97 protein-coding genes, 1 tRNA gene and 1 pseudogene (1 of these 99 running past the window's edge) are annotated in these 115,343 nt (G+C 39.9%); 42 read left to right on the top strand and 57 right to left on the bottom strand.

Going from position 1 to position 115,343, the window contains the following annotated elements; all coding sequences use genetic code 11:
- The 6 genes from AAH582_RS13710 to AAH582_RS13685 form a co-directional block, all read left to right on the top strand.
- Positions 1-614 carry the end of a tetratricopeptide repeat-containing sensor histidine kinase gene (locus AAH582_RS13710; RefSeq protein ID WP_343318039.1) on the top strand. The gene continues 1,633 nt to the left of window position 1, outside the view, so 614 of the gene's 2,247 nt are visible here — the last part of the coding sequence; the start codon falls outside the window, past its left edge; its stop codon occupies positions 612-614.
- A gap of 12 nt (positions 615-626) precedes the next feature.
- Positions 627-1,259, top strand: a complete 633-nt coding sequence (locus tag AAH582_RS13705) for a response regulator (protein ID WP_046672850.1) — start codon at positions 627-629, stop codon at positions 1,257-1,259.
- Between the two features lie 311 nt (positions 1,260-1,570).
- Positions 1,571-2,851 carry a hypothetical protein gene (locus tag AAH582_RS13700; protein ID WP_343318038.1) on the top strand — a complete coding sequence of 427 codons (1,281 nt, stop codon included), beginning with the start codon at positions 1,571-1,573 and terminating at the stop codon, positions 2,849-2,851.
- A gap of 65 nt (positions 2,852-2,916) precedes the next feature.
- Positions 2,917-3,921 (top strand): YihY/virulence factor BrkB family protein, encoded by a 1,005-nt coding sequence (locus tag AAH582_RS13695; protein WP_343318036.1) that lies wholly within the window; start codon positions 2,917-2,919, stop codon positions 3,919-3,921.
- Positions 3,922-3,988: 67 nt separating this feature from the next.
- On the top strand, positions 3,989-4,528 hold the full coding sequence (locus tag AAH582_RS13690; protein ID WP_343318034.1) for a helix-turn-helix domain-containing protein: 540 nt from the start codon (positions 3,989-3,991) through the stop codon (positions 4,526-4,528).
- A gap of 107 nt (positions 4,529-4,635) precedes the next feature.
- Entirely contained in the window at positions 4,636-5,859 is a 1,224-nt protein-coding gene (locus AAH582_RS13685) for a retropepsin-like aspartic protease (protein ID WP_343318032.1), read from the top strand.
- Positions 5,860-5,924: 65 nt separating this feature from the next.
- On the opposite strand, the gene AAH582_RS13680 is transcribed toward AAH582_RS13685, so the two are convergent.
- Together AAH582_RS13680 and AAH582_RS13675 are read right to left on the bottom strand one after the other, a co-directional pair.
- On the bottom strand, positions 5,925-7,082 hold the full coding sequence (locus AAH582_RS13680) for a Gfo/Idh/MocA family protein (protein ID WP_343318031.1): 1,158 nt from the start codon (positions 7,080-7,082) through the stop codon (positions 5,925-5,927).
- A gap of 34 nt (positions 7,083-7,116) precedes the next feature.
- Complete coding sequence (locus AAH582_RS13675) at positions 7,117-8,169, bottom strand: sugar phosphate isomerase/epimerase family protein (protein ID WP_343318029.1); 1,053 nt, start codon at positions 8,167-8,169, stop codon at positions 7,117-7,119.
- A gap of 322 nt (positions 8,170-8,491) precedes the next feature.
- Between AAH582_RS13675 and AAH582_RS13670 the strand changes: the two genes are divergently transcribed.
- Both AAH582_RS13670 and AAH582_RS13665 read left to right on the top strand, forming a co-directional pair.
- Complete coding sequence (locus AAH582_RS13670; RefSeq protein ID WP_046672844.1) at positions 8,492-10,180, top strand: GMC oxidoreductase; 1,689 nt, start codon at positions 8,492-8,494, stop codon at positions 10,178-10,180.
- A 21-nt stretch (positions 10,181-10,201) separates the two neighbouring features.
- On the top strand, positions 10,202-10,771 hold the full coding sequence (locus AAH582_RS13665) for a gluconate 2-dehydrogenase subunit 3 family protein (RefSeq protein ID WP_343318027.1): 570 nt from the start codon (positions 10,202-10,204) through the stop codon (positions 10,769-10,771).
- Positions 10,772-10,809: 38 nt separating this feature from the next.
- On the opposite strand, the gene AAH582_RS13660 is transcribed toward AAH582_RS13665, so the two are convergent.
- Positions 10,810-11,346, bottom strand: a complete 537-nt coding sequence (locus AAH582_RS13660; RefSeq protein ID WP_343318026.1) for a hypothetical protein — start codon at positions 11,344-11,346, stop codon at positions 10,810-10,812.
- 267 nt (positions 11,347-11,613) lie between these two features.
- Here AAH582_RS13660 and AAH582_RS13655 point away from each other — a divergent pair, with 267 nt between their 5' ends.
- Positions 11,614-12,636, top strand: coding sequence for a bestrophin family protein (locus tag AAH582_RS13655; protein ID WP_046672841.1), 1,023 nt, complete (start codon positions 11,614-11,616; stop codon positions 12,634-12,636).
- 6 nt (positions 12,637-12,642) lie between these two features.
- Here the strand turns inward: AAH582_RS13655 and AAH582_RS13650 are convergent, their stop codons facing one another.
- Entirely contained in the window at positions 12,643-13,101 is a 459-nt protein-coding gene (locus AAH582_RS13650; protein ID WP_046672840.1) for an Lrp/AsnC family transcriptional regulator, read from the bottom strand.
- Between the two features lie 144 nt (positions 13,102-13,245).
- Between AAH582_RS13650 and AAH582_RS13645 the strand changes: the two genes are divergently transcribed.
- A complete protein-coding gene (locus tag AAH582_RS13645) occupies positions 13,246-14,451 on the top strand; it encodes an aminotransferase class I/II-fold pyridoxal phosphate-dependent enzyme (protein WP_343318025.1) in 1,206 nt (401 codons plus the stop codon).
- 73 nt (positions 14,452-14,524) lie between these two features.
- On the opposite strand, the gene AAH582_RS13640 is transcribed toward AAH582_RS13645, so the two are convergent.
- The 4 genes from AAH582_RS13640 to AAH582_RS13625 form a co-directional block, all read right to left on the bottom strand.
- Complete coding sequence (locus AAH582_RS13640) at positions 14,525-17,731, bottom strand: M1 family aminopeptidase (protein WP_343318024.1); 3,207 nt, start codon at positions 17,729-17,731, stop codon at positions 14,525-14,527.
- Between the two features lie 2 nt (positions 17,732-17,733).
- On the bottom strand, positions 17,734-18,606 hold the full coding sequence (locus tag AAH582_RS13635) for an ABC transporter ATP-binding protein (RefSeq protein WP_046672838.1): 873 nt from the start codon (positions 18,604-18,606) through the stop codon (positions 17,734-17,736).
- A gap of 69 nt (positions 18,607-18,675) precedes the next feature.
- Positions 18,676-18,882, bottom strand: coding sequence for a helix-turn-helix domain-containing protein (locus tag AAH582_RS13630; RefSeq protein WP_046672837.1), 207 nt, complete (start codon positions 18,880-18,882; stop codon positions 18,676-18,678).
- 3 nt (positions 18,883-18,885) lie between these two features.
- Complete coding sequence (locus AAH582_RS13625) at positions 18,886-19,404, bottom strand: DUF2975 domain-containing protein (protein WP_197083990.1); 519 nt, start codon at positions 19,402-19,404, stop codon at positions 18,886-18,888.
- Positions 19,405-19,718: 314 nt separating this feature from the next.
- Here AAH582_RS13625 and AAH582_RS13620 point away from each other — a divergent pair, with 314 nt between their 5' ends.
- The gene (locus tag AAH582_RS13620; RefSeq protein ID WP_343318021.1) at positions 19,719-20,903 is read left to right on the top strand and encodes a metallophosphoesterase; all 1,185 of its coding nucleotides are present in this window, start codon (positions 19,719-19,721) and stop codon (positions 20,901-20,903) included.
- A 169-nt stretch (positions 20,904-21,072) separates the two neighbouring features.
- On the opposite strand, the gene AAH582_RS13615 is transcribed toward AAH582_RS13620, so the two are convergent.
- Positions 21,073-21,747 carry an ankyrin repeat domain-containing protein gene (locus tag AAH582_RS13615; protein ID WP_343318020.1) on the bottom strand — a complete coding sequence of 225 codons (675 nt, stop codon included), beginning with the start codon at positions 21,745-21,747 and terminating at the stop codon, positions 21,073-21,075.
- A gap of 361 nt (positions 21,748-22,108) precedes the next feature.
- Here AAH582_RS13615 and AAH582_RS13610 point away from each other — a divergent pair, with 361 nt between their 5' ends.
- Positions 22,109-23,335: an amidohydrolase gene (locus tag AAH582_RS13610; protein WP_197083989.1), complete on the top strand. Its 1,227-nt coding sequence runs from the start codon at positions 22,109-22,111 to the stop codon at positions 23,333-23,335.
- Between the two features lie 268 nt (positions 23,336-23,603).
- A complete protein-coding gene (arr, locus tag AAH582_RS13605) occupies positions 23,604-24,347 on the top strand; it encodes an NAD(+)--rifampin ADP-ribosyltransferase (RefSeq protein WP_046672835.1) in 744 nt (247 codons plus the stop codon).
- 32 nt (positions 24,348-24,379) lie between these two features.
- Here the strand turns inward: arr and AAH582_RS13600 are convergent, their stop codons facing one another.
- Together AAH582_RS13600 and AAH582_RS13595 are read right to left on the bottom strand one after the other, a co-directional pair.
- On the bottom strand, positions 24,380-24,964 hold the full coding sequence (locus AAH582_RS13600; protein ID WP_046672834.1) for a hypothetical protein: 585 nt from the start codon (positions 24,962-24,964) through the stop codon (positions 24,380-24,382).
- A 425-nt stretch (positions 24,965-25,389) separates the two neighbouring features.
- The gene (locus AAH582_RS13595) at positions 25,390-25,956 is read right to left on the bottom strand and encodes a YceI family protein (RefSeq protein ID WP_286752045.1); all 567 of its coding nucleotides are present in this window, start codon (positions 25,954-25,956) and stop codon (positions 25,390-25,392) included.
- A 197-nt stretch (positions 25,957-26,153) separates the two neighbouring features.
- Here AAH582_RS13595 and AAH582_RS13590 point away from each other — a divergent pair, with 197 nt between their 5' ends.
- From AAH582_RS13590 to AAH582_RS13580, 3 genes are all read left to right on the top strand, one after another.
- A complete protein-coding gene (locus AAH582_RS13590) occupies positions 26,154-27,209 on the top strand; it encodes an NAD(P)-dependent alcohol dehydrogenase (protein WP_046672832.1) in 1,056 nt (351 codons plus the stop codon).
- 189 nt (positions 27,210-27,398) lie between these two features.
- The gene (locus AAH582_RS13585) at positions 27,399-28,343 is read left to right on the top strand and encodes an aldo/keto reductase (RefSeq protein ID WP_046672831.1); all 945 of its coding nucleotides are present in this window, start codon (positions 27,399-27,401) and stop codon (positions 28,341-28,343) included.
- Positions 28,344-28,483: 140 nt separating this feature from the next.
- Complete coding sequence (locus AAH582_RS13580; RefSeq protein ID WP_343318013.1) at positions 28,484-30,199, top strand: hypothetical protein; 1,716 nt, start codon at positions 28,484-28,486, stop codon at positions 30,197-30,199.
- Between the two features lie 44 nt (positions 30,200-30,243).
- Here AAH582_RS13580 and AAH582_RS13575 read toward each other — a convergent pair whose 3' ends face one another.
- Positions 30,244-30,975, bottom strand: coding sequence for a DUF3667 domain-containing protein (locus AAH582_RS13575; RefSeq protein ID WP_343318011.1), 732 nt, complete (start codon positions 30,973-30,975; stop codon positions 30,244-30,246).
- Positions 30,976-31,060: 85 nt separating this feature from the next.
- Positions 31,061-31,867, bottom strand: a complete 807-nt coding sequence (locus AAH582_RS13570) for a DUF5694 domain-containing protein (protein WP_343318009.1) — start codon at positions 31,865-31,867, stop codon at positions 31,061-31,063.
- Between the two features lie 150 nt (positions 31,868-32,017).
- Between AAH582_RS13570 and AAH582_RS13565 the strand changes: the two genes are divergently transcribed.
- Positions 32,018-32,773 (top strand): response regulator transcription factor, encoded by a 756-nt coding sequence (locus AAH582_RS13565; protein ID WP_343318007.1) that lies wholly within the window; start codon positions 32,018-32,020, stop codon positions 32,771-32,773.
- Positions 32,774-32,832: 59 nt separating this feature from the next.
- Here AAH582_RS13565 and msrB read toward each other — a convergent pair whose 3' ends face one another.
- Together msrB and dxs are read right to left on the bottom strand one after the other, a co-directional pair.
- Positions 32,833-33,828, bottom strand: coding sequence for a peptide-methionine (R)-S-oxide reductase MsrB (msrB, locus tag AAH582_RS24865; protein WP_430459019.1), 996 nt, complete (start codon positions 33,826-33,828; stop codon positions 32,833-32,835).
- Positions 33,829-34,237: 409 nt separating this feature from the next.
- Positions 34,238-36,184: a 1-deoxy-D-xylulose-5-phosphate synthase gene (gene dxs / locus AAH582_RS13550; RefSeq protein ID WP_343318005.1), complete on the bottom strand. Its 1,947-nt coding sequence runs from the start codon at positions 36,182-36,184 to the stop codon at positions 34,238-34,240.
- A gap of 73 nt (positions 36,185-36,257) precedes the next feature.
- On the opposite strand from dxs, the gene AAH582_RS13545 reads away from it, so the two are divergent.
- The 3 genes from AAH582_RS13545 (at position 36,258) to AAH582_RS13535 (ending at position 39,783) form a co-directional block, all read left to right on the top strand.
- A complete protein-coding gene (locus AAH582_RS13545; RefSeq protein WP_343318003.1) occupies positions 36,258-37,673 on the top strand; it encodes a PLP-dependent aminotransferase family protein in 1,416 nt (471 codons plus the stop codon).
- A gap of 85 nt (positions 37,674-37,758) precedes the next feature.
- Positions 37,759-38,274, top strand: coding sequence for an N-acetyltransferase (locus AAH582_RS13540; protein ID WP_343318001.1), 516 nt, complete (start codon positions 37,759-37,761; stop codon positions 38,272-38,274).
- 210 nt (positions 38,275-38,484) lie between these two features.
- Positions 38,485-39,783: a hypothetical protein gene (locus AAH582_RS13535; protein ID WP_343317999.1), complete on the top strand. Its 1,299-nt coding sequence runs from the start codon at positions 38,485-38,487 to the stop codon at positions 39,781-39,783.
- A gap of 152 nt (positions 39,784-39,935) precedes the next feature.
- Here AAH582_RS13535 and AAH582_RS13530 read toward each other — a convergent pair whose 3' ends face one another.
- Positions 39,936-40,337, bottom strand: coding sequence for a helix-turn-helix domain-containing protein (locus AAH582_RS13530; protein WP_046672823.1), 402 nt, complete (start codon positions 40,335-40,337; stop codon positions 39,936-39,938).
- A 924-nt stretch (positions 40,338-41,261) separates the two neighbouring features.
- Here AAH582_RS13530 and AAH582_RS13525 point away from each other — a divergent pair.
- Together AAH582_RS13525 and AAH582_RS13520 are read left to right on the top strand one after the other, a co-directional pair.
- Positions 41,262-42,602 (top strand): M60 family metallopeptidase, encoded by a 1,341-nt coding sequence (locus AAH582_RS13525; protein WP_343317995.1) that lies wholly within the window; start codon positions 41,262-41,264, stop codon positions 42,600-42,602.
- Positions 42,603-42,835: 233 nt separating this feature from the next.
- Positions 42,836-43,165, top strand: coding sequence for a YegP family protein (locus tag AAH582_RS13520; RefSeq protein ID WP_046673598.1), 330 nt, complete (start codon positions 42,836-42,838; stop codon positions 43,163-43,165).
- 101 nt (positions 43,166-43,266) lie between these two features.
- On the opposite strand, the gene AAH582_RS13515 is transcribed toward AAH582_RS13520, so the two are convergent.
- The 3 genes from AAH582_RS13515 to AAH582_RS13505 all read right to left on the bottom strand — a co-directional run bounded on the left by AAH582_RS13515 (position 43,267) and on the right by AAH582_RS13505 (position 48,069).
- The gene (locus tag AAH582_RS13515; protein WP_343317992.1) at positions 43,267-45,387 is read right to left on the bottom strand and encodes an ATP-binding protein; all 2,121 of its coding nucleotides are present in this window, start codon (positions 45,385-45,387) and stop codon (positions 43,267-43,269) included.
- A gap of 131 nt (positions 45,388-45,518) precedes the next feature.
- Positions 45,519-46,832, bottom strand: coding sequence for a sensor histidine kinase (locus AAH582_RS13510; protein ID WP_343317990.1), 1,314 nt, complete (start codon positions 46,830-46,832; stop codon positions 45,519-45,521).
- Between the two features lie 142 nt (positions 46,833-46,974).
- On the bottom strand, positions 46,975-48,069 hold the full coding sequence (locus AAH582_RS13505; RefSeq protein ID WP_046673595.1) for a PAS domain-containing sensor histidine kinase: 1,095 nt from the start codon (positions 48,067-48,069) through the stop codon (positions 46,975-46,977).
- 218 nt (positions 48,070-48,287) lie between these two features.
- Between AAH582_RS13505 and AAH582_RS13500 the strand changes: the two genes are divergently transcribed.
- Complete coding sequence (locus AAH582_RS13500) at positions 48,288-48,743, top strand: GNAT family N-acetyltransferase (protein ID WP_046673620.1); 456 nt, start codon at positions 48,288-48,290, stop codon at positions 48,741-48,743.
- 50 nt (positions 48,744-48,793) lie between these two features.
- Here the strand turns inward: AAH582_RS13500 and AAH582_RS13495 are convergent, their stop codons facing one another.
- The gene (locus AAH582_RS13495) at positions 48,794-49,315 is read right to left on the bottom strand and encodes a DinB family protein (protein WP_046673594.1); all 522 of its coding nucleotides are present in this window, start codon (positions 49,313-49,315) and stop codon (positions 48,794-48,796) included.
- Between the two features lie 194 nt (positions 49,316-49,509).
- A complete protein-coding gene (locus AAH582_RS13490; protein WP_343317985.1) occupies positions 49,510-51,090 on the bottom strand; it encodes a discoidin domain-containing protein in 1,581 nt (526 codons plus the stop codon).
- Positions 51,091-51,400: 310 nt separating this feature from the next.
- Between AAH582_RS13490 and AAH582_RS13485 the strand changes: the two genes are divergently transcribed.
- The gene (locus AAH582_RS13485; protein WP_286770855.1) at positions 51,401-51,901 is read left to right on the top strand and encodes an SRPBCC family protein; all 501 of its coding nucleotides are present in this window, start codon (positions 51,401-51,403) and stop codon (positions 51,899-51,901) included.
- Between the two features lie 9 nt (positions 51,902-51,910).
- Here the strand turns inward: AAH582_RS13485 and AAH582_RS13480 are convergent, their stop codons facing one another.
- From AAH582_RS13480 to AAH582_RS13470, 3 genes are all read right to left on the bottom strand, one after another.
- Entirely contained in the window at positions 51,911-53,023 is a 1,113-nt protein-coding gene (locus AAH582_RS13480) for an acyltransferase family protein (RefSeq protein WP_286843711.1), read from the bottom strand.
- A gap of 1,085 nt (positions 53,024-54,108) precedes the next feature.
- Positions 54,109-54,181, bottom strand: a tRNA-Lys gene (locus AAH582_RS13475).
- A 134-nt stretch (positions 54,182-54,315) separates the two neighbouring features.
- Positions 54,316-56,235 (bottom strand): ABC-F family ATP-binding cassette domain-containing protein, encoded by a 1,920-nt coding sequence (locus AAH582_RS13470; protein ID WP_343317981.1) that lies wholly within the window; start codon positions 56,233-56,235, stop codon positions 54,316-54,318.
- A gap of 60 nt (positions 56,236-56,295) precedes the next feature.
- Between AAH582_RS13470 and AAH582_RS13465 the strand changes: the two are divergent.
- Positions 56,296-57,329: pseudogene (locus tag AAH582_RS13465) on the top strand (quinone-dependent dihydroorotate dehydrogenase).
- An 8-nt stretch (positions 57,330-57,337) separates the two neighbouring features.
- Positions 57,338-58,117 (top strand): TIGR02757 family protein, encoded by a 780-nt coding sequence (locus tag AAH582_RS13460; RefSeq protein ID WP_197084011.1) that lies wholly within the window; start codon positions 57,338-57,340, stop codon positions 58,115-58,117.
- A gap of 102 nt (positions 58,118-58,219) precedes the next feature.
- Here AAH582_RS13460 and gap read toward each other — a convergent pair whose 3' ends face one another.
- From gap to AAH582_RS13435, 5 genes are all read right to left on the bottom strand, one after another.
- The gene (gene gap, locus AAH582_RS13455) at positions 58,220-59,227 is read right to left on the bottom strand and encodes a type I glyceraldehyde-3-phosphate dehydrogenase (RefSeq protein WP_046673590.1); all 1,008 of its coding nucleotides are present in this window, start codon (positions 59,225-59,227) and stop codon (positions 58,220-58,222) included.
- A 6-nt stretch (positions 59,228-59,233) separates the two neighbouring features.
- Positions 59,234-59,851, bottom strand: coding sequence for a TlpA family protein disulfide reductase (locus AAH582_RS13450; RefSeq protein ID WP_343317978.1), 618 nt, complete (start codon positions 59,849-59,851; stop codon positions 59,234-59,236).
- Between the two features lie 220 nt (positions 59,852-60,071).
- A complete protein-coding gene (locus AAH582_RS13445; RefSeq protein ID WP_286843719.1) occupies positions 60,072-61,166 on the bottom strand; it encodes an AI-2E family transporter in 1,095 nt (364 codons plus the stop codon).
- A 611-nt stretch (positions 61,167-61,777) separates the two neighbouring features.
- Complete coding sequence (locus AAH582_RS13440) at positions 61,778-64,816, bottom strand: SMC family ATPase (RefSeq protein ID WP_343317976.1); 3,039 nt, start codon at positions 64,814-64,816, stop codon at positions 61,778-61,780.
- 3 nt (positions 64,817-64,819) lie between these two features.
- Positions 64,820-66,025, bottom strand: a complete 1,206-nt coding sequence (locus tag AAH582_RS13435; protein ID WP_343317974.1) for a metallophosphoesterase family protein — start codon at positions 66,023-66,025, stop codon at positions 64,820-64,822.
- A 246-nt stretch (positions 66,026-66,271) separates the two neighbouring features.
- On the opposite strand from AAH582_RS13435, the gene AAH582_RS13430 reads away from it, so the two are divergent.
- Positions 66,272-66,970, top strand: coding sequence for a prolyl oligopeptidase family serine peptidase (locus AAH582_RS13430; protein ID WP_286843725.1), 699 nt, complete (start codon positions 66,272-66,274; stop codon positions 66,968-66,970).
- An 88-nt stretch (positions 66,971-67,058) separates the two neighbouring features.
- Here AAH582_RS13430 and AAH582_RS13425 read toward each other — a convergent pair whose 3' ends face one another.
- Positions 67,059-67,820 (bottom strand): murein L,D-transpeptidase catalytic domain family protein, encoded by a 762-nt coding sequence (locus AAH582_RS13425; protein ID WP_231585251.1) that lies wholly within the window; start codon positions 67,818-67,820, stop codon positions 67,059-67,061.
- Between the two features lie 82 nt (positions 67,821-67,902).
- A complete protein-coding gene (locus AAH582_RS13420) occupies positions 67,903-68,922 on the bottom strand; it encodes a L,D-transpeptidase (protein WP_046673583.1) in 1,020 nt (339 codons plus the stop codon).
- Between the two features lie 278 nt (positions 68,923-69,200).
- Between AAH582_RS13420 and AAH582_RS13415 the strand changes: the two genes are divergently transcribed.
- Positions 69,201-69,614, top strand: a complete 414-nt coding sequence (locus tag AAH582_RS13415; protein WP_053003618.1) for an NUDIX hydrolase — start codon at positions 69,201-69,203, stop codon at positions 69,612-69,614.
- 70 nt (positions 69,615-69,684) lie between these two features.
- A complete protein-coding gene (locus AAH582_RS13410) occupies positions 69,685-71,064 on the top strand; it encodes an OmpA family protein (RefSeq protein WP_343317968.1) in 1,380 nt (459 codons plus the stop codon).
- A 160-nt stretch (positions 71,065-71,224) separates the two neighbouring features.
- On the opposite strand, the gene AAH582_RS13405 is transcribed toward AAH582_RS13410, so the two are convergent.
- The gene (locus AAH582_RS13405; RefSeq protein ID WP_070568916.1) at positions 71,225-72,277 is read right to left on the bottom strand and encodes an outer membrane beta-barrel protein; all 1,053 of its coding nucleotides are present in this window, start codon (positions 72,275-72,277) and stop codon (positions 71,225-71,227) included.
- A 289-nt stretch (positions 72,278-72,566) separates the two neighbouring features.
- Here AAH582_RS13405 and AAH582_RS13400 point away from each other — a divergent pair, with 289 nt between their 5' ends.
- Together AAH582_RS13400 and AAH582_RS13395 are read left to right on the top strand one after the other, a co-directional pair.
- Positions 72,567-73,871 carry an ammonium transporter gene (locus AAH582_RS13400; protein ID WP_046673579.1) on the top strand — a complete coding sequence of 435 codons (1,305 nt, stop codon included), beginning with the start codon at positions 72,567-72,569 and terminating at the stop codon, positions 73,869-73,871.
- Between the two features lie 152 nt (positions 73,872-74,023).
- Positions 74,024-74,329 (top strand): hypothetical protein, encoded by a 306-nt coding sequence (locus tag AAH582_RS13395; protein ID WP_046673578.1) that lies wholly within the window; start codon positions 74,024-74,026, stop codon positions 74,327-74,329.
- 18 nt (positions 74,330-74,347) lie between these two features.
- Here the strand turns inward: AAH582_RS13395 and AAH582_RS13390 are convergent, their stop codons facing one another.
- A complete protein-coding gene (locus AAH582_RS13390; protein ID WP_070569098.1) occupies positions 74,348-74,878 on the bottom strand; it encodes a lipocalin family protein in 531 nt (176 codons plus the stop codon).
- Positions 74,879-74,981: 103 nt separating this feature from the next.
- Between AAH582_RS13390 and AAH582_RS13385 the strand changes: the two genes are divergently transcribed.
- The 3 genes from AAH582_RS13385 (at position 74,982) to AAH582_RS13375 (ending at position 78,394) form a co-directional block, all read left to right on the top strand.
- On the top strand, positions 74,982-75,443 hold the full coding sequence (locus AAH582_RS13385; RefSeq protein ID WP_343317963.1) for a DUF4268 domain-containing protein: 462 nt from the start codon (positions 74,982-74,984) through the stop codon (positions 75,441-75,443).
- Between the two features lie 122 nt (positions 75,444-75,565).
- Positions 75,566-76,360, top strand: coding sequence for a S1/P1 nuclease (locus tag AAH582_RS13380; protein WP_046673576.1), 795 nt, complete (start codon positions 75,566-75,568; stop codon positions 76,358-76,360).
- A gap of 243 nt (positions 76,361-76,603) precedes the next feature.
- Positions 76,604-78,394, top strand: coding sequence for an ABC transporter ATP-binding protein (locus AAH582_RS13375; RefSeq protein WP_343317961.1), 1,791 nt, complete (start codon positions 76,604-76,606; stop codon positions 78,392-78,394).
- A 7-nt stretch (positions 78,395-78,401) separates the two neighbouring features.
- Here the strand turns inward: AAH582_RS13375 and AAH582_RS13370 are convergent, their stop codons facing one another.
- Positions 78,402-79,340, bottom strand: coding sequence for a DMT family transporter (locus tag AAH582_RS13370; protein WP_046673574.1), 939 nt, complete (start codon positions 79,338-79,340; stop codon positions 78,402-78,404).
- Between the two features lie 161 nt (positions 79,341-79,501).
- Here AAH582_RS13370 and fabV point away from each other — a divergent pair, with 161 nt between their 5' ends.
- On the top strand, positions 79,502-80,704 hold the full coding sequence (fabV, locus tag AAH582_RS13365; RefSeq protein WP_112376488.1) for an enoyl-ACP reductase FabV: 1,203 nt from the start codon (positions 79,502-79,504) through the stop codon (positions 80,702-80,704).
- Positions 80,705-80,805: 101 nt separating this feature from the next.
- Here the strand turns inward: fabV and AAH582_RS13360 are convergent, their stop codons facing one another.
- On the bottom strand, positions 80,806-81,993 hold the full coding sequence (locus AAH582_RS13360) for an MFS transporter (RefSeq protein WP_286843741.1): 1,188 nt from the start codon (positions 81,991-81,993) through the stop codon (positions 80,806-80,808).
- A gap of 52 nt (positions 81,994-82,045) precedes the next feature.
- Positions 82,046-82,297, bottom strand: coding sequence for a hypothetical protein (locus tag AAH582_RS13355; protein WP_046673571.1), 252 nt, complete (start codon positions 82,295-82,297; stop codon positions 82,046-82,048).
- A gap of 173 nt (positions 82,298-82,470) precedes the next feature.
- Between AAH582_RS13355 and AAH582_RS13350 the strand changes: the two genes are divergently transcribed.
- The gene (locus AAH582_RS13350) at positions 82,471-82,884 is read left to right on the top strand and encodes an OsmC family protein (protein WP_286843742.1); all 414 of its coding nucleotides are present in this window, start codon (positions 82,471-82,473) and stop codon (positions 82,882-82,884) included.
- A 110-nt stretch (positions 82,885-82,994) separates the two neighbouring features.
- A complete protein-coding gene (locus AAH582_RS13345) occupies positions 82,995-83,432 on the top strand; it encodes an FKBP-type peptidyl-prolyl cis-trans isomerase (protein WP_313156288.1) in 438 nt (145 codons plus the stop codon).
- A gap of 66 nt (positions 83,433-83,498) precedes the next feature.
- Here the strand turns inward: AAH582_RS13345 and AAH582_RS13340 are convergent, their stop codons facing one another.
- The 4 genes from AAH582_RS13340 to AAH582_RS13325 form a co-directional block, all read right to left on the bottom strand.
- A complete protein-coding gene (locus AAH582_RS13340) occupies positions 83,499-84,671 on the bottom strand; it encodes a tetratricopeptide repeat protein (protein ID WP_046673569.1) in 1,173 nt (390 codons plus the stop codon).
- Positions 84,672-84,673: 2 nt separating this feature from the next.
- Positions 84,674-85,774, bottom strand: a complete 1,101-nt coding sequence (locus AAH582_RS13335) for a tetratricopeptide repeat protein (protein ID WP_046673568.1) — start codon at positions 85,772-85,774, stop codon at positions 84,674-84,676.
- Between the two features lie 8 nt (positions 85,775-85,782).
- Entirely contained in the window at positions 85,783-88,347 is a 2,565-nt protein-coding gene (gyrA, locus tag AAH582_RS13330; RefSeq protein WP_046673567.1) for a DNA gyrase subunit A, read from the bottom strand.
- 163 nt (positions 88,348-88,510) lie between these two features.
- On the bottom strand, positions 88,511-90,610 hold the full coding sequence (locus tag AAH582_RS13325) for a heavy metal translocating P-type ATPase (RefSeq protein ID WP_343317955.1): 2,100 nt from the start codon (positions 90,608-90,610) through the stop codon (positions 88,511-88,513).
- Between the two features lie 176 nt (positions 90,611-90,786).
- On the opposite strand from AAH582_RS13325, the gene AAH582_RS13320 reads away from it, so the two are divergent.
- Positions 90,787-91,629, top strand: a complete 843-nt coding sequence (locus tag AAH582_RS13320; protein ID WP_343317953.1) for a mechanosensitive ion channel family protein — start codon at positions 90,787-90,789, stop codon at positions 91,627-91,629.
- A 2-nt stretch (positions 91,630-91,631) separates the two neighbouring features.
- Here AAH582_RS13320 and coaA read toward each other — a convergent pair whose 3' ends face one another.
- The 6 genes from coaA to lysS form a co-directional block, all read right to left on the bottom strand.
- Positions 91,632-92,591: a type I pantothenate kinase gene (gene coaA / locus AAH582_RS13315; protein WP_046673564.1), complete on the bottom strand. Its 960-nt coding sequence runs from the start codon at positions 92,589-92,591 to the stop codon at positions 91,632-91,634.
- A gap of 127 nt (positions 92,592-92,718) precedes the next feature.
- Positions 92,719-93,120, bottom strand: a complete 402-nt coding sequence (locus tag AAH582_RS13310; RefSeq protein ID WP_046673563.1) for an OsmC family protein — start codon at positions 93,118-93,120, stop codon at positions 92,719-92,721.
- Between the two features lie 12 nt (positions 93,121-93,132).
- Positions 93,133-93,513 (bottom strand): methylglyoxal synthase, encoded by a 381-nt coding sequence (locus AAH582_RS13305; RefSeq protein WP_046673562.1) that lies wholly within the window; start codon positions 93,511-93,513, stop codon positions 93,133-93,135.
- A gap of 67 nt (positions 93,514-93,580) precedes the next feature.
- Positions 93,581-94,813, bottom strand: a complete 1,233-nt coding sequence (locus AAH582_RS13300; protein WP_046673561.1) for a nucleoside recognition domain-containing protein — start codon at positions 94,811-94,813, stop codon at positions 93,581-93,583.
- A 31-nt stretch (positions 94,814-94,844) separates the two neighbouring features.
- On the bottom strand, positions 94,845-95,900 hold the full coding sequence (locus tag AAH582_RS13295) for a patatin-like phospholipase family protein (RefSeq protein WP_070568862.1): 1,056 nt from the start codon (positions 95,898-95,900) through the stop codon (positions 94,845-94,847).
- Between the two features lie 461 nt (positions 95,901-96,361).
- Positions 96,362-98,080, bottom strand: coding sequence for a lysine--tRNA ligase (gene lysS / locus AAH582_RS13290; protein ID WP_070568858.1), 1,719 nt, complete (start codon positions 98,078-98,080; stop codon positions 96,362-96,364).
- A 326-nt stretch (positions 98,081-98,406) separates the two neighbouring features.
- On the opposite strand from lysS, the gene AAH582_RS13285 reads away from it, so the two are divergent.
- Complete coding sequence (locus tag AAH582_RS13285; RefSeq protein WP_046673558.1) at positions 98,407-99,012, top strand: RNA polymerase sigma factor; 606 nt, start codon at positions 98,407-98,409, stop codon at positions 99,010-99,012.
- A gap of 14 nt (positions 99,013-99,026) precedes the next feature.
- Positions 99,027-100,388: a hypothetical protein gene (locus AAH582_RS13280; protein ID WP_343317948.1), complete on the top strand. Its 1,362-nt coding sequence runs from the start codon at positions 99,027-99,029 to the stop codon at positions 100,386-100,388.
- Positions 100,389-100,466: 78 nt separating this feature from the next.
- Here AAH582_RS13280 and AAH582_RS13275 read toward each other — a convergent pair whose 3' ends face one another.
- The 9 genes from AAH582_RS13275 to AAH582_RS13235 form a co-directional block, all read right to left on the bottom strand.
- Positions 100,467-101,078, bottom strand: coding sequence for an HAD family hydrolase (locus AAH582_RS13275; protein ID WP_046673556.1), 612 nt, complete (start codon positions 101,076-101,078; stop codon positions 100,467-100,469).
- 130 nt (positions 101,079-101,208) lie between these two features.
- Entirely contained in the window at positions 101,209-104,379 is a 3,171-nt protein-coding gene (locus AAH582_RS13270) for an efflux RND transporter permease subunit (RefSeq protein WP_046673555.1), read from the bottom strand.
- Positions 104,380-104,417: 38 nt separating this feature from the next.
- Positions 104,418-105,575 carry an efflux RND transporter periplasmic adaptor subunit gene (locus tag AAH582_RS13265; RefSeq protein ID WP_046673554.1) on the bottom strand — a complete coding sequence of 386 codons (1,158 nt, stop codon included), beginning with the start codon at positions 105,573-105,575 and terminating at the stop codon, positions 104,418-104,420.
- A 26-nt stretch (positions 105,576-105,601) separates the two neighbouring features.
- A complete protein-coding gene (locus AAH582_RS13260; RefSeq protein WP_046673553.1) occupies positions 105,602-106,927 on the bottom strand; it encodes a TolC family protein in 1,326 nt (441 codons plus the stop codon).
- A gap of 8 nt (positions 106,928-106,935) precedes the next feature.
- A complete protein-coding gene (locus AAH582_RS13255) occupies positions 106,936-107,523 on the bottom strand; it encodes a TetR/AcrR family transcriptional regulator (RefSeq protein ID WP_053003616.1) in 588 nt (195 codons plus the stop codon).
- A gap of 223 nt (positions 107,524-107,746) precedes the next feature.
- Positions 107,747-108,166, bottom strand: a complete 420-nt coding sequence (locus AAH582_RS13250) for a c-type cytochrome (RefSeq protein WP_343317943.1) — start codon at positions 108,164-108,166, stop codon at positions 107,747-107,749.
- 1 nt (position 108,167) lies between these two features.
- The gene (locus tag AAH582_RS13245) at positions 108,168-108,815 is read right to left on the bottom strand and encodes an SCO family protein (protein ID WP_343317941.1); all 648 of its coding nucleotides are present in this window, start codon (positions 108,813-108,815) and stop codon (positions 108,168-108,170) included.
- 102 nt (positions 108,816-108,917) lie between these two features.
- On the bottom strand, positions 108,918-109,340 hold the full coding sequence (locus AAH582_RS13240) for a transposase (RefSeq protein WP_343317939.1): 423 nt from the start codon (positions 109,338-109,340) through the stop codon (positions 108,918-108,920).
- Between the two features lie 40 nt (positions 109,341-109,380).
- Positions 109,381-109,878, bottom strand: coding sequence for a PaaI family thioesterase (locus tag AAH582_RS13235; RefSeq protein ID WP_046673548.1), 498 nt, complete (start codon positions 109,876-109,878; stop codon positions 109,381-109,383).
- Between the two features lie 91 nt (positions 109,879-109,969).
- On the opposite strand from AAH582_RS13235, the gene AAH582_RS13230 reads away from it, so the two are divergent.
- Positions 109,970-111,202: an MFS transporter gene (locus AAH582_RS13230; protein WP_343317936.1), complete on the top strand. Its 1,233-nt coding sequence runs from the start codon at positions 109,970-109,972 to the stop codon at positions 111,200-111,202.
- A gap of 244 nt (positions 111,203-111,446) precedes the next feature.
- On the opposite strand, the gene purN is transcribed toward AAH582_RS13230, so the two are convergent.
- Positions 111,447-112,019, bottom strand: a complete 573-nt coding sequence (gene purN, locus AAH582_RS13225; protein ID WP_046673546.1) for a phosphoribosylglycinamide formyltransferase — start codon at positions 112,017-112,019, stop codon at positions 111,447-111,449.
- Positions 112,020-112,176: 157 nt separating this feature from the next.
- Here purN and AAH582_RS13220 point away from each other — a divergent pair, with 157 nt between their 5' ends.
- Entirely contained in the window at positions 112,177-112,671 is a 495-nt protein-coding gene (locus tag AAH582_RS13220) for a TlpA family protein disulfide reductase (protein ID WP_046673545.1), read from the top strand.
- 63 nt (positions 112,672-112,734) lie between these two features.
- On the opposite strand, the gene clpB is transcribed toward AAH582_RS13220, so the two are convergent.
- Entirely contained in the window at positions 112,735-115,335 is a 2,601-nt protein-coding gene (gene clpB / locus AAH582_RS13215) for an ATP-dependent chaperone ClpB (protein ID WP_046673544.1), read from the bottom strand.
- Between the last annotated feature and the right edge of the window lie 8 nt (positions 115,336-115,343).

Genomic DNA, 115,343 nt, shown 5'->3' with positions numbered 1-115,343 from the left:
TGTTGGCGGGGGAAGAGAAAGAGCGTACCCGTCTTGCTCGCGACCTGCATGATGGATTAGGAGGTTTGCTGTCAAGTACCAAAATGGGATTATCAGCCATCAATAAAAATGTATTGGAGCAGGAATCCATGAAAGAAGGTATCGATCGAAGTATTGAGTTGCTGGATGGGGCTGTAGATGAACTTCGCCGACTTGCACATAATCTTATGCCAGATTTAATTGTAAAATATGGTTTGAAAGAAACTTTAAGAGACTATGCAAACCGAATGAGTCAATCGACATGTCAAGTAGAATGTGAATTTTTACAATTTGAATCAACCTTAAGCACGGAACAGGAAATTTCTTTGTACAGAATTATTCAAGAATTGGTGAATAACGCGTTGAAACATGCTAATGCGGCCAACATTTTAATACAGCTTTCTTCACATAATAAACGTTTACATATTACTATTGAAGATGATGGCAAGGGTTTTGATATGGAAAGTGTCGATTTGCAGCATTCTGCGGGAATGCATAATGTGCGATCAAGACTTTCGTTTCTACATGGGGAAATGAAGGTTGTGTCGGAGAAAGGAGGGGGTACAACCATAGAATTGGAATTACCCATGATTTAACTTTTTGGAAAAATGATTAAAATAGCAATTACAGACGATCACCCTTTGCTACTTGAGGGATTGAAAAACATTATAAATGCACATGAAGATTTTGAAGTCGTGGGCATGTATTCCAGTGCGACTGAACTGTTCCATCGTATTCCTGCTGATATGCCATTGGTATTGCTGCTCGATATCAACCTGCCGGATGCTAACGGTATTGATCTGGTTAAAGGCTTGAAGGAAAGCAACAAGGATTTAAAGATTATTGCCTTTAGCGTTCACAATGAATTTGCTGTAATCAACAGTATTTTAAATGAAGGTGCCAATGCCTACTTACAGAAAAATGCAAACGGTGATGAAATACTTGCGGCCATTTCCGCTGTTCTTGTCGGCAAAAGGTATCTCTGTGAGAAAACGCAGGCGATCCTGAACAAGAAAGTGGAAATGGGGCTTAAGCAGGTGCCAAAATTGACACGTCGTGAGAGAGAAGTGCTTACTTTCGTGGCGCAAGGAATGACAACAAACCAAATTGCCGATTCATTGTTCATCAGTTCACATACGGTAGAGAGCCATCGCAAAAATCTAATGGAAAAATTTCAAACCAAAAGTGTTACTGCTGCAGTAAAATCCGCTATAGAATACGGATTAATCCGGGAGACCTAATTAGATTCCCCAATTCCCTGATTTCAGGGATGAAAAGATCCCTATGCATTTGATACTTTTGCTATTATTGATTTAAAATGGGAGGTATCAAGTGCATTGCTGAAATCTGGTGTTTACGCTCTTTTAAGAGAGGGTATTGTTTCAGCCTTTGATTCATTGCTCTATTTTAAATCGAATAGGTTTCAGAACAAAATTTCAAATCTAGGTTTTTCTTCGGGAACTCAATACTGCGGAATCTGATTTCTTAGTTGAGGGGTCTGTCAGATAGGTCTTTACAAGATAAACTACCAAAAATTACTGATTCAATTGTTATGATTAAAAAAATAATGCTTTGGACGATAGCTTTCCTCGTACTGTTGGCGATTGTCGCCTGGGGTGGGTACATACTGCGACAGCAAGAATCCTATAAATCATTGGTCCATAAAAAAAGTAAAGCTCTGTTGACCGTATCGTTGGATGATATCCTGTTGAATCAGTTTTTTAATAAATGGCAGTCAGCGCCGAAAGAGGGACAGGATTTTGGTAAAAAACTAAGTAAACTGAGAGATAATGGAATTGATATCAAAGCGAATGTATTTCTTTTTGCTTTGGAGCCCCACTCAAAAAACTTTTATGCTTTTTTCAAGCTAAAGGATAAACAACAATTTTTGACCTTTATGAAGGATGTGATACAGGTTGATACGGTAGAAACTAATCTAGCTCCTGATGTGAGTTATGCCTATCATCAACCGGGTAAAATCGCCTTTATTTGGAAAGGGGATGATCTGCTGATAAGTCTAGGCTTTGATCTTGACACAAAAAAGAACGAAATGCTTCAGCTAATTCAATCAAAACAAGATTGGGTTACCATAGAACAATTTATTAATCGTCCAAGCACATTGACCGGTAAATCACTGCGTTATAGTGATATTTCAACAGATAATTTTATTGAACTTGACTTGAAAGGAGACCATGTCGAGGTATCCGGCGAATTTTTCTCAACAGATTGGAACGTTCCGAATGAATATGTTGTTAGAGAGCTGGTTTCCACAAACTACATTGGTAAAGCTTGGATCAATATCCCCAATAATGGACTTAAAAATCAGGTAAAACAACTCTTTAGCGAACTCCCTATTGCCGCTGATTCTATTATAGCACATTTGGATGGAAATTACGTCGATATTGAAATTTTGAAAAACAAAATCATTCAAACAGACACCATTATTAATTATGCGGTGGACGAAAATTTCGAAACGATCGAAGAGAAAACACCCTACGAAACGAAAGTCCCTGAGGTAAGATTAGCCATGCGTGGCGATAACAACATAAGCAGATTCCTCCCTAGTAAATTATTTTATCACTGGTTTCAAAAACAAGATAAGGGATTTAGTGTACTGTCCACCTCAACGGATATTGATAAACTTAAGGTGGCTTACAATAAGACAGTTGAGCTATCGCATGTGGCAGTACATTTGGCGGATTGGCCAAATGAGGCTAAAATATCACCGATTCTATTATTGAAAACGATCGCTTCAGACATTACGCTGAGTCTGAAAGTTGTAGACCGCAATCGCTTGGTTCTCCAGGGAACTATAGCAGACTACTCGCATTAAAACGCCCTAATTACAAACTTTATTCGCTTTTAAATGGTTTGTTTTGGAGTACAAAGTACAAAAACATGGATAAACGAACTAAAAGTAGAAGTAAGGTGAAAACCTATTGGCGAATTTTAAAGAGTACGGTCGCCGGATTTTTGAATGAGGATTCGATGAAGTATAGTGCTTCATTATCCTATTATACTGTCTTCTCCATTGGTCCCATATTGGTTTTAATCATTGCCTTAGCGGGAATTTTTTATGGTGAGGATGCGATTGAAGGGAGAGTATTCCTGGAACTCCGCGGTTTGGTCGGAAGCAACGCTGCAAAACAGATTCAAGAAGTTATTCAGAATTTACAACTTTCGGGAAAGTCAAATCTGGCCTTGCTTATTAGTACTATTACATTGGTTATAGGAGCAACGACCGTTTTTGGCGATATACAGAATTCGATTAACAAAATTTGGCATGTAAGGGCAAAGCCGAAAAAAGGCTGGTTAAAATTGATTCAGGATAGATTGTTGTCTTCATCTTTGGTGATTGGATTGGGCTTTTTATTAGTCGTTACACTCATCGTAAATGGTGTGATATTGGCGTTGACAGATCAGCTACAGCATTATTTTCCGGATGTGACCGTAATGTTAATGGATGGGATTAACTTTGCACTGTCTTTTGGAATTATATTCTTGTTATTTAGTGTCATATTTAAAACACTTCCGGATGTGAATATACATTGGCGGACCGTACGGGCGGGGGCCTTATTCACGTCAATTTTATTTGTATTGGGACGTTATTTAATTGGAGTCTATCTGGAGCATTCTGCAACGCAAGATACCTATGGTGCGGCAGGTTCATTCGTGTTGATCTTACTTTGGGTCTACTACACAGCAGCTATTTTATATTTTGGTGCAATATACACAAGGGAGTATGCCACGGTAATGGGAATCCCTATTGAGCCCTCGCAATATGCCGTGCATGTTGAAACGCAGGAAATTGAGCGTAATGTAACCGAAATACCTCCGGCCCCGTTAACACAAGAGGAGCAGACGATTACCGAAGAGGATACTACGATCCCCAAGAAAGCATAAACATTAGATTTACTGAATTCTTACCACCAAATTCTGTAAATTTGATGGTAAGATCGATCTATTGTTTATGAACAAATTACAATCATTACGTGAGAAACTCAATTTAACACAAGAGGAACTAGCGCAAAAATCAAATATTTCAGTAAGAACAATTCAGCGGATTGAAGCGGGGCAGTCGCCAAAGGGCTACACCCTTCGCGCACTTGCACAGGCATTGAATGTGGAGGAATCGGAGTTTTCTGCGTATGATATACCTCTTGAGTCAGAAAACTTGACATGGATCAAGATTATCAACCTGTCTTCCTTACCCTTTTCTATATTGCCGCCATTAAATATTTTGGTACCTGTCGCAATTATGCTCTTCAAAAAACAGCATTCATATAAGGTTCGCCAGTTAATCTCAATTCAAATCGTATCGACTTTAGTTGCCGTTTTACTGATGCTTATTATTTTCATACTCAACGATTGGCTGGGTGTTAAAAGCAATGTGAAATTGCTTATTCCGTTATGTTGGATACTTATAAATATAATCGTTATTCTGCGAAATGCAATCGGGTTAAATAAAGGTGGGCACGCACGCATTTTGCCCGATATAAGTATTTTATAGGTACTTTTATACAATTGTCGGGTAGCTGTCGGGGCATTGTCGGGCTGTAAAAGGATAGTCTTCTGTTGGTATTTTTTTTCTTTGATCTTGAAAAAAAATGCAAAATTATGAAAACAGATTATCAAAAGAACAAAAGCCACATTGCTTTGGCTGCCTTTGCTATTATTCTTTCTTTTTGTACGATGACGAACGTCTTTCCGCAAGCTAAGATTCCTTTGATCAAAGCTTCATCTGAGAAAGTCGGTATTACAGATGGCGCCTATTGCCATGTTGACTGGAAATTAGATCCCAAGGCAGATCCCGACGTCTATTTCGTAAATATTCCAACAAAAGAAAGTACAGTTGTTTTTAAAACAGATCAGGAAGAATTGACTGTGATGACTAAACCCGGCGCGATGTATGATTTCATAGTACTATTGAATGGAACGGATTCTTGTCACGTTCGTATAAGCGCTCAATTACCGCCGGATCTACCCACAATGGATAATAGTAATTTATTTCCGATGCGGATACCGTTTCGTCTTATTGGCTCACGGATTTTCCTGAATGGTACAATTAACAAAAAAGACATTACGATACAGTTTGATTTAGGAGCCGGAACTGGTGTTGTCAACAAAAATAGCCCAAAGCGGTTGGATTTATCATTTTCATCGTTTACGACGGTTGCGAATACCGATGGGGTCAAGAGCGAGCGGACAAGCCTGGGCAATCAATTGCGTGTTGGGCCGATTGTTTGGAAAAACGTGTCAATTACAGAGGTCGGTAATATGAAGCCTTTTGAAGATCTTATTATTGGCAACAGTTTCTTTCGAAATCACATTATTGAAATCGATTATGACAAAATGGAATTGGTAATTCATCGCGATCTCCCCACTAAAGCAAAGAAATATACAAAGCTTCCTGTATACTATGAGCAAAACCGACCCAAGTTTAAAGCTGCTTTTAGACATAACCAACGAGACTACGATTTTTGGTTCCTTTTTGATACAGGTCGTGATGGTACGATGCTGTTAGGGGAAGATTTTACCGGTATAGGCCATAATTGGAATGATCTATCGCCGCTTACCATGATCAGTAATCGAAAAATTATTCGTTTGGATGCTTCAATAGCTGGCGTGGAGTTTAAAGATATTGTGACGAATGCCGCTGATCCACTCAAACCGAATGGCAGACCAAGCCTGTTCGGAAACCAGATTCTTAACCATTTTAATGTCATTTTGGATAATCAGGAAGGATTTCTTTACCTGAAACCAAACAGCAGGATCAAGGAACCTTATTCAAACTATGAGGGGTATTTAAAACAGATGTCTCAGTCAATGCAGAAAAATTAAAGTGAGCAGCCAATGCCGTTTGTTCAGGGAGCAAATGACATTGGCTACTTATGGCAAGTATGTATCTAACGAATAAAATCGGTCCATTTCTGTTCGGATTTTCCCGAGGCAATTACAGTTTCTAGAAACTTCATGCCACGCAGACCATCAGCTACAGTTGGAAAATCAGTATCTTCTTCTCGCGGCTTTATACCTTGCATTGATGCCAATAGTGTGGCTGCAAAATTTCTATAAATATTGGCAAATGCTTCGATATATCCTTCGGGGTGACCGGCCGGTAGACGAATGTTATGTTTGGCGATTGGTGAAAGGTACTGCTGACCTGCACGAAATAGCTGGATTGGCGCATCGAGCTGTTTAAAGATGAGTGTATTTGCATCCTGCTGGTTCCATTCCAATCCCCCAAGTTCACCATATACTCTAATTTTTAACGCATTTTCTTCTCCTGCAGCAACTTGGGATGCCGATAGTACGCCGGTGGCTCCATTCTCAAATCCAAGTAATATGTTGCCGTCATCTTCAAGCTTTCTTCCGGTCACAAATGTTTGAAGATCGGCACACATTTTAGTGATTTTTAAACCGGAGATATATTCCGCTAGGTGGGCAGCATGTGTCCCAATATCGCCCATACAACCACTTTTTCCGCTCTTTTCAGGATCTGTGCGCCAGAAGGCCAGAGAAGGACTATTTTCGATCATCTTACTTAGCCATCCCTGCGGATACTCGACCATAATTTTTCTAATCGAACCTAATTGGCCCTCTTTGACAAGATGACGGGCTTGTTTCACCATCGGATAGGCAGAGTAGGTGTATGTGACACAGAGTATTAGTCCAGTTTCCGCTACTTTTTGTTGGAGCAATTCGGCCTGTTCTGTTGTCAGAGTCATCGGCTTTTCAAGCACGACATGGAAGCCATGTTCCAGCGCCATCATTGCTGGTTCGAAATGAGCAAAATTGGGCGTGACGATACTCACAAAGTTCATGCGATCATCCGCCGGACGTTTACTTTCCTCGACAATCATTTCCCGATAACTTCCATAGCTCCTTTCCTCTGGAAGCCCTAAAAGCGCAGCGGATTCTTTTGCGACAAGTGGATCAGCACTCAGTGCTCCGCAACATAATTCAATCTGACCGTCAATTCCAGCAGCCATGCGATGTACAGCCCCTATAAATGCATTTTTTCCACCGCCGATCATGCCCATTTTTAGTTTTGTATTGCGCATAAAGTTGATTTTTTAATGAGGATATCTTTCGTAATTACAAACCCAATAGTTTGCGGTTAAGGCTATCATTGGTTTCGACGGCAGCAAAATTATCGAATGCCTTATCAGTAACACGGATAATATAGTCTTTAATATGCAGCGCGCCCTCCCGTGCACCATCTTCAGCATTTTTGAATGCACATTCCCATTCCAGTACTGCCCAGCCTTGATAATCATATTGTGTGAGTTTGGTAAATATGGATTTGAAATCCACTTGTCCATCACCGATTGATCTAAAACGACCGGCTCTTGACTGCCAGCTCTGGAAGCCACCATAGACGCCCTGACGACCAGAAGGATTGAATTCAGCATCTTTAACATGGAACATTTTAATTCGTTCATGGTAAATGTCGATGAATTGAAGATAGTCAAGACATTGAAGGACAAAATGGGAGGGATCATAGAGAATGTTTGCCCGCTTGTGATAATTTACATTTTCGAGAAATAAGTCAAAAGTAGCACCGTCATGGAGATCTTCTCCAGGGTGTAATTCATAGCATAGGTCGACATCATACAGGTCACATTCATCAAGAATGGGTAACCATAATTTTGCAAGCTCAGCAAAACCTGTTTCGATCAATTTAGCGGGTCTTTGTGGCCAAGGGTATATAAATGGCCATAGAAAAGCTCCACTAAAGGTCGCCAGCGCTTTAAGCCCGAGATTGTGGGAAGCTCGTACGGCATATTTTAATTGCTGGATCGCCCACTGTTGTCGTGCTTGAGGATTACCATGTAAATGCTGTGGTGCAAAGGCATCAAATAGATCATCGAAACTTGGATTTACAGCCACTAATTGCCCTTGGAGATGGGTTGAAAGTTCGGTAATTTCCAATCCGAAAGACTGTACTTTCGCTTTTAGATCAAGTGCATAGCTTTTATCGAGCGCTGCTTTTTCTAGATCGATAAAACGGGCATCCAAGGTGGGCAGTTGTATACCCTTATAGCCAAGTGCTGCAGCCCACTGGCAGATAGAGTCCAAGGAGTTAAATGGCGCTTCATCACCGATAAACTGCGCGAGGAAGATGGCAGGGCCTTTAATTGTTGTCATATGTATTGCGTTTAGAAAAAGACTACGTTATGTACAAAACAGATCAATATTCCAATACGTTTAAAGAAATGGCTGCGTCTGTCGTTTATACTATTATAATTTGGTTATCCAAGCTACCTGCTTGTTTAATACAATATTACAAAAATTTGCAACCGGTTGCAATAAAATCAAAAAAAAACCTTAAACTTGTCTAGACGATCCATTCTTACGCTTTCCAAATAATATAAGAATGCCTCGTCTAAACAAGATAAAGCTGTCAGGCACCTGTGTGGCGCTTGATTGTGAAGTAGACTTAATAACCCAATAAACCAATTATAAATAAATGGCAAATAATGTTTATGATGCAATTGTCATCGGGTCTGGGATCACAGGTGGCTGGGCAGCCAAGGAGCTAACAGAGCGTGGGCTTAAAACCATTATGTTAGAAAGAGGACGCAATATTGAGCATATCAAAGATTACCCATCACCCAATAAAGATCCATGGGATTTTCCGCATCGGGGCCGGGTGCCATTGGATCGCGCCCAGCACTACCTACCTTTTGGAATTAAAAATCAATGGATGAATGAAGGGAACATCGACTTTTGGACTAATGAGACAGAAAGTCCGTATAAGGAGATTAAACCCTTTAATTGGTTCCGGGGCTATCACGTTGGCGGGCGTTCGCTTATGTGGGGGCGGCAGAGTTATCGTTGGTCGGATGTTGATTTTGAAGCAAATAGCAGAGACGGACATGGCATTGACTGGCCCGTACGTTATAAAGATATTGCACCTTGGTATAGTCACGTTGAAAAATTTGCCGGTATTTCGGGTAATAAAGATGGTATAGCCGTGCTGCCTGATGGCGAATTTATGCCACCCATGGACATGAATATTGTGGAGAAAGACCTTGCTGCGCGCTTAAAATCGCATTATCAGGGAAAACGACATTTTATAATTGGCCGGGTAGCCAACATAACAGTGCCCCACCATGGCCGTGTTAACTGCCAATACCAAAATAAATGTTGGTTGGGTTGCAATTTCGGCGCTTACTTTAGCACACAATCTGCAACATTGCCCGCAGCAGTGAAGACAGGAAACCTTACCTTACGGCCATTTTCAATTGTAAAGAGTATTATTTACGATCGTGATACCCAGAAAGCTAAAGGAGTAGAAATTGTTGATGCGGAGACGAATCAAACCTACGAGTATTTTGCTAAAATCGTCTTTGTATGTGCTTCAACGTTAAATTCCACCTGGGTCTTAATGAATTCCGCTACTGATGTATGGGAGGGTGGTCTTGGAAGCAGTAGTGGCGAACTGGGACATAACCTGATGGATCACATGTTAAATAGTGGGGCTGGGGGAAGAGTAGACGGATTTGAGGATAAATATATTTTTGGTCGACGGGCCAATGGATTATATGTGCCCCGATTTGCCAATATTGCCGGCGATACCAAGAAGAGAGATTACGTACGTGGTTTTGGGTATCAAGGCGGGGCTTCGAGGGGACAATGGTCGGGTAAGGTCGATAATAAGAGCGTGGGCGGCGCTTGGAAAGATGCTATCGCCGAGCCGGGCAGCTGGGGAGTGGGTTTCAGCGCGTTTGGTGAAATACTCCCATATCACGAAAATAAAGTCCTATTGGATTCATCGGTAAAAGATAAATGGGGACTTCCCGTATTGGCAATAGACGCAGAGATTAAGGATAACGAGCGGAAAATAAGGGTTGATGCAAGCAATGAAATGAAGGAAATGTTAGAATCTATCGGTGTCAAAGATGTAACAACCTACGACAACGGGTTTAGTATGGGACAGGGAATTCATGAAATGGGAACAGCGCGCATGGGGAATGATCCGAAAACATCGGTATTAAACAAGTTTAACCAAGTATGGGATGCTAAAAATGTTTTTGTGACAGACGGGGCCTTTATGACTTCTTCTTCCTGTGTGAATCCATCGCTTACCTATATGGCATTTACTGCAAGGGCAGTAGATTTTGCTGTAAATGAATTAAAAAAAGGGAATCTTTAATTATTTTATGATGTAATAGTTATGAATAGACGAGAAGCAATACAACGTGTAGCCATGCTCATGGGCGGAACAGTTATTGGCGCTCCCTTATTTTTGGAAGGATGCCAAAGGTCTGCTTCGAAAGATATAGAAATGCTTTTTGATCCAAAATCAATCGATTTTTTTGGCGATCTCGCTGAGGCCATTCTTCCCAAGACCACTACTCCGGGAGCGAAAGAAGCTGGTGTAGGTTCTGAGATTCCCGTTCTGGTGCGAGACTGCTATAAACCTGAAGAACAGCAGGTCTTTCTGACCGGAACAGCTGGAATTGACGAACGTGCCAAGAAAGAATTTGGACGTAATTTTCAGCAACTTGAAAAGAAAGACCAAACGGCCTTTGTCGATATTTTGGACAAGGAAGCGCAGGATTATGATGAAAAGAAATCCGCTAACGATCTGCCTCATTTTTTCACCCTGTTTAAACAGCTTACTCTCCTTACATTTTTTAGCTCAAAATTGGGAGCGACGGAAGTATTCCGTTATGTGAAAATCCCTGGGAAATATGATGGCGATTTCCCTTATCAAAAGGGTGATCATGCCTGGGCAACCTAGCTAATAAATCGTATAAATTTGATATTGACCCCTTGTCCTTAATTGGCAGCGGGGTCAATTAAAGAGGTGGTCAAGCCTATGAACTTTAACAGATTTTTGCTATCGAAAAGTAGGGTGGTAAAATGTGTTCCTGTTTTCATCGTCAGTCTGGTACCGCCCGGAAACGAGCTTCCCGCATCAAGTTTTTGCTTTTTGACATCGTGTTGGCTGAATTTTGAAAGAGCCTCTTTGACTGTTGTTTTATTGATTGCCAGATCAAAAGGCAATCCTTCGACAATCAAAAACTTGTCTTCTGGTATATCAAAAAATAGTTCATTGACGGATTTATCAGCCCCATAATTGCTATAAAGTTCTAAACCGAATTTTGTGATCCATTTTGCATACTTTTCTTCGTTGGCATCTTCATAGAATTCTGTTTTCACATTCAATGTAGCGGCAATTTTATCCACTGTCTGTGGAAATACAAATTCACTGTTTTTATTTAACAATGATTTTAAGTCGGCTTTATTTTGCGCGAAAGTCGTTGCAGCAAAAAGGAAAAGACCTATATTTAATGTAAGTGCTTTTATCTTCATCGTATCCTTGTTATATGTTTGGCAATTGTTTTTATCCGTAAGATTAAAATTAATCAAATGCATAAAATTATACAATAGTGCTTTATACGTGTTTATTAATCAGTACTGCATGATGAACGTAAGATTGTTGTAGTTGTTGGACCTATCTATCGCGATGAAATTAGTTGATAAAATGTCGTTATGCCGAAAACAATTTGAAGTATTGGACAGTTACAATTTAAATTGTACTTTCATAGCGTTTTTAATAAAGGAAGATATTTACTTTTTATGATCACAACCAAGTATTTCAACTATCGACAAATATTTAATTTAGCGGGCGCACATTTAATATGGCTGACGCTTTGGTGTTCTTTGGTGGCGGTCATTTATTATTTTTTCAATTGGCAGTGGATGATAATTCCGTGGGTGCCATTGGCATTAATCGGAACGGCCGAATCTTTTTACGTTGGTTTTAAAAATAATCAAGCCTATGACAGGCTTTGGGAAGCCCGAAAAATCTGGGGTGGAATTGTCAATTCAAGTCGTTCGTTCACGGCTATGTTATATGCTTTTGATACCCAAGACGGTGATCATACCGATTTGGAGGAACGGAGGAAAAGAATCGCTTATCGTCACATTGCCTGGCTCTATACTTTTCGTGAGCAGTTGTTGGTCCCGACAGAGTGGGAGCATATCAGCATGAAAAAACATTTTGGTTCAATGAATGTGAAACGGAACAGGTTGATAAAGGCTGGCTTTCCAGATTATAGTAGAACTTCGATTTTTTTGCGTAAATATCTTTCTGCGGAGGAGTTTAAGTTGCAGAGCGAATATAAAAATTTTGCGACTTATTTGATTTCTAAACAAGCAAAAGAAGTGAATGCGTTGAAAAATGATCAGATTATTTCGGATTTTAACCAAACGCAACTGCAGAATTGCCTGAATCAATTTTACGATTATCAAGGACAGGCAGAAAGGATCAAAAAATTTCCATCACCTAGGCAGTTTGCCAGTACAGCCTTTGTCTTCAATGTTATTTTAATCATTCTACTTCCTTTGGGCCTCGTGAATGAATTTGCGAAATTAGGGGACTGGGGTATCTGGACCAGTATTCCTTTTTGCGTTGTCATAGGATGGATTTATATTGTAATGGAATTGGTCGGCGATTATACCGAAAATCCTTTTGGAGGTCTGATGTTTGATGTACCGATGCTTTCCATTTGTAGGACCATTGAAATTGATTTATTGCAGATGGTGGGAGATGAGGATCTTCCGGAAGCTATTGCATCGAAAAACGGTGTGTTGGTTTAGAACTTCTTACAGATCTATTACCAATGTATTTTTTACCTCAGCGATCATAAAGGAACTATGGGTGCTTGCAATATGCTGTAAGCTAGTTAGTTTTGTTAACATAAAGCTGCGATAGTCTGCCATGTCCTTGACACAAATCTTGAGGATATAATCGTAGTCGCCACTCACGTGAAAACACTCGGTTACCTCTTGAAGGTTCATGACCTCTTTTTCAAACTGTAAGATATACTCCTTTTTGTGCTGTGTTAATTTTACGTGGCATAATACGAGGAAATCTTTTGCTATCTTCTTTTTATCAAGTATGGCGACATAGCCTGCGATAATTCCCGTATTTTCGAGCTTGCGGACTCTCTCATAGACTGCTGTCACCGACAAGCTTAGCTTGTAGGACAGTTCTTTGGTCGTTTGTTTCGCATCTTCTTGGAGAAAACGCAATAACTTAAGGTCAATTTCGTCGAAGTGCATAGATTATTTTTTTGTATTTGTTATCAGTTTTTAAAGTATTCAGATGTTTTAACTAATTATCGTTGATATAATAGATTTATATTCTAATATAAGTAAAATCACTTGTAATATAATCTAAAATATCTCAATTTTAAAGATAAAAATATGGATAATTTTAACGCTGCAAATGAAATTCAAGATTTGCAATACTTTGGTGAGTTTGGAGGTGTGAATCCATCAATTTCAGACAGTTCTACCTATACCTTTCTTTCCGCTAAAAAAATGTTCGACACATTTGAAGGGAACGCAGAGGGTTGTTATCTCTATTCAAGACATTCGTCGCCAATGAATTTGTATTTGGCGCAAGCTTTAGCAAAAATGGAGAATACCGCTGCGGCCAATGTAACATCTTCGGGTATGGGAGCGATCACAACAGTTCTTTTACAGTTATGTAAAAGCGGCGACCATATCATTTCCAGTAGGACGATCTACGGTGGAACTTATGCCTTTCTCAAAAATTTTCTCCCACCTTTCCAGATTGAGACAACATTTTTGGATATTAATGATGCCCACGAAATCGAAAGATCGATAAGACCTAATACAAAGGTGCTGTATTGCGAAAGCGTGAGCAACCCTTTATTGCATGTGGCGGACTTAAGAAAACTTTCAGCCATCTGTAAAAAATACAAGCTAAAACTGATTGTCGACAATACGTTTTCTCCGTTGTCTATATCGCCAATACTTTTGGGAGCAGACCTTGTCATCCATAGTCTAACGAAATTTATTAATGGCAGTAGCGATACAGTAGGTGGGGTTTATTGCGGAAGTCAGGAGTTTATTAATGAAACGAAAAATGTGAACACTGGGTCCTGTATGTTATTGGGACCAACGATGGACAGCTTACGTTCGGCGAGTATATTGAAGAATTTAAGAACACTTCATATACGGATGAGACAACATAGCTATAATGCGATGTATCTTGCCGAACGGTTTGAGAAAGATGGACTAAAGGTATCTTATCCGGGCTTACATTCGCATCGAGATCATGAATTAATGAAAAGCATGATGCATAAGACCTATGGTTTTGGAGGCTTAATGACTGTTGATGTGGAAACCACTGAAAAAGCCAATGAATTAATGGAACTGATGCAGGCTGAAAATTTAGGGTATTTAGCCGTCAGCCTAGGATTCTATAAGACACTATTCTCCTGTTCAGGTAGTTCTACGTCATCAGAAATTCCTGAAGAAGAGCGCTTAAAGATGGGTATTTCCGATGGATTGATCAGGTTTTCCATTGGCCTAGATCAAGACATTGAGCGCACTTATCAAAAAATGAGAGCATGCATGCAAAAGATTGGGATTCTACAATAATGCGGATAATCGCCATTAGTTGAATAAAAAGTTCACGACAACAGAAAGGATCCGTAAACTGTTTCGACATTTTCTACAAAAATAGTTTACGGATGTTCTTGTGCAATGCTGGTTCGCTGATCCTGAGAAATTCATGAATTAGGTCCTCACTTGTGGGCGGTCGATGTGGAAAGGCATAGTGCCGTAAAAAAGTCCTCAAGGCAGTATTTATTTTTTGTTCACCTATCAATTCATGTAATTGATACATGGCTAAAAGGCCTTTATAATAGGCAACATTTGTATTTCCAGGGGATACTCTCATTAAAGCTTCGTCTGCACTGTTTGCTTTTCCAATGTCATAAAGATCTTGATACATTTTGACCATTTTCTTTACTCCTTCGGGACCATGTTTGTGTTTATAACACATTAATTCAGTATACATAGCGAGCGTTTCTGTTAGCATTGTAGCGCCTTCTCTCCGGTCATCGGGGTCAATTTGACTGTTACCCCACCATTGGTGCGATAACTCATGGCCGGCAAGTTCATTAATGACGTCTCTTGTTTTTTCGCGACGTAGATCTGAATGAAAGGTCATGTTCTCATTCATAAAAATCATACCGGGATAAGCCGTCGCGTTAAATCCACTAACAAATCCAGATATTTCGACGAAACGTATGCTTTTAAATGGATATTTTCCAAAGTTGTTTTGACAATAGGCTAAAGTTCGCTTTGCGTCGTTTATAAGTTGTTTAACATTCTCCGCGTGTTTGCTGTCATAATATACCTCGATGGATATGTTGTCGTAAGAGGATTTTTCAACCATATATACAGCTGATGATATTCCGAAACGGAAGGGAATTGGTCCTGTTGATTTATAGTGAAAAAAGTTTCGATTTCCTTTTTGCCATTTTCTGATAAATTCTCCAGTCGCGATACAGGTTTGGTCACTGTCACTCGAAATAATTGTTTCAAGGTCTACATATCCATAGTCGTAGGGAAGAGCATCAGGCTGTTCTAACTTTTTTAAAGCGCTTGCTTTTCCCAGCGCTCGCTTTTTACGCTCAAGTGGGTCTTCTATTTCATTTTGGTGCTGATAACCAAATATGGGGTAATAGCGACTGATACGCATAAAAGAACCATTAGCTAAGATGGCATTCATGGGATCGTGACGGTTGAACGGTGTCCATTTGTATTTTATCGTAAATTCCATTGTAATAGAATCTCCAGGCATGAAGGGGCTTGTTAGTTTAAACCGGTGGTGACCATAGGTGCTGTCGTTAGCTTTTTGTACAGCGCGGTCTATGTTGACATGTGCTAATTCCATAGCAGGATCCGTGTAAAGTAATAGGCTATCCAGCGGAGCGGCTGATTTATTGACTAGCTTATATCGGCCACTAATGATATATTCATTTGACGTCGGATAAAGATCTATTTCGGTTTTGACCGAGACGATCGTTGGCTGGGGAATATGCTGATAGTGTCTGTATTTCTGTTCATAATGTTGCATCCAATCGATTTCCGCTGCTGAATTGCCGACTTGAGTTCGCTGATAGATGAAATGGCCTGAAATCAACAAGACAGCAACCATTAACACAGCGAAGACCTTTAACCTTGAATGCGATTTTAAGTTTACTGAAAAAGATCTTGCCTTTTGCCGGGTGAGCGTTGTGCCAATAGCGATAAGGGCCGAAAAGGAAGTCCAGTAGATCATTTTAGAGCCAAATGCATGCAGATAGGCGCCAAACCCATTCATGTCGCCGCTATAGTTTAAGGGAGATTTTGCAAAACGGAAAAGTGGATGCTCTATGCCAAGCATGGTACCAATAAAGGAATTGGTCAATGCAAAAAACAAGACTGTCAAAAGTAATGCTGGATATTTTAGTCCCACAATAGTCTGTATACTGATAATAACTGAAGCATACAGTAGAGATGGGACGCCAAGGATATAAAAAAGACTTAGATATAGATTCCATTCAATTTTTGGATATTGGAATATAAGTTGAAGAACCATGCATTGCAGAATGCTTATTGTAATAAGTAATAATGCAATACAGCACAACGAGATCCACTTGGCCAGCATGACAACTGTTACTTGTACTGGAGTGCTGTCTTCGAGTACATATATCCGCGTACTTCGAGATCTCCAGACTGTTTCCATGCCATAAAAAGATAGGACGGAAAGTAAAAAAAGAGGAAAGCTATTGATGATGTTCCGAACCATTAATCCCGTGCTGGCATAGCGTTGTGGTAGGCGCATTCCTGCATCGATGTTACTGTATATTTCCATACCTAGAAAAAACAACCATAGCGCAATGACAACGACAAAGGGTAAACCTTTTAGTAGGGCTCGAAGGTCAATCTTTAGGAAGCTATAAAGCGTATGCCAATCATAAAGCCAACCTTTTTCGGATATGCTTATTTGTCCCCTAGGAAGGATTGGCTGGTTTCCAGCCTTTTGCAGCGGCGGTTTTATATTCTTTTTTGTCGTGCAATGAAAACGTGCTCGACGGATCGCAAGTAACGTCAATGCAGATGAAAATACAAGTAGACCAATCCGGTTTATCAAAAAATTTCCTTTGAGCTGGAGCAATGTCGAGTTTTTCAAAGCTGGGCTCCATGACTGACATTGTTCAAAGAAAGCAGCCAGACCAAAAGGGTCGACTATGGCCATCCGGCTCATGGTCTCGGAGGAAACGGGGGATGCGTTGGCAAATAATGGCGAATTCGAAAATAAAGAGACAGCGAAGTATAGGATATAAATGAAAACTCCCGAAAGAAAAACAAGCATTTTACTACGGCTGGTCCAAGCAATTGCACTAACAGTTGCGGTGCAGAAAAAAATATTTGGAAGGACGAGTAGTATATAGGGCTGTAGGTAGTTGAGCATACGGAATGACATAAATTTCTCATGTTCATCTCCTTGTGAAGCATGACCGAGCATCAGCCCAAGGATAAAGAATAGAAATGTAAGGGCCGTGATCAGAAACACCAGCACAAAACGACTCAGTTGAAAAATATTTTTATTGACCGGGGTTGTATACAGGAGCGATGAAAATCGTGCATCTATTTCACGTAAAAATATTTGTGATGAACAAATAACGATGGTAAAGATATTCAATAGCGATACTAATCCTATGGTGTAAGTTAACACAAAGGGAGAATTGGCGTAAACACCGGCAAATGAAAAAGAAGCTATGACGCTAACCCAATAACCAAATGCTAAAAAACAGAATAATAGTGCCAGGAACCATTTTTTTGGAAAGTAAAAGTTGACTTCCAGTAGAAAGTAGTCGATAAACATGGCTATACAATTTGAGATAAATGTGTGAAATAGACATCTTCAAGATCAGGTTTAATTTGCTCAAAACCATTCCCTGGGCTTTTTGTGGCATAAATATGGACGTCTAGACGCCCCCCGTGTAATTGGGCTGATAAGGTGTGAAAATTTTCGTTAAAATAACGTAATTCATTTTTGTCAATCGTTTTTGCCCAAATACGGCCTTCCAACGATTTTAAAAAGTCGTTGGGTGCGCCATTGACCATCAAACTTCCGTTGTTGATAATAGCCATTTGAGCACAGAGGCTTCGCACATCTTCCACTAGATGTGTTGAAAGGATCACTATCATCTGTTCCCCGATTTCACTAAGTAGATTGTTGAAACGATTGCGCTCTTGCGGATCGAGGCCCGCTGTGGGTTCGTCTACAATGATAATTTGTGGCGAACCCAACATCGCCTGCGCAATACCAAAACGTTGCCGCATTCCTCCCGAAAAATTGTGAACTTCTTTGTCACGAAATTCGTAAAGATTTACACGTGCGAGCAAATCTAATATATGTTCTTTTCGTCCTTCTTTTTTAATTCCTTTAAGTACGGCAAGGTGATGCATGAGTTGATAAGCCGATAGGTGCGGATATACTCCAAAATCTTGGGGTAGGTAACCGAGCTGTTTCTTTATAAAAGAGGGCTCATTTAAAATATTGACATCATTCAATACAACGGAACCGGTATCTGCCTGTTCTAAACCAGCAATGATTTTCATTAATGTCGATTTTCCAGCTCCATTCGGACCAAGCAGCCCAAACATGCCCTGACCGATATGTAATGAAAGCTCCGTAATTGCTTTCACCCCGTTAGGATACGTTTTCGAAAGATTCTGTATTTTTAACTGGTTCATAACTGACTTGTCTTTACGCCCACATCACAATCTGGGTCCTTTTAATGTTTGATATCATGGTTTTATGCGCTAATCAGGTACGAATTCCAATATATCACCTGGTTGACACTCCAATACAGTGCATATCGCTTGTAGCGTTTCGAAACGTATTCCTTTTGCCTTTCCCGTTTTTAATACCGAAAGATTACCTTGTGTAATGCCGATTTGTTCTGCAAGTTCTTTGCTTTGCATTTTTCGTTTGGCCAGCATTACATCTATATTTACAACAATAGCCATATACTAGATATATAAATCTTGTTCATCCTGTAAATGGAGGCCTTGCCGGAAGATTTCCGCGAGGAAAAAAACAAAAATGCCCAAAATGAAATGTACAGCAATGAGTATGGCAATTCCCCCTTCGACTGTAACAAATACTGCGGCAATAGCCGTGCAGACGATTGGCAGTAACAGATTTAACCTGTAATACCGTTTGAGTATAAGCAGGTGAAATTTGGTAAATAGCTTCCTTCGGGTAAACAATTTAAATATTTGCGCAGACAAGAGAAAAAAGATGGTATAGAATGACAGGGGTAGTATGAATGAAAATACTTTGTACGATACGTTATTATCCACATTCATCAAGGGCGTTATGGTAAACGGATAGTTGATATGAAGAAACATTCCATTGCCATAGGATGCTGTGTTCCAGCCTGTCAGCAGGCATATCAACGCATACAGGGTTATGATTAAATATAAGCTCCCTAAAAGTGAAGTTATATAGAATAAGACTCTGCCGATTATTTTTGTCCGGTTCATCATGTAAAATTTGGTTTGATACTGTAAATATATAAATAATTACCGTTGCACGGTAATTATTTGTTAAAATAAAGTATTTCTGGAGAAATGATAGGATGCTCAAACACTTACATTCACTTTGGCGCCTCCGAGAATGTGGAGGCTAGTGCGACATATTGACAGGAATTTAGACCGATCGTACAACCCTTATATCGATCCCTGCCAACAGCGATGCGATTGTCACATAGACATCACTATTTAAGAGGATAAGGGCTGTAAAAGTTAAAAATTATCTTTTGGCATATCATTAGTGATTTAAAATCAATACTTTAATCACTATGGCAAAGAGACTCTTACTGATAATATTCCTATTCGTTTTGGGGGATATCTATTTTTTTCAGGCGTTTAGTACGGTTATTCATGGTTCAATTTGGCACAACATGTATTGGGGGATTGATATTCTGCTGTTTTTGGGTGTTTTTACTTTAATTTTTTTACGGAGAACGGGTTATGATGTCCAGCAGACCGCCACAAGTCTGATCACAGCATTTTTAATTGTATTCATCCCAAAATTGCTTGCAGTGCCCTTTTTATTTGTTGAAGATCTTATGCGTATTTTTAGTTCCTTTCCTCCACGAAGTCTATTTTTGAGTGAAATTGTATTGTTTTTGGCGGGAGCCATGCTGTTGGTTATTTTTTTCGGTTTAACGAAAGGTCGTTATTTTTATAAAGTGCGTGAGGAAGTCTTGAGTTTTCCTGATCTACCTGCGGCGTTTGACGGTTTTAAAATTACACAGCTGTCGGATATTCATTCAGGGAGTTTATCTGATATCAAAAGAGTACGCAAAGGTATCGAATTGGTCAATGCACAAAACAGTGATCTGTTACTGTTTACGGGCGATCTAGTCAATAATAAGGCTTCCGAAATGGAACCCTGGGTTTCAGACTTCAACCGATTAGAAGCTCCTTCGGGAAAGTTTTCTGTCCTTGGGAATCACGACTATGGGGACTATGTGCAATGGGAAAGTATGGAATCAAAAGCCTTAAATTTGAATAGGCTCAAGGAAATTCATCATGAAATGGGGTTTAAATTGTTGCTAAACGAATCGATAGCTATAGAAAAGCAAGGTGAGCGTATCTCGTTAATTGGTGTTGAAAATTGGGGAAAAGGAGGGTTTCATCAATATGGCGATTTGGCTAAGGCAACTCTTGGATTAGACAAAGATACGTTTAAAATTTTAATGTCTCATGATCCTTCACATTGGGATCATGTTACTTTGGACTATGATCAACATGTCCATTTAACGCTGGCTGGTCATACACATGGTATGCAGTTTGGGATAGAACTATTTGGGTTAAAATGGAGTCCAATTCAATATTTTTATAAACAGTGGGCTGGACTTTATCAAAAACAGGGAAAATATCTTTATGTCAACCGTGGTTTTGGTTTTCACGGCCTAAAAGGGCGGATAGGTGTTTGGCCCGAAATTACAGTTATCACATTACGGAAAAGCGTTACCTGATATTTTGGTATGAGATACAACGCTAATCTATAAATCGATAAGGTTCATTTCTAGTCGATAAGGTTCATTTCCTTTAATTGGTGAAACATACACTGATCTGCAGCATGGTGAGATCCTTACTGAAATTTTATTTAAATTTGACCATTTAATGGAAGATGAACCTTGATATTTATAATGTTAGTATCTTAACAATTTCATTGAAGCCTCTTTGTTGTGCGTGTTGCAACGGGCTTTTACCATCGAAGTCCGGAATATCTAATTTTGCTCCGGCATCTTTTAGAATCTGAACGATTTCCTGATATTTTTTGCTTCCGTCACCGAGTATAACTCCTTCCATCAAAGCGGTCCATCCTAAGCGATTGACATGATCTAATGGGAAATTTTTAGTATTGGCCAATAATCTTACCGTTTCTACATGTCCACGTTCACATGCCGGTATTAAAGCTGTGCCATTATATCGATTAAATAAATCAAAGCGAGCGCCGTGATCTAAGAAAAGCTGGACGAGTTCAACTTGCCCACTTGCTCCCGCGTATAAAAATGGGCTATCCATATTATCAGCCTGAATGTTGACATCGGCGCCATATTCTACCAATAATTTGGCCATTTCAAGAGCTCCATTGTTTGTAGCGATAAGTAGAAGCGTACGTTTGTTCGCATCTTTGCTGTTTACGTTGGCCTTCTTTTCTAGTGCTTTTCTTACTCCCTGCAGGTCATTTTTAATGACCAATTGAATAATATCTTCCTGGGACGAATTTTCAGTATAGGAGTTTTCTGTTAATGCCGATTGGCACGAACTTGTTATGCTCATCATGATCAGGAGTATTAAAGTTGTTTTCATCATTCTTTTATGCTGTAATTTTCAATAAACTGTCGAATAAGTTTGACGTCTAATACAAAAATAGGAGATAGGGCTGTTTTTACAATGTGGTTTTCATTCCATCTGTTGGACAATTTATTACAAGCGTGGATCTTAAATGTCGCTATTATTGGTCAAACACAGGCTGAAAGTGTACTCGTGTAGCTCCTGCTCACATACAATGTTAAGTCAAAGTTTGCGTTGTGATAAATTGTTCAAGCTTCGAGATGTATTCTGCAAAACATCCAGAAAAATCATCGCGACCTTTGTTTTGGTCAAACTAAGTCATAAAAGCGGAAAAAATAATACCGTTTCTATTGTCTAGTAAATTTTAGAAAAAAAGAATATGATCAAAAGAAATATGAAAGCTAAAACATATATTTTAAAAAACGTACGGCTTGAGACAGGATTCGAGTTTGATGGAGAGGAAGTAATAAGCACAAATACCGCTTTATGCTGTGTAGAAGTTGAAGCGGGTAAGATCAAAGGAATCAAACCAAATACCCCAAATGCCAATGGAATCGATGCAAAAGGACATTTGATGTTGCCGGCCTTTAAGGATATGCATGCCCATTTGGATAAAATGTTGTTTGGTTTGCCATGGGAAGCAGTATCTCCCACGCGGCATACCGTAAAAGATATGATCGCGTATGAGCAAAAGATGATTCCTGAATGGTTAAGCACATCGGTCGAAAGAACGGGCAAAATGCTGAATTTTCTGCAGGCATACGGAACTGATTTTATTCGTTCGCATTTCAATGTTGATCCAACATCTGGACTAAGATCGCTAACAAATTTAGAAAAGGCGCTTGCATCAAAAAAAGACACGGTAGACGCGGAGCTGGTTGCTTTTCCACAGCATGGCCTCTATTATACGGATACCTTACCCATTTTGAAGGATGTTGCAAAACTGGATGCTGTTAGTTTCATCGGTGGAGTGGATCCGTACTCTTTGGACGGAAGTATTGAAAAAAGTATGGAGCAGATTACCCGGTTGGCGCTTGATAACGATAAGGGAGTTGACATACATCTCCATGAAATGGGAGAAAGTGGTCTAAAGACAATCGACTTTTTGATCGACCGAACATTGGAAAACCCCCAATTAAAAGGAAAAGCTTTTGTTAGCCACGCTTTTGCACTTAGTCGACTGGCAAATGTCGAAGTTGAAAAAATTGCGGCGCGTCTTGCCGAGGCGGGCGTGGGAATCGTCTCCTCCGTGCCTTTTGGCAATATGATTATGCCTATTCCGACACTTCGAAAATATGGTGTGGAAGTTTTGATTGGAAATGACAATATTCAAGATCACTGGAATACCTTTGGTTCGGGAAACATGCTCCAGAAAGCGAATCTAATTGCTGAGCTGTATGGCTATGGAACAGAATTCGGCTTATCCAGAACACTCGCTTTCGCCACACGTTACAAATTGCCTTTGGATAATAATGGAAATCAACAATGGCCGAAAGTGGGCGATGAAGCAAGCATGGTTTTTGTTGAAGCAAGTTGTTCTGCTGAAGCAGTTTCTCGGATTTCACCGGTGACTTCATTGATCCACAAAGGCAATATTGTGTTCTAAAGGACGCCACTATCGGATAATAATTGCGCTCCGAATGCTAACTGCCTTCGGGATTCCAGCAATGTGTCGTTTCCTAAATGCCCAACCAATTGTACGTTGTTGCGTGGAGAAATGTTGAAATTAAGAGAACAATTTTGTTGAAGAGCCGGTTATTCTCATAACTGGCTTTTCACGTCCAAGGCCTTGCTGTAGAACAGATGTTTTTAAGGAGTGGTCATTTGTAATTGAGGCGAGAATAATTTATGTTGGATAAAAAATAATTTATACGATGGAATTTTCACCATTTAATGAAGTTGTCAAACTTTGTCTAAAAGGAATACAACTGGAAGAAAGCGGTAGAGCGGAGGAATCACTGTCATTTTTTATGCAAGGTTATCGGGAGGCAAGTGATGACCACGAAAAGTTTTTTGCAGCTTATTTTGTATCGCGGCAACAGAAATCGCTGTCGGATAGTCTGAAATGGCTACACATAGCCTTAGAGCATGCATTGGTAATCAACGATGACCGGACGACTAGTGCATTGCCCGGATTGTATTTGAAGATTTGCGCCTGTTACACAGGGTTAGGAGAAGAAGCAATGGCAAGTGAGTATGCTCGGCTGGCCTCTTCTTATAAAAATATTCCCTTTGATAAGGGACCTTTTTATCATGGGACAAAAGCAGATGCACAAATCGGCGATTTATTGGTTCCAGGCTTCAATTCCAACTATCAAGCCGACTTAAAAATGAACCACATTTACTTTACAGCCTTGATGAATGGGGCTGGACTTGCAGCGGCACTCGCAAAAGGTGAGCGTAGCGAGCGCGTATTTATTGTTGAACCTACCGGTGATTATGAGCATGATCCCAACCTGACGGATCAGAAATTCCCCGGAAATCCGACACGTTCCTATCGATCTGAATTTCCATTAAAAATTATTGGTGAAGTTGCTGATTGGGCAAAACCCGGCACTCAGGAACTTGAAAAATTTCGTGATAAACTAGACGAGAGTGGCGGCGACATTATCAATTAAGAAATCACGAGCGCCTGCTCCGGCAATCGGAGTTATGTCTTACTGATAACAATCTTGCTGATAACTTCGAAGGCTGAAATTCGATAATCGTCATCAAAAAATAAACCATTGATATAACGTTGGATCGGATAGAACAGATCGGCTGGCGTATCGCCGAAAAAAGTTTTAAAATCGTTCGGAATAGAATACAGGTCATTGTATTGCCCTTTGCCCAAACTGATGCCGCCGATCTTTTTTAAATAACCGGTTATCTTATGTTTGTATCTATTGGAAAATGCTTCTTCCGTTTCTATGAAATAATCTTCAATATAAAAATTACGGATATCCTGAAGACTAAGGACGCTGTTTGGAGCAGGTTTGATACGTCTTGAATAGGATACATCAACCAAAATACAGCTGGCTTTACGGGCTTGGGTGAGATCGATAAAGTAGCCTTCATCGACCATAAGATGTTTACTGTCTTTATATACGCCGAGAAGCATTTCATTGATCTCGCGATCCGAATAATCTGCTATGTTAGAAGATCTTCCCAACTTTTCAAATGCGAGGCCACTGTCACTCCAATTTTTTCTAATTCTATTAAGCTCGTGCTGTTGAAAAGTTTTTATTTTCTCCATATATAATTTGTCTAACCTTACTTTTGGGAGTTTAAAGATAATTTTAAAACTTTACTTTCGTCAATCTTATCGGTTGCTAAGTGCAATTTGAATCAAATCTAATTTAACAGAGTCTTTGTTTGCTGCTGTAGAAATGTGCGGACGCGCTATGTTGAGGAGGGATAAATACCTGCACCTAAGGTTCTCTATATAGGCATGCGTACATTAAACCAGCTAGACGTATTGATAATAGACCGTGTTGGGATCACGTCATAATCAATCCGGATGACCGGCAATAGTTGGGGAAAGCAAAACGATGACCGAAGTCAACAGTCCCTACAGGGGAGTTTTCTATTCAAACCATTTCGATTAAATCATATCGATTCTTGGTACGATGAGGCAATGAAGGAAGAGCCATCTGTATTAACAAATGGCTCCAGTAGTTTTTATTTTACAGCCTTAAGTAGGATATCTAAGGTGAATTCATCATCGATAGCGCGATTGCCTAAGTCGGAGAAAAAGCTTGCTGAACGATACTGTATATCAAAGTCCAGTCGATTTACTTTGACTCCAATAGCTTCAGCGGAAAGCCCATCTGCAGTTGTAGTGACTTTTGCTGGAAAGGAGATCGATTTTGTTTTATTCTTGATTGTCAGATTGCCTGTTATGATTGGGTTGCCTTTGCTATTGTCAACCTTACTGATGACAAATTTACTGTTGGGATAGGTAGGCACATTGAAGAAATCTTCATTTTTTAGATGTCCGGTCAATTTAGGTGCATCTGTACAAGCCATGGAATTCATATCTATGGTAAAACCACCGCCGGTAATTTTCCCTTTTTCTGTCTGTACCGTGCCTTCTTGTATATTGATTGTTCCCACATGACCACCAACAACCTTTTTAGCATTCCATTTGATCGTCGAGTTTTGGGTGTTCACTTTGTAGCTTATCTTTTGGGCGAAGGCCATTGATGTTAAGCAAATAATTGCTAGTGTTAGACTGGTTCTTTTCATTGAAATGATTTATATGAACTCAAATATACATGGTCTTGTGCGGATATTTCTATGTTTAAACTTGTTTTTTGTTTGCGGAGTGTCAATATTCTATTTGTCTTGCTCTATTCGTCATCAATACCCGCTAACTTAGTACAATGTAAATAGGGGATCGGAGATATCTTCGCATCCAAATTGTGGTCTATAAAAAAAATAATATGATTAAGTCGAAAGGTTATGCGGCGAAAGATAGTAATTCTCCACTTGAGTACTGGGAGTTTGAAAGGAGAGAGCTTGGTGCAAACGATGTTTTAATCGATATCCTGTACAGCGGGATCTGTCACTCCGATATTCATCAAGTACATGACGAGTGGGGTGGTACACAATACCCAATTGTTCCCGGGCACGAAATTGTCGGTCGGATAAGTGCCGTTGGTAGTGGAGTGACTAAGTTCAAAAAAGGAGACCTGGCAGGTGTCGGTTGTATGGTGGCTTCCTGTGGCGAATGCGATAACTGCAAGTCAGACCAACAACAGTTCTGTTCAGAAAAGAAGACCGTCTGGACTTACAACAGCAAGGATGTGATGCATGATCACAGCTATACTTTTGGTGGTTACAGCAATAATATTGTTGCGGATGCGGACTTTGTGCTGCATGTGCCGGAATCGTTGGATATTAAAAAGGTGGCACCGCTACTCTGTGCTGGAATCACCACCTATTCGCCATTAAAAAGATGGAATATTAGCAAAGGGCATAAAGTTGGTGTGTTGGGCTTAGGTGGATTGGGACATATGGCTGTTAAAATTGCAGTAGCAATGGGAGCAGAAGTCACAATGATAAGCCATTCTCCACGTAAGAAGGAGGATGCTGCTCTACTTGGAGCACACAAGTTCTTAAACACGCATGAGGCAGATGAAATAAAGGAATTCTCATCGTATTTTGATTTTATTATTGATACCGTATCAGCACCGCATGATTATAACCTCTATCTTGCATTATTGAAAACAAAAGGAGTTTATATCTGCGTAGGAATCCCGGCAGCCCCCATGGAGATCAATGGACGTTCAATCATGGGTGGAAATAAGATCCTAACGGCTTCCAGCATTGGGGGAATACAAGAAACTCAAGATATGCTTGATTTTTGTGCTGAACATAATATTCTACCCGAAACAGAAATGATTGATATCGACTATGTAAATGAGGCTTATCAAAGGGTATTGGACAGTGATGTAAAATATCGTTTCGTAATCGACATGTCGTCTATTGAAAAGTAACGTTGTAAAAGGTCGGTTAAAGAACCGACCTGTTTTTTTAATCGCAATAAAATCTTTATGCGTTTTGACAATTAGATGTGAAGAATACTGATATGGCTCAAGATGAATACCGTAACTTTAGCTTGAGCTTTTCAGCTGGAAAGGCATAGCTATTTTTTTATTTAAAGGAACAATTAATAGATGATTTCAATGAAAAAGATAGAAATACAACACACAGACTTGCAGATAGCGCCAATTAATTTTGGTGGGAATGTTTTCGGTTGGACATTAGATGAACAGAGATCGTTTGAAATGCTAGATAAATTTGTAGGAGCAGGGTTTAATTTTATTGATACGGCAGATACCTATTCGTGGTGGGTAAATGGAACTGGAGGGCAGTCTGAAGAAATTATTGGAAAATGGTTAAAAAGGCGCGGTAACCGTGATAATATAGTGATCGCAACAAAAGTTGGATCCGAGACTAAGGAACATGGGTATGATATCTCAAGGAAACATATTTTGAAGTCTGCCGATGATTCACTGCGACGGTTGGGAGTAGATCATATAGATCTATACTATACCCACTTTGATGATAACATAACCCCTGTGGAAGAGACATTGTCGGCTTATGCGGACTTAATAGAGGCAGGCAAGGTACGTTATGTCGCCGCTTCTAATGTATCGCCAGCGCGTTTAACGGAAAGCTTTGATGTAGCAGAGAAAAACGGCCTTCCAAAATATGTTGCTTTGCAACCGCATTACAATTTGGTAGAGCGCGCAGGTTTTGAAACAGATTATGCGGGATTGGTCGAGAAGTATGGGTTGAGTGTATTTCCATATTGGTCGCTTGCAGCAGGTTTCTTGACCGGTAAATACCGTACTGAAGCTGACTTTGATAAAACGGCAAGGGGCGGTGGAATCAAAAAATATTTTGATGCTAAAGGTAAAGCTGTCCTGAAAGCGCTCGATGCTATCTCCGAGAAGCATGGTACAACACAGGCCACTGTAGCATTAGCATGGTTGTTGGCTAAACCGCTGATTACCGCTCCCGTTGTGAGTGCCACGAGTGAGCGTCAATTGGATACGCTATGTGCGGCACCGGCTCTTAAATTAGATACAGAAGATATCGAATTATTAAACGAGGTTAGTAATTAAAATACCGGTAAAAGAGTAATGACAAAATCCCTTTATTTCTTAGGGATTTTGTTTTTATTGAGAAGTCGTTCTTAATAGACGGTGGAGATTGCTTATGTATTTTAACAAGTTTATCGTAAATTGGACGCTAAATTGATCTTATGAAACGTTTCCTGATATTATTTTCTTTTATGCTTTTTGGCAGAAGTTATGCGCAAATGCCTACACCTTATGAACGGGGCAATGGTAATCAATCCACAACATTTGAAGAAATGCGGGCCTACTATCAGGAATTGGCGGAGAAATATTCATCAATTCATTATGAAACAAAGGGAGAAGACGATAACAATAAACCAATAGATGTGGTCGTATTTAATCCGTTTGGAAAGACACTGGAAGTCGCCAGGAAAGGGAAATGTATTTTATTGGTCAACAACGGTATTCATCCCGGAGAACCCGATGGTATTGATGCCACTATGATGCTCATGCGAGATTTGGCGACAGGAAAGGTAAAGGCACCTCAAAATGTTATCGTTGTTGCGGTCGCGAGTTACAATGTCAGTGGAATGTTAAATCGTGGGAGCTTTTCCCGAGCTAACCAAAATGGCCCTGAAGAGTATGGCTTTCGTGGAAATGCAAGGCATTATGACTTAAATAGGGATTTTATTAAGACAGACACCAAAAACTCGCGCAGTTTTCAGCAGATTTTCCATTGGGTCAAGCCGGATGTTTTTATCGATAATCATGTGAGCAATGGGGCCGATTATCAGTACACCTTCACTTATATCTCAACAAACAAAGAACGTCTGGGAAACCTTTTAGGTAATTATTTTAATAACAACATGCAAAAAACCTTACTCAAAGATCTCCAGGAGAAAGGGTTTATGTCTGTTCCCTATGTTAACATCCACAACGATGTACCTGATGGTGGTTTTCCAACTTTTATGGATTCGCCAAGATATGCAACAGGTTACACCAGTCTATTTAATGTCATCGGAACCGTGGTAGAAACACACATGTTGAAACCTTATCAAGAACGTGTCAAAGCGACTTATGATTATATGCGTTGTAATCTGGATTTTATGGAACAGCATTATAAGGAGATCAAACAAAAAAGAACTGAAAACCTCAAGCAATATCAAATAGGGGATAAATATGCCCTAGCATGGAAGCTTGATTCATCGAAATATGAATCACTGGACTTTAAGGGCTTCGAGGCAAAATATAAGCCAAGCGATGTCTCCTCGAAAGATAGATTGTGGTATGATAGAAACGCGAAGTTTTCAAAACAAGTTAAGTTATATAATACCTATGTTCCGACAAAAGAAGTAACTATTCCATCGTATTATGTCATTCCGCAGTCTGAATGGAAAATTATTAACTTGCTAACAATCAATCAGATCAAAATGATTCCGCTTAAACAAGATACAGTAATAGCGGTGGAACAGTATCGAATTAAGGATTTCAAGACAACTTCAAGTCCTTACGAAGGCCACTATTTACATTTTGACACCAGCCTCCTCCGGGAATCCAATAAGGTAAACTTTCGTGCCGGTGATTATTTAGTCCCCTTGAATCAGGACGGTGTAAAGTTCTTGCTGGAAACTTTAGAACCTGAAGCAATAGACTCTTATTTTAATTGGAATTTCTTTGATGCGATCTTAGGACAGAAAGAATATTATTCAGCGTATGTTTTTGAAGATACAGCAGCCGAGCTTCTAAAAGAGAATAAAGATTTAAGAGCTGCCTTTGAACGCGAGAAGATGAATAACCCTAAACTTGCTGCGAGTAGTAGTGCGCAGCTGGATTGGATATACAAACATTCACCTTACTATGAAGATTCACATCTTCTTTATCCTATTTATCGCATCAATTAACATGGTGATTTTTGAGACGCAGGGCAGCTTTCGTTACAATATGGCTATTTTATAAGTATATCCAGGGTAATGCCAATGAATATTATGACGATCAAATAGGAGACAAAACCTATTATTAAAGCAGCAAATGCTTTGAAATAGCTGATCTTTTTAGCCTTATCAAAAAACTGTCCAATGGCCCAGGAGTAATATACAAAGGACACAATAGTTGCGTATAGGATAAGATGCTGGTGCGTGATACCGTCAACTAGTGCAAAAAATGCATAAATTAACATCGCCATCCCCATAATAAAACATAATAAGATGATGATTTCAAAAAGATTATAGTCGTATTTTCTAAAGAATAATTTAGTCCAAAGGGCGATAAAGACTCCCATAATGATGTTAGCATACCCATAATGATCTTGCAGCCATCGGAAGATGTTGGTTGTGATGATGAGTTCACTTCCAATACCATGGTTGTTAATTGACTGCATATACCGCTCTTCAGTATGGAAAAAGTGGGCAATAATTGAGTACACTAAAGAGGTTACAATAACAAAAATAATAGGTTTGACTAGCCGGCTACGATTTTCAGAAATGTAATTTTGCACATTTTTGCCTGGGGCTGTCACCAATCCACTAATGGTATAGAGGATGCCGCGTTCAAAATGAAGTACATGTTCTATTTCATGGGAGATATAATGCGCATCTATTCTTTTTAGCATTGCAGGTTGACCACAATCGGGACAGAATTTTGACGTAATATCTGTGCCACAGTTTTTGCAAGTTATCATGTTGAAGTCTTTCTTTAAGTAATTTAGGTTAGCTATGTTATTTCATTTGAAAGTAGAGCAAGGGGTCTTTCCGTACTGACCTGTTTTATTGGAGGTATTCAGCAACGTCTACAAGCTTGTATTTGGGGCTCCGTTGCAAAAACTCACCAAGAAAAGCGGCGTGAGTAGCACCGGTTATCAGCAAAATACGATCTTGCGCAGTGACAGGGATCTGATTTAAATTGGAGAGTATCCGTAGATTTCTTCGGTAAAATTTACTGGCTTCGTCTGCTCCTTCAAAATTACCTTTTGTACTACTGTAGGTTAAGATATCAGCGTTTACATTGATAAATTTTTGCAAGGTCTCTTTGTGATTAAATACCTTTAATTTATCTAAAATGGAGAGTTGATCAATAGGAGTGAATTCCTTCATGATTTTTCCCATGTAGTTTTTATACGTTACAGTATCCACCTGGTTCTCCAGTTCATTGGCAATATTGTAATTATATGCTGCGGTTTGTTGTTCATCAATTCCATAAATTGTTTTTACCCCTGCAAGTTTGCCAACTTCATAAGCGATTAAGGCTATTTCACCACCAAACTTAGCTTTATGGCTTTTGTCGTCTATAAAAGACCTGTAGTCACTGTTCAATTCTCTGTTTTTTTCAGGAATGACTTCTACGCAAATGATGGTTGGTTTAAAATCAGCCAACAGTTTGGCTACTTGATAGGTTTCTTTCCTGTTTTTTTGATCTTTTTCATCAAATTCCACTTTATGGGCATCAGGGGTATAGCTCATGTGAAATGTCCCAAAATTTAAAACTTCAATTTTCTGCTGTGCGTAGCTGTTCCCAAAAAATAAGACCCCAAGGGCGATTCCAATATTTCGAATCTGTATAGTTTTAATAAGCATCTGTGTAAGAAATGGTTTTATGTTTTTTCCGGCTTTTCGTTTAGTTAGCTGTATTTTTCTAGCTGTTTTGTCCAAAAGTATTACAGTTTGTCCAAATAAAAGCTACACTTGAGTGTAGTTTTATTTAACTTCGAAACTTAGAATTTCGTTATGGATTTTAACGCGCTATTTTCACAAAAAAATACTGTTGATCGTCTTTCAGAAAAGGACATCCTGCAGACGCATAGCTATATTGAGCTTGTCAAAGCTTTCTCACGAATTACTTACCAGAGTATCTACCTAATCGATTATCAGGCCAAAAGCTTTGAGTTTGTTTCAGACAACCCGCTGTTTCTCGCAGGTTTAACAGCCACAGAGGTGATGGAAATGGGCTATGGCTTTTATCAAAAATATGTTCCATCCGATGATTTCCGGATGCTCATTACGATTAACGAAGCGGGGTTCAGCTTTTACGAAAAAATACCCATCGAGGAACGGAAGCTTTATGTTATATCGTATGATTTTCAGATACAAAATGCGCATAACAAGTTTATTTTGATTAATCATAAACTGACGCCGGTTTTTTTGACAGAAGAGGGAAAAATATGGAAGGCAATTTGTATCGTATCTTTATCTACGAATGTGTCTTCGGGTAACGTGACGATCGAAAAGTTGCACTCCAACTTAGTCTGGGAGTTGGATCTGTTGACCGGGAAATGGAACTCCCAAAAAAAGATTAACCTTACCGAACGTGAAATAGAAATTTTACGCTTTTATCATCGCGGTCTGACCATTCATGAAACTTCCGAAAAAATTTTCGTTTCCATTGACACGGTGAAATTTCATCGGCGAAAATTATTTGAAAAACTGGGGGTAAGTAACATGAATGAAGCATTGGTTTATGCATTGAATAATAGGTTATTGTAACGACGGCTTGACGGATGTTGAAATGTTCAGGGCAAGCGCCTCAACCGAGGCGCTGCAGATTATTTTTTCACCAATAAGGGTAAGTACTTCTCGTAGCCCTGTGCTTTCATCTTGTCTTTTGGAATAAATCGAAGTGAAGCACTGTTTATACAATAACGTAGACCACCTTTATCTGCCGGTCCATCGTTAAAAACGTGGCCGAGGTGTGCATCACCAGTTTTGCTGCGTACTTCCGTTCTGCGCATCCCGTACGAAGTGTCGGCGTGTTCTTGAATCAAGCTATCGCTAATTGGTTTGGAAAAACTGGGCCATCCACAGCCCGATTCAAATTTATCTGTTGAGACAAATAAGGGTTCTCCGGTTGTGATATCGACATAAATGCCTTCCCTAAATTCGTCATTATAGGCATTGTCAAATGCGCGCTCTGTTGCGCTGTTTTGTGTAACATCGTATTGCAATGGAGTTAACTCCTTCTTCAAGGTCTCCTTGTCAGCTTTTTTATACCTGTTTTCAACGTTCACTTTCGCTTTTTCGAGGTTGGCATTTCGCGCAAGTTCAAATAAATCAGGGCTTATATGGCAATAACCACCGGGGTTTTTGTCCAGGTATTTTTGATGATAAGCTTCAGCATTATAGTAATTCTGTAAAGGTTCTATTTCCACCACTATTTTGCTCTTGTATTGACTTGCTAAAGCAGCTATTTGCTCTTTGATAACAGCGGCATCGTCCGCATTGGTATAATAAATGCCTGTACGGTACTGTGTACCGATATCGTTGCCTTGTTTATTCAGTGAAGTCGGGTCAATTGTTTTGAAGAAAAGATCTACGAGCAGCTTTAGATCGACAAGCGCTGGGTCGAAGTTTACCTTTACGGTTTCGGCAAACCCGGACGTTCCTGTCGAAACTTGTGCATAAGAAGGGTGCTGAAGGTTTCCATTGGCATAGCCAACTTCCGTTGCGGTGACCCCGCGCACTTGTTTAAAGAAATGCTCAGTTCCCCAGAAGCATCCTCCTGCAAAATAGACAACATGATCTTTTTGATTTGTAGTATTCATAGTATTTTGTGTTGACGGTTTTAAGTCTTTCCCTTTTTGTGAAAAGCAAACTTTGCTGATCAGAAATAAGCCGGTCGCTATAGCAAGGAGGACGAATAAGTGTTTCATGGTATGGATTGCTACATGAAAGAAACAACATTGTTTCTTTCATGTAAACTACAAACACCGTACCCTTCTGGACGTTTGTCTTAGAAGATTCAGGCAGTTTCGACTCTAATAGATTCTTTTTACAATTGAAAGACGAAATAAGTCGATGAAAGGTATGTCCTGACAAAAAGTCTTTTTAGCTAAACTTCGCCAGCTGCATCTCTGACAGGAGAGCTCCTATGCAGGTTATATCCTACGACCTGCGCAAGTGATCGTTTAATCCATATTGTTTTAAGTACTGCTCTTGTGACTAAGTTAACTGTCAGGGAAAGACTCCTTTCGGCTTAAGGCTACAGCATGAATCTGTCGGTTTGATCAGGCCCTTGTGTAGCTGTCTCACTGTGGCTATAATAGCCTGTTTGTCGTAGTAATAAAGTTGGTGAAGCTGTTGCTGTGTACCCTGTACTGCGAACGAGTCGGGCAAACCAAGACGCTTCAACGTGGCTGAGTAACCATGTTCCACCATAAATTCAAGCACTGCGGTGCCCACTCCACCTGCTACACATCCATCTTCGATGGTGATGATAGACGAATATGATTGGAATACCTCATGTAATAACGCTTCGTCGAGCGGTTTAAAAAACCGGAGATCATAGTGCCCGACGTGGATGTCCTCTTGGAGCAGCTCGCAGCAGGCGTCCTGTGCATATTGACCAACGGGTCCAAGAGAGAGTAGGGCAATGTCTTTGCCTGAACAAAGTCTTCTTCCTTTTCCAATTTCAAGTCTTGTGTATTTGTCGGATTGTTTTTCTTGGTTACCCCGACCTTTTGGGTAGCGGATTGCAAAAGGTCCATCGAGAGCGATGTCCTGAGCCGTGAACAACAAATTTTTAAAGTCTGTAAGCGTCATGGGAGAGGCGCCCGTAATGTTGGGTATGCAACGGAGAAAAGCAATGTCGAATGCCCCCTGATGGGTGGGGCCATCGGGACCGACAACACCGGCCCTGTCGATACAGAATACGACTGGTAATTTCTGTAAAGCGACGTCGTGGATAAGCTGATCATAGGCGCGTTGTAAGAATGTCGAATAAATAATACAGAAAGGAAGTAGCCCATCGGCAGCAAGGCCGGCAGAAAAAGTAACGGCATGCTGTTCGCAGATACCAACATCAAAAACACGCTTGGGCATCAGCTGTTTCATTGCCGTTAGTCTGCTGCCGGAAACCATCGCTGGGCTAATAGCCATAATACGACTATTCTTTCGGGCCAGCTGTGTCAGCGTTTCGCCCAACACCTGCTGAAAAGTCTCGTTGTGGAGTTGCGGTACCTGGCTTTCTAACCGTTTACCTGTCAGTTTGTCGAATTTCCCGGTGGCATGCCATTCTGCCTTATTTAACATGGCCGGCGCAAAACCTTTTCCTTTCTGCGTCACACAATGTACTATTTTGGGCCCGGGTATATGCTTCAACTGCTCGAATATTTTGATAAGCTTATGGAGATTATGACCATCCACTGGTCCAAAATAACGTATACCTAAGGCCTCAAAAATATTGCTTGAAGCAAGTAGTCCCGTTTTTATCAGTTTCTCTACTTTTCTAATTGCAGCAATTGACCATTGTGCCTGATCCTTATTACGCGACAGCAGCTTTTTGATCTGTGATTTGAACTGATTATAGGCTTGCCCCGAGGTCAGGTCGGTCAGATAATTTTGTAGCGCTCCCGTACCGGCATCAATAGACATATTGTTGTCATTTAATATAATCAACAGGTCGGGCTGTTCGAAACCAATATTATTTAAAGCTTCGAATGCTAGACCGGCAGTCATGGCGCCGTCACCGATAACAGCGATGTGTTGACGGCTATGATCACCCTTATACCTGGCTGCGCAGGCCATACCCAGAATTGCTGATAAGGATGTGGATGAATGACCGGTACCAAACGCGTCAAAGTTATTTTCTTCCATAACAGGAAATCCGCTGATGCCATGTAGAAGCCTGTTCGAATGAAAGCGAGCCGCTCTACCCGTGATTAATTTATGGACATAAGCCTGATGACCAACGTCCCATATCAATTTATCCTCAGGGGTGTTAAACACATAATGTATTGCTATGGTAAGTTCTACAACACCAAGGCTTGAACTAAAATGACCGCCATGTGTAGCAATATGGTCAATGAGGAGGTTCCTTAATTCCTGACCTAATTCGGGTAATACCTCCTGTGGAAGAGCTCGTAATTCATTGGGGCTGTTGATTTGATAATTACCTGTCATTTCTTTTTTAGACAAATTTAGATTGATTAGATTTGCGATACAGGTACAGTATAGGTAAAAGTGATCAATACAGATGAAGAGCTATAAATTTGAAATCTTTACACGGGCAATCGAGAAAAATATAAAATCAGGGGTCTATAAACCCGGACAAAAGCTACCTTCAGTACGTGATTTTAAAGATTATTATGGTTTAAGTATGAGTACTGTTCAAGCTGGATACGAATATCTTATGATTCGTGGCCTAGTGGAAAGCGTTCCGAAATCTGGCTACTATGTCAGTGCGAAAAATGAAATGCTGGCAGAACCAGGAGGGCATGGTCGTCCACCAATAGTAAGGGATGCTGTCTTTGAACAAAGGCTGGGCTTGACAACAGCGTCACCTTTGGAGCGGGGTTTTTCCGAATTTAATGTTGCGGCTCCAGGGGATCTCCTTGTTCCGCAAAAACTTTTACTTCGGACGATGCAACAGGTCATTCGGGAACTAGGGGCAGGCTTGCTACGTTATTATCCGTCGAATGGCTCTGTACAATTGAAGGATAACATTGTCAGCCGTGCGGCCTCTCATCAGACCTTACTGCATGCAGATGAATTGCTGATCACAGATGGCGCCTTACAGGCCTTGTATATCGCCTTGGCAGCCGTATGCGAAGCCGGAGATATTGTTGCTGTGGAAAGTCCATGTGTATTTTCTGTATTGGAGGTCATTCGGGTGCTCAAACTGCGTGTCATTGAAGTTCCTGTTCTGACTAAAGAAGGCTTCGATATTGATTTTTTTAGAAGAGCATGTCAAAGAAGTGCTATAAAAGCCGTCGTGATAACACCGAATTTTCATAATCCAACAGGTATTTTGCTTGCAGATGAACAGAAAATTACTTTATTGGCGATTGCTCATCAATATCATGTTGCTGTTATCGAGAACGATATATATGGCGACCTAAACTTTCATGGGAGTAGACCATCAACTTTAAAACAATTTGATGAAAGCGGATTGGTGATGACTTATTCATCTTATTCAAAAACCCTGGCACCTGGAATTCGACTGGGCTGGTTAAGCACAGGGCTATTTCTGAAAGATGCCGAACAGATCAAGTTTGCGTTGGGCAGTACAGTTTCCCCTTTGAATCAGGAGACTGTAAGCCGTTTAATCGGCAGCAGTAGTTACGATCGGCATATTCGTTCACTGAAGATGCAACTGGCAAAAAATGCCTATCTAGCCACCAACCTAATCGCTTCCAGTTTTCCCGAACAAACCAAAGTGATTGCCCCGGCTGGTGGATATAATCTTTGGGTTAAAATGCCCGAAAGTACACATATGTCGGATTTTTATGCGCAGTGTGAAAAAATTGGTGCGAGATTCACACCGGGTTATACGTTCTCTTTTGCGAATACTTTTGGACATTATTTTAGGTTGGTCATCGCGGATAAATTTTCTGATAAACGAATTGAAGCGATCCAGCATATAGGTCGGTATTTATGTGGGAACCTGTAGCTGTACTGATGCTAAATGAATAATGTGTATCGAATAATAGCAAGTGATAGCATGTACATTTGTTTGTTTAATAGGAGATGCATATATGAATATAGTTACAAAATTTACGGTGGCAACAGAGCAGGGAATTGAAGCGTTGTCGATGATCACCAAAACACTGGCGCTAGAAAAATTCGCCAGCTTAGTGGAGCCAGCTGAACTGGAACATTACATCGCTGACAATTTTAATTCCAGAACACTTGTCAACGAAATAAACAGCATGTCAAACCAATGGCTGGTGGTGTATGCCGACGATCAACCAATGGGTTATGCAAGAATAACCTCGAAAGGGCAGAAGCCGGATGCCCTGGCAGGTACACGTGCGATTCGAATCGCGGACTTTGGTGTCTGCCAACATGCAGCTCGGCAGCAAATGGAGACATCTTTAATGGACAAATGTCTTGCCGTCTGCAATCCCTATGACGTGATATGGGTCAATGAACCCATAAAAAGTTCGTCGATAGGATTTTTTGAGCAGAATGGATTTATAAAACAGCCGGGGATTAACAGATTCGAGGGGTTGGCCTTGGAATCAGCAATATATCTTAAGGCGATCTCATAGTTCAAAGGAACTTTATCGTGAAGTTTAAACAAAGCATAATGATGTTTAGCAAAAAAAGTGCACAGATTAGTGCGCTTTTTTTTGTTTAATGATAGATATTTTAGTTTTATAATGTGTATTTTTAGTTTTTAAAAAGAAGGTGTTTGTCAAACTTTAACAATATCTTTAAACTAAAAAATATCGTTTATAATCCCTTTTCATAAGTGTTTAATGAAGAAAATAGTTATAACGTTTCTATATCTTTGGTTCTGTGTATTCGTATTTGGGCAAGAATTTAAGGACATAAGGCCAGACAGTATCGTTCAGTACTTTAGTGAAATTAAAACTGCGGCTAAAATTGGTTATTCGTTGTGGAATAGGGATCTATATGGTAATATTATTTTGGTAAACCCTGATACGCGGCAGCTATTTAGTAATAACTCTGGTGCCGATAGTTCGTTTGTGCAATACAAAAATAGCTATATCGGTAAATTACCCGATAGTGTAAATATTGCCAATACATCTTTGACGTGGAATGGGCGTACTTGGGCGATGATTATGCTGCCTTTATCTAAAGATTATTATACACGGATCAATTTGTTGGCTCATGAATTGTTTCATTCCGCACAATCTGTTTTGGGATTTGTTCAAAATAACAGCGAAAGTATCCATCTCGACCAAGAGAATGGACGAATATATTTACGTTTAGAATTGGAAGCACTTAAAAAGGCGGTTTGTTCAGACGCGGAAGATGAACAACGAATGCATTTGAAGGATGCTTTGATTTTTCGGAAGTATCGAAATTTACTTTTTCCAGGTTCTGCCCACATTGAAAACCAATTGGAGCTTAATGAAGGAATTGCAGAGTATACCGGAGTAATAATCAGTGGGAGAAACAAAGAAAAAACAAAAAAACATTTTACTGATGTTGTAGACAGATTTTTCTTGAATCCCACTTATGTAAGGTCTTTTGCCTATAATACCACGCCGATCTATGGTTATATAATGAGTTTAAAGGATCCGCTTTGGAACCAAAAAATTTCAGTAAATACGGATTTAACCGCATTTTTTATGCGCGAATTGAACATTGAAGTTCCGAAAGATCTTGCGGCAACGGTAAAAGTCATAGCAGCGAAGTATAACGGGCACCGGGTATTCAGAGAAGAGCGGCTACGTGCGGAAAAAATAAGAAAGCAAATCGCATTTTATCGTTCCTTGTTTGCAGACCAGCCTCATATGACTATAAAATTCGAGAAAATGAATGTGTCTTTTGATCCGAGAAATATCCTTCCAATCGCAGATTTGGGAACTGTTTATCCAACCATAAGGATTACTGATAACTGGGGGATTCTTGAAGTCAAAAGTGGAGCGCTTATGGGCCCCAATTGGGATAAAATAACCATTAGTAGGCCTACAAAAATCGAAGGGCAACGCGTAGAGGGTGAGGGCTGGGTGATGCAACTCAAAGAACAGTATGCCGTGCAAAAGGACGAATCGCTGAATAACTACAGACTTATCAAAAAGAAGTAAATACACGATCTTGATTTTTTGTACGATGCAGCTTTACCGAATCAACATTAAATACTGGTAAAATATAGGAATATCGCCAAAATATCATAAAGAGCTTACCCTGTGATATTCAATTTTTAGCTATCGATCGGGAGATAGCTTCGAGCTATTTTTTAGATATAGTCCAGCGCATTTAATGCCCTAAATTTTCGGGGACTCAGACCTGTATGCTTTTTTATAAACCGTGTTAATGATGCTGAAGAACTAAAACCATAATAGGAAGTCAACTCTTTAATCGGAATTTCAGTGGTCGCAAGTTTTTTGGCAATCTCACTTGCGACAATTTCCTTGACGATCGTGCTGGGTGAAGTTTCACTGCTTGAAAGTGTCAATCGATGTAAGACCATTCTAGAAACATTGAGCTTTTTCAAGTAGAATTGGAGATCCCAGTGATTCTGAGGATATTGGTGAATGAGTTTTTTAAATTCTACTATAATGGGGTGTTCCGCGAGCGGTGCTGAATTTTGATCCAATTGATTTAATGTTTCTTTTTGTTCCTTTATGTTATTTTTCATGTTTTAAGATAATCGCTTGTTATTGCTTCACTATAGTGTTCTGAGGCTATAGTTTAGGTTAAATGTTTCATCAAACTTTTTGAATACAAGCAAAATTAGGGTATTAATTTCATAGTGTACTTTTCGAAATTAACGATTCGCTTTTTAAAATTATAATTTTTTATAATTGATTCTGGTAATACTGAAGCGCAGCAGATTATCCTTTGAAAAATAGGCGGATAAATTAAAACCGGTTCCGATAAGAGAGAAATCGTTTTTTTGTTCTATTTTCTGATTTCATTTTTCTCTTGTTTTATTTTGTATTATTCTTTATAATATAGGTATTTACGTATGTTATCTGTATTAAAAGTAAAATAATGAAATAGGTTGCCTATAACCTTTGGTTATAAGTCTTTTTTTGTTTTTTTGGGGTTCACGTCATGATTAATCCACTTCAAGTCATCTTCATCTATAATTTTATTCATGGTTAGGGTGATGATCATGTACAGCTCCGCTAGTGCTTGATGATGGAATGTTCGCGGGAATAGCATTGGGTCTGTGTGATTAGTTTGAATAACATCTAGCTTCTATCGCGGTACAGAATAAGGCTATTACTCGATTCTTTTCATTTTTTATAAAACAGACTTTCTTTTAGGTTATTTGATGTTTGTATAAGCGAAAAGGTTTTCGTTGATTGTGCAAACGTTTGATCTGTAGCAGTTGATTATTTTTCTGTACAATATATTTTATCTTGCTTTTAGATTATGAACTAATACTTTACCGAAGGTGAAGTGAATTTTTTGGATGGATCATCTTGTTTCAAGTTTCGTGGGATCCTAAATTGATCAAAGAAATAAAAAACTTCGAAACGGCCGCTGAGGCTTTTTAGGATGATCGGAAGAAGTGCGGACAATTAATACAATTTATAAACTTTATTTAAAAATTATGAAAAAGACCGTGTTTTCCTTAATCACGATTTTAATGCTCGCTATGGCCATTTCCTGTCGGAAGGACGGCAGCTTAATGTACACCTTACCGAACGATACTGGCGCAGAATCCTTAGCTATAGCGGATTCGGTGCAACTATTTAACGTAAGTCCTTCGGCCGCAACGGAAGCTGATAGACTTCAGTTTCGAGCGAATCACAATGAGATGCAAATGACCGGATTTTATGTGGCGCCAAACAGTACCATAACCATAAATGTAAAAATCAACGCAGGTACTACAGCAGCACGATTAGCGATTGGGACGCCTTTTAGAGACAATATTCGACCAGTGCGGCAGTATTTCAATCTCCAGGCAGGGACGCAGACTTTCACAGTGGATCAATACGGGGGATTGGTTTATGTGATTTATACAGCTGATAATTATACAACAACTGGAGAAATCGAGCTTTCTTTTGGCAATGGCTTTATTCCGGTTCCTTACTTTCAAAAGGGGATAACCTCCCATGAGCAATGGGTAGCTACATTGGATTCGTTGAAAGGTACCGTGCCGGATGTCGTCTTCTCGTCAGATCACACCATCATGGTAGCCAAAATTGCCGATGCCTTGTTGTATAAGAACGAAGATCAACAGCTGATTGTTAATAGACTGGATTCAATTATTGACTTTTCCAATCGGATCAGTGGCTTGAACGGTACCAATGGAGTCCATGCGATACCTTACAATAAGCATCTGATTACCGTGAGGGATTCGAGTGCTGGAGGCTATATGGCTGCCGGTATTTCTATTTATTTTACCGATGCTTTATCTTATCGTATGCTGCAGCCAAAATATCTGTCCAATACAAATGGATGGGGAATATGGCATGAGGTCGGCCACACCTATCAACAAAAAGCTTGGACCTGGGGCAATCTGACAGAAACAACCGTGAACGTCTATTCGCTAGCCAGCGAAAGGGGATTTGGGTTGCCGGTAAGTCGGGTGACAGCCAATAATTCCTGGCCTAAATTGACGACTTACTTTCAAAAAAATATTGCTGATCGCAACTTTAATTTGGGAGATAATGATTTGAAAATGATTATGTTTCATCAACTTTGGTTGGGGTTTGGTGACGATTTTTACATCAAACTTAGCAAAGCTACGCGCGAGAACAGACCCACAGTTTCGACAGATGCAGAGAAAATGCGCTATTTTATACTGTCTGTATGTCAGATTGCTCAAAAAGATCTTTCTGATTTTTTTAGAAAATGGGGGTTTAAAGTCGATGAATCTGTCTATACAGCGATAGGTAATCTGAATTTGCCAGCTCCAATGCAGGATCTAACTGCTTTAAGAGATTAAACACTCTTGCTTACTCTGCTGAACCGGACAGGACAGGACAGATAGACAGACAGACAGACAGACAGACAGACAGACAGACAGACAGACAGACAGACAGACAGACAGACAGATAGCATGTACGTTATTGCGGATAAAAAATTAATCGTTGTTTTACAATAAAAACATGGAAAAGTATTATATTGTAGTATGGATTTCATTCCAATAACCACATATTTATTTAATTAATTGAGAAAATGGGTAAATTTGAAGTAAAAACACGGAAAAATGGCGAATTTCAGTTTAATCTAAAAGCTGGAAACGGACAGGTGATTTTAAGCAGTGAAGGTTATACAACTAAAGCAAACTGTTTAAATGGCGTTGAATCTGTTAAAAAGAATGCTCAGGACGATAACAAATTTGATCGTAAAACCTCTACAAACGGTAAGTACTACTTCAATCTCAAGGCGTCCAATGGTCAAATTATCGGAAGCAGCGAGATGTATGAAAGCGCTAGTGGTATGGAAAATGGTATTGAATCTGTCAAGAAGAATGCGCCTGAAGCGACAGTCGAGGAGATAGCCTAAGTCTATATTGAAATGTCGATCTGCTGCACGTAGACAGTCTGTAAATAGAAGCGCATAGGAGTTGATAGCAAAGAGCCGGTTTTATACCGGCTCTTTTGCGTTTATCTTTCCGCTGGTGGACGTGGAATTGAAAACCAAAAACTGCTGCCCAAGCCTACCGTACTGTCAACTCCTATCAGACCCGCGTGTTTTTTGATAATTTCAGCGGAGATATAGAGTCCGAGCCCGAGCCCCGAGTACGATTTGCCTTCATGGTTTGCTCTATAATATCGATCAAAAATAAAAGGCTGTACTGCCGGATCAATACCTTCACCTTGATCCTTGACGGCTATCTTGATACAATCTTGCAGCTGTTCCACAGTGATATTGATTTCTCTCGATTCTGGTGCATATTTAACGGCATTGTTGACAAAATTAACAAGCACTTGTTCAAGGCGTTGCTCGTCAGCAAATATAGTTGCATCGAGATCGCCCGTAATATTAACTTGATGGTTGCCTTGGGATATGATATTGTGACAACTGGAGGCAAGAATCTTTGATGCTTTGAAGGTTGTTTTTTCGAGATGAAGCTGTCCTTCACTGATTCGGTGCATATTGAGCAGGTCATCAACAAGTGTAACGATTTTTTTGATATTGACAGCAGACTGATCAATAAGCCTTGAAATGATGTCACTTCCAGTTTTGTCCTTAAATCGTTCCAGCAATTGAATCGTTCCCTTTAAGCCTGTGACGGGCGTCTTTAGTTCATGGCTGGCAATGCCCAGGAAGTCATCTTTTTGTGATTCATAATTTTTCCGTTTTGTAATATCTGCCACTACGCCGATGAGGTGAGTTGCATGGCCTTCTGGATCGTATTTGGGAAGACCCGACGCATTGATCCAGTGTAACGATCCGTCAGGCCAACGGATGAGATATTCGGCGTGATAAGTGGTTTTGTTCTGGATAGCATCCTGCACTTTTTGATAGACCATTTCGCGGTGTTCAGGGACGATGCTTCGCATGAGGTCTTCATAGTCAAAGCGGTCGTTTTTGGTGAGACCAAAATTGAGTTTACAGGTTTCGGAACAGTCCATTTTTCCTGTTCTGATATCGCGATTGTAGGAGCCGAGTTCACCAGCTTTTAACGCAATTTCCAACTGATAGTTGAGAGCTTCAAGGTGTTCGTTTCTTTTGATACGCTCGGTAACTTCATTGGCGATAACAATAATAGACTCCGTTTCACCTTCATCATTTTTTAACGGCTCATAAGTGAAATCAAAATAATGATCGCCCAATACCCCCATAGACTCAAGTCTTGCGTAGGCAGTATCTCCAATGTAGTTTTGGCCGGTAGTAAAGACATCGTCCAATATCCCTAAATAAGGCTGTCCCTGTAGTTCTGGAAGCGCTTGTGCAAGCGGTTTGCCGAGGACAATTTCGGTTTTGCGCCAGAGCTTGAGCATCCTATCGTTGGCAACTTCAATAACTAACTCACGGCCTGTTAAAATCGCAAAGCCTATCGGGGCTTTATCTATAAAGGATCTGAATCGACGTTCACTTTTTTTGAGATTTTTATTGAGTAGCACTGTCAAATCATAGGATTTGTTGAGCTGGCTATTGGTGCGATAAAGTTCATCATTGGCAAGCTCCATTTCATCATTAAGCTCGAGCAGTCGTTGTTGCATGGTTGCCATGGTAATATTGACGCCCTCAAGCTCATCAATTTTATCCAGGGAAGAACTTCGAAGCTCGATTTGATCCATCGCTGTCCGCGCAAGACCGGCTAATATCTGGCGATCAGCTGCGGTAAAAGCGCGCGGATGTTTGTCGATAACGCACAGTGAACCGATCATAAAGCCATCATGTGTAATAAGCGGTGCACCTGCGTAAAACCGTAGTCCAAAGTCACCAATTACATTTGGATTGGTCAGTAGCATATCTTCTTTCAGTGTATCTTCAAAGACCGTTACTTTCTTGTCCAGAATAGCCAGACTACACAGGCTTTGCCCCCGATTTGTTTCCTTTGTGGCACCCATGCCAATATTTGCTTTGAAATAAACAGATTCTGCATCGACCAATGATAGCAATGCAATAGGGGCATTAAAGATCTGGCTGGCTAATTTTGCAATTCCATCAAAGCTGGCTTCAGAAGGCGTTCCCGTTATTTTATAGCGTCTGAGAGCATTCAGTCGGTCATGTTCATTTTCAGGCATTATATCCATTCCAAACGTATTCTCTATCATAGTGACCGTGTAATTCTTTTTATAAAGATATCGTTTTAATTACAAAAGCGGAGATGCAATTTTTTTTTCTGTTCATCAGCAATTCAACGATTCCATGAAATCACCAAAAAATTTCTAAACCTATAGTTGAGTTAACAGCATGTGGGTACTTGAACCTTGCTCTGTTGCTTATTGCTGGGGCAGGATGGCAACCCGACCGTAAAAACGGATCCCTTATTGGGTGTGCTTTGGATGTTCACTACACCTTTGTTTCGCTCAATAAGATCCTTACATAAAACAAGACCTACACCCGATCCGGGTTCGTCTTCCGTTCCGAAAGACTTTTGCTGGATCTCATTAAAAAGTGCGGCGGACTTCGAGGGGTTAATTCCTATTCCTTCATCTTGGATATGAATATGTGTATAGGTTTCATCCATACTGGTGTAGATGTTGATATTCCCGTTCACATAGCTGAATTTGATCGCATTACTGATCAAGTTGCGTAAAATAATGATGGTATGATCCCGATTGGCAATTATCTGTGTGTTGTTAGGTATATCAATATTGATTTTTAGTTGTTTAGATTGTGTGTTCTCATTAAAAACTTCAATAATTTTTTGTATCATAGGTTTGATCAATTGGGGGGATGCCTTGGTATTCATCCCCTGCATACTGCTGCTGCCCCATTGCAATAAATCATCCAACGCCTGATTTTGCTGCGTAATTTGTTGAAAGATCTGCTGGATGTATTCCTGGGAGTTTGTGCTGTCGAGCATCTGATTACGAAACATAAAGACCAGTGCTTCCAGGTTGGCAAAAGGACTTTTGATGTCGTGCGCGATAATAGAAAAGATTTTTTCTTTGTCCCGATTCATGGATTCTAAATTGCGGCGTTGCTGCTCAATCTTTTTTATGTTTTTATAGATGATGTCAAGAAAGAAATTGACCGCAACGACCATAAAAGCAAGTGCATTGATAATATTAAAAACCGATCTAGATCGAGGCACTTGCTGGCTCAAGGGGAGTATATCGGGAAGTAGATATAAGAGTGAAATTAAAAAAGCTACCGTAATACAGAGGGCTATATGGATCTTTCGATTATCATACATCAACATGGAGACAATCAATGTGCACAACAAAAAGTATTCGCCACCATTTTTATAAAGTAATGCCCCAGCGAAGAAAAACACAGCATTACTCGTTAACAGTGTTGCCTTAGCAATAGTATGCTTCTCATAATATTGAAGTAGAAGGACCGTAAGCGCACATATTGAATTGCAGAAGTTAATCGCTGCTAAAATATAACGGTGGTCGATAAGATTGAGGATTGAGAAGAAAATTGTCGGAAACAAACATAACAATGCAATCAGATTGATCATATATACGCGTTTGAAATCGATGTATGACATGCCCGGATGTGCACCAATATGGGAAAGTAGTTTCCAATATTTACGAAAGTGATTCATAGAGACGTGTCTGATTTGCTTACAATTTCTAAAGGTTCAAAATTAGCCATAAATCAGGAGTCCAACAATGATTTTTCTTGAATAGCAGGATAAGATTGGCAAAATCTGTCCTGAAAGGAAGATAAAAGGCTACGTCACGCTATTAATTTGGAAAAAACAAACGAATTTCGGTCCCTTGGTTTTCCTGACTAAAGATGGTCATCTGTACGTTCAGTCTTTCCAGAATTTCCTGAACGATAAACAATCCGATACCCTTTCCTTCGTAATCCGCTGAATTTGAGCCACGGAGCCTTTCCATGCGAATATTCTCGAGTTCATGCTGCGGAATACCGATACCATTATCTTTAATAATATATAACACACCGTTCGTTACTTTTTCACTATAAATATGCAGCGCTGCTTTCGTATTGGCCGAAGAGTATTTAATGGCATTGTTGATCAAGTTTGTAAAGATTTGATAGGTTCCATTTTGATCACTGTTTACCGAAAATAGGTCGCCAAAGATAAGTTCCGTATGTGGGCTACGGTATAATAATTTCGCTTCTCGGCACCAATTGGGCAATGTAAGGTCTAAACGGACAGGTTGTTTCCTTAGCTTATTCATTGGAGCAAGGCTCAGTTCTACCGTTTTGTCGATAATATCAGCCATGTTTTCAAGTGATTGATCGATGACCTCATACAATTCGAGCCGCCTATTGGACTGCATATCCAAATGTTCTTTTAGAACACCTATACCCAATTTAGCAAGTGCCAAGGGATTTTTTGCATCATGTGATAGCGTATAGGATACCATGCGCAGGTTGGTTGCGGGATTGATCGCTATATTTTCTTGATCTAAAGATATCTCATGGTGTATCTTATGCGTGACATCGGTGGCGGTGTGGAGGATGGAGTAGGTTCGTCCGCGTTTATCAAAAAGGGGCTTATACTCAAAATCAAAATAACGTTTGATTTTGAAATCACCGTCAACTATCGTTGCGGGAGTTTCAACTGCCTTGTAGGTAACGCCGCTTTCCCAGACATTACGAAGTATATCTGTAAATCCTTCCTCGGTAAAAACCGGAAAAACCTCTCCAAAGGAATGTCCAACGATCTCGTTCTCTGTACGCCACATATTTAGCATACGTGAATTGGCGAATGCGATATTGAGATTCGAATTATTATAAATGGCCGTTGCAATCGGCATCTGATTTAATGCTTCAAAAAAAATCGGAAAATCCTTTTGAGGTTTTTGCATATTGGGTATTTAATGATCATCTGCTTACCACAGAGCGATGGTAAAGGTAGTCAAAAATCAAGCCAATAGCGATGTTTTTTATGTTTTTTGGGAAAAATACGATCAGTCAGTGGGGTTCGAAATTGCGCAATAAAAACCCACTGAATTATTCTTATATTTAATAAACTTCACAGGAGATGTAAGTTGAAAATAGACAGGGATTTGTAATCATACCAATTATGGATAAGTATTTGGAAATTAGGAAATATGATGTTGAGGACACCAATAAGCTGATCGATATTCTTCATCTGAATATACCGAAGTATTTTGCGCAGAGCGAGGTTGCCGATTTCAGGGAATATCTGGATCAGGAAATGGAAACCTATTTTGTTGCACTGGTTAACGGACAAATTATTGGTGGCGGTGGTGTAGGTTTTTCCGATGATGAACGCACAGGATATTTGAGCTGGAGTTTTTTAAATCCAAAATATCATGGATTTGGTTTTGGAAAAACCCTACTGCATCATCGTATTGACTTTCTTTACGCCCATCATCAGGTTGAAAAGATCGAAGTCGGCACCTCTCAATTTACGTTTGGATTTTATAAGAAAAATGGTTTTGTACTACGGGAAATCCATAAAGATTATTGGGCTGAAGGCTTTGATTTATATGATATGGTCCATACAAGAGAATAGACAAATGACTGAATGCTGGTCAGGCGACATGTTGAAAAATAGGTTGCTACTTAGTGGTTTAATGACGCCAAGTTTTCCTTAATTTGATTCAGGTGGTGTAGGGGATGATAGCTCATCAGGTAAAACATTTCACGTATACTGAGTTTTCCGAGCAAAGGGTGGGGTAAGACCAGGCTATCGAGCTCCTCTTCATTGTACAGTGCAAATAATTGATTAATTGTGGTTATTACTTCTTCTAATTGCGTTATAAGGCCTTCTTTTTGTGCAGGCAGGATTTCATCAGGCAAAAATTGACCTGGCGCCTGTAGGCTTGTTTTGAGATAATTGTTAAGTACTGTATCGTAGTCCCAAGATGTACGTTGTAGGGTGCCGAATTTTTGGACGATGAACTCTTTTGATTGCAGTATCTTTGGAAAGGGTAGAAGCGTTAAGAGGATATGTTTTAGCTGCTGACCAGCTGTCCATTTTTCATGATTACGGTATAAAAAAAGGGGATCAGGTAATGCCTGGATATAGGCAATAACCGTATGGTGGTTGTCAGAAAAAGTTTTGATCAGTTCTTGTCGATTCATCCTATTTTTTTTTTGGTAAGTGTTTACTTCGGTCGTTTATTCTAGCTTATTGATAAGTCAAAGCCTGCACGCCGTACTAAAAATATAAAATTATTTGCTAACCACACTTATGAAACTCACTTATTCATGGTGATCAAAACAAAAAAGGCCGGTATTGTTTGTTATACCGGCCGCCTATTCTATTGGTTTAAAAACTAATATGCACCAAAGTCTGCAAGATGAGAATAGAAGAAATCACCCCAGGAACTTGTCGATTCTATTTTAAGGTATTGGGTGTTAACGGGGGCATTCAGATCGACATTGATCCAGGAACCAGCAACTTTGCTCAGCTGCGTCGTTTTGATCAATGTCCAGCTTACACCATTTGTACTTGAGTAAATATTGACATCTTTCATCGCTCCATTTAAATTGTCGCGGTTACGGAAAGCAACTCCTTTCACGGTGCGTAATGCCCCCATATTGATGGAGAAGAAGTGAGGCTGCGGAGTTTGAGTGGACGACCAGGGCGTATGCCACACTGTACTTCTATTCATATCCAATACATTGCTCGCTGGTGATCCAGGCTCGTTACTATCGCTAGCGACAATTGACCAACCTGTTGTCGGTAAAAGTTTATAGGTAACAACCTTGGATAAATCGGGTACATTGTTAACGAAGTTATAAGCGTACCCTAAGGTTGTACGGCTTCCATTGGCATGGAGAAACCCTATTCTCATTTCGTAATTCCCTGTCAGATCATAAAAATCAGCTAATGGACACTCGAATCGAAAGCTATCCTGGCCAATTATTTTTGTGGCCCATTGTACGGCATCATAATCGTTGTTTACGCCAAAAGGCTCTCTATCATGCCAGACAACAATGTCATTGACCGGTTTTGTTGTCGTAAATTTCCCGGAAATGATAATCTTATTGTTCACAAAGCTTGATGACAAGGATGTAATTTCTGCAGAAGCGGATGCATACCAGTCACTTCTTACCACAGTGCTAAATACTTGGCTATTGTTAAATGTTGCTGCTGTGGTACTGGTCAATGAGGTTGTGGAGATTCCATAGGTTGAATTGCCTGAACCCATTAAAGCCGTACCTAAAGTTGGTGCTAATGTTTTGTTCATCCTATTGTGGCTGGCATTTAATCCGTGGCCCAGTTCGTGGATCATTCCACCGATCCACACAGTTGCTTTCCATCCAATATCGCCGCCTATTCCTAAGTTTTTAGCGTCCAGATTTACATAATCTAAGGCGTAGCAGCTGGTGCCTGTACCATAGAACGGCGGGCCTCCGGGATTAGCTGGATCTGTATTATACGTTGGAATAATAATTAGATTGTGCTCGCTTTTTTTTCCTGACGGATTTTGGTTAAAATAGCTGTCCACTTCTGCCTTCACTGCTCCGCTACCCCCCGAATATGGATAAGTAGCTTTGCCGTATTTTCCGGCGATGTAATGGATATTAATCAAACTGTCATTGAGTAGATCCAATCCGAAAGATTTTCTTCCGAAGCCTTCGCGATCCATATTATTTGCAAACATATTTTGGGCATCTAAGAGGATCTTGCTAAGACGCTTTCTGAAATTGGGAATGGAGTCAACATCATTTGGAACAAAATAGATGACATTCAGCTTATAGGGATTACTGCTCCATTCATTGGTTACCGAAGTTGTTGCTGCGTTTGCCTTTAGATTTCCTACACTTTCTTCGGTGTTAACCAAGGTCTTGTTGCAGGATGCAACCCCTAGTGCGAGGGTTGCAAGCATTAAATTTAAAAGTTTTCTCATAATGGTTTATATTGTGTATCAATAAATATAAATAAGGTATCTTTTATGGTGTGTAAAAAAAATAAACTTTTATCATAATTAGTTTAGTCAATCGATTGATTAATCAGCTTTGGAAATTGTTTTGTAACATTTTAATTCGTTTGGGTAGGAAATCATTAAGAATTAATAGGAAATGGACGATCTTTAACCGATGGTGTACTTGGCTTTCATCGTGGTCTTATTACATTTGATTGCATGAATAATTAAATCGTATGGAAAAAATCAAAAAACTGATATTACTGTTGGGCCAGCAGTTTTAGCTATGCAAAAAATGGAGAGAACAATTAAATTGACAGTATTTTTGCCCTATGACCAAGATCTGGTGTGGCGTGCATTGACGGAAGCAGACCTGCTTGGGGCTTGGTTTATGCCAAACGACATCGAAACCGAGACAGGACATTATTTTACGTTTAGGATGAAAGCCCAGAAGGGCTGGGATGGTATTACGCATTGCGAAATTATTTCGGCAATACCCAAGCAATATCTTGCGTATAGCTACCGGGGTGAAGCTACTGGTGAGAAAGCATTGGCCTGTGCCGGAATTCATTCGGATAAGGCAGATAAACTAACGAAAGGAATCTTCACAAAATTGGATACAGTGTTGAGCTTTTCATTAGAACCAACCTGTAGTGGGACTCTTTTGAAAGTGAAACAGTCCGGTTATAAAGGCATTAAGCTGGTTTTGATCAGTTTTATTATGGAAATGGGCTGGAAAAAGCAGTTGCACAAAAAGTTACCCCATCTCTTGCAAAAGCTCAAAGCAGAGCTATAGAAACAATGATTAGTCCAATTTCTTTCTGAGCCATGTACGGACAGGTTCGTCATACCATTTCAAGCTGACATAGGCCAGTGCAATACTCGTCAGCAAAATCAATAGGGCATAAGGCAAGGCTGTCACTAGCGTCACATCCTTGTTATTGCTGATCCAGGCAACATAAAAATAGACCAAAGGATAGTGTACGAGGTATAGCGGGTAGGAGATGTCACCCAAAAACTTGCAGAGCTTATTTTCTATTCTGCTACTTGATATGTTACTTGTTCCCAAGTAAACAATCAAGGGAAATACAATGATAATGCATACAGACTCATATATCCCGTTCAACCAAAGCTGATCTGCTCCGCCTATACGAGGCATATACAACACAATGGCGATTAAAATACTGCAGTATAAAAATGCATGTCGGATACGGCTGGGATTGGTTATTCTGGATAGCAAAAGGCCCGCAAAAAAGGGATACATGGTGCGGGTGATTCCTATCCGCACTTGCTCAACATTTAACGTCCAGCCACCACTAACATCACCATTGGGACTTGTAATCGCCAAATGCGCGAGCGCCACAGCTGCGATAATGACCAAAATGCTTAAAGCTGTTTTGGATAATTTACGAATACCGATAGCATAGAGAATATTGGCAATATATTCAAAAAACAATGACCAGCCAACACTATTGAGCGGGTGCATTTCCTGCCAACCACGAATATCCAAAGAGAGGGGGACGGGGAGAATCGTATAACCGATGAGCATTACGAGAAGCATTTTCCAAATCGGGACGGTATGAATAAGTGGCCAGATGGTGGAATCGGTAAAGTAGAAGCCTATCGCGCCAAGAGTCATACCCAGTATAACCATGGGCTGAAGGCGTTCAATACGGCGTTTAAAGAAAGTGCCAATCGACATTGTACGCCAGCGATCATCATAAGCATAACCGATTACAAAGCCAGATAAAAGAAAGAAAAAGTCAACTGCCAAATAGCCATGGTTTACCAAGATATCGAGGTGACCTGTTGCCAATGGCTCGGTGAGATGAAAGGTGACAACGATAATCGCCGCCAATCCTCGTAGTCCGTCTAAAATGGGATAGTGTGGTTTTGTAGAAAGGTTTTTATTATTCATGGCTTCTGATTGTATTTCGAAGATGTCGATGGACTTGCTAATTGTTTATACATGTTATCGAATGAATGGGTGAAAATAGTGAAATAACACATTTGATTTTGATCATATTGTATCAAAATCCCGATGGTTAGTCTCATTTTTGGTGTTACGCAGATTCGTTTATACGGATTCACTATTCTTGTTACTGGTCTATACAGCTAGCCAGCTTATTTTCTTGTCGATGAAGCATCGCGGGATTCAATACTCCAAATTTTTATATCTTGCTGTCCGATTCACAAAGGTTTTCTTTAATCGCTATACGTAATTAAACCACGTTGTTTATTACTACATGCAATGTCAAGGATGTCATCGATCAAGGTCCAGCACTTATTCTGCTCGTTTATGTAAATATGGGGCTAAATTGCTAAACGCCCGGGTAGACAGCAGCGTTATTAATATGGTTAGCTCGATCCCTTTTTGATGGCTGCCACACTTGGCTGACAATAAATAGCTAAGGAGGCATTAAAACTGATACATTTTAATACCAATTTGGAGGTAATAACAGTTTTCAATCATTTTTTAGACAGTGATTAGTCAGTATTTGTTCAGTTCCCACTGAGTAAGCACTGAACAAGCACTGAACGAGCACTGAACAAGCACTGTACTAAATTAGAATCTGATCACTCTTTGATCCTCATTTACTGCAATTAAAGATCAAACAAAAAAAAGGAAAAGGAACTACACTTCTGTGACAAAAAAACTGTTTCGCGGTAATAGTTCATTTAGGTATAGAGATAAAGCGAAATGATCTTTTGACCTATTTCAAAGCATCTAAAACTGAAATGTTTTAACGTTGACTACTTACATTTTTAAAACTAATCCATATACATTTAGAATTATCGGCTGTTGGATATGGAAATATGATTAAAGGAGGTATTTTGAACGGAATTAAAGGATTAAAGTCATTACGTGAAAATAAACGACATCATTAAATCGAAGTAGAATAACCTGCTAAACAAATTCCACATTGATAATTATGTGTCTTTGAAAATCTAAGGTAATACGCTTAAACAAGAAAAGCTAATCTTGCGATTAGCTTTTCTCAGTGATCCCGCTGGGATTCGAACCCAGGACCCATACATTAAAAGTGTATTGCTCTACCAGCTGAGCTACGGAATCTTACTTCTTTGTTTTTGAACTGTCGTTCCTTGTTTGAAGTGATGCAAAAGTAGGGCTTTAATCCTGTTCCTGCAAATAATTTTGGCTTAAAATCACGCTTTGAGGTTTAATAAGCTGATTTTAAGCCAAAAAAATTAACCATTTTCCAATTCCATGATTTCTTCCGCCAGCTGCTCCCAACTCTCCTGAAATTGCGTCAATAATGCCTTCGCTGAGTTGTAAGAGCGTGTAGTTTCCTGTAACTTAGTCGCATCCGAATACACTGCTTCGTCGGCAAGCTTTGATTCTAAATTTTTAACTAAAATTTCCTGCTCCTCAATTTTTTGTTCGAAAGACGTTAGCTCCTTATTTTTTTTACTCAACAAACGTGTTTTATCTTCCGTAAGCGGTTGCTTTTCTTTCTTTACTTTGGGTTCTTCCTTAACTTTTTTCTCCGTTTTTACCTCCGTCTTCACAACGCGTTTTGCAGCCCATTCTTCATACTCCTGGTAAGTACCTGGGTACTCCTTGATCTGTTTGTCTTCAATGTACCAAATTTTGTTTGCTACATTGTCCAAAAAATAACGATCGTGGGAGACAACGATAAATGTACCTTCGTATTGCTGTAAAGCCTGGATCAGAATGTTGACAGACTGCATATCCAAGTGGTTGGTAGGCTCATCAAGCGCCAGGAAGTTTGCGTCCGCGGTTAATGCTTTTGCAAGGGCTACCCGTGATTTTTCACCTCCGGAAAGTACTTTGATTTTTTTGAAAGCGTCATCACCGGTGAATAGAAAACACCCAAGGATGGAGCGCAATTCAGTCTCTGTATGCTTCGGCGCAAAAGCTTGTAACTCGGCAAGTATGGAATTTTCCAGGTGTAGAGCCTCTAGCTGATGTTGCGCAAAAAATGTCTGCGAAACGTTGTGCCCTTGTTCAGCTTTTCCTTCAAACTCATTATCTGCATTGGCTACGATACGTAAGAGGGTAGATTTACCTTTACCATTGGCACCAATCAGGGCAATTTTATCCCCTTTTTCTATAATTGCTGAAGTATTTTTTAAGATCTCCAGATTAGGATAGGACTTAGAAATATTTTCCAATGTCACGACGTGGCGCCCCGAAGCTTTTGAAAATTTAAAGCTGAAGTTGACCGTAGGATTGTCATCGTCCACATCGTCAATTCTCTCCAAGCGATCCAATGCCTTGATGCGCGACTGCGCCATTTTGGCTTTAGAGGCCTTAGCGCGGAAACGCTCAATAAGACGTTCTTCCTGTTTTATCTTGGCTTGCTGGTTTTTGAACTGATTGGCTTGCAATTCATTCCGTAGTTCTTTCTCTTCAAGATAAAAACTGTAATTACCTGCATAAAGCGTTAATTTTCCTTTGCGTGATTCTACCGTTTTCTTAATGATGCGGTCAAGGAAGTATCGATCGTGGGAAACAATCACAATGGCACCGTCGAATGCTTGAAGATAATTCTCCAGCCATTTGATGGAAGGTAAGTCCATGTGGTTGGTTGGCTCATCCAGTAACAGAATGTCTGGAGTTTGCAATAGGATACGGGCAAGCATAACCCGCATACGCCATCCTCCGGAGAAAGTGGCCAATGGTCTTTTCTGTTCTTCTTCAGAAAAGCCTAAACCGGCAAGGATTTCATGGGCCTTAAATTCGATGTTATAACCATCTAAAGCCTCAAATTCTACTTGTTTATCGCTTAGCTTATTCAGGATGTCATCCGAATAATCTGTTTCTAATTTGTGGAGTAAGTCCTCGATTTCGGCATGTAATTGATTTTGGCGCTCAAAAGCTTCCATGGCAACATGCAAAATGCTTTTGTCAGAATGGTACGACAATAAGTCCTGGTTTAAATAACCAATCTTAAGGTCCTTCGCCATGGAAATCGTTCCTGATGTGGGCGTATATTGACCGACAATAAGGCGAAGTAAAGTCGATTTACCTGTGCCATTGGCACCGATCAAGCCAACTTTATCTCCTGGTTTGATATGCCAGTTTGCTTCGTCATATAAAGCGCGAGATCCTATTTCAAATGTTAAATTATTTATTGATATCATTTCAACTGCAAAAGTACAAAAGTAATGAATATTTCTTCTTCTTTGAGTAACTTTGCGATTATGTATAAATTAGTCAAACCTATATTCTTTACAATGAATCCGGAGACGGCTCACCATAAAGTGACCGGTGGATTGAATGTTTTCTCAAAAATTTGGGCGCCAAACAATTATTGAATGCTTTTTTTACCGTGGAAGATCCACGTTTGGAACGCGAAGTCTTTGGATTGAAATTTAAAAATCCGGTGGGTCTTGCTGCTGGCTTTGATAAAAATGCGGAATATATTGCAGATATGACTAATTTGGGATTTGGTTTTATCGAAATTGGAACGGTAACTCCTAAGCCGCAACCGGGCAACGATAAACCCAGGATGTTCCGCCTTGTTCCCGATGAAGCGTTGATCAATAGAATGGGATTTAATAATCAGGGGGCAGATGTTGCCGCCACAAGGTTGAAAAATCTAAAGGATCGAAAAGGATTGTTAATAGGGGGGAACATTGGTAAGAATAAGGTGACACCCAATGAAGAAGCTGTCAACGACTACATTTATTGCTTCAATGCATTGTTTGACTACGTGGATTATTTTGTTGTTAATGTGAGCTCTCCGAATACACCGGGCTTACGGGATTTACAGGAAAAGGAGCCTTTAAAACATATATTGAATACTTTACAAAGCCTCAATATCGCAAAATCGGCTCCGAAGCCTATCTTGCTTAAAATAGCGCCCGATTTGACGGATAGTCAATTGGATGATATCGTCGAGATCGTTTTGGAAACTCAAATTGCAGGTGTTATCGCAACAAATACGACGATTTCAAGAGAAGGCTTACAGAGCCAACAGGAGCTGATCAATGAAGCGGGTGGGGTAAGTGGACGCCCTTTGACAAAGCGTTCAACGGAAGTGATTCGCTACTTAAGTGAAAAGTCCAACAGGGCATTTCCCATCATCGGTGTAGGGGGTATTCATTCGGCGAAAGATGCCATTGAGAAGTTAGATGCTGGAGCCAGTCTCATTCAAGTTTATACCGGTTTTATATACGAAGGCCCAGGCTTGATTGCAAAAATTTGTAAAGGTATCCTGCAGACAGGAAGATAAGGATTAGCATGGCAGTTGATTTTGATCTGAAAGATTTCTTGGATAAGAAAGTTGATGAATATAATCAACCTGGTTTTATTCCAAATGATCCCATATCGATTCCCCATCAATTTTCCCGGAAGCAGGATATTGAGATCATGGGATTTTTGGCTTCCATCATGGCTTGGGGACAAAGAAAGACGATTATCAATAAATGTAATGAACTGGTGGCTCGTATGGATGGTTCGCCATACGATTATATCATTAATCACCAGGAACAGGATTTAAAGACCTTGCTGGGATTTAAGCACCGTACCTTCAATGATACCGACATTCTTTATTTTGTTTCTTTTTTTAAGCATCACTATGCGCATTTCGAATCTTTGGAGGATGCTTTTCTCGTAGGACAGGAGAACAGGGAAGAGGTCGACCTAGAAATGGCATTGAATGCTTTTAAAACCTATTTCTTTTCCTTGCCTGATTATCCTGTTCGCACGCGGAAGCACATTAGTAGTCCAGCACAGAAGTCGACCGTTAAGCGGATCAATATGTTTTTACGCTGGATGGTCAGAAAAGATACAAAAGGTGTAGATTTTGGTATTTGGCACCGCCTGTCCCCAAAAGATCTCATCTGTCCATGCGACGTCCATGTCGAGCGTGTTGCCCGCAAATTTGGTCTAATTACGCTGGATAAAGTGAATTGGAAAACAGCCCAGGAATTAACAGCCAATCTGCGCTTACTGGATCCGCTGGACCCGGTCAAATATGATTTTGCGTTATTTGGATTAGGCGTTGAAGGGGAAATGTAAAATTAATGCATGAAGAAAAAAAAGCGTCCTTGCCAATTATAATTGGCAAGGACGCTTTTTTTATGCCGCCACCTATCCTAAGATGATGATGAGGTAGCAAACTTATACGAGCCTGTCGATCTTGATCAGAAGGTCAACCAAACGATTGGAATAACCAAATTCATTGTCATACCAGCCCACAACTTTGACCAGACCGCCCACCACCGAGGTTAACTGCGCATCAAATACACATGAATAGGGGTTATTGATAATATCGACCGAAACGATAGGGTCTTCTGTATAAAATAATACGTTTTTTAATTCGTTTTCTGCTGCAGCTTTGAACGCTTTATTGATTTCCTCTACGGTGGTTTCTTTCTCGAGCGTACAGGTAAAGTCCGTCAATGAACCATTGAGTACGGGTACACGTATCCCGGCTCCGCCAAGTTTATTCTGCAGATGCGGAAAAACATTGGTAATCGCTTTAGCGGCACCAGTAGTTGTTGGAATGATCGCCGACGATGCTGCCCGCGCTCTCCTTAAATCTTTATGTGGTGCGTCGTGAAGATTCTGATCTCCCGTCATGGAATGAACCGTGGTAATATAGCCATCTCTGATGCCCCATTTTTCATCCAATATTTTAACAAGTGGAGCAACATTGTTTGTCGTACAGGAAGCATTGGATAAAATCGAAGCGGATAGATCAATGACACTGTCATTAATGCCCAATACCACTGTTGGAATGTCTTTATCTTGTGCCGGGGCGGAGATAATCACTTTTTTTGCACCAGCTTCCAGGTGGAGAGCCGCTTTGTCACGACTGGTGAAATACCCTGTAGATTCGATGACAACATCAATTTGAAGCTCCTGCCAAGGCAGTGCTGCAGGATCTTTTTCATTGGTAACCAAGATGGAAAGACCATTGACAATAATATGTTTTTCATCGTGTGTCACGGTGCCAGGAAAAGGACCATGTACAGAATCGTATTTAAATAGGTGGGCTAAGGTCTTCGTATCTGTCAGGTCATTGATGGCAATGACCTGCAGTTCATCGAAAGCCTCCCGTAAAAAAATATTACGTAGTGTATTCCGACCGATGCGTCCGAATCCATTGATTGCTATGTTTAGCATTTCAGATTATTTATGAAATTGGCTTATTGCTTCGTTAATATTTTTTTCACCTTCCCAATGTGCTTTTAGTTTTCCGTCCGCACCATAGACGTAATTTGCGGGAAATTGTGAAGGTACGTGGATGGTCTGTATAAACGTTTGGTCTTTATCAATCAATACCTCTACGTTGGATGCTTTGGATAGTTTAGGTGCAAAGGTGTCAAAAAAACCTAGTACTAAGGCCGGATCATTCATGGAAATATAATAAATATTGACGTCTTTTATACGATCAATATTCTTTTCAAGCTCCGTAGCTTCATGTTGGCAATGACTACACCCGGGATCAAATAGAATAAAAACGGTATTCTTGTCTTTAGCGACGTTTTCCTGCGTAACACGGATGCCCGAACGAAGCTGATAAAATGTGAAATTAGGAAGAATGGCTGCAGGGTCGGAAGATTGCTTTGGCGCAGCTTGACTAGGGTCGTGGTCTGCATGATCATGGCCTGCATGGTCATGGCTTTCAGCACTGGCTTCCTGCGTCGTATTTGCCGTTTGATCTGTTTTCGGTTTGTTGTTGTTACATGAGGAAAGAATCCCGGCAGTCAATACCGCTGTCACTCCTAAGATTATCTTTTTGTTCATAGAATACGTTTGCTTTTAAATCAATTTCGTGATTTTATCATTTTAATATTTATGCTTAATACATCGTCAATTTTTGCGTAGAAAGTATTGAAGAATCTATTATACTAATGATCAAAACTATGAAAAAAAAGGGATTCTTAATCGTAGAAATTCATTTATGACAGTATACTGGATATTAATGCATGTTGTGATCAAAACAATTTAACCTGTTGCAGTTCCCTTATTCTATGATGTCAGGACCGTCATGCCTGGACTTTGTGTCTGTCAATGAGGTAGATTGAATAATATCAGGTGTACTTCGTCCGAATTCAATGCTGTACACTTTCAGTAGCACGCCAACACAAGATAGGATTAGTGGACCAAATATTAATCCCAGCATACCAAATAGGTTTAATCCCAGCAAAACACCGAATACCGTTATTAAGGGATGAACGTCACCCAACTTTTTCAATATGGTAAATCGAAGTACATTATCAATACTACCAATAATAATGATACCATATAAGGCAAGACCTATTGCATTTCCGGACTGTCCATTCGCCAGTAGAAAAAGCGCTGCGGGCAGATACACCACCATAGTTCCCAAAATTGGGATTATAGTGGAAACTGCCGTAAGAATTCCCAGAAAGATCGGGCTCTCTAAGCCAAAGAACCAATAGCCAAGACCCGCTACAATACCTTGGCATATGGCCAAAATCGGGATGCCAATTGCATTGGATTTTACCATCATGTCAAACTCTTTCCACAACTCGGCTTTACTGGTTTGGGTGAAAGGGATCGCTTGATAAATGGTTTGTTCTAGTTTTTTGCTGCTAACCAACATAAAATACAACACAAATAGCGCCACCAGTATATTGACACCAACTTCCGCAACGGAATTCAGAATATTGGGTATAAATTTAGCTGCTTTTTGAAGCGTTCCCATTAAGGCGGTATCAGAAAGATCGATATTGCTTAGATAGGGGCTGTCTTTAAAGTACGTTTTGATCGAATCAAACTTGTGTATCAGATCGTCTTTGTTGCTAATGACTTCTGTTACCTGAGGTACCATGTAGTTGATTAACAGATAGAGTGGCCCTACCAAGAATATGATGGTTAATAATATCAATAAAATACTGGCAAAAGATTTATTCCATTTTTTTTCTTCAGTCAGCTTAAAGTTGATTTTTCTAAAAAGAATATATAACGTAACTGCTCCCAAGAAACCGGGGAGATAGTAGAATAGGCTTGTAAATATCAATATACATATCGCCAATATGATGACGATTAGCATGATTTGATTGATGGAATTATTGTTGATTTGTTTGTACTTCATATAGCTGACAAATATACTGTCTATCGATTGTTATTTATCGTATGACAATATTTTTTTGGAAAAAGTTTTGTCTTGTTAAAATAAACTTTCTTTTTTATAATTTCAATGTTTTATTGTATTTCTTTTTCTGCCCTAAAGCCAATTGTGAAGTTCTGGTTCCCAGGGATTAGCAATCATGTTGTTTTGCTAAATTTTGATAGCTTTATGCGCTATGTTGTACCTAGACTTTCTTTAACCTAGGCAGTAATCGTGCGTAGTAAACATAGTCTGTTTACGTTTACATGGAGGGCCAACATCATTCACGTTAGTATGGAAGATGGAAATCTGTTTAATTTTAGTTTTGATTCTGCGGCATTAAAACCTCCCTTAAGATCGTTAGTATATCGTATTGTTTGACAAAAAGGATGGATTGTACCGTCCTTGTTTGACGGGTTTCTTTAGCTGAAAAGGCCGTGCAGCTTACTGTTTTGGTTGCCTTATGAAAAAAAGGATGAGACCCTTTTCCTTTTTTATTGTTTGAAAATAAGCCCATAATCTTTTGTTTTTGTTGGTTATAGCGATCAGGCTCGTTCAGCGGAACCGCTATAACTAATATACAAAATAAAACGGAATTAATTGATAAAAATTTCGCTGCCCCTTTCTTCATCCTTTTCTATCGAAAGGGACACTGGAATACGTTCTTTGAGCTCTTCAACATGTGAAATAATGCCGACGATGCGGTTTTCTTTGTGTAAATCCAATAGCGTTTCGAAAACAATGTTAACAGAGGTAATGTCTTGTGTTCCAAAGCCTTCATCGATAAAAAAGAAGTTTCTGGCTGCACGCGAATTTGACTGTACACTTTCTGCTAAGGCCAAAGCCAAGCTTAGGGATACTTGAAATGCCTGTCCACCGGACAGTGTTTTTACGCTGCGACTTTTTCCTTCGTTCAAATAATCGATAATTTCAAATTCATTGTTGTCATTCAGCTGCAGGCTGAGTTGATTGCGGGTCATGCGATGGAAACGAATGTTCGCATGATCACACAGCTGCCGTAAATAAATCGAAGAAACATATTGCACAAAGCCCGCTCCTTTAAATAAATTAAAAAGTTGTTTCAAATTCTCGTGGCGTAAACTTAGTTTGATCTGTTGTTGCAGGAGATTTTCCTTTTTAGCATAGGCGATTCTTAGCTGATCGCGTTCTTGTTGAAGTCGGGCAACATTTTCTGTGCTTGCTTTCAATTGTTGGGCGCTCTCATCCAGGATTTTTTCCTGCGCGAGATATTGGTTTTCATCATATACCTGGTCGACGAGTTTCTTTTCCAACTGACTGATCTGTGCCTTCACCGTTTCAAACTGGATCTGAAATTGCTCCAGCTCTTGTCGGATCTGTGTGACAGACAAATTCTCCGCGAGTATTTGCCGAATCTCTTCCAACGTTTCAAAGGGTGACGCCTCAAGTAGCTGTTGGAGCGTGACATCGGCCTCTTGACTTTCACGTTCGATATGTCCGAGCTGTTCAACAATGGTCTGTACCAAGCTGTTTTGGGCTGCAAATTGACTGTTTAACTCATTTAATCGTTCGCTTAAAGCAATGTAGTCGCGCTCAATCTCAAGATTCGATCTTTTCAGTGCAGTATATTCCTGTTCGACTGCTTCGGACTCCCGCATTTTATAGTCGGACCAGCGCAGCGTTTTTAGATTCCCCATATTTTGATTAATCTGGGCCTGTTTGCTTGCTTCATCACGTTCAAACTGATGCAGTGCTTTATTGTATTTCTCCAGCTTTTCCTCAACGGAGGCGAGTGTAGCCTGATGTTCGACGAGCAGCTGCTCCGACGCTGCTATCTGTGTATCGATCCGAGCGAGATCCTGCTTCTTTGAGATATAGTTGGATTCATCGGTAGCGCTATAACCAGCCCATGTAAATTGCTGCACATGGGCAATTTTGTTACGGGCATTTAGCTGAATTTTTGTATATAGATCTTGTTGCTGATCATGCAATGACTGCAGGCGTAGCTGGAGTTTCTCGACTTGAAATTGCTGATCCTGTTGATGCTTAAGACTTTCATTTGTCTCGGTAATCAATTTTTCATTGGCGGCAACGTCCTGGGAAATATCCTGTCCTTGATTGATGGCGGGATGTTCCAAAGCTCCACATAGTGGGCATGGGGATCCTGCTTTAAGGTTTTCAGCATATTGGGTCAACCTTTGCTGCAGGAGAAGATGTGATTTTTCCTCGTGGAGGGCCTGAAGTTTTTGCTCGAGGGCGCTGACCACAAGAAGGTGATTTGATCGGAACTCTTCGAGGTTAGGATGGAAAGTATGGAGTTCCTGGTTCAGCATGATTATGCTTTTTTCTAAATCAATGGCCTGTTTGTTCAGGTCATCTTCCAGTTGTTGGATGCCCTGCTGTTTCGTATACCACTGCCCAAGTTCCATGAGTTCATGGGCTGAGGGTTTTGATTGCTTTAGGCTAGCGATCTGAATTTCTGTCTCCTGGATTCTGGCTTTACAATGTCGTTGTTGATCTTTCGTTTCCTGCACAAAATTGCGTCCCTTCTGCGCCCGATCCTGTAAACTCTTGATTTCATTTGAAAACGTAATCAATTGGCTTATCAATTCCAGGTCCAATTCCTGAATACGACGCTGTGGTAGCAGCTCATATTGTGATTTCAACAGATTTAGACTTGAGGAATGCTCCTGGATCAGCTGTTGAATTTCGGCCTGTCTCTGCTTTTCGGTTTCTACTCTTTTCTGTGCAATTAGGCCTTCTGCTGCTAATTTTTCCTTGGTTTTAAGAATATGTAGAAAGTTGGTTTGCGCTTCCTCAAAGCGATTTAACTTTAACCGTAAAGTTTCTTTTTCATCTTTTTGTTCTAGCAATTGCTGAAAGAGTGCTTTCACTGTTCGGAGTTCTAAGAAATCCTCTTTGAGTTTTTTGAGGTTTAAGAACCTTTCATGGTGCGCCTTGTACGACGACTCAAGGACGACAAAGGACTCGACTGCCAGTTGGAGATTTGTTTCGGTCGTTTCTATCAGTTCGGTTGTGACCTCATCAAATCCGATTAATTGACCGTTGAGGTGATCCAGTTCGGACTGATTTTTTTTATAGAGGTTGGAAACTTTATCCTGCAGGTCGAATCGATGCAGCTGAAAAATTTCTTTCATCATATCCGTGCGTTCCTTGGCGCCGAGTTCTATAAATTCTTTGAACTGTCCTTGGGGAATGATGATTGTTCTCTTGAAGTTCTCATAGCTTAATCCGATGATATGCTGTGTATTTCTGCTTTCTAGTGGAACCCATGCTTCATTGATTTTTTCGTAGAGTACAACCGTGGGCGATTTCACATCATCGAAATTTTTGGAATTGCGTTTAAATTCGCGGGTAATTCTAAATGTACGGTCTTCAAAGTTGACGAAATCAAGCTCGATATACGATCTATTGGACTTGAGATTCATCATGTTATAAGCGCGTTTATCCCGTGCATTCAGACGTTCCGTCTCTCCAAATAGGGCGTAGGTAATCGCTTCCAATATCGATGATTTGCCGGAACCCACAGCACCGAAGATACCAAAAAGACCTGCTTGAGAAAGCGCAGAGAAGTCGATCGTCTGACGTTCTTGATAAGAGTATATCCCTTCTAGAGTTAGCTGTAATGGAATCATGGATTATGAGTTTAGGATTTCGCGGAAAAGATTAAGGATATCATCATTGGGTGCCTGGTTGCCGTTCTTGGATTTAAAATAATCGTTGAATAAAGTCGACATGTCTTGTGTAAGATTAATTTCTTTGGCTTCAAGCAGCTCTTGCTCATCTTGCTTAACGAGCGGAATGAGGTAGATTATTCCCGAATGGCTCTGATAGATTCGCTTGCGGTCCTCGGCTTTTAAGAAGGTCTCTGATTTCAACGTGAGCTCCACCAATGCATCGGGGTTTTCAGACAACCAGCATATACACTGCTCAATATCGTCGAATGATTTTCTGACCAGCGGTTTGCCCTGAGTCAATGGAATGCGCTCGACAATTGCTTGTTCGCCGGCCAATACATTCACCAACGCAACGTATTTAGTTTGCCCAGCCTCCGAAAAGCTATAACATAGGGGCGAAGATGCATAAATCACCGGTTTCTCAGCCGAACCGATATTTTTATAGCCATGGAGATGTCCTAATGCCGTGTATTGGACCTGCGGCGGGATGGCCTCTGAATAGATTAAGTCTGCATTACCAATTTTCACCGGTTTTTCGCCATCTGGCTCCTCTAAAAGTGGACTGCCCAATTTATTCATGTAAAGGTGTGCCGTCAATATATTGACGCCTTTATCATCGCAATAGGTATTGGCTATTTTTTGCCAATTTGCCGCTAAAACTTCATTCAATTTACTTTCTTTCTCTTCGCCCAGATACTGTTTTAAGCGTATTTCATTGGCATAGGCTGTGTGAACAATACGAATCGGGTAGTCAAATTGCGGCAAGCTTAATTCGATGAAGCCTGTATCTGACTGTAACACGGTGAAACCCTCTGTTGCGAAAGGAGTGACCACAGCATGAGGATGCCCGATTAAGATGATCCCCGACGCTCTTGCCAAAGGATCGGGCGCATCAATCAAATGAGGTGAATCGTGATTGCCTGCGATTGCTATTACAGGACGCATGCCATTTTTTGTAAGACGCTTTATGGTTCGGTAAAATAACTCAATGGCTTCCACACCTGGATTGAAGGCATCGAACAGATCTCCTGCGATGATCACCAGATCCACGTCTTCCCGATCTGCGATATGAACGATTTCATCCATGACCAGTACTTGTTCATCTATCCGGGAAAAACTGTCCAATCTTTTTCCTAAATGCCAATCGGCGGTATGCAATATTTTCATGTGAGAGCTTGGATATTTTGCTTCAATGTTACAAACTAAGATAAATTTGGCATGAAATGCAATTATAATTGGATGGAATCTTTCAAATGACCAATTTGTGCTAATAAGGAATGAAGCTTTTCTTTTGTTTGAATGGCCATGTTCTCGAAATCGAAATGTTAAAACATGTTAAATGCATGCCGTAAAAGTCATTTAATTGTATTTTTAGTGCTCCAAAATTAAGCTAGATAGTCATAGACAAGAAATATGCGAAAAATTTACCTGTATATCTGTTTTTTCTTTATGCTGTTGACGCGCGTAAACGCGCAGGAAATACACGCTATAAAAGGGGAGACTGCTTATCCTTTTTTATTGAAAGACGCTACACCGGATTCATTGGAATCTGAAAAGCAGCCTGTGTTTGTGTTTTTGCACGGAAGAAGTTTGTCCGGGACAAATTTAGACCGTGTAAAGCGTTACGGTGTACTGTATGCCATCAATAAAGGGCAGGATGTACCTGGGATAATTGTTGCACCACAGTCCCGGGGAGGATGGGATCCAGACAAAGTAATCGAAATTGTTGACTATGTTATTGAACATTACAATGCCGACCCCGACCGTATTTACGTTTGCGGCATGAGTATGGGAGGCTATGGCACCATGGATGTGGCTGGTAAATATCCCGAAAGGGTCGCTGCTGCCGTTGCAATATGTGGTGGTGGATCGAGTCAGTATGCATCTAATTTGACGCAGGTGCCGATATGGCTTCATCATGGTACTGCTGATCGTGCTGTGCCAATTTCGGAATCCCGAAAAATTATGAATGCGATAAAAAGAGAGGACCCGGAAGCAAATGTGAGCTTAAATGTAATAAAAGGGGGCACACACGGAAGCGTGGAACGATTGTTTCATGACGATGCAATTTACAATTGGATGTTGAAATTTAAGAAAAAGCATAAATCTTAGCTTAGCGTGAATGCGAAGGTGGTCTGTCGGACAGCGATTTATAACATAAAAAAGCCTGATGAAATATTTCTATCAGGCTTTTTTGTTGTTAGCCTTCGTGATCAAAGGCAGACTGTCTTTTTTGAAATTGAGCCATTAATATATTGGGTTGATGGATCAAACGTGTTTTTGCGAGGTATTCGGAGTTGTCTGCATAAATAAACAACAACGTTCCATCTTTGATTGTGTTAATGATTGGACCTGCAAATTCCCTTGGAACCGCGGGGCAGCCGTAGCTTTTGCCAAGTCTGCCTAAACTTGCTATTGTTCCTGTGCTACAGTAGTCGGCGCCATGCATCACAACATATCGTGCTTTTGCATTGTCATTTATCCCTTCTTCAAGACCATTTAACACCAAAGAGTAGCCGTTCTCGCCATTGTAGGTGTTTTCTGTTGTGAAGAATCCTAAAGAACTTTTAAGTGACTCCTGTTGATTTGAAAAATTGACGGCATAGTTTTCACCGCTATTTTTTCCATGTGCGACCAGCGTGTTGAATAGTACTTTTTTGTGCGCAAGATCGAGTACTACAAGCCTCTTTTCCGTTGATGCCAATGAAAAATCGATGACGGTCATGATGTCCTTGTTGTGGATCGGAAGTTCTTTTCTGCCTTCCATTGCTTGACGAAATGCTTCGTATTTTAATACTTTGCCTAGATTCATTTCATCATACAACGAGTCAACTTCGGTGTGTTGACGTTCGACATTGATACGATGAGTGCTGGTGGTTTGTTGATTTGTTGTTTTTAATTCTTCTTGTGAGGACAGTGCTGTATTAAGTGCCATCAAAAGAAACATAAACGTATTTCCCATTCTTCTCCCTTTTCTGTGTAGATGTTTACAAAATTAATGATTAAAGTTAATACATATTTGATTTACAGAATGTTAAATATTGTTAATCAATAACAACAACCAGCGAAGCGAGGTCTTTTGACCGTTTATAGACAAATTGAGCGTGAGATGACGCATTTCTGACGCACATATGGGACTTGGGTATTGTGCCCAGACTCTCACTATATTCAATGATGCTGCCATTGGGATTGTTAACTGGCACCCCATGTATATAGGCTCCGGCGGTAAATCGGGTAGCATAGGGGGCGAATCCGGCATAAGTTTTGGTACCGTCTTCGTAATAAAACATCTTGGATTTGTGTTCCTGGACCACAAAGAGGCCTGTCGGTGTTTCCTGGGCATGGGGAGGTTTGTGTCGGCCACTCGTCACGGGGTTCATGCTTCGGACAAGCCATTCCTTACCGACCTTCTCCAAGGTGCAGATATTTTGGTTCTTCACATCGACAACATTGATAATGTTGAACTGTACGGTATCGCTAATGATGCGAAGATATCTTTTGGGTACGGTATATTTTCCTTCGAATGAAATACCCTCAATCGGAATCCGTGCGATGCTGTCTGGACCTTGTACGCGGACGAGCCAGCCATCCCGACCATAACGAACGGCCTTGGCGCTGTTAAGATCGTAGAGTGGTGCCGCTTGATAGCGTTCGACATTGAAACTGTCGGACACGCGTTTATAAGAGTCCCGCTTATAATTCTGGATTGTTGGCGCTTCGCCCTTTTCATTTTGATAATTTTGTAGAACGCCGTACAGCGATGGAGACTGTTGAAAATTTTCGATAAAAGCCAGGCGTTCCTTGATTTTATCCCATTGAAAACCTCGCGTGGTATCTTTGTAGGGATAACTGTCCTCCAGGGTGTATTTGTTGTAAAGCAGCTCTTTTTTAAGAATAATATCATCAGCCGTAAATACTTTTTTCTTCTCAACCTGCTCTTTAGGAGGTGTAGGTTTTCGCTGTTCAGTTTGCTGATTGGTCTTTGTTGTGTTTTTCTTATCTTGCCGGCATCCCGGCAATAGAAACAACATGCTTAGTATGAAACAGGTTAATCTTCGATTCATATATGGATGTATAGATTATCGTTTTATACCTTAAACTTAGATAATTAGTTTATTATTTGCAATTTTATTGCAGTTGAAAGAAAAAGAATTACCGTTAAACCTTTAGCTATTCCTTTTGTGTACTTGAAGAACTATTCAAGGGTCAACTACTGCAGCGGTAGTTAATTTAGGTTAAATGTAGTGCTGAAGGACTGTGTTGACGTTCGTCGGATATATTTCTTAGCTGATGATAAAAAGTTAGTTTTGTGGTCTGAAATAATCAGTGTGAAATAAGTGATATGGACAAAATTGTTATTTGCTCGGGGGTGATGCTTGCCCCGGAAGGAGATTTGCTGATGGTTCGTAAAAAAGGTTCTAGCTATTTTCAGCTGCCCGGAGGGAAGGTAGCTCCGGAAGAAAGCCGTGAGGAGACCTTAATTCGCGAACTCAAGGAGGAGCTTCAGTATGACGTGGGCGGGATGGAAATACGGTTTATCGGAAGCCACAGTACGCAAGCCGTAAATGAACTTAATACGGTTGTCGTGGGCTATATCTATTTAATTAAACTGGCAGAGCGTCATGCATTTGAGGCTTACGAAGAGCTGGACGAAGTGCTGTGGATCAGTAAAGCTAATTGGCAGAACTACCGATGGGCTCATTTGGCATCCGAGTTTGTTCTTCCGAAATGGCTTTCGGGTGATTTTGATCAGTAAATCGTATTGAGTAAACAAATTAAACCTTTGTTTGTTAGAGTTTTATAAAAACTAAAAATAAACGAAGATTATGGAAAATCAGCTTTTAAAAGGGGCGAAGGACTTTTTTGACGAAGAAGCGGTCGCTCAGATAGGGCAAGTTTTAAACCAGGATAAAGAGGGGGTGAAGCAGGGGTTGAATGCAACAATTCCCGCCTTGTTTTTAGGTTTAAGCCAACATTCCGATTCCGGTGGAATTTCGGCAATACTTGAAAAGGCCAAGCAGCATTTTGCGGATTTTGATCTCAAAGGACTTCTCGGCGGTGTCGCCAACGCGGATGAGTCTGCAGGGGCTCGTGCGGTGGAAGGTGAGAATTCGGCTGGGCTACTGGGATCAATATTTGGTGGTGGCCTTGATACCGTTTTGAGTACCGTTGCCGGTTATTTGGGCTATGATGGTAGTTCCATTGGGAAATTAATGAACTTTTCTCTGCCAGCGATATTCTCCAGTTTAACAAATAAGGGACAAAATTGGGATTTTGAACGTATCGGTCATGTTTTGCAGGAAAATAAAACAGCTTTTGCTGCTGCTGTGCCAGCGGGTTTAGGTTTAGGTGCCTTTGGAAAGCTTTTCGATGGGGCGCATTTTTCTCCACCTGCGGAGTCGGTGACTGAACCTGCAGTTCCTGCCGATGTTGTCAGGGAGGTCGATAGTCATAAGCCAAGCTCCATTAATCCAGCAAATGAGTTGGAAGCACATAAAGAGCCTTTGTCATTGCCGAGAACAGGCGAGTCGCGGGCAGCAATAGCTGAAAACAATTCCAGAAACGGTTCCGGTGGCGGTTGGTGGAAGATTTTAATCGCCTTGGTTATATTGGCTCTACTCTGGTTTTTATTTGGAAAAGGCTGCAGTGGCAGTAAGCAAGACGGTGCTACCGACACCAGTGTGAACAGTGCAATGGTGGATTCAAGTACGATGAAAACAGGTTCCAGTGTAGTGGAGCGCGAGCAGACGGAGGTCATCTTGCCAGACGGTGTCAAACTTGCTGCATTTAAAGGCGGGATAGAAGATCAGTTGGTCCAATTTCTAAAGTCCGATTATAAGTCGATCGGTGAGGATTCCCTGAAAAATACCTGGTTTGATTTCGATAACCTGAATTTCAAAACAGGTACAGCCGAGGTGTTGCCTGAAAGCCAGGTGCAACTGCGTAATCTTGCGGCGATATTAAAGGCTTTTCCTGCAGCCAATATTAAGATCGGTGGTTATACCGACAAAACAGGTAATGAGGATTTTAATAAAAAGTTATCGCTTGAGCGCGCAACAGCTGTAAAGGATTACCTGGGTAAAGAGCAGCTTTCCAAACAGGTAATCGGTGCAGAGGGGTACGGTTCACAGTTTGCCAAGTATAAGGCAGATGCGCCCGAATCCGATCGTATTATGGATCGGCATGTTTCTGTAAGTGTTCGGTAAGTGTTTTTTGCTGAACAATAACCTTGAACGATCCGATCGACAAGACTAAGTTTGAATTCCAAACTGTGTTTTTTCTCATAAAAATGCCCCCAGAAAGTGTCTCGCTTTTGGGGGCATCGCAGTGTAGTCTGCCCTTTTCTTTGGTGTAATGGAATGCTCTTTAGAAACTGTATACACAGGCCAATAGAAATTGTCCTGCAGATTTAGTTGGGCTTAAGTCGTTCTTGATGAATCGTTCGGTATTTCCTTTGTCAATTCTGATTTCGGGAATAAATTTGAATCCATGGTAATTGTATTCTGCTGTTAAGGTGGTTGCGAGGATATTGGAGCTAGGGATTCCATTTTCTTCCTCTTTATGCGTTTGGAAAAACTCTTCGCGTAATCCTAGACCAAAATTTTCTGAAAAATGAATTCTTGGATAAAGTGCTATTCCAGAGTAACCGCCACCATCTCTCTTTTTATAATTTGTAGCATTTAATCCAAGGAAAAATTTCGAGGTGAAGTCATAATTGGCAACGAGATCGACCAAGGTCCCGGAACTGTAATTGTTTTTACCGCCAGCGGACGATCCTGTCAGAAAATTGAGATAGAAGCTGCTTTTGTCATTGGGGGTATAGGCCAGTTGTGATCCGACATGGGAAACTCCGTTCATATCTTGATAGACGTTCCAGTCGTTAAATAGTCCGACCATTAAGGCTACTTTGTCTGAGAAACTATAGGTAGCTTTTAAACCTGCGTCTTGAAAGGGGCCGGCGCCAAATAAATAGGAAGTTGAATAATGAAAGTTGTATGTGGGCGATATTACTTCAAAACCCACAAATGTTCCCATGAATCCTGCAGTAAGATTGAGCTTCTCGGTTAGATCATAGCCTACATATAAATTTTGGATGTGGAAACTGTTTTTGTCATCGCCGGCCTGGCCATCACCGTTCATAATGGATCGATACTGTCCTCTGGGCCCAAAAGATAATTCTCCGACAAATGATGCTTTTTTAAACTTCTTTTTTACAGCCAGATCCACCATGCCAATAGACACAGAGTTGTTGTCTTCCGTAAAATAGGTGTTGATGTTGGGTTTGTTTTGAAAATCATATTTCCAATAGGTGTCCACTGATCCGGATATTTCTATTCCTTTTTCTTTTGTTTCTTCTTGGCAGGTGGCTGTTTTTATTAGAAATGTCGACAGGATGATGGTTGTTAGAAGTCTTTTCATGTTTTTTTGGGTTTAAGTTTGATTTGTTTGATGTTTTTAGGTGAAATTATCTTTGTTTTGCTTGTTTTGTTTGGTTTTTGGTTGAAAAATTAAGTGATTATTGTGGTTTTTGTATTTGTTTTTGTGAAATTATGTAAAAAAAATCATAAAAAATAAAATAACATGGTATTTTTTTAATAAAAAGACTTTATATTTGAAAAAATTATAAGAGAAAGTAGGTTTTTGTTTTGTTCTTGTATTTTTTTAACAATTTTATTAATGTATTGAAAACACTAATCAGTTTAAACAAATGAAAAAAATTATTCCACTCATTGTTCTAGTTCTTTTGGGAGTATTAGGACTTGTATTTCCCTCGATTGACTTGTCTGACTTAAACAAGACAGAATTTGATACGGGAGATACGGCCTGGTTGTTGACTTCTTCTGCATTGGTGTTGATTATGACACCTGGACTTGCCTTTTTTTACGGCGGTATGGTTAGCAAGAAGAATGTAATTTCAACGATGATGCAAAGCTTTATATGTATGTGTTTAATGACAATCCTTTGGGTCATTGTTGGCTTTAGTTTAGCTTTCGGCGATGATATCGGTGGTATTGTGGGTGATCCGCGTACATTTTTTATGATGAAAGGTACATTAGGGAATGTTGCTTGGGGAGCGCTTCCCACTATACCTTTGGTTTTGTTTGCCATGTTTCAATTGAAGTTTGCGATTATTACACCGGCATTAATTACTGGGGCTTTTGCAGAACGTATCCGTTTTAATTCATTTATGTTATTCATAATCCTGTTCAGTATTTTTATTTATATGCCATTGGCACATGCTACGTGGCATCCAGAAGGTATATTGGCAAAATTTGGTGTTCTTGATTTTGCCGGTGGTACAGTTGTACACATGTCGGCTGGTTGGGCGGCGTTGGCAGCTGCTATTTATTTAAAAGGACGTAAGACACAAAGTCATAATCCAGCACGTATAAGCTACGTGATCTTGGGTACAGCACTTTTATGGTTTGGCTGGTTTGGATTTAATGCCGGTTCTGCCGGTGGAGCAAATTCGTTGGCAGCATATGCTTTTGCGACCACAACTACAGCATCGGCTATGGCCGCGATGGCATGGATATTTGTTGATATCATACGTGGAAAAAAACCTTCAGCAATGGGGGCATGTATCGGTGCTGTTGTTGGTTTGGTTGCAATTACTCCAGCAGCTGGTTTTGTCAGTATTCCACATGCGATGATCATTGGTTTGGTTGGTGCTTTGGTTAGTAATCTGGTTGTATATCTGAGAAGCAAAACAAGTATAGACGATACGTTGGATGTGTTCCCTTGTCACGGGGTAGGCGGTATGGTTGGTATGGTACTTACCGGTGTGTTTGCTCATCATAATGTTAATCCGCTTGTTGTGGACAATGGCCTATTTTTTGGCGAGACGAAATTGTTTTTTGTCCATATGGTCGCGTTATTTGCGGTGTCATTTTTTGCCTTCGTGGGTTCATTGGTACTATTGAAGATCACCGATCTTATCGCTCCATTGCGCGTCGAAGAAACAGATGAAGAGCTTGGCTTGGATGTTTCTCAACATGCAGAAGCATTGTAAACCATTCGTGGTATAACGCTTCATTTATCCCAAACAATCTACTGCTTCGCGGTACATTGTTTGGGATATTTTTTGCATTTTTGTCCTGCCAGGAGAAGAGTGTATGTTGTTATACACTATTTTCGGCAACTATGCCTCTAAAACGATGTTCAATGACTACTGAGATTAAAGATACTTTGCGTTCTGATTTTGAAAAAATGATGCGTTATTGCCTCCAGAAAAATGGTGATTTCGGTTTTAACCTGTTTGGCGAATATGCTGTATCTGTATTAAATTTCTATGTCGGGAGTTCAATTTTGCCGCTTAACGAAAAACGTGAAGCTGCATTTTTCCTTACGAACCTTTACAATGCAGGTATCAGAAATGCAATTACCCCAGAGGATATTGAAGAAATAGCCGATGTGCTCTCGCAGGACAAGACGTTAAACTATCAGCTATTGGCCCCGATCTTTAACTAAGGTTTGATCTATACAGGATTAGTGCTTGGTCCACACCAGATCGCCTGTTTTATATCCACATTGGAGGGCATAGGTTAAAAATTCATTTCTTATTTTATCTGGAATTTCCCTCTCACGGCCCAAAATCCACATATAATCGAGGTTGTCCCCAAAAATAAGTGCATACTTATAATCCGACGTTATTTTTACGATATTATAGCCACTGTAAAACGGTCCAAAGAACGACACTTTAAGTGCACCTTCATTGGGGCTGTTGACAAATTTAGCTTTTCCGATAGACTGTTTCCAGCGTTCTTTGTCTTCGGAGTACCCTTGGTTATTGACACGTATTGTACCATTTTTATTTTTGCTGTATTCTGCCGAAACTTGACTTAAGCCTTTTTCCCAATAAAAATCGAGTCTAGCTATTTCATACCATTTTCCAAGGTATTTATCCAAGTCAAATGGATCTACGACGTCAGGTCGCGAGATGACGGGCTTAAAGGCATTATAGGCCACCGCGCTAAGTGCGACGCCAGCTAACAGTAACAGTGATTTTTTCTTATCCATGTTCATCTTTCGAATATATATTGTTAAAACAACAATTTTGATACCAATAAGGTTTAGACATACCGTGCTATTTTGCTAATTTTGTTGACTAAAATTTGTATCGGTGTATTCAAGGGAAGAGATAAAACAGTTAAAACAGTTATTCTGGACGAAGTTTGGCCAATTTATGGCTTTACATGCATCTGCAGATGGGGATAAGGTAAATTGGATCAACTACAAGACAGGCATTAAGCATTTATACTTCAAAATGGATGCGGATAACAAAGTGGCAACTGTTGCGATACAGTGGTCACAACCTGATGCTGGACTGAGGGCATTGATGGCAGAACAATTTCTTCAGTTTAAAGTGTTGTTGCAGGATCTTCTTGGAGAGGAGTGGATTTGGGACTTGGACGGAACGGACGAATATGGGAAACCGATTTGTCGGATCTACACGAGCTTAACAGGTTACAGCGTTTTTAAAGAGACAGACTGGGCTGAGCTCATTTCTTTTTTTAAGCCTCGAATAATTGCGCTGGATGAGTTTTGGTCCTCAGCGAAGTATACCTTCGATATTTTCAAATAATTAACATTTAGTATAGTAAGATGAGTTATTACAGGTTTGATTCCGCTTTTCAACTCCAGTTTGTGGAGAGAACAGCGTTTTTTACAGGTAAGAACTTCGTCATCATTTAAAACAACAATCTAATGAAAAAAATGATTAAGGGTTTGCTGGCAATGGCAATGTGTTTTCAGCTTTCTTCGGTATTTGCGTGGGGTACAACAGGGCATCGTGTCGTGGCCGAAATTGCGGAACGCCATTTGACAAAAAAAGCCAAAAAAAATATAGGGAAAATTATTGGAAAACAGAAACTGGCTTATTGGGCCAACTGGGGAGATTTTATTAAATCAGATCCCAATCCTGAATTTAAAAAACTGGGAAATTCCCATTTTATCAATTTAAACTCGAATTTACCCTGGGCTGATTTTCAATTGGGTTTAGAAAGTTCAGCCGACGAGAATCTTTATAAGACAGCGCTACGTATTGAGAAGTCGTTTGCAGATAAAACTCTTCCAATGGATCAGCAAAAGCAAAACCTCTATTTCTTGATCCATATTTTGGGCGATGCGCATCAACCCATGCACGTTAGCCGTGCTGAGGATCAAGGAGGCAATAAGATTGAAGTAAGCTGGTTTGGAAAAAAGTCAAATATTCACCGTGTATGGGATAGCGATTTGGTTGATAATGAGAAGTATAGTTACACCGAGTTTGCAACTGTTTTAGATGTGAACAATAAAAAAGAGAATGCGCAGTTAGCGGCTGGAGAACTCTCGAATTGGTTGTATGAATCAAATCAATTAGCTGAAAAGATTTACGCTGACGTAGCTAATAATGCCAATTTATCCTACTCCTATGTCTATCAAAACAAAGATATTATGGAGCAATGTATGCTCAAAGGTGGTTTACGCCTTGCCAAAGTGTTAAATCGGATTTTTGGTTAATGTAGCGTGGCTATCACTTGACATAAAACAGGGCTATCTATTTTGGATAGCCCTGTTTTATGTAATTCCAAACCTATTCCTGACAGTACCGTTTAAGTTATTCGATTATCAAAGAAGCTGGCTTCACGCTTTGGATATCTTCCTAATTTAGGTCAGCCCTGCGCTGCGATCAAAATGATTGTATGCTTTCAGTTAAACAATGTCCGTAACTTAATTGTTTTCTGTGTATTAAAATCGATTTCAATGACTATCCCACAATTATTTAAGAAAATTGTTCCCTTTGCCAAACCTTATCGTCAGCTGATTATTTATACGTTGCTATTAACGGTAGTGGGGTCTTTCGCAGCGCAAATAAACGCATTTATTTTACGTTATACCGTCGATCAAATTAATGGGCTGATGGTCGCCAAGGAGCCTTTATCGAAAGGCATGTATCTTGTTGGTATAATCAGTATTATTTTACTAATTAAAGAAATTGTCTACGCTTTTGTGCAATTTGGTCAGAAATTTTACGGGGAGAAACTTCGCATTTATATCGCACGTGACTTTTCTCAATCCATTGTAAACCGTATTTTAACCTATAAGTTAGCCTTCTATACCTCAACCGACAATGAAAGTGGGAAATTGGCTACCCGGATAGATGCCGGGATTAGTTCGTTGACACGTCTGGTCCAAAATTTCTTTATTGATATTCTGCCTTTGTTTGCCAATGCAATCATTGCATTAATCTGTATGTTCTACGCTAATGTATACGTAGGTCTAGTGGGATTGGCTGTTATTCCCTTGTATCTTTATATTAGTCAGACCCAAGCCTCCAGATTGACGGGCTTTAGGAGGCAGATGCGCAAATACCGGGAGTCGAAAAATAATCGGATCATTAGTTTGATCGATTCAATTTTGGTAATTAAATCTTTCGTTCGAGAGCCAGAAGAAGCGAAACGTCATGAAAAGATTCAATATGAAATGACTGAGAATCAAATGGAAACTCGAAAAACAAGTTTTTTTTACGATAGCATTAAAAATTTCGTAGAACAGATTGCCGTTGTGATAATTATTGTTTTAACGGCCTATCTTGTTCTCTCCGGCCAAATTACCATTGGTGCGATTATGTTTCATATTATGTTATTTAATAACGTTTCGGCGCCGATTCGTCAGCTGCACCGGATTTATGATGAGGTAAACGATGCCCTGGTCTATTCGGAATCTTTCTTTGAAATTTTGGAATCTGACGAGTATATAGAATCAAAGGGAGATTATAAGCCGGCACAGATAAAAGGACATTTGGCGCTACGGAATGTATTTTTTGAATATCCGAATGGGACGGTTGCTTTAAAGGATGTGAATTTTGAGATCAAGCCAAATGAAATTACGGCATTAGTGGGGCTGAGTGGAGCCGGGAAAAGTACGATTATCAACTTATTGGATAAATTTTATGAACCCACCAGTGGGCAAATTTTTTTGGACGGGGTAGACTTGGCAAAATACGATACAGCGTTTCTCCGTCGACATATCGGTATGGTATTGCAACGGAATCATATTTTTAAAGGAACTATCTTTGAAAATATTGAATATGGTAAAATGGGAAGTTCCAGGGAAGAGATCATTGAAGCGGCCAAAAAGGCCTATATCCATGAGCAGATTATGGATTTGCCCAAAGGTTACGATTCAGATGCGCAATCGCTGTCAGGGGGGCAGCAGCAGCGGATCGCTATAGCTCGTTTGTTTTTAAAAAATCCACCGATTATTTTTCTCGACGAGCCTACGGCTAATTTGGACGCCATTGCGACCGAACAGATTAAAAATAGTTTGGATGCCATAAAGAAAGACCGTACAGTAATTATCGTTTCCCACAGTATCTCCCAGATCATCGATTCCAATGCTATTGTGGTCATGGAAAAGGGGATGGTGGTGGAGAAAGGACAACATGAAGATCTATACGCACATAAAGGAACCTATTATGATATTTTCTCGGCAATGGCCAACAGCTTAAACCTGAGTAAAATAAGCAGAACATTACAAGCAGATGAAAGGTAGGGCATTATTAACTTGTGCGACTATGGAGTATCATGCCAATGACCACCAATACAATACCCATACAGGAATATACATTTGGAAGTGCCGCCTGCAAGATGAGAATTTCGCCTAGCAGCGTAAAAATAACTTCCATGGCCTGTGTTGCCTCTACAGCTGCTAAGGCTTTATGATCGTGATGAACGAAATCAGTAGCTGAGAAAAATAAAAGTGTTGCAATCACCCCCGAACAAATGGCCACTAAAAAGGTTTGGAAGAGCTGGCTATCAGTTGGTAAACCATGATCAGAATAGCCAAATAGACTCAGGATAATCCAAAATGGCATACTACAGAGCGTCATCCCGAGCGTGCGTTGAAAAGCATCTAACCTATTATTTGATATTTTCATCATTTTACGGTTACCTAAGGGATAGGCAATGGCACCGATCAATACAGGGATGGTTCCCAATAACATGCTGTTTAAGGAGGTTGACTGGGCTTCTGAAATTTGCATCAAAAGAATACCTAAAAAAATTAGAATGGAGAAGAGGAGTGAAGCTTTTGATATGCTTTTTCGCTGACCTTTCTTTTCGAGCAGCGGACCAATAAACATGCCGGCTATAATGGTGAATTCGAAAGTGCTGGCTACGAGCCAAGATGGGCCATAATTTGCGCCATAGGTAAGCGTCGCATAGAACAGTCCGAATCCGATGGTACTCCAAAGAAGCCATTGCCAAAGGTTGGATCTGATTTCTTTAAGTAAATCGATGAGGTTTCCTCTTATGGCAACAATGATAAGTAAGACTGGGAGCATCCAAATAAACCGTAAGGAGGCTGTCCATTGCCAGCTTCCACCGGACACGGCCATAATGCGGTTTAGAACGAAGGTACTGGCAAAAAATAAGGCGGCTAGCGTTCCTAAAAAAAGTGCATTTTTTTTATTCTTTTTTATTGTAAATTGGATTGGCATAAATAAGTGGAATGCGATGTATACTTAACTTTGTGAAAGTAAGCAAATGTCCGTTTAAATGAAAATGAAACAAAAACTAATTGATTTTTATCGCGATTTTCTCATTTAAAATTCCTTATTTTGCCTAATCAATAAAACAAGTAGTAAGAAAATTAATCAAGATGATTATACAACCAAGAACTAGAGGTTTTATTTGTTTAACCTCGCATCCACAAGGGGCTGCGCAAAACATTAAAAATCAAATTGAATACGTGAAATCCAAAGGTGAGATCGCGAATGGTCCAAAGAAAGTATTGGTAATCGGTGCTTCTACTGGATTTGGTATTGCATCTCGGATTTCTGCAGCATTTGGTTCTGGAGCTGCTACAATCGGTGTATTTTTTGAAAAACCTGCGGCAGAAGGCAAGCCCGGGACTGCTGGATGGTACAATTCCGCAGCTTTTGAGAAAGAAGCCCATGAGGCGGGATTATATGCCAAAAGTATCAATGGTGACGCTTTTTCGGACGAAGTGAAAAAACAAACTATTGAACTTATTAAAAAGGATCTGGGACAGGTTGATTTAGTGGTTTACAGTTTGGCATCACCACGCCGTACGCATCCAAAAACAGGCGTAGCACATGCTTCTGTTTTGAAACCGATACAAGAACCATTTACCAACAAAACGGTAGATTTCCATACGGGTGTAATTTCAGATATTACCATTCAGCCTGTTGAAAATGAAGAAGATATTGCGAATACTGTAGCTGTTATGGGTGGAGAAGACTGGAAGTTTTGGATCGAAGATCTTAAGGCTGCTGGTGTGTTAGCTGATGGAGCGAAAACAGTTGCCTATTCTTACATAGGTCCTGAACTTACTTATCCAATTTACCGTAATGGTACGATTGGTCGTGCGAAGGATGATTTAGAAGGCACAGTGCCTGCCATAAATGCGATTTTGAGCGATATTAATGGTGTATCCTATGTATCGGTAAATAAAGCTCTGGTTACGCAATCAAGCTCAGCTATTCCTGTTGTTCCTTTATACATTTCTTTATTGTATAAAGTCATGAAGGAAAAAGGAATTCACGAAGGTACAATAGAGCAAATGCAACGTTTGTTTGCTGAGCGACTTTATACTGCTGACGGTAAAGTATTGCTTGATGAGAAAGGTCGTATCCGTGTTGATGACTTAGAAATGCGTGAAGATGTTCAGGCTGAAGTTGCAGCATTGTGGGAGAAAGCAACAACTGAAAATTTAGCCGAAATTTCAGATATTGAGGGTTATCGTAACGAGTTTTTCAATTTGTTCGGTTTCAATTTTGAGGGTATCGATTACAATGCTGATACCAATGAAGTTGTTGGCGTACCTAGTATTGAAGGTTAACTTTAACGAATATACCTACAAAAAGAGCGGTGAATGTTTAAACATTCACCGCTCTTTTTGTAGGTATATCTTTGATACGATGTACGGATGTTTAGTGGAGACTATGGTGTCAGCTCCCGCTGTTTTTGATAGAGTAGGTTTCCAACAACGGCAAAACCAATGCAGACCATCATGGTACTAAATGGGTATATCGCTGTCATCCCCCTATTATTGGCCACAAAGCCAATTAATGGACCTGTGATGCCAAGTGAAATATCAATAAATAGCCCATAAGCAGCCAGAGCAGAGCCTTGTTGACTTTGGTCTACCCGTTTAATGGCTTCGACACCAAGCGCAGGAAATACCAGTGAGAAGCCAAAACCCGTTAACGCAGCGCCCAATAGGGTCCATAAGGGATCAATTGCCACGGCGATAACCGTGAGGCCTACTGTTTCAACGAAAAGACTAACTAAGGCAACCTTGAGCCCACCATATTGGTCAATGACCTTATTGAAAATTAGCCGTGTTAAAATAAAAAATACGCCAAATAAAGTTAAGCACGCTGCCCCATTTTCCCAATTGAAATGTTCATAGTAAAGCGTCATAAAAGTGGAGATGCTGCCAAACCCCAGACCACCTAAAGCAAGACAAATTCCAAAGGGAGCTACTAAAAGCAATACGCGTTTAAAACTCACTTTTTCAGCCTTTTTACCCGCCACTTGATAGGGTGTTTTTGCGCGGCAATAAAAATAGCCGAGCAGACCAATAGCACTGGTCAATAGAGCCAAAGCTTCATAATTGATATGATCCACCAGCAACACACCCAAGGGCGCACCAATAGCCAATGCACCATAGCTGGCTATTCCGTTGAAAGAGATCGCTTTTGCGGCATGTTCGTCGCCGAGCTCCATTAATGCCCAATTTATAGGGCTCGCACCCACTAGACCCTCTCCAATTCCAGTAAACAAGCGGGTAATAAGTAGGAGACCCAAACTGAGCAGAGGCTGAGACCGGAATAGAAAAACAAGCAATAAAAGGAGTCCGGATAATGCAAAAAATAACATGCTGCGCAGAACGGAAATCTTGGGGCCCTTGGTGTCCACAATTTTTCCTGCATAACCGCGTAGTAGGAAAGTAGCGATATATTGAACGCTAATAACGAGTCCCGCAATAATAGTATTAAATCCTAAAGTTTGATGAATAAAGATGGGGAGGGTAGCAAGCGATAGGCCGATTGTGAGGTAACCAAGGAAAGTTAAAGAGACGTAGCCTAAAATCTTTTGATTGACCTCCCGAAGAGAAATTGTCATTATAAAAATTTTAGGCGAAATTACGTCTTTATGCTTGTTTTAAGAAATAAAATCAATAAACAACTGTCTCTTTAATATCACAATTTTTCTCGAGCCATTCTTGGTCAAATTGTTTTGGTGAAATTCTTTTGCCTTGATAGATATAGTAAACTTTTTCAGATTCGCCCTTTACTGGGGGACCAGGTATTTTATTGACAATCTTCTCTTCAGGACAGTCCTGTATCAAAGCCTGTTCTTTGACTTGACGAGTTTTACATGAATTAAAGGCGATTACAAGGATAAAAAGGTACAATAATTTATTCATGAGTTTAGTTTTAATACAATTGTTAACGTAAGCGCCGTTCAAAATGCGACATCAATTATTCAATAGTGTACAACTTTTTGATCGGCTATTTGTTCTATAAAAGATACCTGAAAGGCTAGAATCGCGACAGGAGAAATTAACGTTAGAAAAATTAAATAATTAGCATAGAAAACATGAGAAGAAAAGCAACAGCCCAATGGAACGGCAATCTGAAAGAAGGAAAAGGTAGCCTGACTACAGACAGTACAGCGTTGGATCATACGCAATATTCATTTTCGACACGGTTTGAAAATGGTGTGGGGACAAATCCCGAAGAATTATTGGCAGCAGCACATGCAGGATGTTTCACCATGCAATTGAGTGCTTTTCTTTCTGAGGCCGGTTTTGTTCCGGAAGAACTAACAACAGTTTCTACAATCGTGTTCGAGAATGGTTCAATTGTGCGATCTGAACTTGAACTGCAAGGAAAGGTGCCAACGATAAGCGAAACTGAGTTTCAAACAATAGCGCATAAAGCGAAGGAAAACTGTCCGGTGAGTAAGGCATTCAGTTTCGAAAAAACCTTGGATGCAAAGCTCCTTTCATAAGATATTCTATCGAACAAAAACTTGGTCTTTTTTCGTTAAAAGGAGAAAAAGCTGTTATTTTTGAGGCTAACATAAATAATTAGCAATATTGAATTTTAATCCATTGAGTTTTGGTTCAGAGAAAGAAAAATAAGTTAAGTTCAGCAGCGCTTGCGGAAAAGAATCTGGAAGCTGGAAAGGCATTTTTGGAAAAGTATGCCCAGCAAGAAGGAGTAGTCGTATGCGCATCGGGTTTGCATTATAAGGTATTAACAAAGGGGGCGGGGCAAATTCCCAAGAAGTCGGCTAAAGTTATCTGCCATTATAAAGGCGAGCTTCTAGACGGAACTGTATTCGATAGTTCGTATAAGCGGAAGCGCCCCGAAACGTTTTATATTAATGAACTCATTGTGGGTTGGCAAGAAGCGATTTCAATGATGCCGGTTGGATCAATCTGGGAGGTGTGCCTTCCACCAAAACTGGCTTATGGAAAGGAAGAGTTGTTACCTCGAAAAGGAGGAGAATGTACGTTGATATTTCAGATTGAGTTAATTGCGATTTTAGCTTAACCCTAAAAAACTTCCATAAAAAAGCCCGCGTCATCAGATGCGGGCTTTTTTATGGAAGTTTATTTTTTACTCCACTTCTTTGATCTTAGCATTGATCTCGGCCGTTTTAGCTTCGTCTTGCATAAAAATATAGTAGTTCTTTAAGTTCGTTAAAGCATCTACATTTTTTGGTTGCAAAGAAACTGCTTTCTCTAAGTAAGGAAGCACTGGCTTTAATTCAGCTTTAATTTTATTTAATTCTGCATCATATTGCGCTTGCGTCAATTTTCTGTTATTATTAACAACATTTAATTTTTCACGTGTTTTGTTCATCAACGTGATTGCTAAATTTGTATTGGCTTCAAAAAAGTTAGGATCAATCTCCAATGCTTTTTTGTATGCTGCAACTGCTGCTTCTTCGTTTTTCGCTGAAGATTGGGCTATGCCTAAGTAATAATTTAAGCTTTTATTGTTTGGATCTTTTGCTAATTGTGCAGTGATAGCATCAATTGTTTCTTTTTCGTGGCCTGTAATCAGATTCAATTCGATGTTTTGAGTCATCGCCGCATTATCATCTGGATAAGCTTCAGCCGCTTTTTTGGCATATTCAAGTGCTGAAGTTGTATCTTGCATAGAGAGGTACAATTTCGGTAGATCGACCATAATTGTTTTATGCGAAGAGAAATCTTTTCTTGGAATGAGTTCCTTATAGCGTTCCACAGCATTCTTATAATCCTTATTTGATAGCGCTGCAACACCGCTGTAATAAGTAACTAATGTATCTCCAGGAAGATAAGTCAACGCTTTTGTAAAAGAGCTGTACGATTCAGCATATTTTTGTGCTTGATATGCTTCTGCTCCCAAATTGAAATTATATTGTCCCAGAATTTGCTCTGCAACAGTAATATTCGCTTTATTCGCACCGTCCGTATCCAGCTGTTTTGCTTTTGCAATTCCGTCCTCCGCCAATTTCGCTAATTCAGATGACTTATCTATTGTTGATAGGTTTGCATTTACCAATGCATATACCGTCCACGCTTCCGCATTATCTTTTGTTTTGTCATTGACAACAGCTGCGTCAATAGCTTCTTTCGCCGATTTCAAATTAGGAATACCCAATTGAACCGTACCAGCGTCTTTCAATTCTTGGAATTTCGCTAGGGCAGATTTTGCCTTTTTAACATTGCCCGTCTGCGCAAAAGAAACTGAGGTAGATACAGTACCTATTGCTGCTAATAATAATAGAGATTTTAAATTCATATCTATTTAACTGTTAATTGATTCAATAATAAATTCACTCTGTCTAATTGTGATGCGTCATCAATAAGCTTATAATATTTAGCCAAAGCTTTAAGCGCATTGACATCATAGGGTTTAATCTCATTTGCCTTCAACAGATACTCGATGGTCAACTCTTGTATATCCTGGTTGGAAGGTTCCTTTAATAAAGTCTCCAGATTGATTAGCCCTAATGCAAGATTAGATTCATAATTATTCGGATCCAATCGTAATACATTATTATAATATTCTTTCGCTCGTTTTATATCATTGGCATTTTCGTAAGAATAGCCTGCAATATAATTCAGTTCGACATTTTCAGGCTCTAAACGGATGGCATCAGCAATGACATTTAAGATAGCGTCATAAGAATTATTGGCTGAATACACATCAATTAATCTAAAAAGTATCTGTTTATTTTCAGGAAATATAGCATGTCCTTTTTCAAGAACGTTCAAGACATCCTGTTTAGTACCTCCGAGCGAATAAATCTGTGCTAATTCAAGAAAGTAATTAGGCTTTGGATGTTCACTTTTAATAAGTTCGTCATAATATTTGATCGAATTCATATAATCTTTATTCTTGCCGGAGAGTACAGCCAGATTATATTTGAGATCATTATTTTTGAAGCCAAGTGAATCTATTCGAAGGTAAGCTTTATAAGCTTTATCAAATTTGCCATCTTTTAAAGCCAAAGCCCCCTGATAGGAGATCGCTCCAGCAAGATTTTGACGAATATAATCCATCTCCGCAGGAAAGTTTCGACGTGCTTTTTTTTGATCCAGAAGCTTGAGTGATTTGATGGATACGTCGATAGGATCCATTTTATACGACTGCTTCCTTGTCGAATCTGCAACTGCCAAGGAGCTATATACCAAGGCTCTCAGAAGGTTATTGTTGACAGAAGCTGAATCTTTTTTCGATTGGAAGGCAGCGTCTGCAAACTTTCGCGCATTTTCGAGATTTTTAAACTCGCCAGTTTTGGTATATAAAGCAAAACTGTTGCTGCCCTCTTTCAAATTGGATTGGGCAACAACAGTTAAACTACTTGCAGATATTAACAATGATATCAGTAAGTTTTTCATTAGACTATTTATTCTTCGTTTAAGTCCGTGTTTTCTTCAGAAGTCGAATCGCCATTTTCTGTTGACTCTTCGGTCAGTTCAGACTCTTCTTCAGACTCTTCTTCACGATCGACTTTCGTAATAGACGCGATCTCATCGTTATCTTTCAAATTAATGAGCCTTACACCTTGTGTTGCACGTCCCATTACTCTTAATTCTTCTACAGCAATGCGGATAACAATACCAGATTTGTTGATGATCATTAAATCTTCGTTATCTGTAACGCCTTTAATTGCAACGAGTTCGCCTGTCTTATCGGTGACATTAATTGTTTTCACACCTTTACCACCACGATTCGTTACGCGATAATCCTCGATATCTGTACGTTTTCCGTATCCTTTTTCAGAAACGACCAACACGGTAGTTTCCGAATCATTCACACTAATCATGCCAATCACCTCATCGCTTTCCGCTGCCAAGGTAATACCACGTACACCTGTTGCCGTTCTGCCCATTGGACGAACCGTAGATTCATTGAAACGAATTGCGCGACCAGAACGGAGTGCCATGACAATTTCGCTGCTTCCAGTAGTCAAACAAGCCTCAATCAATTGATCGCCTTCATTGATATTGATCGCATTGATACCATTTGCTCTTGGACGAGAATAGGCCTCCAAAGACGTCTTCTTAATCGTACCTTTTTTGGTACACATAATAATGAAGTTGTTTTCCAAATAATCTTGGTCTTTCAGGTTCTTCACCAGGATGAAAGCCTTTATTTTCTCTTCTTTTGGAACGTTGATGATATTTTGAAGTGCTCGACCTCTAGAAGTACGGCTTCCTTCAGGAATCTCAAATGCACGCAACCAGAAACAGCGACCTGCCTCTGTAAATAGCAGCATATAATTATGTGCCGAGGCTGTAATGATATGTTCGGTAAAATCTTCTTCGCGTGTATTTGTGCCAATTGATCCGCGGCCACCGCGACCCTGACGTTTATATTCGGATAATGGTGTACGTTTTACGTAACTATTATGGGAGATTGTGATAACGATTTCTTCATCATCAATAAAATCTTCCATACGCATATCTTCAGCAGAGTGTACAATCTGGGATCTACGTTCGTCACCGTATTTTTCTTTGATTTCAATTAACTCATCTTTGATAATTTTCATACGAAGTCCCTCGTCTTCCAATATCGATTTTAAATAGTCAATTGTTTTCATCAATTCAGCATATTCCTCTTTAATCTTATCACGTTCTAGTCCTGTTAGACGACGTAAAGTCATATCAAGGATTGCGCGAGCCTGAAGATCGGATAGGCCAAATTTCTCCATTAATCCAAGGCGTGCATCTTCCGGAGTATCCGAATTACGGATCAATTTGATGACTTCATCCAAATGATCCAAGGCAATTAAATACCCCTCTAGAATATGAGCACGTTTTTCAGCTTCCGCCAGCTCATAGCGTGTACGTCTAACGATTACCTCATGTCTATGCTCCACAAACTCGTGAATCATGTCTTTCAGATTCAACAGCATTGGCCTTCCTTTAACTAAAGCAATGTTGTTTACTGAAAATGAAGTTTGTAGCGCTGTGTATTTAAACAAATTGTTTAAAACAACATTTGCATTTGCATCGCGCTTGATGTCGTACACAATACGCATCCCGGTACGGTCAGATTCATCACGAATAGCAGAAATTCCTTCTAATTTCTTTTCGTTAACTAATTCGGCTGTACGCTCGATCATATTCGCCTTGTTCACTTGATAAGGAATTTCGGTGACGATAATCTGCTCTCTACCCGATTTGGTTGCTTCTATTTCAGCTTTTGCACGCATAACAATACGGCCACGACCTGTATTACAAGCATCTTGAACCCCAGCATAGCCGTAGATTAATGCACCTGTAGGGAAGTCCGGACCTTTGATGTGCTGCATCAATTCCGAAACCTCGATATCACGATTATCAATAAAAGCGATTGTACCATCGATAACCTCGGATAGGTTATGTGGGGCCATATTTGTAGCCATACCCACTGCAATCCCCGAAGCTCCGTTGACCAGGAGATTTGGAATACGGGTGGGAAGGACTGTTGGTTCTTGTAGGGAATCGTCAAAGTTATTTTGGAAATCAACCGTATCTTTGTTGATATCAGATAGCATTTCCTCGGCAATTTTCTTTAATCTTGCCTCCGTATAACGCATCGCCGCAGGTGGATCGCCATCGATGGAACCGTAGTTACCTTGACCATCTACCAAAGGATAACGTAAACTCCAATCTTGAGCCATACGAACCATGGTGTCATAAACGGATGAATCACCATGTGGGTGATATTTACCTAATACGTCACCAACGATACGGGCAGACTTTTTGTAAGGCTTGCCACTGGTAACCCCTAAGTCCAGCATGCCATAAAGAACACGTCTGTGTACTGGCTTCATGCCATCACGCGCATCAGGAAGTGCTCTTGATACAATGACAGACATGGAGTAGTCAATGTAGGCAGACTTCATCTGATCCTCGATGTTAATTGGGATAATCCGGTCGTTTGCCGGAACAAGATTGTTGTCGTTTTCTGTTTCTTCAGCCATATGAATTTGGTTTCAATAAAACTAGTATGCAAGCCCTCTAAACTGGCTTGCCACGCATGCGAAGTTACAAAAATTTAACCTCAAAAGCGAATGATTTAAGCCCTAATATACACAAAAAAGACAATCTTTTATGGATTGTCTTGGTACTTATGGGGTATCCTTTTTATTTGATTTTTTTAAAGCGGAGCCGAATCGAATTGCCGATGACAATTAAGTCTGAAAAGGCCATGCTAAGGGCTGCAAGCATAGGTCCGAGAAAGCCAACCGCAGCAAGCGGTATGGCCGCAATATTGTACGCGAACGCCCAAAAGAGATTTTGCTTTATCGTCAATAGGGTATGGTGACCAATTTTCAGCAGCTTTTCAATAGATTTGAGCTCATTGTTTAATAAAACCACCTTTGCCGATTGGATGGCAATATGTGTCGAATCGCCAAGCGAGATGCCAACATCGGCAGCAGCTAATGCAGGAGCGTCATTGATACCGTCACCAACCATTGCAGTAGGGCCATTCTTTTTGAGTTTGAACAAGATTGCTAATTTTTCTTCTGGCGATTTGTCCCAATATACATCCGCAATACCAAGCTTCTGTGCTGTGCGTTCACATTTGCTTTGTCGATCTCCACTCAAAAGAATAGGCCGTATGCCTCTATCTTTGAGGTATTGGATCAGTTCCTTTGCGTAGGGCTTAATCTGATCTTCGAGGACAATGCCTGCAATTACAACGCCATTGATGGTTAAGGTAAGGTCGTAGCGATTGGAGTAATCTTTTTCGCCAAGTTTTGCATTACAAATGGAATAGTTATTTCCATTTGTGTCGGTCGCAAAGATTCCTTTCCCTTTTATTTCATTGACTTCTTTAAAGATAATGCGGTAAGATTTTATCTCCTTGAGCTGTTTTCGGATCGACTTGGCGATCGGATGGCTCGAATAACTCTCCAATTGTGCGATGATCGATTCGACTTGCGATTGTTCGATACCAAAGGTCTGAATCGCTTTGATATTAAAATCGCCTGTCGTTAGGGTCCCCGTTTTGTCAAATACCATCTGTTTCAGATCGGACATCTCCTCGATGGTGCTTCCGCCTTTGATCAGTATTCCACTTTTTGCAGCTCTTCCCAGGCCAACCATGACGGCAGTAGGTGTGGCTAGCCCCATGGCGCATGGACAGGATACAACAAGGGTAGCTATGGCATTCATGAGGGATTGCTGCAGCGGCAATTGTGCGATAAAATAAGTAACAAAAAAAGTGAAAAATGATATCGTCACAACGATTGGAACGAAATAAGCAGCTACTTTATCACCGAATTTTTGAATAGGTGGCTTTTTACTCTGCGCATCTTTAATTAATTGGATAATCTGATACAGTACACTTTTAGACCCAACTTTGGTCGCCACGATTCTGATATTTCCTTCGGTTAGTAAGGTACCGCCAATGACGGCATCATACTTAAGTTTTTCAATAGGTAGACTTTCTCCGGTTAGCATAGATTCGTCCACCCAAGCCTGTCCTTCCAAAATATCGCCATCAGCGGGGATGAGATTTCCAGAATTTACCTTTAAAACATCACCGGATTTAATTTCTCGGGCTAATAGCTCGACTTCTTGGTCATTTTCAATTTTGATAGCGGGTATATCTTGATATTTAACCAGCTCTTTGATGGCTGATGTGGTTTTGGTAACGGCTCTTTTTTCGAGGACATTTCCCAAAAATACCAATGTTATGATTGTTGCACATGTTTCGTAGAACTGGTAATCATGTCCTAGATTATAATATGTACCAATGAGACTATAGGCAAAAGCAGCTGTAGATCCAATAAAGATGAGTACATCCATATTGGGCATTTTGTTCCAGATGGAACGAAATGCACTGATGCCAAAATAGGAAAAACCAATGATGTAAACTGGGGCACAAAGCGCGAGTTGGATAAAGGGATCATGCAGAATAGGTAAATTCGTAAACATGTGACTCCACAAGGGTATCGTAAAGATGAGGCAGCAGAGGAACTTAAGCTCGATAGATTTCCAAAAGCTAGGTTTCTTATCCTTACCCTCCATAACTTTGTAACCCAAAGACTCAATGCCTTTGACCAGCACAGGTATTTGTTCCAGCGGTATCTCCGAAAATTTCACTTCATCTGATACAAAATCGACATAGATATCCTTAGCACCGTTGTTTTCTAGGTATTTGTGGATTGAAATAGCGCAATTTGCACAGTGCATTCCGCTTACGTTAAGTTCAGTTTGCACGTTCGATTCCTTCATTTAATAGCATGTAATGTCTTTAGGCAAAGATAGCTATTTCCTGATAATGCTTTTTACGTAAAGTAAAATTGTTTAGTTTAGCAAGCCTGTTTGAAGCCATTTTACATGAAATATCGTGAATAGTGAATGGGAGAACATTAAATTTGACTAGATAGACAACTTAAGCTTGTGTAAAAATGACAAAACCGATTTCAATTTCTTTTATCGTCCGAATTATATTGTTAATTGCGCTAACGGCATCCTTTGTTCAGTTTGAAACCTTTTATAAGCAGCGGGAGATCATCCGGAATATGGCATACGGCTTAAATACTTTTCTAACAGCTAGTGTCCTGATCTCCATTGGTCATTTTATCCTTGTAAAACTATACAATAGCCGAAATGAGCAGCAGGTTGTACGGGGTAATTTTGTGCTCGGAATTACGCGTGTCGCCACGGTAGGCAATGTCTTTTTCATTATTGTCAGCCTAATGATAGCGGTTGGGATTAACCCAAAAGATTTTATCACCAGCATGACAATTGTCGCAATGGCCATTGCTGTGATTTTTAGAGAATACATTACGAATATGATATCTGGTTTGATTATTATGTTTTCGGATCAGTTTTCTGTAGGAGATCGCCTAAAAATCGGCGAATATCAGGGGAAAATTGTGGATATTACGTTGGCTAATCTGGTTGTGCGCGATGAAGATGACGACGCTGTGATGATTCCCAATAATTTGGTGTTTACTGCAACGTTGGTCAATAAGACCTCCCAAAAGTCAAATAAAATTGTTGTAAAATTCGAATTGCCGATTGATCGCTCGTTTGCAGTGGCGGAATTGGAACAGTATTTAAGTCCATTATTACAAAAAAATCCAAATTTAGATCATTCCGAAGGTTTTACAATTAAGGTCGCCGATATGACTAAAGATTATATCAAGTATAAAGTTGAGGTTAGTGCAATCTCGTCCAGCAATAAAGTACATCAACAGGTACAAAGCAGCATATTAAATGAAATCCTGCAGTTTACGAGACTGTAGGGTCAAATCTTTCTTACTTTGACATTTTTAACAAAGTGGTGGCTTCCTTTTTCCAAAATAAGATCGGCGCGATATCTCGTTGGCAAAATGTTTTTAATTAGATTGGGCTTATTAATTTCGTTCCAGATATTTACAGCCATGGTGTGACTTTCATCAGCTGTCATATTAGCATATTTATGGAAAAATGAAGCCGGATTTTGAAATGCAGTGGCACGCAGTGACTCAAATCGATTGGTATACCATTCAATAAGATTTTTCTCGCTGGCATGTACATAGATTGAATAATCAAAAAAGTCGGAAACGAATACGCTATGTCCCTTTCGTGGTCGCTGGGAATTGACTTGTAATACATTTATCCCTTCTACAATAAGGATGTCGGGTTGTTCAATCACTTGTTGCTGTTCGTCCGGCAACACGTCATAGACCAGGTGACTGTATACTGGAACCGTAATTTTTGGAGCTCCTGATTTCACTGCTGAAAGGAAATGAATCAATCTTTTAGCATCATAGCTTTCAGGAAAGCCTTTTCGGTTTAGAATACCACGTTCGATAAGATATTGATTCGGGTAAAGAAAACCGTCTGTGGTCACCAAATCGACCTTCGGTTTGGACGGGAGTAAACTAAGCACACGTTGTAGCACACGGGCTGTTGTACTTTTTCCCACAGCAACCGACCCAGCTATACCGATGATATAAGGCAGTTTGCTCACTTCCTTGCCAAAGAAGCGGTTTGTACGCTGGTGAAGACTTTGGAAACGATCAATATGAATCTCAAGTAGATGACTCAAGGGAAAGTAGACTTCTTCTATTTCCTGATTTGTCAAGGGTTCATTCAGTGCATGGAGATTTTCCAGATCTTCGACACTGAAATTGTGCAATACTTTTCCGTTTAAATTTTTCCAGTCTTCACGTTTGATCGATCTAAAAGGCGAGTCTATTGCTATTTGTGGATCCAATTGCATTGTTTGCTTTATTTTTATTCCAATTATCTATATTGCAGGACAAGTAACCTTTTCTATTCTAGGAGCTATTAAAGGTCTTTTTTGCGCGGACAAATATAAATAGTGTTATCCGTTATCCCAAGAAACATTATAAATGATTTGAAGTTATTACAATAGGATTTGATAATATCTTATGAACGGGGCACTTTTCAGCAATTTTGAACAACCGCTGCTTTTGCACCTCATCTAAATCTCCTTTAAAGCTGATAAAGCATTGTATATAGGTCGTTTGCTGCTGCTCACTTGTTTGCACCTCATAAGATAAACGCACCTGTACTTCTTCCAGCGGCCAATTTTTGCGGTCCGCATACATTTTGACGGTAATGGCTTTGCAGCTCCCTAAGGATGATAACAGTAATGGAGTAGGGTTTATGCCCTGATCTTCACCGCCTATATCTTCAGGTTCATCGACCGTTATTTGATGCTTTCCGTATTGTACTGTAGTTGTATAGGGGATTTTCCCTATTGAAACGATTACTTCATTGTCCATAAGCGATAGAAATTAGGATTCAACGTCTTCTAATAGACCTTCAATGATAAGGCTTCCAGTTGCAGGATTTGTTGCCAAAGGGACATTGTAAAGATCACATACACGCATAAGCATTTGAATATCTGGTTCATGTGCATGTTTTCCTAGTGGATCGCGAAAGAAAATAATGCCGTCCACTTTTCTTTCGGCGGCTAAAGCTGCGATCTGTGCATCACCACCCATGGGGCCACTTAATTTTAATTCTACAGGCAGTCCTGTCTGCCTGACATAAGAGCCTGTAGTACCTGTGGCAATGATATTGGCGCGCTCCAATAATTCCTGGTGGTCTTTGACAAATGCGACCATTTCAGGTTTTTTGCCGTCGTGGGCTATTAGTGCGATTGTTTTTTTCATCACAATATAATAATTTGTAAATAGTTGACACTGTTATAACAGCAGACCTTTCTGTAGTATAAGTATGTTATTTAAAAAATATGTATGAGATAATTATTGCTGCGATTACACCGGCTAATTCGGCTAATAATGCACATGGTAAGGCATGCCTAGTACGTTTTATGCCCACTGCACCAAAATATACGGCGAGGACATAAAAAGTAGTTTCTGTCGATCCCTGTATAACACAAGCAACCCTGGCTGCGAAGTCCATTGGACCTTTGGCATTCATCAAATCGACCATAAGTCCACGTGCACCGGAGCCGCTAAGCGGTTTCATAAAGGCTACCGGTAAAGCGTCTACAAAAGATGTGTCTAGACCACATAATGCGATGGCTTTGGAAATTCCAGCGACCATATAGTCCATCGTTCCTGATGCTCTAAATACCGCAATACCAACAAGCATGGCGACAAGATAGGGGATTATTTTTACAGAAACTTCGAAGCCCTCTTTGGCACCTTCAATAAATGAATCGTACACATTTACTTTACGGAAAAGAGCCAAACCTATGAAAGAGGTAAATAAGCTGAATAAAATAACATTACCAAATACTTTGCTGAATATTTCAATTTCTGTTTGTTGCAGTCCCGAAAAGTAATAAAGTAGTCCACCGATAAATAATCCCATTGCACCCAGGTATCCTAGAATTACACGGTTAAATAAATTGATTTTTTGATAGATGGAAACGAGAATCAAAGCCACCAATGTGGAAAAGAAGGTTGCGATCAAAATTGGAAGAAATACATCTGAAGGGTCTGGAGCACCAGCTTCCTTCCGATAAGCCATAATTGAAATAGGCAATAGGGTTAAGCTAGATGCATTGAGGACAATAAACATGATCTGTGCATTGGTAGCGGTTTCCTTATTGGGATTGAGCTCCTGGAGCTCCTTCATCGCTTTAAGGCCCAATGGCGTTGCCGCATTATCTAATCCCAACGCATTAGCCGAGAAATTCATCAGAATTGAGCCAAGTGCCGGGTGATTTCTGGGTATTTCCGGAAATAGTTTATGGAAAAAAGGGCCCACGATTTTTGCAAAAATATTGATCATACCGCCTTTTTCGCCAATTTTCATAATTCCAAGGGCAAAACTCATCATGCCGATCAGCCCTAAAGAGATTTCCGCCCCCGTTTTTGCACTGTCAAAGATTGAATTTACAATTTGCTGAAAGATTTCCGTATCTCCGAAAAAGATTAGTTTTACAAGGGCTACGGCAAATGTGATTAAAAAAAATGCAACCCAAACGTAGTTTAATGCCATATAGATTTAAAATATGCGTAAAAGTAATCTTTTAGAACTTATCCATCAACTGGCTCCATGGATTTTTCTTCTTATTTTGACTCTTTTCCTTAATGAGGTGTGCAACGATATAATCCAATGTATCCTCGTGCTCACTGATCATTTTATCGGATAGGGAAATCAACTTCTGTATATTATTGGGCGAGGCTGCATCTAGCGACGCATTGATACTAGACAAGTTGGAAGGCTCTATGCGCAGATAATTTTGTTGCTTGCCATTATTTTGGAATAGTTGCCGAATAAAAAATTCGGTACTCTCGGAAGATGCACTTGTCATAATGTCAACTAAAGCGGGGCCGATTTGTATAGCAAGTTTCTTCTTAAAATGTTCGTAGTTATAAGCTGTCTTTGACATCCCCGTGCCTAAGGATACCATAAACATGTCGTTTATCTGCGTGCTGTTAAAAGCCTTTAAAACTTCAAGTAAACCACATATGGAGGGGTTTTGAGCAAACACACCGCCATCAATCAACGGATATCTTGTTTTTGAAAGGGAATAGATCTCTGCAACAGGAAAAAATGTGGGCGCAGCGGATGTCGCCTTGCAGACGTCTTTGAGGTAGAAATCCCGTGCTTCGCCATGCGTAATTGCTTTTTGCTGCCTGAAAAAATGATTTTTCCGTAATTCAATGTTATATGCAGTGATGATACATGGTTTGATAAGATGGCTCAATTGTGCATTTTGAAAATATTCATCCAGGACATTCGATAATGGATTCGACGAATACAGCTCACTGACCAGTCCAAATCCACTCAGAAATCGACGCCATTTGGAGGCCGTGAAAATTTCAGTTCCATGGTTGACGAATAAGTTTAACGCATCTCGAGCTGAAAATTTAGGATGCGTGGGATTGCCTTCTTCCGGATACAAGAGAATGCTCGTTAGAATTCCGCCGCTGCTTGTACCCGCAATAAAGTCAAAGTAGGAGGCAATCCGTGCATTAGGATCCATCGTCTGCTTTTGCAACTTCTCTTCGAGAGCCACAAGAACCATTGCAGGAATGATACCCCGGATACCACCGCCGTCAAGCGCGAGAATATTCTTCATAAGCTAAAAACTGATTTAGTTAACGATATGTAAATATAATAAATGTCTACAATTGGCAGGAGTCATATATTGGTGACAATTGTCAGCGATCCTGTGCTTCAATGCATAGCGAATCTATTTCGCTGTATCACTTTGGACAGCATCGTTCTTCCCGCTTAACAGTTTCTAAATTGATGGGGATTTATTATACGGTTTATAGGGAGGTAACAGGGGGTTAGCAGGGATTTACCCCTGTTATACCCCTGTTAACCCCCTGTTAACCCCCAGTAATACCCTTGATAACATAGGAACTAATGAGCGCACTATACAAAATCTGATTGCATGAGGGACACTACAGAAAAGAATCTCCGGGTTTGTGGGGCGTATGCACTGTTGTAAATACTTTTACAAATTTGCCCTAAACAAAAAAAGCTGCCTCAATTAAGTTTGAGACAGCTTTTTTAGCTAGCATAAATACCGATTTAATTGAACCAAGCAAATACTTCGTCTTTCGTTGGCATATTGATATCCAGTTTAAGTTTTTTACGCATACCACCAAGGTCATTAAAAACCTTGTTCGGATTGGCTTCTTTTAAAGCTTCAATGGTTGTAAAGCCCATTTTTTGTAATGCGGGAACCCAAGCTGCAGGAATACCTTGTTCTTCATAATCTTTTACTTCTGCTACTTTGACAACTTTTTCAGGTCTCATTTGTGGGAAGAAAAGAACTTCTTGGATTGACGCATTATCGGTCAAGAACATGATTAAACGGTCCATACCGATTCCAAGTCCAGAGGTCGGTGGCATTCCATATTCCAATGAACGAAGGAAATCCTGATCTATAAACATGGCTTCATCATCACCTTTTTCAGAAAGACGTAATTGATCTTCAAATCGTTCACGTTGATCAATTGGATCATTAAGTTCTGAATAAGCATTGGCAATCTCTTTTCCACAAACCATCAACTCAAAACGCTCGGTTAAATCAGGATTATCTCTGTGTTTCTTCGTTAAAGGAGACATTTCTTTTGGATAATCCGTAATGAATGTAGGCTGGATATAGTTTCCTTCACATTTTGCACCGAAAATTTCATCAATCAGTTTGCCTTTACCCATGGTTTCGTTTACATCGATGCCCATTCCTTTGGCAGCGATACGGATTTCTTCTTCAGATTTTCCAGTAATATCAAATCCAGTGAATTCCTTAATGGAATCTGTCATCGATATCCGTTTATATGGTGCTCTAAAGTCAATTTTATGTTCACCGAAGGTTGCTTCAGTCGTACCATTTACAGCCAACGCACAATGTTCTAACAAACGTTCTGTAAAATTCATCATCCAATTGTAGTCTTTATAGGCTACATAAATTTCCATTGCGGTGAATTCCGGATTGTGGGTGCGGTCCATTCCTTCGTTACGGAAGTTTTTAGAAAACTCGTATACACCATCAAATCCACCAACGATTAGTCTTTTTAGATAAAGCTCGTTGGCGATACGAAGATATAATGGAATATCTAAAGCATTATGATGCGTGATGAACGGACGTGCCGCAGCACCGCCTGGGATGGATTGCAGGACCGGTGTTTCTACTTCCATATATCCAGCGTCGTTAAAGAACTGACGCATCGCATTGAAAAGCTTCGTACGTTTGATAAATATGTCTTTGTTACTTGGATTTACGATCAAATCTACATAACGCATTCTATAGCGTTGTTCTGGATCTGTAAAGGCATCAAAAGTTTTACCTTCTGCCGATTTAACAACAGGTAGGGGGCGCAGTGATTTGGATAAAACAGTAAATTCTTCTACGTGTACTGCAATGGCCTCGGTTTGTGTCGTGAAGACATAGCCTTTGATACCAACGATATCGCCAATATCCAATAGCTTTTTGAAAACTACATTGTAAAGGTCTTTATTCTCATCAGGACAGACATCGTCACGCTTTATATAAGCTTGAATACGTCCGGTGGAGTCTTGAATTTCAAAAAATGAAGCACTACCCATCACACGACGACTCATGATACGTCCCGCAATGGTGATGTTCTTATAATTCAATTTATCTCTATCGTAATTTTCTAAAATATCAGCAGCATGTGCATTGACGACAAATTCGTTTGCTGGAAATGGATCAATTCCCATATCCAACAACGATTGCATCGCTTGTCTTCTAAGTTGTTCCTGTTCGGATAATACAGTACTCATTCGGTATGAATAATATTTAAAATGTGAAAATCACGCAAAAATAGCCATTTTTTTCAATTCTTTTTATGGATTTTTTTTGAAAACGCTGTAGCGAAAGGAAATGGCATTTCGTTATATGGATAAAAATAGTTAAATAGTGATATTATTACAAGGGGACATTCGACTATTTGATGTTGAGTTTTATAATTTTAATTTCGTAATCTCCTCGAAAAAAGACGTTCATCATGAAGGGGAGGATTCGATAGATTGTTTACATAGGATGTGCTATTGATTGCATATGAAAGGCAATTTGTCTAAGTTTGAAACTTAATAATTAAATGGTTTAAGTGGGTATAATTCGGTCATATTTTTATAACAAGAAGCTATCATCTTTACAGGATGCTTTAGAACGTTGCTTACGCGATCGTGAGGATGGCAAGGCCTTCGTTTATAAGAAGTATTATGGTTATCTCATGGCTATTATTATTCGTTATGTAAAACAGGACGTGGATGCGGAAGAGCTTGTGAATGAGAGCTTTGTTAGGGTATTTCGGAAATTGGAGTCATTTAATAGGGATATTGATGATGAAAATCTCGAAAAATCGTTTAGAGCCTGGATAGGACGAATTGCTGCCAATATTTCGATTGATTTTTTACGAAGTAAAAAGCAGTTTTATTCGGTTGAAGATTTAGGAGAAGGGGATATGCATACTCCGGCAGTACAATTGGACAGTCGACTAGAGGTCAATGAGATTATGCGTCTGCTCGATCAGCTCCCCGAAATTCAAAAAACTATTTTTAATCTCTATGAGATTGAGGGGTATTCACATGATGAAATAGCCCAAATGCTTAACATACCAGATAGTACGTCAAGGACTTATCTGACGCGAGCGAAACAAAAACTTAGAAAATTATACTTGGATTATACAGGCGTAGTTCAAGAAATAAGATAAATAGTATTGTTACGATGAAAGACAATAAGAAAAAGGAATTGATAGAAGAGATCATTGGACAATTAAAAGACCATGAACTACCTTATAAAGAAGGTTCCTGGGAGAAATTTGCCTCAAGTTATGGCGTTTCAGCACATCGTTCTTCGAATTGGAAATACTGGAGTGCTGCTGCGGCCGTGTTATTGTGTTTTGGTGTGGGGTATTGGGGGTTAAAGACGAATGTGGAGACTGATTTACCGGAAGTAGTGTTAACACATCTGCCGGAACAGGAAGATGTGTTAGGCGACAACAAAGATTTAAAAGAATCCATCCAGCGTTCATTATCGGATATTAGGGGCGGTAGGGCTTTAAGTCCAGAGGTATTAGCACTGCAAAAGCCCTACACCTATTCTGTACCCGCGGCTCATCCGACAGAAAGTTTAGGTAATCACCACTTGGTATTAGGTGCTGGGCGATTAATGCAGGGGCAGGATGTCACTGTATCAGCCGATTTAGGAAGGCTGCAGTCCATGCAATTGAAAAATAATTCATTTTCAGCGCAGGTTGGCGTACCTGATAATGAAGTGGAACGGGCAAGCGCGTCAACAAATAACACGCTGACGAATAAAACCGTTATTGCATCGACCAATTCAGGGCTAATGCCACCTGTTAATCAAACGCAACGTGACGCTGCAAAACTCGCGCAATTGTATGATGCGCAACAAGGGAGAACAAGAACTAGTGTTGTACACACGAACATTCCTCAAGATAAAAAATGGGAAATGGGCGCTTTTGTATCCCCAGCCTCTACATCGGAAAGTATAACGCTCGGTGGTGGGGTCGCGCTAGCCTATAATATTTCGAGCAAGGTAAGTCTTCGTTCGGGAGCTTCCATTCAACATTATGGGGCTATTTCGGGGAATTCACCCATCACTCCTGCGATGGGGTCAAATTCCCTCAATGCAGATGCGCCAAATTATATTTCTCAATCGAATTTGAATAATTCATTTGCGATGCGGGCGGCAGATGCAAAAGATGCAAAGAGTAATGAACGGGTTTCGGGTAAAATCTTAACAGTTGATATCCCATTGGATGTTAGGTATGCGATCAGCAAGAATTTCTATACCTCAGTCGGTGTATCCTATGTTGGTGTATTGGATCAGGAGCGGGCAACGATCTATGAAACAAATAATACGGAGTACAGACAAAAATCCCAAGACAAAAATGTTGATGATAAAGGTGTGAATGGCTTTATTAACTTTTCAGTTGGTCGGAAACAGAAAGTTGGAAAATTATCGATTTCTGTAGAGCCTTATTATAAAGCTCCAATCGGAAATTTGAAATCATCCGATTTGAATTATAGCAACGGGGGAGTGAAAATAATGACTAGTTTTTAAATAGCACAATGCGAAAAAAAGGCCGCAGTAAACTTGAAGTTTGCTGCGGCTTTTTTTTCGGCTGCAAATCGGGATTTATTAAATTTCATCAACGCGAACCCAACCCATTCCTGCGGCTTTCGCACCTTCAACTCCAGGGATTCCGTCTTCGTAAACTAGGCATCTTTCTGGAGAAATATTCAATTGCGCAGCTGCCAAAAGAAAAGGTTGTGGTGATGGCTTGCCCTCAGGTGTATCTCCAGCACAAACCAGTGTTTCCAAATCATCCCATACACCAATGGTGGTTAATGTCATGGATAAGGTTGTTCTGGTTCCCCCTGAAACGGCAGCGATATGTTTTTTTCCTTTCTGATATTTTAGATGTTCAACAACGTAATCTACAGGTTTCGTCTTGAAAACATATTCGTCTCGAAAAATGGTAGACTTGAGGGTGGAAAATTCTTGATAATCGAAATCTACCCCATAGCGTTTGCTGATTTCCTCAGCGACAGCAACCGTGGGCCAGCCGGCGGTTTCATCAATCAAATTGACGTCTAACTCGACCCCGTATTGTTGAGCTGCAGCCTTATACGATTGTTTGTGTGCGTCCATATTATCAGCCAAAGTACCATCGACATCAAATAATAAGGCGTCATAGGATTCGGCGAGAAGGTTTAGTAATTCAAATTTTCGTTGTGATTCAGGTGACATATATTTTTATAATGAGCAGTAAAAATAGAAAAATATAATTGGACGAGCAAAAAAGAAGCCCTTCCTGTGTTACAAGGAAAGGCTTCTTACTGTTAGCGCCGTGTGAATTCTTCACGGCGGCAGCCTATATTTAGTGTGAACTTAAATTTTTCGCTTTCTCTTCATCGAAATTAGCTTCTAATTCAGCCAATTTTTTCTTACCATAGGCCATACGTGTAATCACAACGAATAACACTGGAACGATAAAGATGGCTAGGAGTGTGGCTGCAGTCATACCACCAAATACCGTCCAACCGATTGTTTGGCGAGAAATCGCACCAGCGCCATGGGATAACATCAACGGAATAATCCCCAAAATGAAAGCAAAGGAAGTCATAATAATTGGACGTAAACGCAATTTTACAGCATCCAACGTGGCCTCATAAAGGTTCATCCCAATATCAACCCGTTCCTTAGCAAACTCCACAATTAGAATTGCATTTTTAGCAGCAAGTCCAATGATGGTGACCAGACCAATCTGCGCATAGATGTTATTATCCAATGTAGGGATTAATGTTAGGGTTAATATGGCCCCAAATACACCTAAAGGAACAGATAATAAAATAGAGAATGGTACAGACCAACTTTCGTATAATGCGGCTAACAGCAAGAATACAAATAGGATACACAGCGCAAAAATTTGAACAGTTTTTGATCCCGATTGCATCTCTTGCAGCGACAGACCGGAGAACTGATAGTCAAAGCCTTCTGGTAATGTTTGTGCAGCTACTTCTTGTAAGGCTTTCAACGCATCTCCTGATGAGTAACCAGGGGCCGAACTACCATTGATCTCTACACTTCTAAAGATATTGTAGTGATTGATGATCGAAGGCATAGTCATCAATTCATACTTAACCAGCGTACCCATAGGCACAGGGTTTCCCGACACATTATTGACATACAATTTGTTGATGTCTTCAATATTCATACGGTACGGGATATCAGCTTGTGTAACGACACGGTAACTACGACCATACTTTGTAAAATCATTCACATAGCTACTACCCAAATAGGATGATATCGTCGAATAAATACTGGAGATAGGCACGCCCATGCGTTTTGCCTGTTCGCGGTTAACTTCCAATTTGTAGTTGGGAGAGTTGGTATTAAATAGGGTATAGGCCATGCCAATTTCTGGACGTTGGTTGGCAGCCATCAAGAACTTACCTACTGTTGCTTCAAAATCTTTGATATTTACAGTCTGTAAATCCTGTACCTGCATAGAGAAACCGCCAGATGTACCTAGACCCGGAATTGCCGGTGGCGTTACCGCCAACACCCTTGCCTTGGTATAGCCTTGGTATTTGCCCATAATCATACCAGCGATATCGTTTGCCGTGCGTGTACGGGTTTCCCAAGGTTTAAGCGAAACGAACACTGTTGCACCATTGGATTTAAACGCACGGTTTAGGATATTAATACCGGAGATTGCGGTAACATACTTGATTTCTGGAAATGTCTTATGTAGGTCGGCTTCAATCTCTTTAAGAACTTCATTTGTACGCGCAGAAGAAGAACCTTCTGGCAATGTAATACCGGCGAAAAATGCACCACCATCCTCTGAAGGAATAAATCCAGTTGGTTTGGTTGTAAACATCCAGCCTGTTCCGATAAAAATACATAGCAGAATGATCAATACCAGTGGTGCTTTTTTGATAGCCTGTTTTACACCGTTTGAGTACCTGATGGTCACTTTTTCAAACCAAATGTTAAATTTGTAGAAGAATTTATTCAAACCTTTAGCGCCTTCATGTACTGCGGTCGGCTTTAATAAAATTGAACATAAAGCTGGGGTTAACGAAAGTGCGATAAATGCAGACAGCATAACGGATACTGCAATGGTGATTGCAAACTGTTGATATAATTTACCAACCATTCCAGGGATAAAACCAACCGGAACGAATACTGCAGCCAAAATTAATGCAATTGCAATAACCGGAGCAGTGATATCGCCCATGGCACGACGTGTCGCTTCTTTTGCATCCAGTTTATAATGGTCAATATAGTGCTGGACAGCTTCCACCACAACGATGGCATCATCCACCACAATACCGATGGCCAATACAAAGGCAAGCATGGTCAGGTTGTTGACCGAAAAGCCAAACATCAGGAAGAAGATGAAAGTACCGATGATGGATACGGGGATTGCCAGCACGGGAATTAATGTTGCTCGCCAGCTTTGAAGGAAGAAAAATACCACGACCGTTACCAGAATCAATGCTTCAACCAAGGTGTGGATAACCGAAGAAATAGAGGCATTCACAACCGACACCGTCTCATAACTGATCGTATAATCTACATCCGTTGGAAAAGATTTCTTTAATTTTTCCAAAGCATCGACAATACCTTTTGCGGATTCTACGGCATTTCCTCCAGGGGTTTGATTGATCATCATCGCAGATGAAGTCATACCATTTACGGTAGATGATGTACCATAATTAAATTGACCCAATTCAACACGCGCAACATCCTTTAAGAGTACGATAGATCCATCTTTATTGGTTTTTACAACGATGTTTTCAAAGTCCTCGGGATTTGAAAGATCACTATCGGTAATGATCGGATATTCAAATACCGTCGAAGACTCTTGTGGACGTCCACCAACGCTACCACCAGGTATACGGGAGTTTTGTTCGGCAATTGCTGTGGATACATCAGCAGGAGTCATGCTCAGGTTGGCTAATTTATTTGCGTCAAGCCACACGCGCATCGAGAATGGTTGCCCGAAAGCCGTTACATCACCGACGCCTTTCACACGCAAAAGTGCATCTTTAACGTATAAGTTGTTGTAATTGGCCAAGAAATTTTCACTTCTAGTTCCTTTTGGTGAAGTTAAAGCAACCAACATCAAGATATCGTTATTGGCTTTACGGGTTGTAATTCCCAAACGTCTTACCGCTTCCGGAAGGGCTGGTTCAGCAATTCCTACGCGGTTTTGGACGTCTAAGGTCGCTATATCAATATCTGTTCCTACTTCAAAGGTCACGGTAATTGTTGCTTGACCATTTGACGTACTATTGGACGACATATAAATCATGCCAGGTGTACCATTGATCTGACTCTCAATAAGAGTAGTCACGGTTTGTTCAACCGTCTGTGCATCTGCTCCCGTATAATTGGCCGTAACCGTTACTGTAGGAGGTGCAATAGAAGGATACTGGCTAATTGGCAATGTAGATACTGCAATGATCCCGATAATTGAAATCAATATCGAAATAACGATTGCGGTAACTGGCCTCTTAATAAATACTTCTGAAATCATTCTATATCTTTTAGATTCTCTTTAAAAAATTAATGGTGTTATTTTCCTTGAGGAGCGCCTTTTGCAGCCTGTTGGGCAGCGACAGCAGCATCAACTACTTTAACTCCATTTTGGACGTTCATGGCACCATCGACAACGATTTTCTCACCGTCTTTAACACCTTCTTTGATCACAATTTTGTCACCGGCTTTAATACCTAATTTTACTTGGCGAATTTCAGCTTTACTGCTATCATTTACGGTATAGAGGTTAAATACGCCAAGCTGCTCGAAAACGGCTTTGTAAGGAACCACAACTTCTTCCGTAGCTGAGGTTGTCGATACATTCATCGTAATATTCATCCCGGCCCGCAATTCGTTGGCATTGTTGGGGAAAGTAGCGCGCACTTTGATCGTTCCGGTTGCAGGGTCAACTGCGCGGTCGATGGTTGTGATCGTTCCTTTACCTTCATATGTACTTCCATTTGGCAATACAAGAGAAAGATCCGATGATGAATGGCTACTTTGCAGTTGGGTAAATTTGGTAATATCCTTTTCATTTACCTGAAATTCAACAGCAATTGGGCTAGTTGAAGACAAGGTATTCAATAGGGTCGTACCTGGATTGACCAAGGCGCCCAAACGTACCTGTGATATCCCTACGGTACCACTAAAAGGAGCCCGAATGGTCGAACGCGATAAATTTGTATTCGCGGTGACCAATGCTGCACGAGCAGACTCTACCTGTGCTTGAGAAGCGGCTACATTCGATACAGCATTGTCAAATACCTGCTTCGCAATTGCATCTTTATCGGCCAATGTTTGGTAGCGTGCTAGATCTCTTTTTTGTCGGTCCAAATCCGTTTGCGCTACCTGTAAGCTTGCTTTAGCTTGTTGGACAGCCGCATTGTAACGCGTTCCATCAATTTCATAAAGCGCTTGTCCTGCGGAAACTACTGCGCCGTCAGAAACATATATTTTGGTGATATAGCCGCTTACTTCCGCATATAGATCTGCTTCGTTCAACGGTTTGACTGTTGCTGGATAGCTGATTGTACCTGTAACAATCTCATGTGATGCTACACCAAAGCTGACAGGAACAACTTTTTCAGCCTGAGCTTGTGCTGCACCTTGCTTTTTTGCATCCTTATTTCCACAAGAGGTCCATACTAATGCCGTCCCAAGGAAGAAAGCGAATAATAATTGTCTTTTATTCATGATTTGTATTAGTTTCCGTTTATTGATTAATTTGTGTGGATTGCCCCAACTGCTTTCTGAACATCTAATTTACTTGATAACAGTGCATAGAGGGAGTTCAAATAATTAAGTTGCGTTGTTTTGAGATCAGTTTCTGCTGTCATTAGATCGAGGTAAGTTTTGATACCTTCGTCATATTGAAGTTTGATGGTCTCGTATACTTCTTTGGAGAGTTCCACATTTTCTTTAGCTGTTTTCCAATCATTTAAGTTAGCATTATAGGTTGCTCTTGCCAGCGAATACTCTGTGTTAATGCTATTTTCTAAATTTTTGATGTCCCAGTCAATTCTTTCTTCCTGCAATCTGGACTTATTGATTTGTTTTTTACGTTTAAATCCGTCGAAAATTGAAAAAGAAACATTTAGGCCGGCAACTGACCCGGGGAAATTATCGGAGTAAAGTTTACTGAATTTATCATTTCGATAGTTGAAAGCGTAATTGTAGAAAGCACTTACACTTGGCAAATATGTCCATTTATAGTATTGCGTGCTCAACTGTTGGATTTTTTTGGATGTTTCCAATTGTTGGAATTCAATTCGATTAGAGACATTTATTCCAGCAGTTGTGTCTAACAAAATTTCTGATTCCATATTGCTATTGTCAAAGGATAGCGTCAAATTTTTGCTTTTATCCAAAGCTAGCAGTTGTTTGAGGTATTCGTATTTATATTTGCGAAGCTCAACCGTTCTTTTCTCGTCTGCATTCGAATTTGCCAAAGCAATTTGTGCTCGCTTATAGTCGGTCTTATCGACTAAGCCCACATCGTATTGAGACTTTGCATCTTTCAATTGTTTTTGGAGGCGAGCGATATTTTCTCGTACAATCTTGATCTGTTCTTCCGAAGTTAGGATATCATAATAAGCTTTGCTGACCTCTACAACAGCGGTGATCTTTTTGTTCTCCGTATTTTGTTTATTGCCAAGACGTACTAATTCTGCCGCTTTCTTCGCCTGCATTAGCTCTGGATTTAGGATTTGTTGATCTGCTTGAAGCGTTAATGCACTTGCATTGTTCTGCCCCATTTTGATATTATTTCCGCCAATATTTGCTAGTGGAACAATGACATTATAATTATAACTTCCTTTTAGACCCAATTGTGGATACCAACCTGAAAGTGAGATGTCAATATCCTTTTCACCGATGGTCTCGTCCAATTGAGCTTGTTTTACAGCGATTTGATTACGTAGGGCGTAATCAATCAGCTGCTGAAGTGTTGCATTTGCCGGCAAGTTTTCAGATTGCTGTTGTGCAAATCCTGTATTACTCAGAAGCGACAGGGCCGCTAAGGAATAAACGATTTTATTAAACTTCATATATGTAATTAATTATTTTTTTCTCTATTAATAGCCCCATCCCAAATAATCCCCATTAAGTCCTCCACATTTTGTTCGGAAAACTTGAGATCTTTAAATTTGATGCTGTGAACAGTTGATAGTGCCACACCGATGTAACTTGCCACCAAAAGATGGACATCTACCTGCTTCAAAATTTTTCGATCAATGCCTTCCTGTAAAAAATCGACAACTTTGTTTTGCCCCCCCACAGGTTCTTGTATCTCAGCTTTATTCTTCTCGTAATAAGGGGAGGAAAAAAACTGCTCAAAAAAACTAAAGATGTGCCCGTTCTCTAAATAGAACTTGACAAAGTTGCGCCAGATATGAAAAAATGAGTCTTTATAGTCGAAATCATCTTTTATACCATCAAAAATATACTCATTGAGTAGTGTTCTACAATGTTTGAACAAACCAAAAATTAGATCGTCTTTTGACGGGAAATAATGGTAGATAGTCCCAATTGCTACATCAGACTCTTGTGCGATTTTGCTCATCGGCGTTCCATGGAAGCCGTTTGTTTGTATAAGTTTTAGTGTGCTGGCAAATACTGCCGCAATTTTTTCATTGGAATTCATCAATCGAACGTTCATTCGGTTGCAAAATTAACGATTAATTTGGATCCAAAATGTCAGAATATTGTTATAAATCAATAAATATAAAACGATTTGAACCAATAATACAATAAGGAAAAAGAGATGAAATTGTTTTCGTATTTTTATTTTTTTTGATCGGTGGCGGGGAGGTAGAGGTGAAGGATTGCAAATAGAAAAGCGGTGATTTGATTAAATCACCGCTTTTCTATTTGCAACCTTTTAAACTTTTCTCAACATCTTCCAAAGGATATAAATTTTTTCCTTTGTTGATCTTGGTATTGATATAGGTTAATACATAAGCGATATCAATTGCGGAAAGATTTGAAGCGGGCATGGTATTATTAAACTTTTTACCCGCAACTTCAAGTTCCCCAGAAGTTCCGTGCTTGATGATGCAAGCAAGATTTTGACGATGAGTTTGCAGAAAGGTGGTATCGGTTAGGGGCGGATAGAGATTGCCCAATCCTTCACCTTTCTCTCCATGACAATTTTGACAATGTGTCCGGTATACCTTTTGACCATTGACCGCATATTGCGCAGTTTTGATATCAACTTCATGCTGACAGCTTATCAAAACCGCTAAAATAGCCCCAATTGTTACACCTGTTTTTAAGAGAATGTGCATGTTATTTTTTATCCTTGCTCAAGAGTAAAGGTAAGTCGTTCATCAGTTTTTTTACTTGCTCATCGTTTGTACCGTCGTAGGCGCCCCGAATTCGCTTATCTTTATCTATTAAGACAAGGTACCCCTGATGGTCGTAACCTCCAGGTGCGTTTTTATCTTCAGCGGTATAAACCAAGTATTGATTAGCAAGGCCATAGATTTCCGCTTTTGTTCCCGAAACAAATTGCCAGTGCTTATTCGTTACGCCTAATTTATTGGCATAATCTTTCAATACATAAGGCTGGTCGTATTTAAAGTCTATACTATGGGACAGGAAACGAACGTCTTCATTGTCTTTGTATTGTTGGTATATCTTTAATAAGTTGCGGTTCATGGTCGGACAGATACTTGGGCAATGGGTAAAGAAGAAGTTGGCAATATATACTTTACCCTCAAAATCTTTGTCTGAAATCATTGTACTATCCTGATTGAGCAGTTTAAAAGGTGGAATAGTATGATAGACTGTATCTACGATTTGTTTTCCATCAACTGTTTTTTCTACAGCTTCTCTTTCGCCATAGATGGGTAAGCTTGGCTGGCTATTGTTTTTACAGGAAAATAAACCGAGTAAAAGACCAGTGGCGCAGTAAAATTTAGTTATGGATCTCATGTGTTTAATAGTTTTGTTTGTCAAAGCCGGATTTCATCTTTTTGATTAACAATTTAGTGCTGGATGCAAAATTGGCGGGCTTAGTTATTCGAATTTTTCGATTTAAAAATTCTTTAATTTGTCTTGGCTTTCTTTAGCAACATTGTCAAATATCTTTTTCATATCACTTACTTTTTGCAGCTCTGTTTCAAAATATTTAACATCTGTTGAATCTGGGTTATACCCTTTCATCCAGTCCATCATATGGTCTGTGGCGCTCTCCAAATTAGCTTTCAAAATGCTCAGTTCTTTTCGTGTGGAACTTGTATCTAAGTCAGCCTTCGCTGTTTTTATGTTTTTTAAATTTGCCAAAATGGAATCTATCTTTACAGCATCGCGGTCGAAATGAGCGATTTGAGGCATGATCTCGTCATGTATCTTAATTGTTGAATCTTGCAACGCTTTTACACCTGTTGCACCATTTTCCTGAGTTCCACATGCTGCTATTGCCAAGGATGCGATAGCGATAAACGCGATTTTATTCATGTTTCTTGTTTTTTGGTAATTTGACAAATATATTAATTTCTTATGGCTCAATATTTCGATTTCTGGAAGGGAATGTAAAATTCAAGTCACGAATATAGGTTTCACAACGCACTGTAGCACAGAGATCGCCAGACTTATCTTTAATTTCGAGTGAAAAATCCCTTACGACCTTGCCTTTTGTTCGAATAATATGGGCACATTCTTCAAGAATTTCTTCGGAAAGCTCCACAGTATACTCCACGCTGGTTTTGCCCGGTTTCTTAAAAATGATCTGTGATGATTTTAACCAAGCAACGGTTTTCTTAAAGCCAATTTTTTGAAGGTATTGGTCGATTAGGATAGGGAAGATGGGGTCTGCTGCAGAAAAGATTGTTCCACCAAAGAGTGTTTTGTTGGTATTGATATTGAATGGTGTCTTATATATTTTTACTTTGGCACCTTGGAAGCCAGGACTAATTTTTTTTACCCAGATTCCTTGAAATAGAAAGGGCGGGTAAATACGCAATAGCCATGTTAAGGCAAGTGGACTATATCTCATAATGCAAAAATAAAAGAATGTGTCGGAATATTTTTTGAAATCTTGGTTTTGTAGCTTCACTATGGTATTTTTACAATTCAAACAACCTAAAATGTCAAGAATAAAAGAAAAACAACCCCATAAAAAAGTATGGTTACTGATTATGATTGCTTCGTTGGGCTATTTCGTCGATATCTACGATTTGATTATTTTCTCCATCGTCCGTATTCAGTCTTTTACTGATATTGGTGTTCCCGCTGCAGAGATGCGGGTAAAAGGCGAATTTGTGCTCAATATGCAAATGGGTGGTCTGCTACTGGGTGGAATCATCTGGGGGATTATTGGTGATAAATACGGACGTTTAAAAGTGCTCTTTGGATCGATTCTTCTATATTCTTTGGCGAATATTGCAAATGGTTTTGTACATGATGTGCTTATGTATGGCATTATTCGTTTTATAGCGGGTATTGGTTTAGCTGGAGAGCTGGGAGCGGGAATTACCTTAGTTTCTGAAAGTATGCATAAGTCAAAACGGGGTTATGGGACTATGTTGGTTGCAGGAGTTGGTGTTTTAGGAGCGATATTAGCCTATTTTGTTTCAGAAGAATTTGATTGGCGGACGGCCTATTTTGTTGGTGGTGGAATGGGTATACTATTATTATTGCTGCGAGTAGGTTCTTTTGAGTCAGGGCTATTTAAGGAGCAAGATAAATCGAATGTTGTGAAAGGGGATATTCGGATGCTTTTTACCAATCGAAATCGATTAAAACGTTATATCAATTGCCTTTGTATCGGTCTGCCCATTTGGTTTGTCGTCGGTGTATTGGTTACGCAGGCGCCGGAAATTGGAAAGGCGTTAGGGGCTTCAGATACTCTGAGTGCTGGAAAAGGAGTGATGTTTGCTTATATTGGAATTTCGCTCGGAGATGTGCTGGCCGGTATTTTTGCACAAGTGTTGAAGTCACGTAAAAAAGTTGTATTTATTTGTCAGTTAATTATTATTGGAAGTTCACTGTGGTATTTGTTAAGTGATGGTATTACAAGTACTAAGTTTTTGGTACTCGCTTTTATCATGGGCTTGGGAGTGGGATATTGGGCAACTTTTGTAACTATTTCTGCCGAACAATTTGGTACAAATCTTAGAGCCACTGTTGCAACGACGGCTCCCAATTTCGTGCGGGGTGCGCTTATTCCGTCAACGATACTATATGGACTTCTAGTAAATGCATTTGGAATCGTGCCAGCGGCAATTACAATGGTTTTAGTTCTTTCCGGTATAGCAATTTATTCGTTGACCCAGTTGGAAGAAAGCTTTGATAAGGATTTGGACTACCTAGAGGAGTAATCAATATAGGCCTATTTTTTTCGACCTGGACATTTTTTACAGCGTTTGCCCTCTTTGTATTTTTTACAACATTTTTTAAAGCAGGCACAGGAAAAGTCAGAAAAAGGGTTCATAGCCGTATTTCGAAACTGAAACAACCCGGCTTTGTTTTCTGACTCATCTAGCTCCAATAAAGATTCAATAACTTCGTTCATGACGCAAAGTTACAATTTGTTTAAAACAATTCTAAATAATAGAATTGTTTTTACATTTTTTTGATCAGATTTTCAATTATTTTAGGGAAGTATTGGTGTTCAAGTTGCTGCCCTTTAAATTTAATAACATCTAAAGTATCGTTGGGATCCACTTTGAATCGTGCTTGATATATGATTTCCCCTTCATCGAAATGTTCATTTGCGAAGTGGATCGTAATGCCATGTTCCTCTTCTTTATTTGCTAGGACAGCTTTGTGGACATGGTCACCATACATACCTTTCCCACCATATTTTGGTAGGAGAGCAGGATGTATATTTATAATTTGATTTGGAAATGCTTTCAGCAGGTTATTTGGAACGAGCCAAAGAAAACCCGCCAAAACAATCAGATCAATATTTAAGTTTTTAAGAATATTGACAACGTTGTCGGTTTTGTAAAATTCGTCACGATCAAATATATGTGCAGGTATTTCAAAATTGTCAGCTCGCTGAATAACGTAAGCATCAGGGTTATTGGATAAAATCAAAGCCACCTCAGCTTCATCTGAATACTTGAAATGTTCCATTATTTTTTGCGCATTGGACCCTGAACCTGAAGCAAAAATAGCAATTCGTTTTTTCACGATTAATAAGTATTAATAGATTTGATCGATTTAAAAATTAGCCCAAACTTACGGATTTTTTGTAAAAAAACTAAAATAATAGACGATTGAAGCACATTTTTAAGTATTATTGATTAAAATTAATTGAATAGTCACTGTTGCTTTAAATTTCTTTAACATGAAGTTCCTTTATTCTCTATTTTTTGTAAGTGTATTTTTCTTATGTCAATCTGTTTTTGCACAGGCACCCAAAACGCTTCCTTCGTTTACTTTTGATGAGGTCTATCAGGCCAGCAAGTTTAATTCGGACAAACTTCCAAAATCGGGATATATTGTGTTGGATTTTTATGACCCAGGTTGTGGCCATTGTCAGAAAATGGGGGCTGGTATCGCACGCAATTTGTCCAAATTCAAGAATGTATCCTTCTATTTTATCTCCATGAATGACAAGCCTTATGTTGATGGATTTATTAATATGCATGCGAAGGCATTGAAAAGTGCCCCAAATGTCAAATTCTTGTTTGATGCTGGAACTCAATTTATCGAAAAATTTAAGCCTAGCAATTACCCTTCGCTCTATATCTATGATGCAAAAACCAAAGTATTGGTACAGCATTTGGACGGAGAAGACGATGTAAACAAGTTGTTAAAAGCTTTAGGTATTGCAGGTTAAATATCTAAAGCTTTTAACAATAAAAAAAGAACGTCCGATAATACTATCGGACGTTTAGCTTTTTTATTGTTCTTGTTTATTGATGAATACAAATTTACCGTCGAATACATCCAGACGAATAATCGAGTCGCGATTGACTTTTCCGGATAGAATTTCCTTTGAAAGTTCATTTAGAATTCGCTTTTGAATGACGCGTTTTAAGGGTCTCGCTCCAAAAATAGGATCGTAACCAAGTTGTGCTAACCAATCCATAGCCTCGTCAGAAGCCGTAATAAATATATTTTGTTCGGCCAGCTGTTTCTGAACATGCGCAAATTGTAAACGAACAATATCTCCAATCTCGTCTCTACTTAATGGCGTAAACATAATTACTTCATCAATACGGTTCAAAAATTCGGGACGAATTGATTGTTTCAAAAGATCGAACACCTCATTGCGTGTTTTGGCGATAATCTCATCCCTATTATCATCGGTCAGATGACTGAAATTCTCTTGTATAATGGTCGACCCTGTATTGGAGGTCATGATGATAATGGTATTCTTGAAGTTTACCGTACGGCCTTTGTTGTCTGTAAGGTGTCCATCGTCCAATACCTGCAATAGGATGTTGAATACATCAGGATGAGCTTTTTCAATTTCATCTAACAAGACAACAGAATAGGGTCTTCTTCGAACTGCCTCAGTCAACTGTCCGCCTTCATCATAGCCGACATATCCCGGAGGCGCTCCGATTAAACGAGACACCGCGTGTCGTTCTTGATATTCCGACATATCAATACGAACCATGGATTGTTCGTCGTCAAATAAGAACTCGGCAAGTGCTTTTGCAAGTTCGGTTTTTCCGACTCCGGTAGTCCCCAAAAATATGAACGATCCTATTGGTCGTTTCGCATCATTTAATCCAGCACGTGATCGACGAATGGCATCGGAAATAGCTTCTATTGCTTCATCCTGACCGGCGACACGTTTATGAAGCTCTTCCTCCAGATTCAATAATTTTTCGCGTTCAGATTGAATCATCTTGCTCACAGGTATTCCTGTCCATTTTGCGACAACATCAGCAATGTCTTCTGAAGTAACTTCTTCTTTGAGCATACGCTTGCTTTCTTGTTTTTCAGCGAGTTCAGCCTTTAGTTTGTCAACTTTTTCTTGCGCTTCTTTAATCCGTCCGTAGCGAAGCTCTGCTACCTTTCCATAATCTCCGGAACGTTCGGCCTGCTCAGCTTCGAGTTTATAATTTTCGATATTTTCGATCTCTTGATTAACATTGTCGACAAGACTCTTTTCTTCTTGCCATGATGCTCTTAAAGTATCTCTCTCTGCAGATAGATTAGCAATACTTTCCGATAGTTCTGCGACTTTTTTGTCGTCATTTTCCCGTTTCAAAGCTTCACGCTCGATTTCCAATTGCATGATACGACGTTCAAGCTCATCGACTGCTTCTGGCACAGAATCCATTTCAAGTCGTAATTTGGATGCTGCCTCATCAATTAAATCAATCGCTTTGTCTGGTAGAAAGCGGTCGGCGATATAGCGCTGTGACAATTCTACTGCCGCAATGATAGATTCATCCAGAATGCGTACCTTATGGTGTGTTTCGTAGCGTTCTTTTAATCCACGGAGAATAGAAATAGCATCTTGTGTGTCGGGTTCTTCAACCATGACTTTCTGGAATCTACGCTCCAATGCTTTATCTTTCTCAAAGTATTTTTGGTACTCGTTTAAGGTCGTTGCTCCAATTGCACGTAGTTCACCTCTAGCTAAAGCTGGTTTGAGGATATTAGCAGCATCCATGGCGCCTTCACCACCTCCAGCACCTACCAGTGTATGGATTTCGTCGATAAAGAGTATAATGTCTCCATTGGAATCGGTAACTTCTTTTACAACCGCTTTCAAACGTTCTTCAAATTCACCTTTATATTTAGCTCCGGCAACCAAAGCGCCCATATCTAAGGAAAATACAATCTTAGATTTTAAGTTTTCAGGTGCGTCGCCTTTTATAATTCTGTAAGCAATACCTTCTGCAATAGCCGTTTTACCAACCCCAGGTTCACCGACTAGAATCGGGTTGTTTTTGGTACGGCGAGAGAGTATTTGCATGACGCGTCGAATTTCTTCATCGCGGCCAATTACCGGATCCAATTTGCCGGATTCGGCATATTCATTTAAGTTTCGGGCATATTTCCCCAAAGCATTATAAGTGGCTTCCGCATTTTGATCGGTTACCCGACTATTTCCGCGCAATTCTTTTATGGCGGTTTTTAAGTCTTTTTCAGTAACACCCTGTGATTTAAGTAATGTGGAGGTCTTATCAGAAGTCGCTAGAATTCCCAATAATAAGTGCTCTACCGAGACAAATTCATCATTGAATTCTTTGAGATAGGCCTGTGCTTTCTGAAGCGCATTGTTGGCATCACTACTTAAATAAATATTGCTGCCACTGACCTTCGGAAAACCTTCAATTTGTTTGTCTAGTTCCGTTCCGAGATAGCTGATGTTGACATTTAATTTTTTTAATAAGTGGCTGACAACATTTTCATCCACTGTGAGTAAAGCTTTTAAAATATGCGCTGTCTCAATCGCCTGTTGTTGATGGCCCGCCGCAATTTCCGAAGCTTTTTGTATAGCCTCTTGGGCTTTAATTGTATAGTTGTTAAAATTCATTTTTATTC

The organism is Sphingobacterium multivorum (assembly GCF_039511225.1).
In the GTDB taxonomy this organism is placed as follows: Bacteria; Bacteroidota; Bacteroidia; order Sphingobacteriales; family Sphingobacteriaceae; genus Sphingobacterium.
This window is presented reverse-complemented; position numbering and strand designations above follow the sequence as displayed.

What these genes read in the sequence shown, in the direction of transcription:
- AAH582_RS13705 (WP_046672850.1), top strand. Translation starts at nt 627, where the DNA reads ATGATTAAAATAGCAATTACAGACGATCACCCTTTGCTACTTGAGGGA.
- AAH582_RS13700 (WP_343318038.1), top strand. Translation starts at nt 1,571, where the DNA reads ATGATTAAAAAAATAATGCTTTGGACGATAGCTTTCCTCGTACTGTTG.
- AAH582_RS13695 (WP_343318036.1), top strand. Translation starts at nt 2,917, where the DNA reads ATGGATAAACGAACTAAAAGTAGAAGTAAGGTGAAAACCTATTGGCGA.
- AAH582_RS13690 (WP_343318034.1), top strand. Translation starts at nt 3,989, where the DNA reads ATGAACAAATTACAATCATTACGTGAGAAACTCAATTTAACACAAGAG.
- AAH582_RS13685 (WP_343318032.1), top strand. Translation starts at nt 4,636, where the DNA reads ATGAAAACAGATTATCAAAAGAACAAAAGCCACATTGCTTTGGCTGCC.
- AAH582_RS13680 (WP_343318031.1), bottom strand. Translation starts at nt 7,082, where the DNA reads ATGCGCAATACAAAACTAAAAATGGGCATGATCGGCGGTGGAAAAAAT.
- AAH582_RS13675 (WP_343318029.1), bottom strand. Translation starts at nt 8,169, where the DNA reads ATGACAACAATTAAAGGCCCTGCCATCTTCCTCGCGCAGTTTATCGGT.
- AAH582_RS13670 (WP_046672844.1), top strand. Translation starts at nt 8,492, where the DNA reads ATGGCAAATAATGTTTATGATGCAATTGTCATCGGGTCTGGGATCACA.
- AAH582_RS13665 (WP_343318027.1), top strand. Translation starts at nt 10,202, where the DNA reads ATGAATAGACGAGAAGCAATACAACGTGTAGCCATGCTCATGGGCGGA.
- AAH582_RS13660 (WP_343318026.1), bottom strand. Translation starts at nt 11,346, where the DNA reads ATGAAGATAAAAGCACTTACATTAAATATAGGTCTTTTCCTTTTTGCT.
- AAH582_RS13655 (WP_046672841.1), top strand. Translation starts at nt 11,614, where the DNA reads ATGATCACAACCAAGTATTTCAACTATCGACAAATATTTAATTTAGCG.
- AAH582_RS13650 (WP_046672840.1), bottom strand. Translation starts at nt 13,101, where the DNA reads ATGCACTTCGACGAAATTGACCTTAAGTTATTGCGTTTTCTCCAAGAA.
- AAH582_RS13645 (WP_343318025.1), top strand. Translation starts at nt 13,246, where the DNA reads ATGGATAATTTTAACGCTGCAAATGAAATTCAAGATTTGCAATACTTT.
- AAH582_RS13640 (WP_343318024.1), bottom strand. Translation starts at nt 17,731, where the DNA reads ATGTTTATCGACTACTTTCTACTGGAAGTCAACTTTTACTTTCCAAAA.
- AAH582_RS13635 (WP_046672838.1), bottom strand. Translation starts at nt 18,606, where the DNA reads ATGAACCAGTTAAAAATACAGAATCTTTCGAAAACGTATCCTAACGGG.
- AAH582_RS13630 (WP_046672837.1), bottom strand. Translation starts at nt 18,882, where the DNA reads ATGGCTATTGTTGTAAATATAGATGTAATGCTGGCCAAACGAAAAATG.
- AAH582_RS13625 (WP_197083990.1), bottom strand. Translation starts at nt 19,404, where the DNA reads ATGATGAACCGGACAAAAATAATCGGCAGAGTCTTATTCTATATAACT.
- AAH582_RS13620 (WP_343318021.1), top strand. Translation starts at nt 19,719, where the DNA reads ATGGCAAAGAGACTCTTACTGATAATATTCCTATTCGTTTTGGGGGAT.
- AAH582_RS13615 (WP_343318020.1), bottom strand. Translation starts at nt 21,747, where the DNA reads ATGATGAAAACAACTTTAATACTCCTGATCATGATGAGCATAACAAGT.
- AAH582_RS13610 (WP_197083989.1), top strand. Translation starts at nt 22,109, where the DNA reads ATGATCAAAAGAAATATGAAAGCTAAAACATATATTTTAAAAAACGTA.
- arr (WP_046672835.1), top strand. Translation starts at nt 23,604, where the DNA reads ATGGAATTTTCACCATTTAATGAAGTTGTCAAACTTTGTCTAAAAGGA.
- AAH582_RS13600 (WP_046672834.1), bottom strand. Translation starts at nt 24,964, where the DNA reads ATGGAGAAAATAAAAACTTTTCAACAGCACGAGCTTAATAGAATTAGA.
- AAH582_RS13595 (WP_286752045.1), bottom strand. Translation starts at nt 25,956, where the DNA reads ATGAAAAGAACCAGTCTAACACTAGCAATTATTTGCTTAACATCAATG.
- AAH582_RS13590 (WP_046672832.1), top strand. Translation starts at nt 26,154, where the DNA reads ATGATTAAGTCGAAAGGTTATGCGGCGAAAGATAGTAATTCTCCACTT.
- AAH582_RS13585 (WP_046672831.1), top strand. Translation starts at nt 27,399, where the DNA reads ATGAAAAAGATAGAAATACAACACACAGACTTGCAGATAGCGCCAATT.
- AAH582_RS13580 (WP_343318013.1), top strand. Translation starts at nt 28,484, where the DNA reads ATGAAACGTTTCCTGATATTATTTTCTTTTATGCTTTTTGGCAGAAGT.
- AAH582_RS13575 (WP_343318011.1), bottom strand. Translation starts at nt 30,975, where the DNA reads ATGATAACTTGCAAAAACTGTGGCACAGATATTACGTCAAAATTCTGT.
- AAH582_RS13570 (WP_343318009.1), bottom strand. Translation starts at nt 31,867, where the DNA reads ATGCTTATTAAAACTATACAGATTCGAAATATTGGAATCGCCCTTGGG.
- AAH582_RS13565 (WP_343318007.1), top strand. Translation starts at nt 32,018, where the DNA reads ATGGATTTTAACGCGCTATTTTCACAAAAAAATACTGTTGATCGTCTT.
- msrB (WP_430459019.1), bottom strand. Translation starts at nt 33,828, where the DNA reads ATGAATACTACAAATCAAAAAGATCATGTTGTCTATTTTGCAGGAGGA.
- dxs (WP_343318005.1), bottom strand. Translation starts at nt 36,184, where the DNA reads ATGACAGGTAATTATCAAATCAACAGCCCCAATGAATTACGAGCTCTT.
- AAH582_RS13545 (WP_343318003.1), top strand. Translation starts at nt 36,258, where the DNA reads ATGAAGAGCTATAAATTTGAAATCTTTACACGGGCAATCGAGAAAAAT.
- AAH582_RS13540 (WP_343318001.1), top strand. Translation starts at nt 37,759, where the DNA reads ATGAATATAGTTACAAAATTTACGGTGGCAACAGAGCAGGGAATTGAA.
- AAH582_RS13535 (WP_343317999.1), top strand. Translation starts at nt 38,485, where the DNA reads ATGAAGAAAATAGTTATAACGTTTCTATATCTTTGGTTCTGTGTATTC.
- AAH582_RS13530 (WP_046672823.1), bottom strand. Translation starts at nt 40,337, where the DNA reads ATGAAAAATAACATAAAGGAACAAAAAGAAACATTAAATCAATTGGAT.
- AAH582_RS13525 (WP_343317995.1), top strand. Translation starts at nt 41,262, where the DNA reads ATGAAAAAGACCGTGTTTTCCTTAATCACGATTTTAATGCTCGCTATG.
- AAH582_RS13520 (WP_046673598.1), top strand. Translation starts at nt 42,836, where the DNA reads ATGGGTAAATTTGAAGTAAAAACACGGAAAAATGGCGAATTTCAGTTT.
- AAH582_RS13515 (WP_343317992.1), bottom strand. Translation starts at nt 45,387, where the DNA reads ATGATAGAGAATACGTTTGGAATGGATATAATGCCTGAAAATGAACAT.
- AAH582_RS13510 (WP_343317990.1), bottom strand. Translation starts at nt 46,832, where the DNA reads ATGAATCACTTTCGTAAATATTGGAAACTACTTTCCCATATTGGTGCA.
- AAH582_RS13505 (WP_046673595.1), bottom strand. Translation starts at nt 48,069, where the DNA reads ATGCAAAAACCTCAAAAGGATTTTCCGATTTTTTTTGAAGCATTAAAT.
- AAH582_RS13500 (WP_046673620.1), top strand. Translation starts at nt 48,288, where the DNA reads ATGGATAAGTATTTGGAAATTAGGAAATATGATGTTGAGGACACCAAT.
- AAH582_RS13495 (WP_046673594.1), bottom strand. Translation starts at nt 49,315, where the DNA reads ATGAATCGACAAGAACTGATCAAAACTTTTTCTGACAACCACCATACG.
- AAH582_RS13490 (WP_343317985.1), bottom strand. Translation starts at nt 51,090, where the DNA reads ATGAGAAAACTTTTAAATTTAATGCTTGCAACCCTCGCACTAGGGGTT.
- AAH582_RS13485 (WP_286770855.1), top strand. Translation starts at nt 51,401, where the DNA reads ATGGAGAGAACAATTAAATTGACAGTATTTTTGCCCTATGACCAAGAT.
- AAH582_RS13480 (WP_286843711.1), bottom strand. Translation starts at nt 53,023, where the DNA reads ATGAATAATAAAAACCTTTCTACAAAACCACACTATCCCATTTTAGAC.
- AAH582_RS13470 (WP_343317981.1), bottom strand. Translation starts at nt 56,235, where the DNA reads ATGATATCAATAAATAATTTAACATTTGAAATAGGATCTCGCGCTTTA.
- AAH582_RS13460 (WP_197084011.1), top strand. Translation starts at nt 57,338, where the DNA reads ATGGCAGTTGATTTTGATCTGAAAGATTTCTTGGATAAGAAAGTTGAT.
- gap (WP_046673590.1), bottom strand. Translation starts at nt 59,227, where the DNA reads ATGCTAAACATAGCAATCAATGGATTCGGACGCATCGGTCGGAATACA.
- AAH582_RS13450 (WP_343317978.1), bottom strand. Translation starts at nt 59,851, where the DNA reads ATGAACAAAAAGATAATCTTAGGAGTGACAGCGGTATTGACTGCCGGG.
- AAH582_RS13445 (WP_286843719.1), bottom strand. Translation starts at nt 61,166, where the DNA reads ATGAAGTACAAACAAATCAACAATAATTCCATCAATCAAATCATGCTA.
- AAH582_RS13440 (WP_343317976.1), bottom strand. Translation starts at nt 64,816, where the DNA reads ATGATTCCATTACAGCTAACTCTAGAAGGGATATACTCTTATCAAGAA.
- AAH582_RS13435 (WP_343317974.1), bottom strand. Translation starts at nt 66,025, where the DNA reads ATGAAAATATTGCATACCGCCGATTGGCATTTAGGAAAAAGATTGGAC.
- AAH582_RS13430 (WP_286843725.1), top strand. Translation starts at nt 66,272, where the DNA reads ATGCGAAAAATTTACCTGTATATCTGTTTTTTCTTTATGCTGTTGACG.
- AAH582_RS13425 (WP_231585251.1), bottom strand. Translation starts at nt 67,820, where the DNA reads ATGGGAAATACGTTTATGTTTCTTTTGATGGCACTTAATACAGCACTG.
- AAH582_RS13420 (WP_046673583.1), bottom strand. Translation starts at nt 68,922, where the DNA reads ATGAATCGAAGATTAACCTGTTTCATACTAAGCATGTTGTTTCTATTG.
- AAH582_RS13415 (WP_053003618.1), top strand. Translation starts at nt 69,201, where the DNA reads ATGGACAAAATTGTTATTTGCTCGGGGGTGATGCTTGCCCCGGAAGGA.
- AAH582_RS13410 (WP_343317968.1), top strand. Translation starts at nt 69,685, where the DNA reads ATGGAAAATCAGCTTTTAAAAGGGGCGAAGGACTTTTTTGACGAAGAA.
- AAH582_RS13405 (WP_070568916.1), bottom strand. Translation starts at nt 72,277, where the DNA reads ATGAAAAGACTTCTAACAACCATCATCCTGTCGACATTTCTAATAAAA.
- AAH582_RS13400 (WP_046673579.1), top strand. Translation starts at nt 72,567, where the DNA reads ATGAAAAAAATTATTCCACTCATTGTTCTAGTTCTTTTGGGAGTATTA.
- AAH582_RS13395 (WP_046673578.1), top strand. Translation starts at nt 74,024, where the DNA reads ATGACTACTGAGATTAAAGATACTTTGCGTTCTGATTTTGAAAAAATG.
- AAH582_RS13390 (WP_070569098.1), bottom strand. Translation starts at nt 74,878, where the DNA reads ATGGATAAGAAAAAATCACTGTTACTGTTAGCTGGCGTCGCACTTAGC.
- AAH582_RS13380 (WP_046673576.1), top strand. Translation starts at nt 75,566, where the DNA reads ATGAAAAAAATGATTAAGGGTTTGCTGGCAATGGCAATGTGTTTTCAG.
- AAH582_RS13375 (WP_343317961.1), top strand. Translation starts at nt 76,604, where the DNA reads ATGACTATCCCACAATTATTTAAGAAAATTGTTCCCTTTGCCAAACCT.
- AAH582_RS13370 (WP_046673574.1), bottom strand. Translation starts at nt 79,340, where the DNA reads ATGCCAATCCAATTTACAATAAAAAAGAATAAAAAAAATGCACTTTTT.
- fabV (WP_112376488.1), top strand. Translation starts at nt 79,502, where the DNA reads ATGATTATACAACCAAGAACTAGAGGTTTTATTTGTTTAACCTCGCAT.
- AAH582_RS13360 (WP_286843741.1), bottom strand. Translation starts at nt 81,993, where the DNA reads ATGACAATTTCTCTTCGGGAGGTCAATCAAAAGATTTTAGGCTACGTC.
- AAH582_RS13355 (WP_046673571.1), bottom strand. Translation starts at nt 82,297, where the DNA reads ATGAATAAATTATTGTACCTTTTTATCCTTGTAATCGCCTTTAATTCA.
- AAH582_RS13350 (WP_286843742.1), top strand. Translation starts at nt 82,471, where the DNA reads ATGAGAAGAAAAGCAACAGCCCAATGGAACGGCAATCTGAAAGAAGGA.
- AAH582_RS13340 (WP_046673569.1), bottom strand. Translation starts at nt 84,671, where the DNA reads ATGAATTTAAAATCTCTATTATTATTAGCAGCAATAGGTACTGTATCT.
- AAH582_RS13335 (WP_046673568.1), bottom strand. Translation starts at nt 85,774, where the DNA reads ATGAAAAACTTACTGATATCATTGTTAATATCTGCAAGTAGTTTAACT.
- gyrA (WP_046673567.1), bottom strand. Translation starts at nt 88,347, where the DNA reads ATGGCTGAAGAAACAGAAAACGACAACAATCTTGTTCCGGCAAACGAC.
- AAH582_RS13325 (WP_343317955.1), bottom strand. Translation starts at nt 90,610, where the DNA reads ATGAAGGAATCGAACGTGCAAACTGAACTTAACGTAAGCGGAATGCAC.
- AAH582_RS13320 (WP_343317953.1), top strand. Translation starts at nt 90,787, where the DNA reads ATGACAAAACCGATTTCAATTTCTTTTATCGTCCGAATTATATTGTTA.
- coaA (WP_046673564.1), bottom strand. Translation starts at nt 92,591, where the DNA reads ATGCAATTGGATCCACAAATAGCAATAGACTCGCCTTTTAGATCGATC.
- AAH582_RS13310 (WP_046673563.1), bottom strand. Translation starts at nt 93,120, where the DNA reads ATGGACAATGAAGTAATCGTTTCAATAGGGAAAATCCCCTATACAACT.
- AAH582_RS13305 (WP_046673562.1), bottom strand. Translation starts at nt 93,513, where the DNA reads ATGAAAAAAACAATCGCACTAATAGCCCACGACGGCAAAAAACCTGAA.
- AAH582_RS13300 (WP_046673561.1), bottom strand. Translation starts at nt 94,813, where the DNA reads ATGGCATTAAACTACGTTTGGGTTGCATTTTTTTTAATCACATTTGCC.
- AAH582_RS13295 (WP_070568862.1), bottom strand. Translation starts at nt 95,900, where the DNA reads ATGAAGAATATTCTCGCGCTTGACGGCGGTGGTATCCGGGGTATCATT.
- lysS (WP_070568858.1), bottom strand. Translation starts at nt 98,080, where the DNA reads ATGAGTACTGTATTATCCGAACAGGAACAACTTAGAAGACAAGCGATG.
- AAH582_RS13280 (WP_343317948.1), top strand. Translation starts at nt 99,027, where the DNA reads ATGAAAGACAATAAGAAAAAGGAATTGATAGAAGAGATCATTGGACAA.
- AAH582_RS13275 (WP_046673556.1), bottom strand. Translation starts at nt 101,078, where the DNA reads ATGTCACCTGAATCACAACGAAAATTTGAATTACTAAACCTTCTCGCC.
- AAH582_RS13270 (WP_046673555.1), bottom strand. Translation starts at nt 104,379, where the DNA reads ATGATTTCAGAAGTATTTATTAAGAGGCCAGTTACCGCAATCGTTATT.
- AAH582_RS13265 (WP_046673554.1), bottom strand. Translation starts at nt 105,575, where the DNA reads ATGAATAAAAGACAATTATTATTCGCTTTCTTCCTTGGGACGGCATTA.
- AAH582_RS13260 (WP_046673553.1), bottom strand. Translation starts at nt 106,927, where the DNA reads ATGAAGTTTAATAAAATCGTTTATTCCTTAGCGGCCCTGTCGCTTCTG.
- AAH582_RS13255 (WP_053003616.1), bottom strand. Translation starts at nt 107,523, where the DNA reads ATGAATTCCAATGAAAAAATTGCGGCAGTATTTGCCAGCACACTAAAA.
- AAH582_RS13250 (WP_343317943.1), bottom strand. Translation starts at nt 108,166, where the DNA reads ATGCACATTCTCTTAAAAACAGGTGTAACAATTGGGGCTATTTTAGCG.
- AAH582_RS13245 (WP_343317941.1), bottom strand. Translation starts at nt 108,815, where the DNA reads ATGAGATCCATAACTAAATTTTACTGCGCCACTGGTCTTTTACTCGGT.
- AAH582_RS13240 (WP_343317939.1), bottom strand. Translation starts at nt 109,340, where the DNA reads ATGAATAAAATCGCGTTTATCGCTATCGCATCCTTGGCAATAGCAGCA.
- AAH582_RS13235 (WP_046673548.1), bottom strand. Translation starts at nt 109,878, where the DNA reads ATGAGATATAGTCCACTTGCCTTAACATGGCTATTGCGTATTTACCCG.
- AAH582_RS13230 (WP_343317936.1), top strand. Translation starts at nt 109,970, where the DNA reads ATGTCAAGAATAAAAGAAAAACAACCCCATAAAAAAGTATGGTTACTG.
- AAH582_RS13220 (WP_046673545.1), top strand. Translation starts at nt 112,177, where the DNA reads ATGAAGTTCCTTTATTCTCTATTTTTTGTAAGTGTATTTTTCTTATGT.
- clpB (WP_046673544.1), bottom strand. Translation starts at nt 115,335, where the DNA reads ATGAATTTTAACAACTATACAATTAAAGCCCAAGAGGCTATACAAAAA.